At 55.2% G+C, this 115,343-nt stretch carries 101 protein-coding genes, 1 tRNA gene, 8 pseudogenes and 1 riboswitch (1 of these 111 only partly in view); of the genes and pseudogenes, 57 read left to right on the forward strand and 53 right to left on the reverse strand.

The window, feature by feature from the left end; all coding sequences use genetic code 11:
* The 9 genes and pseudogenes from fecI to SK50_RS23475 form a co-directional block, all read left to right on the forward strand.
* On the forward strand, positions 1-509 hold a 509-nt coding region (fecI, locus tag SK50_RS20895; RefSeq protein ID WP_075553110.1), incomplete at its 5' end, for an RNA polymerase sigma factor FecI.
* Positions 506-1,459: a ferric citrate uptake sigma factor regulator FecR gene (gene fecR / locus SK50_RS20900; RefSeq protein WP_004118237.1), complete on the forward strand. Its 954-nt coding sequence runs from the start codon at positions 506-508 to the stop codon at positions 1,457-1,459. The genes fecI and fecR, both read left to right, overlap by 4 nt.
* A gap of 86 nt (positions 1,460-1,545) precedes the next feature.
* Positions 1,546-3,870: a TonB-dependent Fe(3+) dicitrate receptor FecA gene (gene fecA, locus SK50_RS20905; protein WP_007898891.1), complete on the forward strand. Its 2,325-nt coding sequence runs from the start codon at positions 1,546-1,548 to the stop codon at positions 3,868-3,870.
* A 44-nt stretch (positions 3,871-3,914) separates the two neighbouring features.
* Entirely contained in the window at positions 3,915-4,817 is a 903-nt protein-coding gene (gene fecB, locus SK50_RS20910) for a Fe(3+) dicitrate ABC transporter substrate-binding protein FecB (RefSeq protein ID WP_007898890.1), read from the forward strand.
* Positions 4,814-5,812 (forward strand): iron-dicitrate ABC transporter permease FecC, encoded by a 999-nt coding sequence (fecC, locus tag SK50_RS20915; protein WP_004118243.1) that lies wholly within the window; start codon positions 4,814-4,816, stop codon positions 5,810-5,812. The genes fecB and fecC overlap by 4 nt, the downstream gene beginning before the upstream one ends.
* Positions 5,809-6,765, forward strand: a complete 957-nt coding sequence (gene fecD, locus SK50_RS20920; RefSeq protein WP_004118246.1) for a Fe(3+) dicitrate ABC transporter permease subunit FecD — start codon at positions 5,809-5,811, stop codon at positions 6,763-6,765. The genes fecC and fecD overlap by 4 nt, the downstream gene beginning before the upstream one ends.
* A complete protein-coding gene (gene fecE / locus SK50_RS20925; RefSeq protein ID WP_004152282.1) occupies positions 6,766-7,533 on the forward strand; it encodes a Fe(3+) dicitrate ABC transporter ATP-binding protein FecE in 768 nt (255 codons plus the stop codon).
* 53 nt (positions 7,534-7,586) lie between these two features.
* Entirely contained in the window at positions 7,587-7,925 is a 339-nt protein-coding gene (gene tnpB / locus SK50_RS20930) for an IS66 family insertion sequence element accessory protein TnpB (protein ID WP_028018554.1), read from the forward strand.
* 49 nt (positions 7,926-7,974) lie between these two features.
* Positions 7,975-8,233 (forward strand): annotated as a pseudogene (locus SK50_RS23475) (IS66 family transposase); the annotation flags it as partial.
* A gap of 22 nt (positions 8,234-8,255) precedes the next feature.
* Here SK50_RS23475 and SK50_RS23480 read toward each other — a convergent pair.
* The 4 genes from SK50_RS23480 to SK50_RS20950 form a co-directional block, all read right to left on the reverse strand.
* Positions 8,256-8,534: an EAL domain-containing protein gene (locus SK50_RS23480; protein WP_007898884.1), complete on the reverse strand. Its 279-nt coding sequence runs from the start codon at positions 8,532-8,534 to the stop codon at positions 8,256-8,258.
* 113 nt (positions 8,535-8,647) lie between these two features.
* Positions 8,648-9,073: a glutaredoxin-dependent arsenate reductase gene (arsC, locus tag SK50_RS20940; RefSeq protein WP_007898882.1), complete on the reverse strand. Its 426-nt coding sequence runs from the start codon at positions 9,071-9,073 to the stop codon at positions 8,648-8,650.
* A gap of 12 nt (positions 9,074-9,085) precedes the next feature.
* Positions 9,086-10,375 carry an arsenic transporter gene (locus SK50_RS20945; RefSeq protein ID WP_007898880.1) on the reverse strand — a complete coding sequence of 430 codons (1,290 nt, stop codon included), beginning with the start codon at positions 10,373-10,375 and terminating at the stop codon, positions 9,086-9,088.
* Positions 10,376-10,419: 44 nt separating this feature from the next.
* Complete coding sequence (locus tag SK50_RS20950; RefSeq protein WP_022649397.1) at positions 10,420-10,740, reverse strand: transcriptional regulator; 321 nt, start codon at positions 10,738-10,740, stop codon at positions 10,420-10,422.
* 85 nt (positions 10,741-10,825) lie between these two features.
* Here SK50_RS20950 and arsH point away from each other — a divergent pair, with 85 nt between their 5' ends.
* Positions 10,826-11,524 carry an arsenical resistance protein ArsH gene (gene arsH / locus SK50_RS20955; protein ID WP_007898876.1) on the forward strand — a complete coding sequence of 233 codons (699 nt, stop codon included), beginning with the start codon at positions 10,826-10,828 and terminating at the stop codon, positions 11,522-11,524.
* 128 nt (positions 11,525-11,652) lie between these two features.
* On the opposite strand, the gene SK50_RS20960 is transcribed toward arsH, so the two are convergent.
* The 3 genes from SK50_RS20960 to SK50_RS20970 form a co-directional block, all read right to left on the reverse strand.
* Entirely contained in the window at positions 11,653-11,958 is a 306-nt protein-coding gene (locus SK50_RS20960) for a PadR family transcriptional regulator (protein ID WP_004206574.1), read from the reverse strand.
* Positions 11,959-11,968: 10 nt separating this feature from the next.
* Complete coding sequence (gene chrA, locus SK50_RS20965; RefSeq protein WP_004206572.1) at positions 11,969-13,174, reverse strand: chromate efflux transporter; 1,206 nt, start codon at positions 13,172-13,174, stop codon at positions 11,969-11,971.
* 175 nt (positions 13,175-13,349) lie between these two features.
* Positions 13,350-13,928, reverse strand: a complete 579-nt coding sequence (locus SK50_RS20970) for a recombinase family protein (RefSeq protein WP_016151342.1) — start codon at positions 13,926-13,928, stop codon at positions 13,350-13,352.
* 158 nt (positions 13,929-14,086) lie between these two features.
* Here SK50_RS20970 and SK50_RS20975 point away from each other — a divergent pair.
* A pseudogene (locus SK50_RS20975) lies at positions 14,087-15,814 on the forward strand (Tn3 family transposase); the annotation flags it as partial.
* A 278-nt stretch (positions 15,815-16,092) separates the two neighbouring features.
* Here SK50_RS20975 and SK50_RS20980 read toward each other — a convergent pair.
* Both SK50_RS20980 and SK50_RS20985 read right to left on the reverse strand, forming a co-directional pair.
* The gene (locus SK50_RS20980; RefSeq protein WP_000427614.1) at positions 16,093-17,097 is read right to left on the reverse strand and encodes an IS110-like element IS5075 family transposase; all 1,005 of its coding nucleotides are present in this window, start codon (positions 17,095-17,097) and stop codon (positions 16,093-16,095) included.
* Between the two features lie 403 nt (positions 17,098-17,500).
* Positions 17,501-18,510, reverse strand: a pseudogene (locus tag SK50_RS20985) (zinc-binding alcohol dehydrogenase family protein).
* A gap of 352 nt (positions 18,511-18,862) precedes the next feature.
* On the opposite strand from SK50_RS20985, the gene lacI reads away from it, so the two are divergent.
* From lacI to SK50_RS21005, 4 genes and pseudogenes are all read left to right on the forward strand, one after another.
* Positions 18,863-19,945, forward strand: a complete 1,083-nt coding sequence (gene lacI / locus SK50_RS20990) for a DNA-binding transcriptional repressor LacI (protein WP_048229901.1) — start codon at positions 18,863-18,865, stop codon at positions 19,943-19,945.
* Between the two features lie 121 nt (positions 19,946-20,066).
* Entirely contained in the window at positions 20,067-23,141 is a 3,075-nt protein-coding gene (gene lacZ / locus SK50_RS20995) for a beta-galactosidase (protein ID WP_048229904.1), read from the forward strand.
* Positions 23,142-23,192: 51 nt separating this feature from the next.
* Entirely contained in the window at positions 23,193-24,446 is a 1,254-nt protein-coding gene (gene lacY, locus SK50_RS21000) for a lactose permease (RefSeq protein ID WP_003846917.1), read from the forward strand.
* Between the two features lie 65 nt (positions 24,447-24,511).
* Positions 24,512-24,652: pseudogene (locus SK50_RS21005) on the forward strand (maltose acetyltransferase domain-containing protein); the annotation flags it as partial.
* A 14-nt stretch (positions 24,653-24,666) separates the two neighbouring features.
* On the opposite strand, the pseudogene SK50_RS24295 reads toward SK50_RS21005, so the two are convergent.
* The 3 genes and pseudogenes from SK50_RS24295 to SK50_RS21015 all read right to left on the reverse strand — a co-directional run bounded on the left by SK50_RS24295 (position 24,667) and on the right by SK50_RS21015 (position 26,661).
* Positions 24,667-25,168 (reverse strand): annotated as a pseudogene (locus SK50_RS24295) (IS1 family transposase).
* The gene (locus tag SK50_RS24235) at positions 25,087-25,362 is read right to left on the reverse strand and encodes an IS1-like element transposase (protein WP_000179213.1); all 276 of its coding nucleotides are present in this window, start codon (positions 25,360-25,362) and stop codon (positions 25,087-25,089) included. The pseudogene SK50_RS24295 and the gene SK50_RS24235 overlap by 82 nt, the downstream one beginning before the upstream one ends.
* A 165-nt stretch (positions 25,363-25,527) precedes the next feature.
* The gene (locus tag SK50_RS21015) at positions 25,528-26,661 is read right to left on the reverse strand and encodes a glutathione-independent formaldehyde dehydrogenase (protein WP_017384068.1); all 1,134 of its coding nucleotides are present in this window, start codon (positions 26,659-26,661) and stop codon (positions 25,528-25,530) included.
* 431 nt (positions 26,662-27,092) lie between these two features.
* Here SK50_RS21015 and SK50_RS23505 point away from each other — a divergent pair, with 431 nt between their 5' ends.
* Positions 27,093-27,419: a four-helix bundle copper-binding protein gene (locus SK50_RS23505; protein WP_022649401.1), complete on the forward strand. Its 327-nt coding sequence runs from the start codon at positions 27,093-27,095 to the stop codon at positions 27,417-27,419.
* Positions 27,420-27,883: 464 nt separating this feature from the next.
* Positions 27,884-28,480: pseudogene (locus SK50_RS21020) on the forward strand (LysR substrate-binding domain-containing protein); the annotation flags it as partial.
* A gap of 41 nt (positions 28,481-28,521) precedes the next feature.
* Here the strand turns inward: SK50_RS21020 and SK50_RS21025 are convergent.
* The 6 genes from SK50_RS21025 to SK50_RS24300 all read right to left on the reverse strand — a co-directional run bounded on the left by SK50_RS21025 (position 28,522) and on the right by SK50_RS24300 (position 33,285).
* A complete protein-coding gene (locus SK50_RS21025) occupies positions 28,522-29,181 on the reverse strand; it encodes an SDR family oxidoreductase (RefSeq protein WP_007897903.1) in 660 nt (219 codons plus the stop codon).
* 294 nt (positions 29,182-29,475) lie between these two features.
* The gene (locus SK50_RS21030) at positions 29,476-30,312 is read right to left on the reverse strand and encodes a helix-turn-helix transcriptional regulator (protein ID WP_017384067.1); all 837 of its coding nucleotides are present in this window, start codon (positions 30,310-30,312) and stop codon (positions 29,476-29,478) included.
* A 75-nt stretch (positions 30,313-30,387) separates the two neighbouring features.
* Entirely contained in the window at positions 30,388-31,239 is an 852-nt protein-coding gene (locus tag SK50_RS21035) for a DMT family transporter (RefSeq protein WP_007897905.1), read from the reverse strand.
* A gap of 109 nt (positions 31,240-31,348) precedes the next feature.
* Positions 31,349-32,224 carry an MBL fold metallo-hydrolase gene (locus SK50_RS21040; protein WP_017384065.1) on the reverse strand — a complete coding sequence of 292 codons (876 nt, stop codon included), beginning with the start codon at positions 32,222-32,224 and terminating at the stop codon, positions 31,349-31,351.
* An 82-nt stretch (positions 32,225-32,306) separates the two neighbouring features.
* Positions 32,307-32,879 (reverse strand): LysR substrate-binding domain-containing protein, encoded by a 573-nt coding sequence (locus SK50_RS22895; RefSeq protein ID WP_255212330.1) that lies wholly within the window; start codon positions 32,877-32,879, stop codon positions 32,307-32,309.
* Positions 32,833-33,285: a LysR family transcriptional regulator gene (locus SK50_RS24300; RefSeq protein WP_071524141.1), complete on the reverse strand. Its 453-nt coding sequence runs from the start codon at positions 33,283-33,285 to the stop codon at positions 32,833-32,835. The genes SK50_RS22895 and SK50_RS24300 overlap by 47 nt, the downstream gene beginning before the upstream one ends.
* A 217-nt stretch (positions 33,286-33,502) precedes the next feature.
* Here SK50_RS24300 and SK50_RS21050 point away from each other — a divergent pair, with 217 nt between their 5' ends.
* Positions 33,503-34,627: an alkene reductase gene (locus SK50_RS21050; protein WP_017384063.1), complete on the forward strand. Its 1,125-nt coding sequence runs from the start codon at positions 33,503-33,505 to the stop codon at positions 34,625-34,627.
* A 95-nt stretch (positions 34,628-34,722) separates the two neighbouring features.
* Positions 34,723-35,031 (forward strand): ArsR/SmtB family transcription factor, encoded by a 309-nt coding sequence (locus tag SK50_RS21055; protein ID WP_032622084.1) that lies wholly within the window; start codon positions 34,723-34,725, stop codon positions 35,029-35,031.
* Positions 35,032-35,577: 546 nt separating this feature from the next.
* Here the strand turns inward: SK50_RS21055 and SK50_RS23745 are convergent.
* The 5 genes and pseudogenes from SK50_RS23745 to SK50_RS21085 all read right to left on the reverse strand — a co-directional run.
* Positions 35,578-36,266 (reverse strand): annotated as a pseudogene (locus SK50_RS23745) (IS3 family transposase); the annotation flags it as partial.
* A gap of 90 nt (positions 36,267-36,356) precedes the next feature.
* Complete coding sequence (locus tag SK50_RS21070; protein WP_017384060.1) at positions 36,357-36,785, reverse strand: hypothetical protein; 429 nt, start codon at positions 36,783-36,785, stop codon at positions 36,357-36,359.
* A gap of 3 nt (positions 36,786-36,788) precedes the next feature.
* Entirely contained in the window at positions 36,789-38,906 is a 2,118-nt protein-coding gene (locus SK50_RS21075) for a hypothetical protein (protein WP_017384059.1), read from the reverse strand.
* The gene (locus SK50_RS21080) at positions 38,894-40,660 is read right to left on the reverse strand and encodes a hypothetical protein (protein ID WP_007897920.1); all 1,767 of its coding nucleotides are present in this window, start codon (positions 40,658-40,660) and stop codon (positions 38,894-38,896) included. Before SK50_RS21080 ends, SK50_RS21075 begins: the two co-directional genes overlap by 13 nt.
* Entirely contained in the window at positions 40,647-41,894 is a 1,248-nt protein-coding gene (locus SK50_RS21085; RefSeq protein WP_007897923.1) for a tyrosine-type recombinase/integrase, read from the reverse strand. Before SK50_RS21085 ends, SK50_RS21080 begins: the two co-directional genes overlap by 14 nt.
* A gap of 589 nt (positions 41,895-42,483) precedes the next feature.
* On the opposite strand from SK50_RS21085, the gene SK50_RS21090 reads away from it, so the two are divergent.
* Positions 42,484-43,143, forward strand: coding sequence for a hypothetical protein (locus tag SK50_RS21090; RefSeq protein WP_223826471.1), 660 nt, complete (start codon positions 42,484-42,486; stop codon positions 43,141-43,143).
* A 135-nt stretch (positions 43,144-43,278) separates the two neighbouring features.
* Here SK50_RS21090 and SK50_RS21095 read toward each other — a convergent pair.
* From SK50_RS21095 to SK50_RS21115, 5 genes and pseudogenes are all read right to left on the reverse strand, one after another.
* A pseudogene (locus SK50_RS21095) lies at positions 43,279-44,454 on the reverse strand (YgiQ family radical SAM protein); the annotation flags it as partial.
* Positions 44,455-44,584: 130 nt separating this feature from the next.
* On the reverse strand, positions 44,585-45,997 hold the full coding sequence (ftsP, locus tag SK50_RS21100) for a cell division protein FtsP (RefSeq protein WP_017692665.1): 1,413 nt from the start codon (positions 45,995-45,997) through the stop codon (positions 44,585-44,587).
* Positions 45,998-46,058: 61 nt separating this feature from the next.
* Complete coding sequence (gene plsC, locus SK50_RS21105) at positions 46,059-46,796, reverse strand: 1-acylglycerol-3-phosphate O-acyltransferase (RefSeq protein ID WP_003862497.1); 738 nt, start codon at positions 46,794-46,796, stop codon at positions 46,059-46,061.
* Between the two features lie 163 nt (positions 46,797-46,959).
* Positions 46,960-49,218, reverse strand: a complete 2,259-nt coding sequence (gene parC, locus SK50_RS21110; RefSeq protein WP_015571873.1) for a DNA topoisomerase IV subunit A — start codon at positions 49,216-49,218, stop codon at positions 46,960-46,962.
* 118 nt (positions 49,219-49,336) lie between these two features.
* Complete coding sequence (locus tag SK50_RS21115; RefSeq protein ID WP_003862501.1) at positions 49,337-49,738, reverse strand: YgiW/YdeI family stress tolerance OB fold protein; 402 nt, start codon at positions 49,736-49,738, stop codon at positions 49,337-49,339.
* A 139-nt stretch (positions 49,739-49,877) separates the two neighbouring features.
* Here SK50_RS21115 and qseB point away from each other — a divergent pair, with 139 nt between their 5' ends.
* The 5 genes from qseB (at position 49,878) to lysM (ending at position 53,506) form a co-directional block, all read left to right on the forward strand.
* Positions 49,878-50,537 (forward strand): quorum sensing response regulator transcription factor QseB, encoded by a 660-nt coding sequence (gene qseB / locus SK50_RS21120; RefSeq protein ID WP_023295445.1) that lies wholly within the window; start codon positions 49,878-49,880, stop codon positions 50,535-50,537.
* Positions 50,534-51,883, forward strand: a complete 1,350-nt coding sequence (gene qseC / locus SK50_RS21125) for a quorum sensing histidine kinase QseC (protein ID WP_032655040.1) — start codon at positions 50,534-50,536, stop codon at positions 51,881-51,883. The genes qseB and qseC overlap by 4 nt, the downstream gene beginning before the upstream one ends.
* 104 nt (positions 51,884-51,987) lie before the next feature.
* Positions 51,988-52,569, forward strand: a complete 582-nt coding sequence (locus tag SK50_RS21130; protein ID WP_015571876.1) for an NAD(P)H-dependent oxidoreductase — start codon at positions 51,988-51,990, stop codon at positions 52,567-52,569.
* Between the two features lie 30 nt (positions 52,570-52,599).
* Entirely contained in the window at positions 52,600-52,914 is a 315-nt protein-coding gene (locus tag SK50_RS21135; RefSeq protein WP_003862506.1) for a putative quinol monooxygenase, read from the forward strand.
* A gap of 151 nt (positions 52,915-53,065) precedes the next feature.
* The gene (gene lysM, locus SK50_RS21140) at positions 53,066-53,506 is read left to right on the forward strand and encodes a peptidoglycan-binding protein LysM (protein WP_014885249.1); all 441 of its coding nucleotides are present in this window, start codon (positions 53,066-53,068) and stop codon (positions 53,504-53,506) included.
* Positions 53,507-53,538: 32 nt separating this feature from the next.
* Here lysM and SK50_RS21145 read toward each other — a convergent pair whose 3' ends face one another.
* The 3 genes from SK50_RS21145 to SK50_RS21155 are packed head-to-tail and all read right to left on the reverse strand — an operon-like array spanning position 53,539 to position 57,866.
* Complete coding sequence (locus SK50_RS21145) at positions 53,539-54,726, reverse strand: glycoside hydrolase family 88 protein (protein WP_032619014.1); 1,188 nt, start codon at positions 54,724-54,726, stop codon at positions 53,539-53,541.
* 28 nt (positions 54,727-54,754) lie between these two features.
* Positions 54,755-56,020: an oligosaccharide MFS transporter gene (locus tag SK50_RS21150; RefSeq protein ID WP_015571880.1), complete on the reverse strand. Its 1,266-nt coding sequence runs from the start codon at positions 56,018-56,020 to the stop codon at positions 54,755-54,757.
* A 31-nt stretch (positions 56,021-56,051) separates the two neighbouring features.
* Positions 56,052-57,866: a DUF2264 domain-containing protein gene (locus SK50_RS21155; RefSeq protein WP_048229905.1), complete on the reverse strand. Its 1,815-nt coding sequence runs from the start codon at positions 57,864-57,866 to the stop codon at positions 56,052-56,054.
* Positions 57,867-58,032: 166 nt separating this feature from the next.
* Here SK50_RS21155 and SK50_RS21160 point away from each other — a divergent pair, with 166 nt between their 5' ends.
* Positions 58,033-58,872, forward strand: coding sequence for an AraC family transcriptional regulator (locus SK50_RS21160; protein WP_023295450.1), 840 nt, complete (start codon positions 58,033-58,035; stop codon positions 58,870-58,872).
* A 41-nt stretch (positions 58,873-58,913) separates the two neighbouring features.
* On the opposite strand, the gene SK50_RS21165 is transcribed toward SK50_RS21160, so the two are convergent.
* The 5 genes from SK50_RS21165 to SK50_RS21185 are packed head-to-tail and all read right to left on the reverse strand — an operon-like array spanning position 58,914 to position 63,575.
* The gene (locus SK50_RS21165; RefSeq protein WP_015571883.1) at positions 58,914-59,789 is read right to left on the reverse strand and encodes a MurR/RpiR family transcriptional regulator; all 876 of its coding nucleotides are present in this window, start codon (positions 59,787-59,789) and stop codon (positions 58,914-58,916) included.
* Entirely contained in the window at positions 59,786-60,736 is a 951-nt protein-coding gene (locus SK50_RS21170) for an iron-siderophore ABC transporter substrate-binding protein (RefSeq protein WP_045344005.1), read from the reverse strand. Before SK50_RS21170 ends, SK50_RS21165 begins: the two co-directional genes overlap by 4 nt.
* 9 nt (positions 60,737-60,745) lie before the next feature.
* Positions 60,746-61,786 (reverse strand): FecCD family ABC transporter permease, encoded by a 1,041-nt coding sequence (locus tag SK50_RS21175; protein ID WP_017692658.1) that lies wholly within the window; start codon positions 61,784-61,786, stop codon positions 60,746-60,748.
* Complete coding sequence (locus tag SK50_RS21180) at positions 61,783-62,766, reverse strand: FecCD family ABC transporter permease (protein ID WP_045344006.1); 984 nt, start codon at positions 62,764-62,766, stop codon at positions 61,783-61,785. Before SK50_RS21180 ends, SK50_RS21175 begins: the two co-directional genes overlap by 4 nt.
* A complete protein-coding gene (locus SK50_RS21185) occupies positions 62,763-63,575 on the reverse strand; it encodes an ABC transporter ATP-binding protein (RefSeq protein ID WP_017384046.1) in 813 nt (270 codons plus the stop codon). The genes SK50_RS21180 and SK50_RS21185 overlap by 4 nt, the downstream gene beginning before the upstream one ends.
* A gap of 384 nt (positions 63,576-63,959) precedes the next feature.
* Here SK50_RS21185 and SK50_RS21190 point away from each other — a divergent pair, with 384 nt between their 5' ends.
* A complete protein-coding gene (locus tag SK50_RS21190) occupies positions 63,960-66,089 on the forward strand; it encodes a TonB-dependent siderophore receptor (protein ID WP_032672006.1) in 2,130 nt (709 codons plus the stop codon).
* Positions 66,090-66,174: 85 nt separating this feature from the next.
* Here the strand turns inward: SK50_RS21190 and parE are convergent, their stop codons facing one another.
* The 5 genes from parE to nudF are packed head-to-tail and all read right to left on the reverse strand — an operon-like array spanning position 66,175 to position 70,583.
* Positions 66,175-68,067 carry a DNA topoisomerase IV subunit B gene (gene parE, locus SK50_RS21195; RefSeq protein WP_017384044.1) on the reverse strand — a complete coding sequence of 631 codons (1,893 nt, stop codon included), beginning with the start codon at positions 68,065-68,067 and terminating at the stop codon, positions 66,175-66,177.
* Between the two features lie 28 nt (positions 68,068-68,095).
* Positions 68,096-68,677: an esterase YqiA gene (gene yqiA, locus SK50_RS21200; RefSeq protein ID WP_015571888.1), complete on the reverse strand. Its 582-nt coding sequence runs from the start codon at positions 68,675-68,677 to the stop codon at positions 68,096-68,098.
* Positions 68,677-69,504 carry a 3',5'-cyclic-AMP phosphodiesterase gene (gene cpdA / locus SK50_RS21205; RefSeq protein WP_017384043.1) on the reverse strand — a complete coding sequence of 276 codons (828 nt, stop codon included), beginning with the start codon at positions 69,502-69,504 and terminating at the stop codon, positions 68,677-68,679. The genes yqiA and cpdA overlap by 1 nt, the downstream gene beginning before the upstream one ends.
* Before the next feature lie 27 nt (positions 69,505-69,531).
* Positions 69,532-69,954 carry a DUF1249 family protein gene (locus SK50_RS21210; protein ID WP_003862516.1) on the reverse strand — a complete coding sequence of 141 codons (423 nt, stop codon included), beginning with the start codon at positions 69,952-69,954 and terminating at the stop codon, positions 69,532-69,534.
* Complete coding sequence (nudF, locus tag SK50_RS21215; protein ID WP_015571889.1) at positions 69,951-70,583, reverse strand: ADP-ribose diphosphatase; 633 nt, start codon at positions 70,581-70,583, stop codon at positions 69,951-69,953. The genes SK50_RS21210 and nudF overlap by 4 nt, the downstream gene beginning before the upstream one ends.
* 203 nt (positions 70,584-70,786) lie before the next feature.
* Between nudF and tolC the strand changes: the two genes are divergently transcribed.
* The 3 genes from tolC to SK50_RS21230 all read left to right on the forward strand — a co-directional run bounded on the left by tolC (position 70,787) and on the right by SK50_RS21230 (position 74,288).
* A complete protein-coding gene (gene tolC, locus SK50_RS21220) occupies positions 70,787-72,265 on the forward strand; it encodes an outer membrane channel protein TolC (RefSeq protein WP_017384041.1) in 1,479 nt (492 codons plus the stop codon).
* A 194-nt stretch (positions 72,266-72,459) separates the two neighbouring features.
* The gene (locus SK50_RS21225) at positions 72,460-73,125 is read left to right on the forward strand and encodes a DUF1190 family protein (protein WP_017384040.1); all 666 of its coding nucleotides are present in this window, start codon (positions 72,460-72,462) and stop codon (positions 73,123-73,125) included.
* Between the two features lie 2 nt (positions 73,126-73,127).
* On the forward strand, positions 73,128-74,288 hold the full coding sequence (locus tag SK50_RS21230; RefSeq protein WP_017384039.1) for a glutathionylspermidine synthase family protein: 1,161 nt from the start codon (positions 73,128-73,130) through the stop codon (positions 74,286-74,288).
* 82 nt (positions 74,289-74,370) lie between these two features.
* Here the strand turns inward: SK50_RS21230 and ygiD are convergent, their stop codons facing one another.
* Entirely contained in the window at positions 74,371-75,159 is a 789-nt protein-coding gene (gene ygiD, locus SK50_RS21235; protein WP_017692656.1) for a 4,5-DOPA-extradiol-dioxygenase, read from the reverse strand.
* A 130-nt stretch (positions 75,160-75,289) separates the two neighbouring features.
* On the opposite strand from ygiD, the gene zupT reads away from it, so the two are divergent.
* The 5 genes from zupT to SK50_RS21260 all read left to right on the forward strand — a co-directional run bounded on the left by zupT (position 75,290) and on the right by SK50_RS21260 (position 81,227).
* Positions 75,290-76,063: a zinc transporter ZupT gene (gene zupT, locus SK50_RS21240; protein WP_015571892.1), complete on the forward strand. Its 774-nt coding sequence runs from the start codon at positions 75,290-75,292 to the stop codon at positions 76,061-76,063.
* Between the two features lie 266 nt (positions 76,064-76,329).
* Positions 76,330-76,890, forward strand: a complete 561-nt coding sequence (locus tag SK50_RS21245; RefSeq protein WP_045344007.1) for a fimbrial protein — start codon at positions 76,330-76,332, stop codon at positions 76,888-76,890.
* Positions 76,891-76,966: 76 nt separating this feature from the next.
* The gene (locus SK50_RS21250) at positions 76,967-79,411 is read left to right on the forward strand and encodes a fimbria/pilus outer membrane usher protein (RefSeq protein ID WP_045344008.1); all 2,445 of its coding nucleotides are present in this window, start codon (positions 76,967-76,969) and stop codon (positions 79,409-79,411) included.
* Between the two features lie 9 nt (positions 79,412-79,420).
* Complete coding sequence (locus SK50_RS21255) at positions 79,421-80,182, forward strand: fimbrial biogenesis chaperone (RefSeq protein WP_048229908.1); 762 nt, start codon at positions 79,421-79,423, stop codon at positions 80,180-80,182.
* On the forward strand, positions 80,166-81,227 hold the full coding sequence (locus tag SK50_RS21260) for a fimbrial protein (protein WP_045338189.1): 1,062 nt from the start codon (positions 80,166-80,168) through the stop codon (positions 81,225-81,227). Before SK50_RS21255 ends, SK50_RS21260 begins: the two co-directional genes overlap by 17 nt.
* Before the next feature lie 44 nt (positions 81,228-81,271).
* Here SK50_RS21260 and ribB read toward each other — a convergent pair whose 3' ends face one another.
* Positions 81,272-81,925: a 3,4-dihydroxy-2-butanone-4-phosphate synthase gene (ribB, locus tag SK50_RS21265; protein ID WP_015571897.1), complete on the reverse strand. Its 654-nt coding sequence runs from the start codon at positions 81,923-81,925 to the stop codon at positions 81,272-81,274.
* A gap of 105 nt (positions 81,926-82,030) precedes the next feature.
* Positions 82,031-82,181, reverse strand: a riboswitch (FMN riboswitch).
* Between the two features lie 120 nt (positions 82,182-82,301).
* Between ribB and ubiK the strand changes: the two genes are divergently transcribed.
* A complete protein-coding gene (gene ubiK, locus SK50_RS21270) occupies positions 82,302-82,598 on the forward strand; it encodes a ubiquinone biosynthesis accessory factor UbiK (protein ID WP_000566823.1) in 297 nt (98 codons plus the stop codon).
* Between the two features lie 115 nt (positions 82,599-82,713).
* On the opposite strand, the gene hldE is transcribed toward ubiK, so the two are convergent.
* The 3 genes from hldE to SK50_RS21285 are packed head-to-tail and all read right to left on the reverse strand — an operon-like array spanning position 82,714 to position 88,363.
* Positions 82,714-84,144: a bifunctional D-glycero-beta-D-manno-heptose-7-phosphate kinase/D-glycero-beta-D-manno-heptose 1-phosphate adenylyltransferase HldE gene (hldE, locus tag SK50_RS21275; protein ID WP_048229910.1), complete on the reverse strand. Its 1,431-nt coding sequence runs from the start codon at positions 84,142-84,144 to the stop codon at positions 82,714-82,716.
* Positions 84,145-84,184: 40 nt separating this feature from the next.
* Entirely contained in the window at positions 84,185-87,040 is a 2,856-nt protein-coding gene (glnE, locus tag SK50_RS21280; protein ID WP_045344009.1) for a bifunctional [glutamate--ammonia ligase]-adenylyl-L-tyrosine phosphorylase/[glutamate--ammonia-ligase] adenylyltransferase, read from the reverse strand.
* Positions 87,041-87,061: 21 nt separating this feature from the next.
* Positions 87,062-88,363, reverse strand: a complete 1,302-nt coding sequence (locus tag SK50_RS21285) for a CYTH domain-containing protein (RefSeq protein ID WP_048229912.1) — start codon at positions 88,361-88,363, stop codon at positions 87,062-87,064.
* A gap of 237 nt (positions 88,364-88,600) precedes the next feature.
* On the opposite strand from SK50_RS21285, the gene SK50_RS21290 reads away from it, so the two are divergent.
* Positions 88,601-89,221, forward strand: coding sequence for a TIGR04211 family SH3 domain-containing protein (locus SK50_RS21290; RefSeq protein ID WP_001303390.1), 621 nt, complete (start codon positions 88,601-88,603; stop codon positions 89,219-89,221).
* Between the two features lie 60 nt (positions 89,222-89,281).
* Complete coding sequence (locus SK50_RS21295; protein WP_023304444.1) at positions 89,282-90,523, forward strand: multifunctional CCA addition/repair protein; 1,242 nt, start codon at positions 89,282-89,284, stop codon at positions 90,521-90,523.
* 13 nt (positions 90,524-90,536) lie between these two features.
* Here the strand turns inward: SK50_RS21295 and bacA are convergent, their stop codons facing one another.
* Together bacA and folB are read right to left on the reverse strand one after the other, a co-directional pair.
* Positions 90,537-91,358 carry an undecaprenyl-diphosphate phosphatase gene (bacA, locus tag SK50_RS21300; RefSeq protein WP_003862545.1) on the reverse strand — a complete coding sequence of 274 codons (822 nt, stop codon included), beginning with the start codon at positions 91,356-91,358 and terminating at the stop codon, positions 90,537-90,539.
* A gap of 106 nt (positions 91,359-91,464) precedes the next feature.
* Positions 91,465-91,833, reverse strand: a complete 369-nt coding sequence (gene folB / locus SK50_RS21305; protein WP_015571902.1) for a bifunctional dihydroneopterin aldolase/7,8-dihydroneopterin epimerase — start codon at positions 91,831-91,833, stop codon at positions 91,465-91,467.
* A 107-nt stretch (positions 91,834-91,940) separates the two neighbouring features.
* On the opposite strand from folB, the gene plsY reads away from it, so the two are divergent.
* The 10 genes from plsY (at position 91,941) to ureG (ending at position 99,756) form a co-directional block, all read left to right on the forward strand.
* Positions 91,941-92,555: a glycerol-3-phosphate 1-O-acyltransferase PlsY gene (plsY, locus tag SK50_RS21310; RefSeq protein ID WP_017384031.1), complete on the forward strand. Its 615-nt coding sequence runs from the start codon at positions 91,941-91,943 to the stop codon at positions 92,553-92,555.
* A 92-nt stretch (positions 92,556-92,647) separates the two neighbouring features.
* Positions 92,648-94,114 carry an MFS transporter gene (locus tag SK50_RS21315; protein ID WP_045344012.1) on the forward strand — a complete coding sequence of 489 codons (1,467 nt, stop codon included), beginning with the start codon at positions 92,648-92,650 and terminating at the stop codon, positions 94,112-94,114.
* A gap of 156 nt (positions 94,115-94,270) precedes the next feature.
* A complete protein-coding gene (locus SK50_RS21320; protein WP_045344013.1) occupies positions 94,271-95,098 on the forward strand; it encodes an urease accessory protein UreD in 828 nt (275 codons plus the stop codon).
* A 10-nt stretch (positions 95,099-95,108) separates the two neighbouring features.
* Complete coding sequence (locus SK50_RS21325; RefSeq protein ID WP_003862556.1) at positions 95,109-95,411, forward strand: urease subunit gamma; 303 nt, start codon at positions 95,109-95,111, stop codon at positions 95,409-95,411.
* A 10-nt stretch (positions 95,412-95,421) separates the two neighbouring features.
* Positions 95,422-95,736: an urease subunit beta gene (locus SK50_RS21330; RefSeq protein WP_045344014.1), complete on the forward strand. Its 315-nt coding sequence runs from the start codon at positions 95,422-95,424 to the stop codon at positions 95,734-95,736.
* Entirely contained in the window at positions 95,729-97,432 is a 1,704-nt protein-coding gene (gene ureC / locus SK50_RS21335) for an urease subunit alpha (RefSeq protein WP_045344015.1), read from the forward strand. The genes SK50_RS21330 and ureC overlap by 8 nt, the downstream gene beginning before the upstream one ends.
* Before the next feature lie 9 nt (positions 97,433-97,441).
* Positions 97,442-97,906, forward strand: a complete 465-nt coding sequence (ureE, locus tag SK50_RS21340) for an urease accessory protein UreE (RefSeq protein WP_045344016.1) — start codon at positions 97,442-97,444, stop codon at positions 97,904-97,906.
* Positions 97,907-97,915: 9 nt separating this feature from the next.
* The gene (locus SK50_RS21345) at positions 97,916-98,455 is read left to right on the forward strand and encodes a HupE/UreJ family protein (RefSeq protein ID WP_023295464.1); all 540 of its coding nucleotides are present in this window, start codon (positions 97,916-97,918) and stop codon (positions 98,453-98,455) included.
* Entirely contained in the window at positions 98,455-99,129 is a 675-nt protein-coding gene (locus SK50_RS21350) for an urease accessory protein UreF (RefSeq protein WP_045344017.1), read from the forward strand. The genes SK50_RS21345 and SK50_RS21350 overlap by 1 nt, the downstream gene beginning before the upstream one ends.
* A 9-nt stretch (positions 99,130-99,138) precedes the next feature.
* Entirely contained in the window at positions 99,139-99,756 is a 618-nt protein-coding gene (gene ureG / locus SK50_RS21355; protein WP_014071813.1) for an urease accessory protein UreG, read from the forward strand.
* A 72-nt stretch (positions 99,757-99,828) separates the two neighbouring features.
* On the opposite strand, the gene tsaD is transcribed toward ureG, so the two are convergent.
* Complete coding sequence (tsaD, locus tag SK50_RS21360) at positions 99,829-100,842, reverse strand: tRNA (adenosine(37)-N6)-threonylcarbamoyltransferase complex transferase subunit TsaD (RefSeq protein ID WP_015571911.1); 1,014 nt, start codon at positions 100,840-100,842, stop codon at positions 99,829-99,831.
* Between the two features lie 236 nt (positions 100,843-101,078).
* Between tsaD and rpsU the strand changes: the two genes are divergently transcribed.
* The 3 genes from rpsU to rpoD all read left to right on the forward strand — a co-directional run bounded on the left by rpsU (position 101,079) and on the right by rpoD (position 105,152).
* A complete protein-coding gene (rpsU, locus tag SK50_RS21365; RefSeq protein WP_001144069.1) occupies positions 101,079-101,294 on the forward strand; it encodes a 30S ribosomal protein S21 in 216 nt (71 codons plus the stop codon).
* 115 nt (positions 101,295-101,409) lie between these two features.
* The gene (gene dnaG / locus SK50_RS21370) at positions 101,410-103,155 is read left to right on the forward strand and encodes a DNA primase (RefSeq protein WP_003862574.1); all 1,746 of its coding nucleotides are present in this window, start codon (positions 101,410-101,412) and stop codon (positions 103,153-103,155) included.
* Between the two features lie 152 nt (positions 103,156-103,307).
* A complete protein-coding gene (gene rpoD / locus SK50_RS21375) occupies positions 103,308-105,152 on the forward strand; it encodes an RNA polymerase sigma factor RpoD (RefSeq protein WP_015571912.1) in 1,845 nt (614 codons plus the stop codon).
* Positions 105,153-105,254: 102 nt separating this feature from the next.
* Here rpoD and mug read toward each other — a convergent pair whose 3' ends face one another.
* Positions 105,255-105,761: a G/U mismatch-specific DNA glycosylase gene (mug, locus tag SK50_RS21380; RefSeq protein ID WP_017384024.1), complete on the reverse strand. Its 507-nt coding sequence runs from the start codon at positions 105,759-105,761 to the stop codon at positions 105,255-105,257.
* A gap of 124 nt (positions 105,762-105,885) precedes the next feature.
* Between mug and SK50_RS21385 the strand changes: the two genes are divergently transcribed.
* Both SK50_RS21385 and SK50_RS21390 read left to right on the forward strand, forming a co-directional pair.
* Positions 105,886-105,961: transfer RNA gene (locus SK50_RS21385), tRNA-Ile, on the forward strand.
* Between the two features lie 218 nt (positions 105,962-106,179).
* Positions 106,180-107,349 carry a coiled-coil domain-containing protein gene (locus SK50_RS21390; protein ID WP_045344020.1) on the forward strand — a complete coding sequence of 390 codons (1,170 nt, stop codon included), beginning with the start codon at positions 106,180-106,182 and terminating at the stop codon, positions 107,347-107,349.
* On the opposite strand, the gene SK50_RS21395 is transcribed toward SK50_RS21390, so the two are convergent.
* On the reverse strand, positions 107,350-108,114 hold the full coding sequence (locus SK50_RS21395) for a siderophore-interacting protein (RefSeq protein WP_015571916.1): 765 nt from the start codon (positions 108,112-108,114) through the stop codon (positions 107,350-107,352).
* Between the two features lie 145 nt (positions 108,115-108,259).
* On the opposite strand from SK50_RS21395, the gene SK50_RS21400 reads away from it, so the two are divergent.
* Positions 108,260-108,754 carry a PadR family transcriptional regulator gene (locus SK50_RS21400; protein ID WP_015571917.1) on the forward strand — a complete coding sequence of 165 codons (495 nt, stop codon included), beginning with the start codon at positions 108,260-108,262 and terminating at the stop codon, positions 108,752-108,754.
* Here SK50_RS21400 and SK50_RS21405 read toward each other — a convergent pair.
* On the reverse strand, positions 108,751-110,310 hold the full coding sequence (locus SK50_RS21405; RefSeq protein WP_045141804.1) for a methyl-accepting chemotaxis protein: 1,560 nt from the start codon (positions 110,308-110,310) through the stop codon (positions 108,751-108,753). The two genes, SK50_RS21400 and SK50_RS21405, sit on opposite strands and share 4 nt — an antisense overlap.
* Before the next feature lie 239 nt (positions 110,311-110,549).
* A complete protein-coding gene (locus SK50_RS21410) occupies positions 110,550-112,070 on the reverse strand; it encodes a methyl-accepting chemotaxis protein (protein ID WP_032669131.1) in 1,521 nt (506 codons plus the stop codon).
* Between the two features lie 422 nt (positions 112,071-112,492).
* Here SK50_RS21410 and ygjG point away from each other — a divergent pair, with 422 nt between their 5' ends.
* The 3 genes from ygjG to SK50_RS21425 all read left to right on the forward strand — a co-directional run.
* The gene (gene ygjG / locus SK50_RS21415; protein ID WP_048229914.1) at positions 112,493-113,872 is read left to right on the forward strand and encodes a putrescine aminotransferase; all 1,380 of its coding nucleotides are present in this window, start codon (positions 112,493-112,495) and stop codon (positions 113,870-113,872) included.
* A gap of 602 nt (positions 113,873-114,474) precedes the next feature.
* Positions 114,475-115,017 (forward strand): fimbrial protein BcfA, encoded by a 543-nt coding sequence (locus SK50_RS21420; RefSeq protein ID WP_017382405.1) that lies wholly within the window; start codon positions 114,475-114,477, stop codon positions 115,015-115,017.
* A 71-nt stretch (positions 115,018-115,088) separates the two neighbouring features.
* Positions 115,089-115,343, forward strand: the beginning of a protein-coding gene (locus SK50_RS21425; RefSeq protein WP_048229916.1) for a fimbrial protein. Its footprint extends 279 nt past the window's final position; the window shows 255 of its 534 coding nt (coding positions 1-255); it begins with the start codon at positions 115,089-115,091; its stop codon lies beyond the right edge, outside the window.

Genomic DNA, 115,343 nt, shown 5'->3' on the forward strand with positions numbered 1-115,343 from the left:
CCACTTCCACAGCTTCCTTAACGTTCGAGTCGCTTTATGGCACCCATCACGGCTGGTTGAAAAGTTGGCTGACGCGCAAACTCCAGTCTGCCTTTGATGCAGATGACATTGCCCAGGACACTTTTTTGCGGGTAATGAGCAGCGAAACGCTCTCGACGATCCGCGATCCTCGCTCTTTCCTGTGCACTATCGCCAAACGCGTGATGGTGGACCTGTTTCGCCGAAACGCGCTGGAAAAAGCGTATCTGGAGATGCTGGCGCTTATGCCGGAGGGGGTAGCGCCTTCACCTGAGGAACGCGAAAGCCAGCTCGAGACCCTACAACTCGTCGACAGCATGCTGGACGGGCTAAACGGAAAAACACGTGAAGCGTTTCTGCTTTCGCAACTGGATGGCCTGACATACAGCGAGATTGCGCACAAACTCGGTGTTTCCGTCAGCTCCGTGAAAAAATACGTGGCGAAAGCCGTCGAGCACTGCCTGCTGTTTCGTCTGGAGCATGGGTTATGAATCCTTCGTTAACCGATTCCCGCCGTCAGGCGCTGCGTTCAGCTTCCCACTGGTATGCCGTGCTAAGCGGCGAGCGCGTCAGCCCACAACAGGAAGCGCGCTGGCAACAGTGGTATGAACAGGATCAGGATAACCAGTGGGCCTGGCAGCAGGTTGAAAACCTGCGCAACCAGCTTGGCGGTGTGCCTGGCGACGTTGCCAGCCGGGCGCTGCACGATACCCGCCTCACCCGCCGTCACGTGATGAAAGGATTACTGCTGTTGCTCGGCGCTGGCGGAGGCTGGCAACTCTGGCAGTCGGAAACCGGCGAAGGTCTGCGGGCAGATTACCGCACCGCCAAAGGCGCAGTCAGCCGTCAGCAACTGGAAGATGGCTCCCTGCTCACGCTGAATACCCAAAGCGCGGCGGATGTGCGTTTTGATGCGCATCAGCGCACCGTCCGGCTCTGGTACGGTGAAATCGCCATTACTACCGCGAAAGATGCGCAGCAACGCCCCTTCCGCGTCCTGACCCGTCAGGGCCAACTCACCGCTTTAGGGACAGAATTTACCGTCCGCCAGCAGGATAATTTCACGCAGCTTGACGTGCAGCAGCACGCCGTGGAAGTGCTTCTCGCCAGTGCCCCCGCGCAAAAACGCATCGTGAACGCTGGTGAAAGCCTGCAGTTCAGCGCCTCTGAGTTTGGCGCAGTGAAACCGCTGGATGACGAGAGTACAAGCTGGACGAAGGGCATCCTGAGCTTCAGCGATAAACCGCTGGGTGAGGTGATAGCCACGCTAAGCCGTTACCGCAACGGCGTGCTGCGCTGCGATCCCGCCGTTGCCGGGCTGCGCCTGAGCGGGACGTTCCCGCTGAAAAATACCGATGCGATCCTGAACGTTATCGCTCAAACGCTTCCCGTTAAAATTCAGTCTATTACGCGGTACTGGATAAACATTTCACCGCTGTAAGAAAAATAATTCTCATTTCGATTGTCCTTTTTACCCTTCTCGTTCGACTCATAGCTGAACACAACAAAAATGATGATGGAGAAGGTATGACGCCGTTACGCGTTTTTCGTAAAACAACACCTTTGGTTAACGCCATTCGCCTGAGCCTGCTGCCGCTGGCCGGTCTCTCGTTTTCCGCTTTTGCTGCACAGGTTGATATCGCACCGGGATCGCTCGACAAAGCGCTCAATCAGTATGCCGCACACAGCGGAATTACCCTCTCGGTTGACGCCAGCCTGACGCGCGGCAAGCAGAGCAACGGCCTGCACGGAGATTACGACGTCGAGAGCGGCCTGCAACAACTGCTGGACGGCAGCGGACTGCAGGTAAAACCGCTGAGAAATAACAGCTGGACGCTGGAGACCGCGCCCGCGCCAAAAGAAGATGCCCTGACCGTGGTCGGCGACTGGCTGGGCGATGCGCGTGAAAACGACGTATTTGAACATGCTGGCGCGCGTGACGTGATCCGCCGTGAGGATTTCGCCAAAACCGGCGCAACCACCATGCGTGAGGTGCTTAACCGCATCCCTGGCGTCAGCGCGCCGGAAAACAACGGCACCGGCAGCCACGACCTGGCGATGAACTTTGGCATCCGGGGCCTGAACCCACGCCTCGCCAGCCGCTCGACCGTCCTGATGGACGGCATCCCCGTCCCCTTTGCCCCTTACGGTCAGCCGCAGCTTTCACTGGCTCCCGTTTCGCTCGGCAACATGGATGCCATTGACGTGGTGCGCGGTGGTGGTGCGGTGCGTTACGGACCGCAGAGCGTGGGCGGCGTGGTGAACTTTGTTACCCGCGCCATTCCGCAGGACTTTGGTATCGAGGCGGGGGTGGAAGGTCAGCTCAGCCCAACCTCTTCACAAAACAACCCGAAAGAGACGCACAACCTGATGGTGGGCGGCACAGCGGACAACGGTTTTGGCACCGCGCTGCTCTACTCCGGCACGCGCGGCAGTGACTGGCGCGAGCACAGCGCCACCCGCATCGACGACCTGATGCTGAAAAGCAAATATGCGCCGAATGAGGTGCACACCTTCAACAGCCTGCTGCAATATTACGATGGTGAAGCCGACATGCCCGGCGGCCTGTCCCGCGCGGATTACGACGCCGATCGCTGGCAATCCACCCGCCCGTATGACCGCTTCTGGGGCCGTCGCAAGCTGGCGAGCCTGGGCTACCAGTTCCAGCCGGACAGCCAGCATAAATTCAACATTCAGGGGTTCTACACCCAAACCCTGCGCAGCGGCTACCTGGAGCAAGGCAAACGCATCACCCTCTCGCCGCGTAACTACTGGGTGCGCGGTATTGAGCCACGCTACAGCCAGAGCTTTATGATCGGCCCTTCCGCGCACGAAGTGGGCGTGGGCTATCGCTATGTGAATGAATCAACGCATGAAATGCGTTACTACACCGCCACCAGCAGCGGGCAGTTGCCGTCCGGCTCAAGCCCTTACGACCGCGACACGCGTTCCGGCACCGAGGCGCACGCCTGGTATCTGGATGACAAAATCGACATCGGCAACTGGACCATCACGCCGGGTATGCGTTTCGAACATATCGAGTCATACCAGAACAACGCCATCAAAGGCACGCACGAAGAGGTGAGCTATAACGCACCGCTTCCGGCGTTGAACGTGCTCTATCACCTGACTGATAGCTGGAATCTTTATGCAAACACTGAAGGCTCGTTCGGCACCGTACAGTACAGCCAGATTGGCAAGGCTGTGCAAAGCGGCAATGTGGAACCGGAAAAAGCGCGAACCTGGGAACTCGGTACCCGCTACGATGACGGCGCGCTGACGGCGGAAATGGGGCTGTTCCTGATTAACTTTAACAATCAGTACGACTCCAACCAGACCAACGACACCGTCACTGCACGTGGCAAAACGCGCCATACCGGGCTGGAAACGCAGGCACGTTACGACCTGGGTACGCTAACGCCAACGCTTGATAACGTTTCCGTCTACGCCAGCTATGCGTATGTGAACGCGGAAATCCGCGAGAAAGGCGACACCTATGGCAATCAGGTGCCATTCTCCCCGAAACATAAAGGCACGCTGGGCGTGGACTACAAGCCGGGCAACTGGACGTTCAATCTGAACAGCGATTTCCAGTCCAGCCAGTTTGCGGATAACGCCAATACGGTGAAAGAGAGCGCCGACGGCAGTACCGGCCGCATTCCCGGCTTCATGCTCTGGGGCGCACGCGTGGCGTATGACTTTGGCCCGCAGATGGCAGATCTGAACCTGGCGTTCGGTGTGAAAAACATCTTCGACCAGGACTACTTCATCCGCTCTTATGACGACAACAACAAAGGCATCTACGCAGGCCAGCCGCGCACGCTGTATATGCAGGGGTCGTTGAAGTTCTGATGTGTTAACGCCCGGCTTGCCGGGCTTTTAGCTGGAATGTGACTATGTTGGCATTTATCCGTTTTCTTTTTGCAGGCCTGCTGCTGGTGATCGGCCACGCCTTTGCCGCCACGGTTCAGGACGAACACGGCACGTTTACACTCGATAAAACGCCACAACGGATTGTGGTGCTGGAACTCTCGTTCGCCGATGCGCTGGCCGCCGTGGACGTCAGCCCGATCGGTATTGCCGACGATAACGATGCAAAACGCATCCTGCCCGAAGTGCGTGCGCACCTGAAACCGTGGCAGTCCGTCGGAACGCGCGCGCAGCCGAGCCTGGAAGCCATTGCTGCCCTGAAACCAGACCTGATCATTGCCGACAGCAGTCGCCATGCGGGGATTTACACTGCCTTGCAGCAAATCGCGCCGGTACTGCTGCTTAAGTCCCGCAACGAAACCTACGCTGAAAATTTGCACTCAGCGGCTATCATCGGCGAAGTGGTAGGTAAAAAACGAGAGATGCAGGCGCGTCTGGAACAACATAAAGAGAAGATGGCGCAGTGGTCCAGCCAGCTTCCCACAGGGACACGCGTGGCCTTTGGCACATCACGCGAACAGCTATTCAACCTGCATACCCAGGAGACCTGGACCGGCAGCGTGCTGGCTTCTCTGGGGCTGAACGTTCCCGCTGCGATGGCGGGCGCGTCCATGCCGTCCATCGGCCTGGAGCAACTGCTGGCGGTCAATCCTGCCTGGCTGCTGGTTGCCCACTATCGCGAAGAGAGCATTGTTAAACGCTGGCAACAAGATCCGCTCTGGCAGATATTAACCGCCGCGCAGAAGCAGCAGGTTGCTTCAGTCGACAGTAACGCCTGGGCGCGGATGCGCGGTATTTTTGCCGCAGAGCGTATTGCCGCTGACACGGTAAAAATCTTCCACCATCAGCCGCTTACCGATGTGAAATGACCGCGCTAAAACACCCGGTGCTGCTGTGGGGGCTTCCCGTTGCAGTACTTATTATTATTTTCTGGCTGAGTCTGTTTTGCTACTCGGCCATTCCTGTTTCCGGAGCAGACGCAATCCGCGCCCTGCTGCCTGGACACACGCCAACGCTACCAGAAGCGCTGGTGCAAAACCTTCGTTTGCCGCGAAGCCTGGTCGCCGTTCTGATCGGCGCAAGCCTGGCGCTCGCGGGCACGCTGCTGCAAACCCTGACCCACAACCCAATGGCCTCTCCTTCACTGCTCGGCATTAACAGCGGCGCGGCGCTGGCTATGGCGCTTACCAGCGCGCTGAGTCCGACGCCGGTTGCAGGCTATTCCCTGTCGTTCATCGCGGCATGCGGGGGCGGCGTGAGCTGGCTGCTGGTCATGACCGCAGGAGGCGGGTTTCGTCATACCCAGGACAGAAACAAACTGATCCTCGCGGGTATCGCGCTGTCGGCCTTTTGTATGGCCCTGACCCGCATCACCCTGCTGCTGGCCGAAGATCATGCTTACGGCATCTTTTACTGGCTGGCAGGCGGAGTGTCCCACGCCCACTGGCAGGATGTCTGGCAGCTCTTGCCGGTGGTGGTCACTGCAGTCCCTGTCGTGTTGCTGCTGGCGAATCAACTGAACCTGCTCAACGTCAGCGACAGTACCGCCCATACGCTGGGAGTGAACCTGCCGAGACTACGTTTGATCATCAATATGTTAGTGCTGCTTCTGGTTGGCGCGTGCGTCAGTGTGGCAGGTCCGGTGGCGTTTATCGGCCTGCTGGTGCCACATCTGGCGCGCTTCTGGGCAGGCTTCGATCAGCGCAACGTACTGCCGGTGAGCATGCTGCTGGGGGCCACGCTGATGCTGATGGCAGATGTACTCGCACGCGCGCTGGCCTTCCCCGGCGATCTGCCCGCAGGCGCAGTGCTGGCGCTGATTGGCAGTCCTTGCTTTGTCTGGCTGGTGAGGAGGCGAGGATGAAAATTGCGCTGGTCATTTTCATCACCCTTGCCCTGGCAGGTTGTGCGCTGTTATCACTCCATATGGGGGTGATCCCCGTGCCGTGGCGCGCGCTGCTGACCGACTGGCAGGACGGACGCGAGCATTATTATGTATTGATGGAGTACCGACTGCCGCGCTTGCTGCTGGCACTGTTTGTCGGTGCAGCCCTCGCCGTGGCGGGCGTGCTGGTACAGGGGATTGTGCGTAACCCGCTAGCATCACCGGATATTCTCGGCATTAACCATGCCGCCAGCCTTGCCTCTGTGGGAGCACTGCTTCTTATGCCATCACTATCCGTGATGGTGCTGCCGCTGCTGGCCTTTGCGGGCGGTATGGCGGGGTTGATCTTGCTGAAGATGCTGGCAAAGACCCACCAGCCGATGAAGCTGGCGCTCACCGGCGTGGCGCTTTCCGCCTGCTGGGCGAGCCTGACGGATTACCTGATGCTCCTGCACCCGCAGGATGTAAACAGTGCCCTGCTGTGGCTGACGGGTAGCTTATGGGGGCGCGACTGGCACTTTGTGAAGATTGCCGTGCCGTTGCTCATTCTGTTTTTGCCGCTGAGCCTGCGCTTTTGTCGCGATCTCGACCTGCTGGCGCTGGGCGATGCACGAGCAGCCACGCTCGGCGTGTCGGTTCAGCGCACCCGGTTCCAGGGGCTGATGCTGGCTGTCGCGATGACAGCAACCGGCGTGGCCGTCTGTGGCCCGATAAGTTTTATTGGTCTCGTCGTGCCGCACATGGTGCGCAGGATCGCCGGCGGGCGTCACCGCTGGCTGATGCCCGTTTCGGCCCTGACGGGCGCGTTGTTGCTGGTCATTGCCGATCTGCTGGCACGAATCATTCATCCGCCGCTGGAGCTTCCGGCAGGCGTGCTGACCGCCATTATCGGCGCACCGTGGTTTGTCTGGCTGCTTGTGAGAATGCGATAAATGAGATTACGTACTGAAAATCTGACCGTCAGCTATGGCGCACAAACCGTGCTGGATGGACTTTCTCTCGCCCTGCCTGCCGGAAAAATCACGGCCCTGCTCGGCCCTAACGGTTGCGGGAAATCGACGCTGTTGAACTGTTTTTCTCGCCTGTTAACACCAGACTCTGGCGAGATATTGCTTGATGAAAAACCCATAGCCGGTTTTTCCGCCCGCCAGCTGGCTCGCCGCCTGGCTTTACTGCCGCAACACCATTTATCCCCCGAGGGGATCACTGTACGGGAACTGGTTTCCTACGGCCGCAGCCCGTGGCTGTCGTTGTGGGGGCGACTCTCCGCGGAAGACAACGAGCGGGTCAACGTGGCAATGAGTCAGACCCGGACGCGCAATCTGGCTGACCGCAGGTTAACCCAGCTTTCCGGCGGCCAGCGCCAGCGTGCGTTTCTGGCGATGGTGCTGGCACAGGATACGCCACTCATTCTTCTTGATGAGCCTACGACCTACCTCGATATCAATCATCAGGTTGAACTGATGCGCCTGATGGTTGAACTCAAAAGGCAGGGGAAAACCGTAGTGACGGTACTCCACGATCTGAATCAGGCCAGCCGCTATTGCGATCATCTGGTGGTACTGGCAAGCGGTCGCGTGATGGCGCAAGGTGCTCCGGAAGCAGTGATGAAACCAGAGCTTCTAAAGACGGTGTTCAGCGTAGAAGCGGAAATCCATCCCGAACCGGTATCTGGCAGACCCATGTGTGTGGTGAAGTAGTCTGGCGAAGTCATAAGGATCATCACAGGACAGATAAAGGAAGTGATAACCACCTGCCAACAGGCACCAAAATCTGGCTGGTTGCCGGTATCACCGACATGCGCAACGGCTTCAATGGTCTCGCCGCAAAGGTGCAGACGATGCTGAAAGATGACCCGATATCCGGCCATGTCTTCATCTTCCGGGGCCGCAGCGGCAGTAAGGTCAAACTGCTGTGGTCCACCGGCGACGGGCTGTGCCTGCTGACCAAACGGCTGGAACGCGGCCGCTTCGCCTGGCCCTCTGCCCGCGATGGCAAAGTGTTCCTGACCCCGGCGCAGCTGGCAATGCTTCTGGAAGGCATCGACTGGCGGCAGCCTAAAAGACTGCTTACGTCCCTGACCATGTTGTAGGCCTCTTTATCCTGGTTGTCGTTGAATAAGCCTGGTAAAATGCGGGCTTATGAACAACACCTCCCCCTGACGACATCCTTCTGCTGAAACAGCGCCTGTCCGAACAGGAAGCGCTGAACCGCGCCCTGCTGGAAAAGCAGGCCGACCGGGAGCGCGAAATAGACCATCTGCAGGCGCAGCTGGATAAGCTTCGCCGGATGAACTTCGGCAGTCGTTCTGAATAAATCTCCCGCCGCATCGCGCAGATAGAAGCCGACCTGAACCGGCTTCAGACAGAAAGCGATACGCTGACGGGTCGGGTTGCCGATACGGGCCGGGCCCCGTATCGTTTTAACCCTGAATATTCATCGCAGATATTGTTTCGGGTTTTCCGGTATACCAGCCCTGAACTAGGTAACCGGGGCCAAGAGAACGGACGAATTCAAACTGTCCTGGCGTTTCCACCCCTTCAAACACCAGTGGTTTGCCAGTACCACGTAACCCTTTCACCACAGAAACAAGTAGCGCTCGCTTCACCGGGTCATCAATATTGGCAATAAAAATACGGTCTATTTTTATCTCATCGAAATCCAGTACCGTCAGCCATTCAATATGGGGGCCGCTTGGCAAACGGAAAATATCCTACGTTAAGCCTGTTTCTTTAGCTGGCATTACAAAAAGCGAGCGTCTGCATGGTACAGACAGACACCCGAATACGATAAAAATGAGACGAAAAAAACAGGTTACTTAACCCGCTTCCCCGTTTCGTCAATGATCTTTTCGCCGTCCTCTTTGGTAAACGCTCCTTTCTGACCTTCAGGTAGAATATCCAGCACTATTTCTGAAGGGCGGCAAAGACGAGTGCCAAGCGGCGTAACGACTACCGGCCGATTAATCAGGATCGGATGTTGAAGCATAAAATCAATCAACTGCTCATCACTGAATTTCTCTTCATCAAGGCCCAGGTGTTCATAAGGCTCAACATTCTTACGCAGCAATGCACGCACCGTAATTCCCATATCTGAAATAAGTTTAATCAGCTCATCACGGGTCGGTGGCGTATCGAGATAATAAATAATGGTCGGTTCGTTACCGCTGTTACGGATCATCTCCAGCGTGTTGCGTGAAGTGCCGCAGGCCGGGTTGTGATAGATGGTAATGTTGCTCATATCTTTATCTCATTACAAAGTGATGGAAAGCCGCAACGCCAGCGCGGCCAGAGTGACAAACAGCACGGGCAGAGTCATGATAATGCCCGTGCGGAAGTAATAACCCCAGGTGATCGTTATATTTTTCTGGGCAAGCACATGCAGCCAAAGCAGGGTTGCCAGACTGCCAATCGGGGTGATTTTCGGGCCTAAATCGCAGCCAATCACGTTGGCATAAATCATTGCCTCTTTGACGACGCCAGTCGCCGTACTCCCGTCAATCGACAGCGCGCCAATCAGCACCGTCGGCATATTGTTCATCACCGACGACAGGAACGCGGTCAGGAAGCCGGTGCCGAACGTTGCTGCCCATAACCCCTTTTCTGCCAGCAGGTTCAGTACACCAGACAGATACTCCGTGAGCCCGGCATTGCGCAGGCCATAGACCACCAGGTACATGCCCAGCGAAAAAATCACGATCTGCCATGGCGCACTGCGCAGGACTTTCCCTGTGTTGATGCCATGACCTCTTTTCGCCACGATAAACAGTACTGCTGCGCCAGCAGCTGCTATCGCGCTGACAGGGATCCCCAGCGGCTCCAGAACGAAGAAACCGACAAGCAGCAATAACAGGACAATCCAGCCCGCCCTGAACGTTGCCGCATCCTTTATCACACTGGCAGGCGTCTTCAGCAGCGAAACGTCATACGTTGCCGGAATATCCCTGCGGAAGAAGAGATGCAGCATGATCAGCGTGGCCGCAATCGCTGCCGCATCCACGGGGATCATAACGGAGGCGTACTGCGTAAAGCCCAGATCGAAGAAGTCCGCCGAGACGATATTCACCAGGTTAGAAACAATGAGTGGCAGGCTGGCCGTATCTGCAATAAATCCTGCAGCCATGACAAAGGCCAGTGTCGTGCCCTGGCTGAACCCCAGTGCGAGCAGCATCGCAATCACAATCGGCGTCAGGATCAGCGCGGCGCCATCATTGGCGAACAAAGCAGCAACAGCGGCACCGAGCAAGACTATCCAGGTGAACAGCAGGCGGCCACGTCCGTTACCCCAGCGGGAGACGTGCAGTGCGGCCCATTCAAAGAAGCCGGACTCATCGAGCAGCAGGCTGATGATGATGACCGCAATAAATGCCGCTGTCGCGTTCCAGACGATATTCCAGACAACGGGAATATCAGAGATATGGATGACACCGGTTCCCAGCGCCAGCACAGCCCCGATACTCGCGCTCCAGCCAATACTCAGGCCTCTGGGTTGCCAGATCACCAGTACCAGCGTCAGTAAAAATATACTCCCTGCCAAAAGCATCTCAGACCCCATCATATATGATTTTGTAAATATGTTTTCCTGCCTCAGCAGGAGGTGCAGGCTGATTTGTCCAGCCATTCACGTACATCCTCGCGCAGACACTGCCAGGTCGTCGTGATTGTCTCTGCTGCCCACGCCGGAATATGGGGTGACAGACGATAGTGGATCCATTTGCCTTCCCGACGGTCAAGAACCAGATCAGCCTCGCGAAGGATAGCCATATGTCGCGAAATTTTGGGCTGCGATTCGCAGGTGGCAACGCAGATATCGCAGACGCACAATTCTCCGGACTCACGGAGAAGCATGACGATGGCTAGCCGTGTTTCATCCGACAGGATTTTGAAAAGCTGAACAGGTTGTAGCATTTTTCACTCCGTTCCCTTTAGAATACACATATGTTAGATCATATATATTAACTTTAAAATCACCTGTTCTCTCCGGAGGAGAAAAATGGAACAATTTCCAGCCCTGAATACTGACTGTTTTGATCAACATATTGCCGAACGTCTGCACCTGCAGGAGCCCCCACGGATTCTGATCCTGTATGGCTCATTAAGGGAGCGCTCCTACAGTCGCTTTGCCGCGGAGGAAGCAGGTCGCCTGCTGACGGCGATGGGCGCGGAGGTGAAATTCTTTAACCCCTCCGGTTTACCCCTGCCGGATGATGCCCCGGATACGCACCCTAAAGTCTCCGAGCTACGCGGGCTGGTCAGATGGTGTGACGGGATGGTGTGGAGCTCGCCGGAACGGCACGGGGCTATGAGCGCGGTGATGAAGGCGCAGATCGACTGGATACCGTTGAGTGAAGGCGCGGTTCGTCCTTCGCAGGGCAAGACACTTGCAGTGATGCAGGTTTGCGGCGGTTCGCAGTCCTTCAATGCCGTGAACCAGATGCGCATTCTGGGCCGCTGGATGCGGATGTTCACAATTCCCAACCAGTCCTCGGTGGCGAAAGCCTGGCAGGAATTTGATGAGAACGGAAGGATGAAGCCGTCCTCATGGTACGACCGTATCGTAGATGTCGCAGAGGAGTTGTTTAAAATTACGTTGCTGCTCAGGGGACAAACCAGCTACCTTGCAGATCGCTACAGCGAACGAAAAGAGAGTCATCAGGAACTTTCGTACCGCGTCAATCAGGAAAAAATATAACGCCTTCTGATCGTATAAATACACACCATGAGCGTTTTCACAAAGTCTCCTTCTGCCAGGCAGCGGATAATCTTACATGTGTCTGTCGTTTTCAGAAGACGGCAGACCGGACTAAAACCATAGGCATATCATTTGCCTTCAACAAGTTCACCGAACAGCTCTTTCACCCTGTTTCTGGCGTCCGTTAGCGCTATGTGCCCTTGTCCGGTGATTTCATATACTCGCCGACTTCGTCGACCGGCCTGAACATGTCGTGAGGTGAGATACCCCTTCTTTTCCATACCGTGCAGCATCGGATACAGGGTACCCGGGCTGAGTTGATAACCGTGGTGTCGCAATTCCTCAATGATGCCCAGACCAAAGACGGGTTCTTTGGCTGCATGATGCAGGATGTGCAAACGGATCATCCCGCCGTAAAGATCTTTGTCGGTCACGCCCGGAACCTCACAGTGCTAAACTCAACAACCAACCCGCAACACCGCAACTCACTACGACCAGCCACGGCGGCAGTTTCCAGAACATCAGAGCGACCAGTGCCACAAGGGCAAGGCCGAAATCTTGCGGAGCGAGAACTGCGCTCGTCCATACTGGTTGATAGAGAGCTGCCAGCAGAAGGCCAACTACGGCTGCATTAATACCCTGCAACGCTGCTTGTGTACGGATATTGCGGCGCAGACTTTCCCAGAACGGCAATGCTCCCACAATCAGAAGGAAGGACGGTGCGAAAATTGCCAGCAGACAAACCAGACCACCCAGCCAGCCAGAAGGCACCTGGTTCATCGAAGCCCCGAGAAAGGCTGCAAAAGTGAACAACGGTCCAGGAACGGCCTGGGCAGCGCCGTAGCCAGCCAGGAATGTATCAGTGCTGACCCAGCCAGAAGGAACGACTTCAGTCTGCAGTAATGGCAGCACGACATGCCCGCCACCAAAAACCAGTGATCCGGTCCGGTAGAAAGTTTCTACCATTAACAGCGTCGGATTTGGGAATATCGCCGTCAGCAATGGTAACCCTGTCAGTAGCACAAAGAACAGCGTGAGCCAGAACAATCCGACGCGACGCCGTATTGAAACGGGCAGCGGATCATGTACCGTCGTCTGCTGAGGTTTGAACAGTAACATGCCAGTGACAGCCGCAGTGACGATTACTCCCACCTGTCCCCAGGCCGATGGCACAAGAAGCACAAAGCAGGTTGCCACTGCCATGACAGTAATACGCGGTATATCCGGGCAAAGATTTCGGGCCATGCCCCATACAGCTTGCGCGACCACCGCAACGGCTACCACTTTCAGCCCATGCAATACACCAGAGGGCATCACATCCCCGTAACTGGTCATCCCCAGCGCAAACAGGATCAGTGCAACTGCTGACGGTAGCGTGAAGCCGGCCCATGCTGCCAGCGCCCCGGTATAACCGGCCCGGGACAGCCCGAGCGCTATACCAACCTGACTGCTTGCTGGTCCCGGAAGGAACTGGCACAGAGCGACCAAATCTGCATAGCTGCGCTCGGTCAACCACTGCCGTCGCGTCACAAACTCATCGCGGAAGTAACCCAGATGGGCAATTGGGCCGCCGAAGGATGTCAGGCCAAGTCGGAAGAAAATCAGAAAGACAGCCCAGGGGCTGTGATCATTCCTGGCAGTATCGTTCATGGTCAGATCCTGATTGCTGGTTTTAGTGGCTATTATAATCGAATTTCGTTATCGAAATTCGATTATAATAGCCACTGCTCCCTGTGGATAGAATGATGTTTCATGCTTTCCAGATGTTTACTTCAAGAACAGTTTCAACTGCCTGGCCAGTTATGGGCTTTATTCACATTCAGTATTATTGCTGTCCTGCTTTTACCCGGAGTATGGTTTGCCGGGTGGTATTAAATTCTCTGGCAACCGCACTGATACTGGCCCCGGAATTAAGGCGCTCTGACACTATTTTTTTTTGCTCCTCGCTCAAGATGGGCGGACGACCGAAGCGTTTCCCGGCTGATCTTGCCCGAGAAATCCCTGAATGTGTGCGTTCAATCAGCAGATCCCTCTCAAACTCAGCCACAGCTGAAATCACCTGCATAGTCATTTTTCCGGCCGGGCTGGTTAAATCCGCACCTCCGAGAGCGAGACAATGAACACGGATATCTAAAGTAGCCAGTTGTTCAACTGTTTTTCGGATATCCATCGCATTACGGCCGAGTCGGTCAAGTTTGGTGACAATCAATACGTCACCGCTTTCCATTCGATCAAGCAACCGGATGAACCCTGGTCTTTCGCTGGCAGCAACCGAACCACTTATATGTTCCTCAATCAGCCGCTGGGGTCTGATGGCAAAACCCGCCGCTTCAATTTCATGGCGCTGATTTTCTGTATTCTGTTCCAGAGTGGAGACCCGACAGTAGGCAAAAACTCGTGACATAGGAAACTTTCCGTACGCAAAGGGTGTCCGAATTATAACGTATGTACGAAACAAATTTCGCTGACTTTCGGACATATTGTTTGCGAGGCGTACGAAACCGACCGGTTTCGGTCAGTGCGAATGATAACTTTAATGAACTATGTGCAGGGGAAGCATTTATGCCACGGAGACAAATACTCAGTAGTGAAGAAAAAGAACGCTTGTTGATTGTGCCAGATGATGACGTATTTCTGACGCGCATGTGCTTTCTGAGTGAACATGACCTCGCGCTCATTAATTAACACCGCAGGCCAGCTAACCGTCTGGGCTTTGCAGTTTTACTCTGTTATTTGCGAGGACTAGGGTTTCCTCCCGACAAAAGTATTTCACCTCACGACTGTGTTGTCTTCAGGCTGGCGGCTCATTTGAAAGTCCAGTCTGATTTGTGGGCCGAGTATGCATCAAGAGAGGTCACCCGCTGGGAACATCTGGCTGAACTCTACCGCTACCTGGAATTATCCCCTTTTAACCGGGCGCTGCAAAAAACCTGTATTCGCCACCTTTATCCCCACGCCATGCGGACAGACAGAGGTTTTTTACTTGCGGAGGAAATGCTCTCCTGGCTCCACAATAATAAGGTTATTTTCCCCTCTGTTGAAGTGATCGAACGAACCCTGGCCGAAGCAACAACACTTGCCGACAGGGCGGTTTTTTCTGCGCTTACCGCGCAGCTTGAACCAGGGCATAAAGCGGCACTGGACCGTCTGTTGGTATCTGAGGGTGAGCAACCTTCACGGCTGGCCTGGCTGCTCCAGCCTCCGGGAAAAATTAATGGTAAAAATGTCCTGCAACATATCGACCGGTTAAATGCGATTGAGTCGCTGGCACTCCCTGACGGCATTGCACTTTCCGTTCACCAGAACCGACTCCTGAAACTCGCACGCGAAGGCAGGAAAATGAGTAGCCGGGATCTGGCAAGATTCACGGATGTTCGCCGTTATGCCTCGCTGGTTTGTATCATATCGGAGGCCAGATCCACCCTGACTGACGAAGTTATTGATCTGCACGAGCGTATTCTGAGTAGTCTGTTCAGCAGGGCAAAACGTACTCAGGCCGAGCGGCTCCAGCAAACGGGAAAGCTGATTCAGAGTAAACTGAAGCAATACGTTACCGTCGGACAGGCATTACTTAACGCCAGAGAGTCCGGGGAAGATCCCTGGGCCGCAATAGAAGACGTCCTTCCCTGGCAGGAATTCATCAACAGCGTGGAAGAGACGCGGTTCCTGTCACGTAAGGACAACTTCGACCCGTTGCATCTGATCACAGAAAAATACAGTACGTTGCGTAAATACGCCCCCCGGATGCTGTCCGTGTTGCAGTTCAGGGCTGCACCCGCCGCAATGCAGCTCAGTGACGCATTGGATACCGTCAGAGATATGTATAGAAAACAACTCCGAAAAGTACCGCCTTCCGCGCCAATCGGGTTCATCCCGGAAAGCTGGAGAAAGGTTGTGATCACCCCCACCGGCATTGACCGAAAATATTACGAATTTTGCGTGCTGAATGAACTGAAGGGAGCCTTACGTTCAGGTGACACCTGGGTAAAGGGGTCACGCCGCTACAGGAATTTCGATGATTATCTGATCCCGTCAGTCGATTTTGAAAAATCACTCCGGGATAACCAGTTACCCCTTGCTGTTCCGGCCGATTGCCATGAATACATCAAGAGCCGTTTGACGCTTCTTGCATCGCGTCTGGAAGAAGTTAACGCGATGGCGCTGGCCGGTGATTTACCCGATGTTGATATATCGGATAAAGGCGTGAAAATTACCCCGCTGGATAACAGTGTCCCTTCAGCAGCATCCCCTTTTGGCGATCTGGTTTATGGCATGCTCCCTCACCCTAAAAGGGGGCCGCTTGGAAAACGGAATCTATGGTCACTCCCGTTTTTGCAACACCGATTTTGACGACAAGTTGGCTTGCTTGAATCTATCCGGCGTCTGAATGGGATTTTATTCCCGCGCCTCGATGAGTTCCGCGCCTGATGAACCTCCAGAAAATATACGGCTTCAATGAGCCTTTCCGTTTTACAGGTTCCTCAACAGGCCGGTGGGCCGTTAGTATCATCAATATCAGTATTCGCAAAACCAGATGAATGATTGTTTAAACTGGTGTATTTCTGCCTTTATGCTTCGTAAGTTTGCTGTCGCGCCGTCAGTGCCCAGGCTATTCTGGCCAGCTTGTTTGCCAGAGCACAGGTGACGACAAAGTTGCTTTTCCGACACAACAACTCCCTGACCCAGTCGGCCAACTTGCCAGACTGGTGTTCCAGTTTTTGTATGAATACCCTGGCACACTGAACCAACAAAGTTCGGATCTTTTTGTTGCCCCGCTTGCTAATCCCTAACAATGTCGTCCGACCTCCCGTGCTGTACTGTCGGGGTACCAGCCCTGTTGCCGCCGCAAAGTCACGGCTGCTGGCGTACTGCTTCCCGTCGCCAATCTCAGTTGAAATAGTACTGGCAGTCAGCGTTCCAACGCAGGGAATACTCAGCAAGCGCTGTCCAACCTCATCTTCGTCCAACTTTCGTTTCAACTGAGATTCCAGATCTTTAATCTGCTCAACAAGATAGTGATAATGCTGTTGTAATTTCAGCAGTAACTGGCTGAGATAAAGAGGCAAACTACTGTCCTCAAGAAGGGTACTCAGTCGACTAATAACGGCAGCACCTCGCGGAACGCTGATACCAAATTCCAGCAGAAAAGCATGCATCTGATTAGTTGTTTTCACCTTATCCTGAACCAGGGATTCACGGACACGATGCAGAGCTCGCATTGCCTGCTGAGATTCGGTTCTGGGCTGCACGAAACGCATAGATGGACGTGATGCTGCTTCACAGATAGCTTCAGCATCAACGAAGTCATTTTTGTTGCTTTTAACGAATGGGCGGACAAATTGCGGTGATATCAGCTTTGGAAAATGCCCTAACTCTGCCAGCTTGCGTGCCATAAAGTGAGAACCGCCACAGGCTTCCATCGCGATGGTTGTTGCCGGGCATGTCGCCAGAAATTCGATTAGCTTTGGTCGGGTGAATTTTTTACGGTAAACGGCCTTCCCACGATGATCCTGACAATGAATATGGAAAGAGTTCTTACCCAGATCGATACCAATAAGCGCAATGTTTTCCATGATGGTTCTCCGAATGAAAGCCTGTCCTCAGCATAGTACTGGGAAGGAGGGAGTGACCATCTCATTAAATATCCTACGTTAAGCCTGTTTTTTGAGCTGGCATGGCGGGCAGCTATGAGCGAAGTATAGTCATTCGCCCTATCTCTTTTGTCGCACTTTCAACAAGGGGGTCGCTTGGAAAGCGGAACGAGGTCAGTCTCCGCCCGGACTGCTCAGCTCTTTAAACAGCAAAAGAGAGGCATCTTATGAGAAGGGATTGTTCAGTATGTCAGGGCAGACTGCTTTTTCATCCGCAGGTACTGAGGGTAAATGCTCAATTCCGGTACGATTCTTACTCTATAGCCAGACAGAATTCAGCATTGTGCTGAACCCGAATCTTTTTTTACTCTGACAGGCCTGTTCATCAGAACCCTGAAAAAACAATTTTCCCGTTCACATTTTTATTTTCCATGTCCTCATGAGCCCGGCGAAGTGCTTTAGCATTCAGCCTGCCATACTCTGCCAGCAACGGAGGTTTGAGCTTACCGGAATCCAGCATGCATGAGAGTTTGTTAAGAATATCATGCTGTTTAGACATGTCCGCAGTAGCATGCATGGGGCGGGTAAACATTGCCTCCCAGTGAACAGAAACGCTCTTAAATTTGATCAAACGCAGATCCAGTGGTTCAGGGTCGTCGATGAGTCCGATACGGCCTTGTGGGGCAATAATTTCGGCCATATTTTCCCAGGCAGATGGCGTGGTGTACGTTGAGAAAATCCGGGTAATGGGAGGGAGTCCAGCAAGGCTGGCAACCTGTGGCGCAAGCGCACATGAATGATCCAGGACATAATGCGCACCAAACCCGCGAACCGCTCTGACACTCTCCTGCCGGGAGGCAGTCCCGATGATGTTCACCCGACTCAGAGTGCGGGCAAGCTGTATAGCCATACAAGGGACTCCGCCCGCACCGCCAAGCATCAACAGGGTCTGATCAGCATCTCCGTTCACTGACAACTGCAGACGATCAAATAACATTTCCCAGGCTGTCAGACCGGTCAGAGGAACCGACGCTGCAGCTTCAAAACTTAGTGCTGCCGGCTTTATCCCCGTAATGCGTTCGTCAACCAGCTGAAACTCTGCGTTGGCTCCCTGGCGATCGAGCACACCGGCATAGAAAACGTGGTCACCTGGCCTGAACAGCGTCACCTCTGGTCCGGTTGCTTCAACAACACCGGAAGCGTCGTATCCCATAACTACCGGATTGCCTGCAGAGGGACTGATGTTTCGCCGGCTTTTCAGGTCCCGTGGGTTAACCGCGACCGCCCTGACTCTGATCAAAAGATCACGCCCCTTGGGCATGGATGGGTGGGGAAGCGACAAATCTTCAATAACGGATGTACTTTCCCGGGTTGCCAGAAACCAACGGCTTTCATTCTGTCTCCTTAAAAAGGTCAGTCACCAGATAAATAAATGTAAAAGTGTGCGGAACGCGATACCCGCCAGTGCCCCCGGCAGTGCAAATCGAAAAATACGCGGAAAGCGGGCGCTGGGTAATGCTGTCAACCTGTTGATGACTATTTTAATCTGTAGTCATTCAATCCTTGTAACATCAGGATGATCCTGGTGTCAGTGAAAATACGAAATCAACACGTTGGTATCATTACCCACCTGTGAACTGACGTCGGCATTTTGAATCTCACTTCGGCGTGCCCCCTCCGAATGGCGCAAAACATTTCGTGGTATGGCATGATAGCACCCGAAGAGAGTCAATTCAGGGTGGTAAATGTGAAACCAGTAACGCTATACGATGTCGCAGAGTATGCCGGTGTCTCTTATCAGACCGTTTCCCGCGTGGTGAACCAGGCCAGCCACGTCTCTGCGAAAACGCGGGAAAAGGTGGAAGCGGCGATGGCGCAGCTGAACTACATTCCCAACCGCGTGGCACAACAACTGGCGGGGAAACAGTCGTTGCTGATTGGCGTTGCTACCTCCAGTCTGGCCCTGCACGCGCCGTCGCAAATTGTCGCGGCGATTAAATCTCGCGCCGATCAACTGGGTGCCAGCGTGGTGGTGTCGATGGTAGAACGAAGCGGCGTCGAAGCCTGTAAAGCGGCGGTGCACAATCTTCTCGCGCAACGCGTCAGTGGGCTGATCATTAACTATCCGCTGGATGACCAGGATGCCATTGCTGTGGAAGCTGCCTGCGCTAATGTTCCGGCGTTATTTCTTGATGTCTCTGACCAGACTCCCATCAACAGTATTATTTTCTCCCATGAAGACGGTACGCGACTGGGCGTGGAGCATCTGGTCGCATTGGGTCACCAGCAAATCGCGCTGTTAGCGGGCCCATTAAGTTCTGTCTCGGCGCGTCTGCGTCTGGCGGGCTGGCATAAATATCTCACTCGCAATCAAATTCATCCGATAGCGGAACGGGAAGGCAACTGGAGTGCCATGTCCGGTTTTCAACAAACCATGCAAATGCTAAATGAGGGCATCGTTCCCACTGCGATGCTGGTTGCCAACGATCAGATGGCGCTGGGCGCAATGCGCGCCATTACCGAGTCCGGGTTGCGCGTTGGTGCGGATATCTCGGTAGTGGGATACGACGATACCGAAGACAGCTCGTGTTATATCCCGCCGTTAACCACCATCAAACAGGATTTTCGCCTGCTGGGGCAAACCAGCGTGGACCGCTTGCTGAAACTCTCTCAGGGCCAGGCGGTGAAGAGCAATCAGCTGTTGCCCGTCTCACTGGTGAAAAGAAAAACCACCCTGGCGCCCAATACGCAAACCACCTCTCCCCGCACGTTGGCAGATTCCTTAATGCAGCTGGCACGACAAGTTTCCCGACTTGAAAGCGGGCAGTGAGCGCAACGCAATTAATGTGAGTCAGCTCACTCATTAGGCACCCCAGGCTTTACACTCTATGTGTCCGGCTCGTATGTTATGCGAAAATGTGAGCGGATAACAATTCACGCAGGATACAACTATGACAATGATTACGGATTCACTGGCCGTCGTATTACAACGTCGTGACTGGGAAAACCCTGGCGTTACCCAACTTAATCGCCTTGCGGCACATCCCCCTTTCGCCAGCTGGCGTAATAGCGAAGAGGCTCGCACCGATCGCCCTTCCCAAGAGTCGCGCAGCCTGAATGGTGAATGGCGCTTTGCCTGGTTTCCGGCACCAGAAGCGGTACCAGAAAGCTGGCTGGAGCGCGATCTTCCTGACGCCGATACTGTCATCGTCCCCTCAAACTGGCAGATGCACGGTTACGATGCGCCTATCTACACCAACGTGACCTATCCCATTGCGGTCAATCCGCCGTATGTTCCCACGGAGAATCCGACGGGTTGTTACTCGCTCACATTTAATGTTGATGAAAGCTGGCTACAGGAAGGCCAGACGCGAATTATTTTTGATGGTGTTAACTCGGCGTTTCATTTGTGGTGCAACGGGCGCTGGGTCGGTTACGGACAGGACAGTCGTTTGCCGTCTGAATTTGACCTGAGCGCATTTTTACACGCCGGAGAAAACCGCCTCGCGGTGATGGTGCTGCGCTGGAGTGACGGCAGTTATCTGGAAGATCAGGATATGTGGCGGATGAGCGGCATTTTCCGTGACGTCTCGTTGCTGCATAAACCGAGCACGCAAATCAGCGATTTCCATGTAGCCACTCACTTTAATGATGATTTCAGCCGCGCTGTACTGGAGGCAGACGTTCAGATGTACGGCGAGCTGCGCGATGAGCTGCGGGTGACGGTTTCTTTGTGGCAGGGTGAAACGCAGGTCGCCAGCGGCACCGCGCCTTTCGGCGGTGAAATTATCGATGAGCGTGGTGGTTATGCCGATCACGTCACCCTACGTCTGAACGTCGAAAACCCGAAACTGTGGAGCGCCGAAATCCCGAATCTCTATCGTGCGGTGGTTGAACTGCACACCGCCGACGGCACGCTGATTGAAGCAGAAGCCTGCGATGTCGGTTTCCGCGAGGTGCGGATTGAAAATGGTCTGCTGCTGCTGAACGGCAAGCCGTTGCTGATTCGCGGCGTTAACCGTCACGAGCATCATCCTCTGCATGGTCAGGTCATGGATGAGCAGACGATGGTGCAGGATATCCTGCTGATGAAGCAGAACAACTTTAACGCCGTGCGCTGTTCGCATTATCCGAACCATCCGCTGTGGTACACGCTGTGCGACCACTACGGCCTGTATGTGGTGGATGAAGCCAACATTGAAACCCACGGCATGGTGCCAATGAATCGTCTGACCGATGATCCGCGCTGGCTACCCGCGATGAGCGAACGCGTAACGCGAATGGTGCAGCGCGATCGTAATCACCCGAGTGTGATCATCTGGTCGCTGGGGAATGAATCAGGCCACGGCGCTAATCACGACGCACTCTATCGCTGGATCAAATCTGTCGATCCTTCCCGCCCGGTACAGTATGAAGGCGGCGGAGCCGACACCTTCGCAACCGATATTATTTGCCCGATGTACGCGCGCGTGGATGAAGACCAGCCCTTCCCGGCTGTGCCGAAATGGTCCATCAAAAAATGGCTTTCGTTGCCTGGAGAGACGCGCCCGCTGATCCTTTGCGAATACGCCCACGCGATGGGTAACAGTCTTGGCGGCTTCGCTAAATACTGGCAGGCGTTTCGTCAGTACCCCCGTTTACAGGGCGGCTTCGTCTGGGACTGGGTGGATCAGTCGCTGATTAAATATGATGAAAATGGCAATCCGTGGTCGACTTACGGCGGTGATTTTGGCGATACGCCGAATGATCGCCAGTTCTGCATGAACGGTCTGGTCTTTGCAGACCGCACGCCGCATCCGGCGCTGACGGAAGCAAAACACCAGCAGCAGTTTTTCCAGTTCAGTTTATCCGGGCGAACCATCGAAGTGACCAGCGAATACCTGTTCCGTCATAGCGATAACGAGCTCCTGCACTGGATGGTGGCGCTGGATGGCAAGCCGCTGGCAAGCGGTGAAGTGCCTCTGGATGTCGCTCCACAAGGTAAACAGTTGATTGAACTGCCTGAACTACCGCAGCCGGAGAGCGCCGGACAACTCTGGCTAACGGTTCACGTAGTGCAACCGAACGCGACCACATGGTCAGCAGCCGGACACATCAGCGCCTGGCAGCAGTGGCGTCTGGCGGAAAACCTCAGCGTGACACTCCCCTCCGCGCCCCACGCCATCCCGCAACTGACCACCAGCGAAACGGATTTTTGCATCGAGCTGGATAATAAGCGTTGGCAATTTAACCGCCAGTCAGGCTTTCTTTCACAGATGTGGATTGGCGATAAAAAACAACTGCTGACGCCGCTGCGCGATCAGTTCACCCGCGCACCGCTGGATAACGACATTGGCGTAAGTGAAGCGACCCGCATTGACCCTAACGCCTGGGTCGAACGCTGGAAGGCGGCGGGCCATTACCAGGCCGAAGCAGCGTTGTTGCAGTGCACGGCAGATACGCTTGCCGACGCGGTGCTGATTACCACGGTCCACGCGTGGCAGCATCAGGGGAAAACCTTATTTATCAGCCGGAAAACCTACCGGATTGATGGAAGTGGTCAAATGGCGATTACCGTTGATGTTGAAGTGGCGAGCAATACGCCACATCCGGCGCGGATTGGCCTGACCTGCCAGCTGGCGCAGGTAGCAGAGCGGGTAAACTGGCTCGGATTAGGGCCGCAAGAAAACTATCCCGACCGCCTTACTGCGGCCTGTTTTGACCGCTGGGATCTGCCATTGTCAGACATGTATACCCCGTACGTCTTCCCGAGCGAAAACGGTCTGCGCTGCGGGACGCGCGAATTGAATTATGGCCCACACCAGTGGCGCGGCGACTTCCAGTTCAACATCAGCCGCTACAGTCAACAGCAACTGATGGAAACCAGCCATCGCCATCTGCTGCACGCGGAAGAAGGCACATGGCTGAATATCGACGGTTTCCATATGGGGATTGGTGGCGACGACTCCTGGAGCCCGTCAGTGTCGGCGGAATTCCACCTTAGCGCCGGTAGCTACCATTACCAGTTGCTCTGGTGTCAAAAATAATAATAACCGGGCAGGCCATGTCTGCCCGTATTTCGCGTAAGGAAATCCATTATGTACTATTTAAAAAACACAAACTTTTGGATGTTCGGTTTATTCTTTTTCTTTTACTTTTTTATCATGGGAGCCTACTTCCCGTTTTTCCCGATTTGGCTACATGACATCAACCATATCAGCAAAAGTGATACGGGTATTATTTTTGCCGCTATTTCTCTGTTCTCGCTATTATTCCAACCGCTGTTTGGTCTGCTTTCTGACAAACTCGGGCTGCGCAAATACCTGCTGTGGATTATTACCGGCATGTTAGTGATGTTTGCGCCGTTCTTTATTTTTATCTTCGGGCCACTGTTACAATACAACATTTTAGTAGGATCGATTGTTGGTGGTATTTATCTAGGCTTTTGTTTTAACGCCGGTGCGCCAGCAGTAGAGGCATTTATCGAGAAAGTCAGCCGTCGCAGTAATTTCGAATATGGTCGCGCGCGGATGTTTGGCTGTGTTGGCTGGGCGCTGTGTGCCTCGATTGTCGGCATCATGTTCACCATCAATAATCAGTTTGTTTTCTGGCTGGGTTCTGGCTGTGCATTCATCCTCGCCGTTTTACTCTTTTTCGCCAAAACGGATGCGCCCTCTTCTGCCACGGTTGCCAATGCGGTAGGTGCCAACCATTCGGCATTTAGCCTTAAGCTGGCGCTGGAACTGTTCAGACAGCCAAAACTGTGGTTTTTGTCACTGTATGTTATTGGCGTTTCCTGCACCTACGATGTTTTTGACCAACAGTTTGCTAATTTCTTTACTTCGTTCTTTGCTACCGGTGAACAGGGTACGCGGGTATTTGGCTACGTAACGACAATGGGCGAATTACTTAACGCCTCGATTATGTTTTTTGCGCCACTGATCATTAATCGCATCGGTGGGAAAAACGCCCTGCTGCTGGCTGGCACTATTATGTCAGTACGTATTATTGGCTCATCGTTCGCTACCTCAGCACTGGAAGTGGTTATTCTGAAAACGCTGCATATGTTTGAAGTACCGTTCCTGCTGGTGGGCTGCTTTAAATATATTACCAGCCAGTTTGAAGTGCGTTTTTCAGCGACGATTTATCTGGTCTGTTTCTGCTTCTTTAAGCAACTGGCGATGATTTTTATGTCTATTCTGGCGGGCAATATGTATGAAAGCATCGGTTTCCAGGGCGCTTACCTGGTGCTGGGTCTGGTGGCGCTGGGCTTCACCTTAATTTCCGTGTTCACGCTTAGCGGCCCCGGCCCACTTTCTCTGCTGCGTCGCCAGGTGAATGAAGTCGCTTAAGAAATTAATGTCGGATACGGCGCGAGCGCCTTATCCGACCAACTTATCAGGACGGAATGTTAAAAATGAACATGTCGATGACAGAAAAAATAAAAGCAGGCAAGCTATTTACCGATATGTGCGAAGGCTTACCTGAAAAAAGACTTCGTGGGAAAACATTAATGTATGAGTTCAATCACTCGCATCCATCAGAAGTTGAAAAAAGGGTAATGACTCCAACTTATTGATAGTGTTTTATGTTCAGATAATGCCCGATGACTTTGTCATGCAGCTCCACCGATTTTGTGAGCGACAGCGACTTCCGTCCCAGCCGTGCCAGGTGCTGCCTCAGATTCAGGTTATGCCGCTCAATTCGCTGCGTATATCGCTTGCTGATTACGTGCAGCTTTCCCTTCAGGCGGGATTCATACAGCGGCCAGCCATCCGTCATCCATATCACCACGTCAAAGGGTGACAGCAGGCTCATAAGACGCCCCAGCGTCGCCATAGTGCGTTCACCGAATACGTGCGCAAACCGTCTTCCGGAGCCTGTCATACGCGTAAAACAGCCAGCGCTGGCGCGATTTAGCCCCGACGTATCCCCACTGTTCGTCCATTTCCGCGCAGACGATGACGTCACTGCCCGGCTGTATGCGCGAGGTTACCGACTGCGGCCTGAGTTTTTTAAGTGACGTAAAATCGTGTTGAGGCCAACGCCCATAATGCGGGCGGTTGCCCGGCATCCAACGCCATTCATGGCCATATCAATGATTTTCTGGTGCGTACCGGGTTGAGAAGCGGTGTAAGTGAACTGCAGTTGCCATGTTTTACGGCAGTGAGAGCAGAGATAGCGCTGATGTCCGGCGGTGCTTTTGCCGTTACGCACCACCCCGTCAGTAGCTGAACAGGAGGGACAGCTGATAGAAACAGAAGCCACTGGAGCACCTCAAAAACACCATCATACACTAAATCAGTAAGTTGGCAGCATCACCTGGCAGCTGAAAGTATGAATAATAACGCCCTGACAGGATATTTTATTGCACCCTGTCAAAAGTCATACATTCTTTCCCGGTTTTTGCTTTCTCATACCGGATAACTCTATTTAAGGCTTAAGGATAACCTTCGTCCATCCTTCATCCCGCTCATCGAAGTGCTTATATCCGGCAGGAGCCTCTTCAAGCGAAAGACGATGAGAAATTATTTTGCCCGGACTGGCTTTATCGTGATGGATGAGGCGAGACAGCTGACGGTTATAGGCCTTAACGTTCGCCTGGCCGGTACGGATTGCCTGTCCTTTAAACCAGAAACTCCCAAAATCAAATGGCATCTTACCCTCTCTGGCAAGCTCCGATTCAGCCCCCGGATCCTGAGGAATAAAGACGCCAACCACACCAATTCCCCCGGTTGCTTTCGTCGACGCAACAAGACTGTTCATGGTGACAGAGTTATCTTCATGGCCATGTTTGTTACAGCACTGATAGCCAACACATTCGCAGCCACAATCCGTACCGCGTCCATCCGTCAGGTCGAGAATTTTTTGTACAGCTTCATCGCCAGTAGCATTGATGCCCGTCGCCCCCATTTTTTCAGCCAGAGCCAACCGGTCTGTGTGCGTATCAACCACAAACACCTGTGAAGCACCTTTAATGATCGCCGAATGAGCTGCCATCAAACCGACCGGCCCCGCGCCATAAATGGCCACGCTTTCACCAGGCTTCAATCCGGCAAGTTCTGTTGCATGCCAGCCGGTAGGAAAAATGTCAGAGAGCATCACATAATCATCTTCTTTTTCTGCCGCATCAGGGGGAAGAACAAGGCAGTTAAAGTCGGCAAATGGCACCCGAAGCAGTTCCGCCTGCCCCCCCTCCCAGGGACCCATTTCAGCAAAACCATAAGCTGCGCCTGCCGAACCCGGATTGGTAGTGAGACAAAAGCCGGTCAGACCTTTTTCACAGTTTTCGCAAAAACCACATCCCACGTTAAACGGCAGACAAACATAGTCGCCCACCTTAATACGTTCAACGCCTGAGCCAATTTCGACCACTTCACCCAGGTTTTCGTGACCCAGAATCCGTCCCTGTTCAAAGCTGGTCCGGCCCTCATACATGTGCAAGTCCGACCCACAAATGTTGGTGGTGGTGATGCGGACGAGTACATCCGTGGGGCGGACAATTTTCGCATCCGGTACGTCTTTTACTTTTACATCATAAGGACCGTTGTAAATTACTGCTTTCATGATCTTCTCCTTCTTGCGTGCGGAAAGGAAATGCTGCCCGGCGGATTGGGGTATCAATCGAGTTTAGCTGCCATAACAGATCTCGCGATCGGCGAAAGGACGATTAGGATGTTTCTTAACTAAGTGCATTGAAGTCTGTAAGACAGGTACTTACCGATGAAGGCTGCCTGGAAAACGTAAAAACATCACACGTTAATCCGGTTTTTTTAAGCAGGCAGGGGATTACGGACAGCTTTGAGCGAGAAGCGGATAAAGTAAATCTATCTCATTTCTGCATTGTGCCAGAAGTAGACATAGGTGAATTAGGTAACCCTAGAGATGCACTTTGAATCAATGATATGAAATGCTGAAAAGGTTATTAACTAATTCAAAATTTGAATAATCAGTTATCTCTTCCATGCTTAATACGTAACCTTAGCTAAGGAGAAATTATGTTAGACGAATACAAAAAATGCATCGAAGCCTGTTATCTATGTGCAACGGCATGTGATAACTGTGCGGCTTCGTGTCTCGACGAAGAGAATCTGGAGATGATGCGCGAGTGCATAAAACTGGATATGCAGTGTGCAAATATCTGCCGTCTTGCAGCTCAATTCATGACACTAAATAGCGGGTCTGCCCAGGATCTTTGCCGTCTTTGCGCTGATGTTTGTCAGAAGTGCGGTGACGAGTGTGGAAAGCATGAACATGACCATTGTCAGGATTGCTCAAGCGCTTGTCATCACTGCGCCGAACAATGCAGAAAGATGGCCGCCTGAGAAAAACTCAAATTACCAAACCCGCTTCGGCGGGGTTTTATATTCCCGGTAATAAGTCGTAGAAGGATGAGATAGATGAGTTTAAGAGTACGGGCGGGAAATAGATCTACTCGAAAGTACTAGCCTCAATGACAAATTCTGGCACAGATTATTTGATTGGCTCAATGTCCGTTTTCGCTGACAGCGGACTGCACCCCGCCGGGGTGACCGCTTCGTGCCAGAATTGGACGTTTCCAAAATCTGCATGCACTAATCGGTGGAGAGCAGATCTCACTGCATAGCCATGCAGACGCGCAGAAATCATCAGGGGCGTTTTTCAGGGGTTGGGGCAGGAAAGGTGCCGGAAACAGGCGGGAGGCCGCAGAAACGTGCTGAGGGCGCCTGCGGCGGCGCGCCCAAGGGTTGTTATGTTTAATATGGCAGAACTTTCCTGTCGCTATCATTTTGACGTCCGCTATTCGCTCATAGATATGCCTGTCGCGTTTGCGGCTTTACTTGTTATACCCAACCTGCCTGATTTTTATCGCCAGCATCCCGGAATTGAAATTATCCTGAGCAGCTCAGACCGCCGACGGAATATGCTGCATGATGGCCTGGACTGCATACTGAGGGTAGGGGAGCTGGACGATGGCGACTATATCGCAAAGAAGGTGGGAACCGTTAAAATGACGACCTGCGCCAGTCCTGCGTATCTTGATCAACACGGCACCCCGGAAACAATGGACGAGTTGCAGCAGCATCAGGCCGTCAACTGGATTAACAGCAGCAACAGACAAGTTATGCCCTGGACATTCGGGACGTCAGAGGGCTCCACCGAAATTGAACTTCCAGGCAGGCTTGTCGTGGATAACTCAGAAGCCTACATTGCAGCAGGCCTGGCGGGGCTGGGAATACTACAGGGCATGAATATTTTTTTGCAGCCTTATCTCGATCGCGGGCTGTTGGTAGAGGTTCTGCCAGATAATCCGTCCCCGAATCGCAAACTGTAACTTCTGTATCCGCACCGCCATCTCTCCCGAAAAGTACGGGCGTTTACCGACTGGCTGGAAAGTTTATTGTAAACGCCTGGGGGCCTGCAGCCTGCTGGTACGTGCGCTGCCTTTTATCGGCCCGCCAGCTTCTGTATGGCTTCACGGACAGGAGCATCGCCAGACGTCAGCTCAATGATGACGCGGCTGACGGCAGGTTGCTCAATGAGTTCAGCCAGCGTAGCCGCCACGTCATCACGGGGCACGTTACCATACGGGATGGCCAGGCCGGCACGTACATAACCCGTACCAGTCTTATCCTGCAGCGCGCCGGGGCGCAGGATCACCCAGTCAAGCTCGCTTTGTGCTAGTTCCACATCGGCCATTTTTTTAACACGCATATAATTTTCGAATGATTCAGAAGTGGTTTCTCCCCGTGCGGACTCCGGGAATGCAGAAACGAGCAGAAAGCGAGACACACCGGCACTGAGGGCGGCAGCTACCGACTTTTTCAGCCCTTCGCCGTCGACCGCATTGGTCATCTCCTGCCCCCCCTTACCGCCGGCACCGGCAGTAAACACCACTGTATCACTACCTGCAAAGTGCATCGCCAGCGCAGCTGCATCCAGCTCTGTCAGGCTCCCACTGACGGGCTCAGCACCCAGCTCGCCTAGCAATGCCTGCTGCTCTGGCTTACGGTAGAGGGCACGAACAGCATGCCCCCTTCCTGAAAGGATCCTGCACAGACGCTGGCCGATTTTGCCTGCACCACCGATAATGAAAACATGAACCACAGTTGTCTCCTTCTGGGGTTATGATGTGTCCGAAATTATAACCTGACATCAGGTCAGTTCCTTTGAGCCTGACCGATTGCACTGCATGCTGCTGCCAGCACCAGACAGCTGGTCAGATACTCAGTTGTTCTTATAGCTGAGAACAACAGCCGTACCGATTTAGCTCTCCCGTCACGATGAGAACTCCTGAACCGGTTACACGCAATGCCGGCCAATATCTTCCGTTATATTCGAAAGATCCACGCAAGTTACTGAAGTGCGAGGGACGCAATGTGTACCTTGAACGAACTGAAGTCAGCGGAACCCTGAAGGTTCGATTCCATAGCGTTCAGAAAACTGCCTGCTGAAGCTCGATACTGAATTGTAACCCACCCGCCCCGCGACCGTTTTTACCGGCAGCGTCGATGTCATCAGCAGGCGGAGAGCCTCCGCGATACGTGCATCGGCGATAACTGAGCGTAAGCTGGTTGACTCACTGGCCAGGTGGCGCCGAAGCGTGGGGCCACTGAGTCCCGTCAGATCTTCAATTTCAGCAGCACTCCAGGGATGAGCCGGTTTGTCCGCTACCATCTGACGGATTTTCATGGCCAGACTTGGCTGCCGGGCTCGCAGCAAAGCATGGTATCCCATGCCATAAAGCCAGAGCACCACTTCAACCATGGCGTGCAGGGAAAGCGGACGCTTCCCTTCCCGCATTGCGGCTGTCCAGCGGTTAAGGGGTGAAAGAAGAGCTGATACGGAAATGGCTGCGATGCTGCCGGTGTCCTGTGGTGGTGGTGCGGCAAGTAACAGCCTGGCTGCTTCAAGCTGTTCCTCCGCGAGCACCACGCTCAGGGCGACAAACTCACCACTTTGTTCTGAAGGGGCATATTCTATATCGATGCTACGGGCATTCGGGACGACCATAATCTCGCCCGGGATCACCCGGTGCCATTTCTCATTTTCACGATACCGGAATTCTCCTTCCAGCGGGAAGGAAAGGGTCGCACCTTCCACCTCGAACTTCTTTACCTGATGCGTCTGTTCTGCGCGAAGGCAATCGCAGGGAAGTGGAAAACGGGAGCGTGCCAGGGTAAGAAGCTCAGCGAGGAGATCATCAACGGGAGAATCGGAAAAGCTGACTGTTTGCATATTCATCCGGAATTTGACTTTGACCGCTATTATACGTCGCCATATACAAAAGCATACAGCGACGCGTGCGGTTGTCTATTCCCGGATGACAAAAATCAGGCCGATTATAGTTACTGCCATACCCACAAGCATAGGCAATGTAATGGCCTCTCCAAACAGCAACCACGCTTCAGCTGCCGTGAGAATGGGAACCAGGTAAAAGTAAGTAGCGACTTTGGTTGCTTCACCGCTTCGTATCATAAAAATCAGCAACATAATCGCCAGAACCGATACGCCAATAACCAGCCAGCCCAGACCCAGCGCAAATGATAAGCTCCACTGCGTCGGAGCAGATTCGAACATCAGGCTAATTGCACCCATCGATATTGTCAAAGTGACGTACTGTAAAAACGTGTTCGCAAAGATATGTCCATCTCCCTGAGCACGGCGCTGATAAAGCGCTCCGATCGTTACGCCAAATAACCCCAGCATGACCGACCCAAAAGCCACAGGATCCAGTGCAAAACTATGCTGCCCTGGCGATAGCACCAAGAAAACGCCCGCAAAGCCAATCGCAATACCCAGCCATTTCCGGGGATGCAGGGACTGACGGTGCATGAGTGAAACCAGTATTGCAGTCAGTACCGGCTGCAGGCCGGTGATGAGCGCCGCAATGCCTGACGGCATGCCACGATGGATGGCATAAAAGCATCCGCCCAGAAAGAAGCTCTGCAGGAAAAGTCCGACAATCAGGTTGCGAACCATTCCTCTGCCGGACGGAAAACGGGCCCTGAACCCCAGTGTAAGCAGCAGAAGGACCAGACAGGAAAATGCGCCACGCAGGAATAAAAGATGAAACGGCGCGCTGTACTGCACGGTAAATTTGGCTGCGACAAACCCTGACTCCAGAGGAATACAAAAAGCCAGGGCGCAAGAGTAATGAGCCATTTTTTTTGTGAGGCAGTGATATTCATAGTATTGCAGGTGGGTTCTTGTCGGGCGATATGAAAGGGGATCTCTTCCCGGTCACTATTGTGTGCACCGGGAAGGAAGGTGATCAGACTGCGGGTGACCACAGGTCGTAATTCAGTGCGAAGCTGTTACCTTCACGGATAACCTTACCGGTAGTAGGCAGGTTGAAGTGCATACCACTGACAGCCAGGTTATCGCTCGCTGCGCGGTCAAGCACTTTGCTACGGATGGCCGCCGCCGCCGCAGGATCGCTGTCGAACGCGATAGTAACGTCAGGCTGAGCAACCTGAATGTGTGGGAAGTGAACAATATCACCCCAGATGAGCAGCGACTCTTTTTCATCACCCAGCAGATAACCGGTATGTCCTGGCGTATGGCCGAACAGCGGTACAGTCTGAATACCTGGTAAAATCGCTTCCTCGCGGAATGGCACCAGTTTGTCGTCATAAGCGCTGAAGGCGTTCCTTGCTACTTCAAAGAACGGCTTGAATGCGTCAGGCGCGCCAGCGGAAATGGTTTCATCACGCCAGAAAGCGAGTTCTTTCTCATGCACAAACAACTGCTGAACATTGCGGAAAACGGGAGTCTGCAGGGGGCCTGCAAGCCCGCCGATATGGTCAGGATGCGCGTGAGTCAGGAGAAGGGTATCAATCTGAAGCGGGTCAATGCCTGCCGCGGCCAGGGCTACCTGAAGCCGACCGCCCCAGCCATTAATACCTCCGGCACCACTGTCAATCAGGATGGTTCGCTCAGGCGTCTGGATAACGTAGACGTTGATATTAATACGGGGTACTGCTGGCACACCGCGCTTCTGCAGTAAATCCTCGGCACGTGAGCCGTCAATACCAGACAGCAGCTCAAAAGATACGTCCAGATAGCCATCACTCAGCATGGTCACAGTCATGTCACCTACTTTTTTGCGATTGATAGCCGGGGCCTGCCAGTTCAGTTGTGAAGTCATATTGGTCTCCGTTACGATTAGAGGTCATCAGGTTTTACTTTAGCAATAGTAACGAAATTTCTGGTTCGAACTGCTCATCCTGCTACGTAAACCGCTCATTCTTAAAATCCGGAGCACAGCAGGTTATATTGCTTTTGCCTTTCTCATGTAAGGTGTCGGTATTATCTTTACCGGAGCCTGTAATGGACATTATTGGAATTATCATGTCGGCGGGAAAAGCCTCTGACCAGTCCTCAAGCACCCGACAATAGTGTCCCGCCTCAATCCCCGCCAGGGCAGAAGACTCCGGCAGGTAGGCCAGGCCGTAGCCATCTTTTACTGCATGAAGCATTGGATAAATGCTTGAAAAAGTAAGCTGCCCGTCCACTTTTTTCACAATATTCTCCCCCTGCCTGACAAATTCCCAGCCATACAGCGGGCCTGTGGGTGACAGACGTATATTGATGCAGTCATGTTTTTCCAGCTGAGAGGGATGTAGCGGCAGACCTCTTTCTGCAAGATAGGTGGACGATCCAATGACGACAAACCGTATGTCCGGTGCGATTCGGACGGCCACCATATCCTTTAATATGTCATCACCAATTCGGACTCCGGCATCAAAATTGCCCTCAACAATGTCGACAAAACCGTTCTGCTGCGACATTTCCACCTTGATATCCGAATATTTTTTTTAGTAACGGTGACAATCGTGGCCAGAGACATTCATGAATCATGTGATCTGATACCGTAAGTCTGACCAGCCCAGCCGGTGTATGGCGCAGTCTCTGAAGAGCTGTCACGCCCGCTTCAATGCGCGCAAGACCGGGTTCAAGCGTCAGTAATAATTGTTTACCGGCTTCGGTGACAGCCACCCGCCTGGTTGTACGCATAAGTAACGGCATGCCAACGCGCTCCTCGAGACGACGTATCGTGTGTGAAAGCGTGGATGCCGAAATCCCGAGGCGGACAGCAGCCCGTGAAAAACTGCACTCCTGTGCTACTGCCATGAATGCAACATAGTCATTAAAATCGTGACGCATACCGTTCCCGTTCAGGATCTCCGATAACATTATCAGAACCATTTAGGTTCATGATGCCGATTCTGTGAGCCATCAGGCAACCCCCCGTTCCGCTCATCCGATCATAATTTTTATAAATCTAGATATTGATAAATCTCAATATGTGGAATAAAGTGTCGTGGTTCTGCGGCTACATCGGCCGAACGACGACATGCCAGGTCGTAAATGCTGAGACATGGCGTTTCAGTGATATTGAAAATTCGCTATATCAGGATATGTAATGAAGACGAAAAACCTGTTCTCTCCCACCAGACTAGGTCCCTACACCCTGAAGAATCGTGTTGTACTTCCGCCTTTAACCCGCTCACGGAGCTCACAACCGGGTGATATTCCGAACGAACTGATGGCTGAATATTACGCACAGCGCAGCAGTGCCGGGTTTATGGTGACCGAAGGAACACAAATCGAACCTCGTGGGCAGGGTTATGCGTGGACCCCGGGGATCTACAGCTCACGGCAAGTGGAAGGCTGGAAGAAAGTGACGCGGGCAGTGCATGAAAAAGAAGGCATCATTTTTGCCCAGCTCTGGCATGTCGGAAGAGTATCCCATAACTCCCTGCAGCCAGGTAACGCCTCGCCTGTCGCTCCGTCGGCGATACCGGCAGGGGAAAACGTTAAGGTATTCATCGAAACCGGGCCGGGAGAGGGGGCGCTGGCTACCGCTTCCTGCCCCCGCGCACTGGAAAAAGAGGAAATTAGTGAGATTGTCAGGATGTACGCCGGGGCAGCTCAGAACGCCCTTGATGCCGGTTTTGACGGTGTGGAAATTCACTGTGCAAATGGATACCTGGTTAACCAGTTCATGTCATCCCATAGCAACAAAAGAGAGGATGAATATGGTGGCTCATTACATAACCGGCTGCGGTTTCTGCGCGAAGTGACGCAGGCTGTCGCTGATGTGGTCGGTAAAGACCGTGTGGGAGTCCGTTTTGCTCCGCTCTTTCAGACCACGGATGAAGTAAGGGTCTATCTTGGCCTGGTGGAAGATGATCCCCATGAAACCTATACCGAAGCCGTTAAAATTCTTGAAGAAATCGGAATAGCCTATATTTCTCTTGCTGAAGCCGACTGGGATGATGCTCCCGAATTGCCTGAAGCATTCAGAGCTGAAGTCCGTAAATTATTCAGCGGTGTAATTATGTATGCCGGGCGATATACGCAAGAAAAAGCCGAACGGATTATCGGTGCTGGCTGGGGAGACATTATCGGATTTGGCCGCCCGTTCATAGCTAATCCGGATTTACCGCAGCGCCTTTATCATGAATGGCCACTGAATCCGGTCGATCCAACAACCATGTATGGTGGAACGGCAAAAGGCTACACAGATTATCCCGCCTTTGGCTAACCATTCTTATGAGCATCAGCTTTTCAAAAGCTGATGCTTAACGTAGAGAAGTATCGTAACATTGCAATTCCTCAATGCGACAAGTGACAGAGTTTATGCCTGATATTGATTTGAATGACGTGATTAAGGCGCTGGGAAACCCTGTTAGAAGAAAAATTCTGTATATGCTCAAGGAACCGAAAATACACTTCCATCAGCCTTATGCTGATGCGGACGAGTTCGGTGTGTGTGTCAGTATCATTCAGGAAAAGGTCGGGCTCTCACAGTCTACCGTTTCTCTTTACCTCTCAGCTCTTCAACGGGCACAACTTGTTACTTCTCAGCGCATCGGTCCCTGGACGTACTACAAACGTGACAATGATAAAATAAGGGTTGTTCTTGAGTTGCTGAAAAATACAATCTGATACAGGACTGAGCACATTCAGTGTAACAGTACCGGGGGTTCGTACTTGCGATCCCGGCAGGCATTCCATGAAAGCGCACTAATTCCTCAATATCAGGCTGCAGACCGGTCATAAGAGGCTAATAGTTTTGCAAAATATCCACCAGTTTGGGTCAAATCACTCTGTCGGTTGGTGTGCATACTCGGTGAAAGGACCTGCAGATATTTAAGATGGCGGATAGCTTGTTACAGTGCCGCTGATGACATTCCGACCCTGTTGCCGTCCGGGTAAGATAATACCTCTGACAGCGGTCATAAAAGCCCAACATAATTGTCTTTCGAGCCATATATTAATCGCTCATCGCGCTCTCTTTTTCGAAGAGGTGTCACTTAATCATGATCGGTCAGTACAAAAAGACAGTGCTTTTCCAAATCCCGGACGGTTGTATGCGAAAACGGTGAAGCTCAACAAATGGTGTCATCGCTGTGCAATGCTCTGCGGGCTCATTGTTTCAGTTAACTGTTTGGTTACAGCTTCAATGAAGTATTTCAGTTAATTCACAGCGAGGGTTTGAGGAAACCACGCTGTGATTACCCAACGCTCATCCGGAGCATCCGGATTGAACTGTCGCTGGAGCTTGTTGGGCGACACGATACTGGCCTCGCCTTTACATGCCCTCGGGCTCCGGTATCCGACCTGAGCCTTTATCCCGACACGTTTCATCAGTCGCCAGACTCTGTTCACTCCGCACTGTTGCCCGCTGTCCCGCAGATCCAGATGGATTTTGCGATAACCATAGACGCATCCCGATTCCAGCCAGAACTGTTTAATCTGTCCTGTCAGTCTCAGGTCTGCCTGATGGCGTTGTGAATGCGGCTGCTGAAGCCAGGCGTAAAAACCACTGGGATGTTCATCCAGCACCCGACAGAGCAGGCGAACAGGCCAGCAACAGGTGTTGTCACGAATAAAGGCGTACCTCAGTCGGACAGCTTTGCGAAGTACGCCGCGGCTTTTTTTAATATGTCCCGTTCGTCGGTAACCCGCTTCAGCTCTTTCTGAAGACGGCGGATCTCGGCCTGAGCATCTGACTGTTCTTTATTAGTGGAAGAATCCGGACCGTAGTTCTTTATCCAGGCGTAAAGGCTGTGGGTGGTGATATCGAGACGCGTTGCAACGCTGGCAACAGAATAACCGCGATCAACAACCTGTTTGACTGCTTCAATTTTAAACTCTTCGGGATAACGCTTACCGCTCATGGGCACCTCTCTTTAAGCCATCTTAAATGACTCTGAGGTGTCTGTTAAACCCGTGGCGATTCACCTCGCGTCCTTCCGTTCAGTATAGCCTCAGTCCCTGACACCACCCGAGAACGGAATGACGTCCCCTTTCTCCCTCCCGGTGTTGCGTTCAAGCTCCCTGACATACTGCTGTAAAAGTATAAGGTTATGTAACAGCTCTACATTTTCAGCCATCATCTTTTTGATTTCTTCCCTCAGCTCATTTCTCTGACGGCGATACTTTTCTTTCAGCTTGATCTGCTGCTCAATGCCCTGCTCATCAACCGGCGCGGTGCCCTGGCACGTTTTTTTCAGACTGCGGATAGCCTCCCTGACCTGCCTGTACTCAGGACAGTTATAATTCAGGGTGCCGTTTGCCAGCCCCGCTCGTTTTTCCACAGCATACTGGCTGATACGCTCCCCTGATAACATCAGTTCCCTCAGGGCCTGCTCTGCTCTTGCCTGTGTTTTTTTAACCCCCGACTGTTCGTTCGTCATGCTCTATTCATCCTTTTCAAAAAAGCGGACAGCATCTGCATAAAAATCTCTCTCAAGCATCAGAAAATCCCTGTCAGCCTGAGGAGCATTATTTCGCACGGCAATCTCCAGAAGGTTGTCATAATGAGCCATCCTGCGTTTCCACACGGGAACAGAATCAGCTCCGGCCAGCATGTTCTCACATCCCGGATTGCAGGACGCTGACTGAACAACCGCCTTAAACTCGCAGTCATGGCCATTCATGCAATAAAAACCGTTTCCAAGAGATACCAGTTTTTGCCCGCCTCGTTTAGCCATGCTCATCGCTTTTTTCAGTGTAGGAAACGTCATCTGATGTAAGTGCCCACCTCTCTGGGACATCAGTAACTTCCCGCCTTCGCCATAAAGCAGGCCTTCATGCTGATAAGAAACAGCCCTGGAAGCTGAGAGTTCGGTATCAACCCTTTCAATCTCGGCAGCGAATGCCTGAGGGATCGCCCGGCTAAAATGCGAAGCGTTGAGTGCACCGGACATATACCACTCCGTCATGCCTCTGATTAAGTGCTTAAACTGCCGGATAAGATCATTAGTAGAAATCAGATCAAGACGCCTGAGGTGTACAGCAAGTGAACGGCGAAACTGATGGGTTCGCAATGGCCAGAAAGCCCCCTCCCGAATCTCCATCGCAACGCGTTCATCATCACGTATGTTTGGATTTAAAAGCCTGAACTCATCAATATGGTCACGTCGGATGAACAGATGGTGTCTTTTCACAAATTTCTTTGCCCACTCAGTCTGGCGCTGCGTCCCCATAAAAGAGAGTTTTTGCTCCGAGAACCACGACCTGATATTTAAAGACAATGGAACATTGTCCAGCGTCTTCCCGTCCAGGCCTGTCATGATTTGATTAATTCTGCGTAAATGCTGAAAAGGCTTTTCCACATAGCGACAAACAACCCAGTCTTCGTGACTTCCACCTTCCGGGGCGAACTTATGCAACACCGAACGAAGTCCCAGGATATCACCATCATAAATCAGTGAACCGTGCATCACGCCAAGCACTTCGCTGTGTCTCATCCCCGACATGGCCTGTATCACATTCATGACTTTTAACGTCAGCTCAAAATGCCAGGTGTTCAGCTTTATGTGATCAACGCCAATAAAATCAGATCTCCAGCGCTTATTTTTATGTACCGAGAACCAGCCCTGCATCCCGGGGCCAAGTGTCGCGAAAAGCGCCCGAATTTCCCCGGCAACAATATTGTAGTAATACGCGGCCCGGTAATCCGGTATGCTTTTTGCTGTCCCTCTTTTACGGGCTTCCAGCATCGACGTATAGTAAGGCGAATCATAAAAACCGTTTATGATAGCGCACAGCCGGGAAAACCCGTCAAAATCGAAATCACTGATTTCAGCATCCAGTTCAGTAATCAGCCCTTCCCAGACAGACATCATAAGACTGAAAGGCATACAATATGTCTGGTTTGAATCATCCACACTGTTGTAACTGTCGAAGCTAATATCAGGAAAGTAACCGTATTTTCGAAGACGGGTATGACCTGTCAGCGAGATATCCGCCAGGTCCATAAAGTAATTACGTAATGTTCTTTCAGAACGCTTCCTGCCGTGCTCATCCTCCTCCTTCATCTTTACAATGAAAGCATTCCGGACAAGCGGAAAACGAAGCTGAAACAGACTGCGATACCCCATAGACTCAATAATACGGGCTCCCGCCACAATGTTTGCACATTTCCGGATCAGTGACTGCGTCTTCGCGGTCCTGCCGACAATCCAGAGCAGGCTGGCTGAGATGATTTTGGCTTCAAGACGCAGTTCAGGATCCCGTATGCCTGAAAAATTAACGGTTCTTAACGTTTCACCAATATGGGTTCTGACATAGCGATTGGTCCAGACATCATCCCTGAAATAAATATTCAGCGTCTCCTCATTGATAAAACGCATATCATGTTCATCTGAGCTGGCGATAACCAGGCAGTTATTCAGACGTTCAAAGCTTTTGTTTTCTAGTGCCTCACAGATGATATCCTCAGTCGGAAACTCATCCCCTGAACGAAGCGGCGTTCCGGCAGGAAACTCCGCCATTCGACTACGGCTTACCTCTTTTTTCTTCAAATCTGCCATACCGGAGCCACACCTTCTCGCTGAAGTTTAACGCGCGCTTTTTTCAGGGTCGCCTCATCTACCAGCCCAAGCCGTAAATCAATCTTCAGGAGTAACGTTTCATAACGCTCCACAGCATTGACCGAACCGATGTACAACGGTTTTCCATACTCGATAGCATGCCTGAATGACAGCAGGAGCCATACAGACTCCAGCGTTTCCACAACGCAACTTTTTGAACATTCGACACAATGAGAAAAATCCGCACAAGCCTTTGGTGTCCGGCCAAATCGTTTTTGCTTTTTTATAAAGCGCAATTCAATATCTGTAGGCGGCTCCTGCGATCGACATCCCAGGCCATTCAATAAAAGATCCACACCCTCATCGCTTCCACGCAGATCGATCCCCAGCTCATCAGCAACTTTTACCCGCTCGGATAACGCACGTGTCGCAATCCCCTGATTCATAAGCGTATCAAGTGCAGCACTGAAGTTTTCCTTCGCCCCCTGTGGGTTACCTGCAGCATAATTCCGCCTGTAAGTGCCCCAGTTATGCTGTGCTTTTTCCGCCGTAATCAGACCATTCTTTAATGTTCTGTCCGTATACTGCTCAGACGTTTTGCGCAAGCCAGAAACGGTAATTGATGGAAGCGAGGGATTAAGCTGCCGCATCGTGGCCCACGCCCCCTCAGAGTTAGAAAATTTAGTCAGATGACTGGGATTAAGAGAATAAAGCTTACGGAATTTCACCTGCGGCTCACTCAGAAACAGCGCCTGTACCGGAGGGAAGTTATCTGCGGAAACCAGATAGTTAACGATGTCGTCCCTGAGCCTGATAAAAGACAGAAACCAGTAATAGCCCGCACGTTTGGTCACATACTCCGATTTACCTATCGTCAGACGTATATACTTATTCGCTCTCCCCTTATAAACATAATCAGTGCTGATACCCTTTTCATCCAGATGTATATCATCCCGCGTCAGACCCAGAACCTGAGAGGTGTTTCCCCATGTGTGGTAACAGAACAGAAAAAAAGAAGTAAGAAAGTAATTTTCCAGAACGTCCCTGATGATGATCTCTGCCCTGCTGACCCCGTTCTCTCCCGGATACCGGAAATACGCTTCATAAACAGGTGCCAGCAAAGACGGTGAGAAATGCCGCACCCCTTTTTCCGATTTAGCGATATGCTCCCGGATACATCCCGCAAGGAACTCATTCATGGATGACAACTGCCTCAGGATCTCGGAAAGTTCATTCCTGGTATAGCTATCCCTTCCCTGCTGCTGATACGTTCCTTTCGGTAAGAATTCATATTCATACCGCCTCTGAATCTGCCCGCCCGTAAGCAAAAACCGGTTGACCACGGACAAGTAGTGTCTTGCCATCCTGACTGAAATTTTTCGCCGACGAATATCGTTCATGAGATGTTTAATATACATTTCAACGCCTTCAGCCGTGCCATAGTCATACTGATTGACTGACTGCCATATAAAAAACATATTGAGATAACGGAAAATGGTTAACCTTCCGGCGGGACGGTAAGACAGAAGAAATCGTTTCAGAGAGGCAATAAAATCGCGTTTTTCAGGGCGGGCAAGATGCGAATGTTCACTAAACCATCCGGGGAGCAACACATAATCTGAAAAATGAGCCTGAAGATAAACGTCAAGTAAATAATATCGGTTCAGATCCCGCTGAGTGATGTGTCCGCTGACCGTCTCCCATGACAGCACATTTTCGGCCATCCACGTTATCTGCGTTTCACTCCGGCTCATATATGGCTCCATCGCGACCTGCAGCACCGTCAATCAATGCGTCCATGACCCCGGCGACTGCATCAGAAATCTGGTTTTGCTGAAGAAAGACGATGTATTTCATCGTCGTATTTTCGCTTTTATGGCCCATCCAGTATTTTACTGTACCCAGCGCATTTGCGGCCTGATCGGGATAGCAACTCAGTGCCGAGCGTAAAAAATGGGTCGCAAACGTTGCCCGCAAATCATGGGGTTTATGTCTGAACACATTTCCCGGAGCAGACCGGGCCAGGCGATGGCGAAAACTGTACCAGCGGGAGTAAAAGGCTTTTTCAGACATCCGTTTCCCGTTTGCCATTAAAAATAAAGGCTCGTGCCGCCCTTCCCCACCCTGTCGTGCACGCCATTTTTGGATCTTCTTTTCATACTCCTCATCCGCCAGATAATCCAGAACCTGCTCGTACAATCGTCTGGTGATGAAGAGTTCTCGCGTCATCCCAAACTTCGTATGAACTCCGCATCTCGGACCAATATGAAGCCCCCTGATGGTCAACTCAGATACAGGGACACTGGCAAGGTACTCTTCAGTAAAGAGTGACGACGGCAGGGTCAGCATTTCATCCAGCCGTAGCCCACAATTTTTCATCAGCACAATCATTAAACTGAACAACCCGGACTCAGATTTCAGTGCCTCATCCAGGATATGAACCTCTGCATCATTCAGTGGGTTGATTGTCCTTTTTGTTGTGCTGGTTATCCTGATGGCAAGATCCGAACTTATCACCTTGCGTCGCCCGTCAACGACTTTTTCGACCAACGTAAAAAATGAGCTGGCAGCCAGCTCACCACACTTGCCCAGAAATACGTAAAACCGTCGGATAACGCTGATGTACACCGCCGCGGTGGATGAGGCGATGCGCCCCTGCCTTACGGCCCCCAGAAGATACTCCCTGAAGCCATATGTAGGGCTTTGGTATTTCAACGTTCCCGGGGTGAAAGGGTCAAGTCCGTTATCCTCCAGCCACCTTATCCAGCGTAAAAATGCCCGGGCTAAAGGCTTTAAATCCCTGGCCTGCAGGATAGCTTTATCCATAAGATAAAAGTGTACATATCGGCTCAGTTTTCGATTCTGGATGCCGCTAATATAAGGTATTTCAGCATACAGAAATCCGGGTTCAAATTTCAGTTTCGGCTCTGTTGCATCCAGTTTGCTGACACGCCCATAACGCGCATGAATGTTAGTGATTATCCTCACAGTCTGTCGCCCTGAAACGCCACCTCATGCCTACACTATAAATCCGGAAGAAGAAAAAACAAACAACCAGGTTGCCGGGAGTGAATATGCAAATCAGGAGGAAAGTAAAAGATGTAACGACACCATCACGATGCAATACATTGACCTCAACACGTTACCCGGACCATACGTGATAAACATCACAAATCCTTTGAGTGAAGAACTTAAGATGTGATTTTCATTTCCCGGCACAAACCGTGCCCTTAAAAAACAGGCAACGGATACATCTTAATGCCAGAAGTAAACCTTAATTGATTGAATACAGCCTGAGTCCATTGCAAAAATAACACACAGGGTAAATTCGCATATACAGAACCCAACGAAAAGCAAAAGAAACCTGTAACACATTTCGTTTACCTGTCACTTTCAATTGTAAAAGCCAGCAGAAAAAGCGCATATAACTATATTTATCCCTGCGGGGACTTTTGTTTGTGCTATATATTTTTTACAGAGAACCGCAACGCGTCCAAACACAAGAATATATTTACCTCTGGAAAATGGTCTGACTCCCTTTCACGTGGTTGTAGTGACCTGTTCTGTGATTCATGTAATGTCTTTTCTGGATGAGGAAAATATGTCATCACTGATATTTTATACAGACGAAGCACAAGCACTGATTGTAACAGATACCCTTGCCGTCACCGATAATGGGGAGCCGTTATCTTTTGTTTCCAAAGCAGGTTACATCCCCCAGCTAAGAACCATCATAGCAGGAACGGGGGCAGGTGGATTTTCTAACACCTGGTTGCTTGAAGCATCAACCAGAATGGTCGTATCAGGTATACAAAATCTCAATTATCATACATCGGCCTGTCTAAGGAGGCTGTGGAAACAATACAAGCATGACCATGCAATTCCCTCTTCTTCAACGGTGACAACCAGTGTTTATCAGTTCGCAATTTGCGAGGAAACAGGAAATATCGTTTCGTTCGCCTATCGCTCAGTCCATGATTTCGAATCAGAGCAATTACAATACGGAACAGGAGTAAAACCTGAGTGCCAAATCTTGGATGGGGATTTGTTGCAGACAATTCCTGTAATGATGAATGAACAAAGGGCTATACAGGCGACATACCCACACCCGGAACGGATCCATATTGGCGGTGAGATGATTGCGCATTATCTGACATCATCTATGTATCAATGCTTTAAGATTGGGGAATTTGAGGATTTCAGAACTCAGGGAGAGTATATATTGAGCAGGATTTAGGCAAAACGCGGTTCAGATAAAGTGCTTTTAACAGGCTTGCTGAACATTAAAAGGATATCTCTCAATTACGATGAATAGCTTGAATTCTAAAAATAGAAAAGTAGAGTTTAACTCTAAATACATAAAAACAAGAGTAAATGAGCACCCGCCGAAGCAGCCGCGCATGATGTTGATTGAGAAACGGATCATCTCGTACGCCGGAATACGGCTGTTGCCATATGACGGATGCGGCACACGCTTGTACGGCAGAGCAAAGACGCTGTCCATCTCTTCGGTAGAGAGCGGGATCGCCGGTGGGTTAACCCAGATATAGCGCTCGCCGTGCTTTTGCATCAGCGCTCGCGCGCAGCCGGGGTTGGTTTCATGGTGTAAGATGCGCGATGCGTGGGCGTAGAGTACTTTATCGCTTTTTACTTTTTCGTAAGACGGCAGCAGCACATAGGTTTTTTCCCACGGCTTCGGACGCGGCGGCTGCACCACCACGGCCTTTGCTTCCGCTTTCTTCGGCTCAACCGGTTTGTTATCCGCGCACGGCAGATCGTCACCGTAGGGATGCGGGATAGGGTCGATTTTGCCCGGCATATCGATAATGCGGGAATCCACCCCGCTCCAGCCCGGCAGCGCCTCTTTCACCATGATCGCGGTGTTGCGCACGTCGCGGATCTCGCTGACCGGTTCACCCTGCGCCAGGCGATGCGCCACCTCCACCAGCGGACGCTCGCCGTTGCCGAAGATCAGCATGTCGGCTTTCGAATCCACCAGCACCGAACGGCGCACGGTATCAGACCAGTAGTCGTAGTGTGCGGTGCGGCGCAGGCTCGCCTCGATGCCGCCCAGGATCACCGGCACGTCTTTCCATGCTTCTTTGCATCGCTGGGTGTAGACGAGGGTCGCGCGATCGGGACGTTTACCCGCCACGTTGTCAGCCGTGTAAGCGTCGTCATGGCGCAGCTTACGGTCGGCGGTATAGCGGTTGATCATCGAGTCCATGTTGCCCGCGGTCACGCCGAAGAACAGGTTAGGCTTGCCCAGACGCATAAAGTCGTCTTTGCTGTTCCAGTCAGGCTGGGAGATGATCCCCACGCGGAAGCCCTGGGCTTCAAGCATACGGCCACAGATCGCCATGCCAAAGCTCGGGTGATCGACATACGCATCGCCCGTCACCAGAATGATATCGCAGCTGTCCCAGCCCAGTTGATCCATCTCTTCCCGGGACATCGGCAGGAACGGCGCCGGTCCAAAGCAGGCTGCCCAGTACTGGGGCCAGGAGAAGAGGTCGCGATCCGGCTGGATCAGGGAAATAGCGCTCATAATGCTTCCGAAGAAAAAATAGACAAAAGGAGCGGGATTATACGCTGGTTTACCGGGGGAAATGAAGGGGTATTGTGCGGGCTGTTGCCCTCACCCCAACCCTCTCCCACAGGGAGAGGGAGAAAGCGTTTTATGGTGCCGGATTCACCAGCATCTGCCCTACCGATCCCCTGTCCATCATCTCCAGCGTCTGGCTGTGGAACAGGAACGGGAAGTGCGGCCAGGAAGGCTGGCCGTAGTAGACGAGCAGTTCGACCTGGCCATCCACCCAGACGGTATCTTTCCAGCCCCTGTCTTCCGGGAACGGCATCGCCCCGTTGACGTTGCGGATCAGGAATGACACCCCTTCAATATGGAACGACTGCGGCATCTCCGAGCGGACGGTCCAGCGCTCCCATGTTCCCTGTTGGGCGGTGATATCAATGCGGTTTACGTCCCACAGCGAACCGTTGATGCCCGGATCGTCGCCAAGGCTGATATCGCGACTGCGTACTGCCGGGCCGGTCACAATCTCCTGCGGCAGCAGGCGCATCGGCAGGCTGTCGGTCACCAGCGGCAACAGGCCGGTCGGGCGCAGCGTCAGCACCAGCGTGGAGACCAGAACGCTCGACGGTTCAAAGAAGCCACGAATACGGTCAACAATGCTTGCCGCTTCGCCGCAGGTCACGGACACTTCATCCCCGTTGGTCATATCCACGAGGATCTCACGACGTTCGCCCGGCGCCAGCGCCAGCTGTTTTACCGACACCGGCGCAGGTAATAACCCCTGATCGCCTGAAATCACGTGCAGCGCGCGGCCGTCGCTCATCTGCAACTGGTAGCGGCGCGAGTTAGAGGCATTCAGCAGACGCAGGCGCACCCAGCCACGAGACACTTCGACATACGGGCTTTGCGCGCCGTTAACCAGCAGCGTATCGCCCACAAAACCACCGCTGCCCGGCTCGCTGTACTCCGGCGTGCCGAAGTTATCCAGCCGCTTGTCCTGAATAATGATCGGGAAATCATCAACGCCGTAGTGATTCGGGATCGGCAGCGTTTTGCTGACCTCATCTTCAATCAGCCACATTCCGGCCAGGCCGTTGTAGACCTGCTGGGCGGTGCGGTTCGGGGTGTTGGCGTGATACCACAATGTCGCCGCGCTCTGACGAATCGGGAGGACGGGCGCCCAGTCGGCATTCGGCGACATCATGCGTGCCGCGCCGCCAATCAGCGGCCCCGGCACCTGCAAACCACTGACGGTCATCGCGACATTTTCCGTCGTACGGTTACTGTAGATGAGCTTAACGTCATCGCCATTCCACACGCGAATGGTCGGCCCGAGGTAGCGTCCGTTAATGCCCCATACCTGCGCGCGCGTTCCCTGGGTAAAGGACCAGTGGCTACGCTGAAGCGTGAGGAATAGCGGCTGCCCGCGACGGGATTCAATCAACGGCGGAATAGGCAGCGGCTGTTGCTGCCCGGCGGCGCTGGCTGTCCGCGGCATCGCACCCGCACAAAGGGCGATACCCGAAGCCTGAATAAACTGACGCCGACTGAGTGACATATAAGCTCCATCTGAAACGACTAACAACGCGGGAATTCGTTTTCCCTTACACGACACCGGGTCAAATCTTACCGGCGGCTTCTCGCTCTGCAACTTCTTTATCGAGCTGCGCAATATGCTGAGCCATCAGCTCGCGGCAGTGCGTGGCCAGCTCGCGCACCTGGTCTTTACCGTATTTTGAGGTATCTACCGGCGGCAGCATTTCGACAATGACCAGTCCGTTATTCAGACGGTTAAGATTAATCTTATTCGATGTATTGGAAACACACACGGGAATAATTGGAACGCCTGCCGCAATTGCAGCATGAAACGCGCCGGTCTTAAACGGCAGCAGGCCGCGACCACGGCTGCGCGTCCCTTCCGGGAACATCCAGATGGAAATCCGGCGCTTTTTAAACTGATCCACCACTTCCGCAATGGTGCCATGCGCTTTGGCGCGGTTGTTACGGTCAATCAGTAAGTTACCGGTGAGCCAGTACAGCTGACCGAAAAACGGGATCCACAGCAGGCTTTTTTTACCCACGGTTACGGTCGGCGGAAGAACAATATTTGAGGCCGTCACCATATCGTAGTTGTTCTGATGGTTAGCGATATAGATGGCGTTACCGAAATTCTCCGCCCCTTCAGGCAGACGCTTTTCAACCTTCAGGCCAAACAGCGGCGCAAGACGACCAAACATGTGGCCAAACGTCGCGACATGCTTTGGGTTACGCGGGCTGAACAGGCAATAAATCGATCCGAAAATACAGACCAGAATGCAATAAATAACGGTAAGAATGAGACGAACAATGTATAGCATAGCGACCTCTGAAGCCCTGACAGCTGACAATTATACTTCACCTGTGGCCAGGTAAGGACTTTATTACGAGCGCGTATTGTTAATCGCAACGCACGAATTAACAACGTTTTTACGGGAAATTTTATGGTAATTCCCCCTCCGGAAAGAGGGGGGATGAAACAGGTTACTCTTCGCTGTCGTCCGCTTTGCTGCGCGCCGGCGAGTCGATCTCCACGCGGTCGATTCGCTGGAGGCCGCGCATCAGTGAGCCGCGACGTCCACGCTCACCCACCACCTTCTGCAACTCTTCCGGACGCAGTTTGATTTTACGCTTGCCGACATGAATGGTCAGCGTGCTCTGCGGCGGCAGCAGGAAGAGATGAGCGAGGCCATCGACGCCTTTTGCCGCTTCCGCTGACGGGATACTGATGATCTTGTTGCCCTTCCCTTTCGACAGCTCCGGCAGATCGCTGACCGGGAACATCAGCATGCGTCCGGCAGCGGTGATCGCCAGCAGCATGTCGCTTTCGTTCTCGATGATCAGCGGCGGCATGACGTGTGCGTTATCCGGCAGGCTAATCAGCGCCTTACCAGCACGGTTACGCGACACCAGATCGTTGAAGGTACAGATAAAGCCGTAGCCCGCATCAGACGCCATCAGCAGTTTTTGATCGTCGGCCTCCATCAGCATATGGTCCACCGTGGCGCCCGGCGGCAGCGTCAGCTTGCCGGTTAGCGGTTCGCCCTGGCCGCGCGCAGACGGCAGCGTGATCGGGTCGATGGCGTAGCTGCGGCCCGTGGAGTCGATGAACGCCACCGGCTGGTTACTCTTGCCCTTCACCGCCGCCTTGAAGCTGTCACCGGATTTGTAGCTCAGACCCGGCGCGTCGATATCGTGGCCTTTGGCGCTACGTACCCAGCCGCTCTGGGAAAGCACGATGGTCACCGGCTCGGAAGGCAGCATGTCGTGCTCGTTCATCGCCTTCGCCTCTTCGCGCTCGTGCAGCGGAGAACGACGGTCGTCGCCAAAGGCGTCGGCATCGGCCTGCAACTCTTTCTTCAGCAGGGTGTTCATCTTGCGCTCGGATGCCAGAATCGCCTGAAGCTGATCGCGCTCTTTTTCCAGCTCGTTCTGCTCGCCGCGGATCTTCATCTCTTCCAGTCTGGCGAGATGGCGCAATTTCAGTTCGAGGATCGCTTCGGCCTGGGTTTCGCTGATGCCAAAGCGCGACATCAGGGCAGGCTTGGGTTCGTCCTCGGTACGAATGATCTCGATCACTTCGTCAATGTTGAGGAACGCCACCAGCAAACCTTCGAGGATATGCAGGCGCTTAAGCACTTTCTCCAGACGATGGTTCAGACGACGGCGCACCGTATCGCGGCGGAAGGCCAGCCATTCGGTGAGGATCTCCAGCAGGTTTTTCACCGCCGGACGACCGTCCAGACCAATCATGTTCAGGTTGATGCGGTAGCTTTTTTCCAGATCGGTAGTGGCGAACAGGTGGTTCATCACCTGCTCCATGTCCACGCGGTTAGAGCGCGGCACGATCACCAGACGGGTCGGGTTTTCGTGGTCCGATTCGTCGCGCAGGTCGTCCACCATCGGCAGCTTTTTATTGCGCATCTGGGAGGCGATCTGCTCCAGCACCTTCGCACCGGACACCTGGTGCGGCAGCGCGGTGATCACCACGGCCCCGTCTTCTTTGGTCCACACCGCGCGCATGCGTACGGAGCCGCGGCCGTTCTGGTAGATTTTGCGGATTTCCGCACGCGAGGTGATGATCTCGGCTTCGGTCGGGTAGTCCGGCCCCTGCACGATATCCAGCAGATCGTCCAGAGAGGTTTTCGGCTGCTCAATCAGGGTGATGGCGGCTTTTGCCACTTCACGCAGGTTGTGCGGCGGAATGTCCGTCGCCATGCCCACGGCGATACCGGTCGTGCCGTTCAGCAGGATGTTCGGCAGACGCGCAGGCAGCATCTTCGGCTCCTGCATCGTACCGTCGAAGTTTGGCACCCAGTCGACCGTCCCCTGCCCCAGCTCGCCCAACAGCACTTCGGCATATTTAGACAGGCGGGATTCGGTATAACGCATTGCCGCGAAGGATTTCGGATCGTCCGGCGCCCCCCAGTTCCCCTGGCCATCCACCAGCGGATAGCGATAAGAGAACGGCTGGGCCATCAGCACCATCGCTTCATAGCAGGCGCTGTCGCCGTGCGGATGGTATTTACCCAGCACGTCGCCGACGGTACGGGCGGATTTCTTAAACTTGGCGGTAGCATTCAGTCCCAGTTCGGACATCGCATAGACGATGCGGCGCTGAACGGGCTTCAGGCCATCCCCGATAAACGGCAACGCCCTGTCCATGATGACGTACATGGAGTAGTTCAGGTAGGCGTTTTCCGTGAATTCATGTAGCGCGAGGCGCTCTGCCATATCGCTCATTACGTGTGATTCCTCAACTCAGAAACCGATGGGTTTCAGGCAATATTGCCGCAGATACTACCTCATCTGGCGAGTTGAGTCACAAAGAAAAAGGGCCGCATAAGCGGCCCTTTCCGGGTTATTTGTTCAGCTTGATAACCTGCTTCACGTCGATTTCAAACTCATTCCAGTCTTTATCGATTTTACCCTGGAGTTCGACTTTATCCTGGGGCGTCACCGTCACGCCGTTCCAGCGCTTGTGGTCGATCTCCACCACCACCGTGCCGCTCTCATCGCGGAAGGTGTAACGGTCATCGGACAGGCGCTCGGTAATGTTCCCGCGCAGCTTCACCCAGGCATCGTCCTTCAGGTCTTTCACTTTAGCCGCGGTGGTGAGGTTGGCGTTGTTATCGACAAAGCCACCCTGCTGGGTTTGCGTCTGGTTCTGTGTCGCAGATGGGCCAGAGAAGCCACCCTGTGCAGCAAAGACAGGGGCCGTGGTCATCATCATGATGGCAGCAATTGCAGCGAATTTTTTCATCTTTATCTCTCCCTTTAATGTCGTTTCACAATCCATTAAACAGGGTAAACCTTAACAACTTCTTAAGGGGAAAATTTATTTATTTTTACTGTACAGCAGGCGCTTGCAGAAGGTTTACTGACGGCATCAAGGAGGAAATATGCGCATTTTACTGGTAGAAGACGACAAGCTCATCGGCGACGGCATCAAAGCGGGCTTAAGCAAAATGGGCTTTAACGTGGACTGGTTTACCGACGGTAAAACCGGGCAGGCGGCCCTGTACACCGCGCCGTATGATGCCGTGGTGCTGGACCTGACGCTGCCAGAAATCGACGGGCTTGAGATCCTGCGCGCCTGGCGCGAAAGCGGTAAGAGCGAACCGGTGCTGATCCTGACCGCGCGGGATGCGCTGAATCAGCGCGTCGAAGGGTTACGCCTGGGGGCGGATGATTACCTGTGTAAGCCGTTCGCGCTGATTGAAGTGGCGGCCCGCCTTGAAGCGCTGGTGCGCCGCAGTCACGGGCAGGCGCGCAGCGAGCTGCGTCACGGCAAGGTCACGCTCGATCCGGCAAGCCTTGTCGCCACGCTGGAGGGCGAAACGCTGGTGCTCAAACCCAAAGAGTTCGCCCTGCTGGAGCTGCTGATGCGCAACGCGGGCCGCGTGCTGCCGCGCAAGACCATCGAGGAGAAACTCTACAACTGGGATGATGACGTCTCCAGCAACGCCGTCGAAGTCCACGTTCATCATTTACGCCGCAAGCTCGGCAGCGAATTTATCCGCACCGTGCACGGCATCGGTTATACCCTGGGTGACGCATGAAACTGACCCTACGCCTGAGCCTGAAGCTGCGCCTGACGCTCCTCTTTTTGTTGCTGTCCCTGGCGGCCTGGTTTGCCGCAAGCGTGGTGGCCTGGCACCAGACGACCGACAAGCTCGATAAGCTGTTCGATACCCAGCAGATGCTGTTTGCCAAACGGCTGCTGACGATGGACGTGGACGAACTCCGCGCCCCGGAACGCATGCGCGAGGTACCGAAAAAAGCCAAACACGGCCATCTGGACGACGATGCGCTGGCCTTCGCAATCTTCACCGCCGACGGCAGCATGGTGCTTAACGACGGCGAAAACGGGCGCGACATACCTTACCTCTACCGCCGGGACGGGTTTGATGACGGTCGCTTGCAGGATGACAACGACGAATGGCGTTTCCTGTGGCTGACTTCTCCGGACGGGAAATACCGCGTGGTGGTTGGCCAGGAGTGGGAGTACCGACAGGATATGGCGCTGGACGTGGTCAGCTCGCAGCTGACGCCGTGGCTGGTGGCGCTGCCCGTAATGCTACTGTTGCTGATTGTTCTGCTGAGCCGGGAACTGAAACCGCTGAAAAAACTGGCGCAGACCCTGCGCTCGCGCTCGCCGGATGCGACCGATACGCTGCCCACCCACGGCGTGCCGACGGAGGTTCGCCCGCTGCTTGATGCGCTTAACCATCTTTTCGCCCGTACGCAGGAGATGATGGCCCGCGAGCGCCGCTTCACCTCGGATGCCGCCCATGAGTTGCGCAGCCCGCTGGCCGCGCTGAAGGTGCAAACCGACGTGGCGCAGCTTTCCCTTGACGATCCCGGGGCGCAGTCTAAAGCGCTGGGGCAGCTGCATGCGGGCATCGACCGCGCCTCCCGGCTGGTGGACCAGCTTCTCACCCTGTCGCGCCTGGATTCACTGGATAATCTTGATGACGTCGAACCCGTGATGATGGCCGATTTGCTGCAATCCGCGGTGCTGGATATCTGGCATCCGGCGCAGCAGGCGGGCATTGATATTCGGCTCAACGTCAACGCGCCCGAGGTGATGCGTCACGGACAGCCGCTACTGCTGAGCCTTCTGGCGCGTAACCTGCTGGACAACGCCGTTCGTTACAGCCCGCGCGGCAGCGTGGTGGACGTGACGCTGCATACCCAAAGCTTTACCGTGCGCGACAACGGCCCGGGCATTTCTTCCGATGCGCTGGCGCGTCTCGGCGAGCGCTTTTATCGTCCACCGGGCCAGGACGCCACCGGCAGCGGTCTGGGGTTGTCTATCGTCAAGCGTATCGCGACGTTACATGGGATGAGCGTCTCGCTGGGCAATGCGCCGGAAGGGGGCTTTGAGGTGACCGTCAGCTGGTAGCCATTATTGCGCTGAGCGCAAAAGACTTTGCACATTTTGCTTATTTTTCCGCTCCGTCCTCGCGCGTAGAATACCCGGCATACTCTCAGCATCGAGGACAAATAATGAGCAATATTCTGATTATCAACGGCGCGAAAGAATTTGCGCACTCTAAAGGCCAGCTCAATGACACCCTGACCGAGGTCGCGGATGGTTTCCTGCGCGACGCCGGACATGATGTTAAGGTCGTGCGCGCGGACAGCGATTACGACGTGAAGGCCGAAGTGCAGAACTTCCTGTGGGCCGACGTGGTTATCTGGCAGATGCCGGGCTGGTGGATGGGCGCACCGTGGACCGTGAAAAAATACATGGACGATGTGTTTACCGAAGGTCACGGTTCGCTGTATGCCAGCGACGGTCGCACCCGCTCAGACGCGTCTAAAAAATACGGTTCCGGCGGCCTGATTCAGGGCAAGAAATACATGCTCTCCCTGACCTGGAATGCCCCGCTAGAAGCGTTCACTGAGCAAGATCAGTTCTTCGAAGGCGTGGGCGTAGACGGCGCGTATCTGCCGTTCCACAAGGCGAATCAGTTCCTGGGTATGGAGCCGCTGCCGACCTTTATCGTCAACGACGTGATTAAAATGCCGGACGTCCCGCGCTATATCGCAGAATATCGCAAGCATCTCGCGGAAATTTTTGCTTAACTGGTAGCCTGGAATTAGAAGGAGTTAATTATGCTTACCGTTATTGCTGAAATCCGTACGCGTCCTGGCCAACATCACCGCCAGGCGGTACTGGATGAGTTCGCGAAGATCATCCCGACCGTACTGAAAGAAGAAGGCTGCCACGGCTACGCGCCGATGGTGGACGCCGCCACCAGCGCAAGCTTTCAGGCGACCGCGCCAGACTCAATCATCATGGTTGAGCAGTGGGAAACCGTCGCGCACCTTGAAGCGCATTTGCAGACCGCGCATATGAAAGCGTGGAGCGACGCGGTGAAAGGGGACGTTCTGGAAACCCACATCCGTATTCTGGAGCAAGGGGTTTAAGTTCCGTGAAATTTGCCGGGTGGCACTGCGTTTACCCGGCCTTCAACTTCCCTCCCAGGCCCGGTAAGCGTTAACGCCGCCGGGCTTTTTTCATCACCTTAACATTCAACTGCTATGCTTATTCTGACTTCATGTTTAACAGGAGGATGGAATGGGACTTTTTAACTTCGTAAAAGAAGCAGGCGAAAAGCTGTGGGATAACCTGACCGATCATAAAGGTCAGGGCGACAAAATCACCGAGCACCTCAAGAAACTCAACATTCCCGGTTCCGATAAGGTTCAGGTTAACGTCACTGACGGCAAGGCCAGCGTGACGGGCGACGGGCTGACGCAGGAGCAGAAAGAAAAAATCCAGGTCGCCGTCGGCAACATCGCGGGCGTCAGCGAAGTGGAGAACAATATCACCGCGACAGATGCCAAAGATGAAGCCACCTACTATACGGTGAAATCCGGCGATACCCTGAGCGCAATCTCTAAAACCGTGTACGGCGATGCCAACCAGTACAATAAGATTTTTGAGGCTAACCGTCCAATGCTCTCCAGCCCGGATAAGATCTATCCCGGTCAGACGCTGCGTATTCCGAAAGCGTGATCGATAAGTCGGGGGTTACCCCCCGACTGTTTTTACCAGTACAGTTTCCAGCTCTGCGTAAAACGCACCAGTGCCTCAACGTAGAAGTAATCGCCCCAGCTCGCGCACTCATCCACGCCTTTATTGCTCGCCAGGTGATACACCGAGTGCTTAAGCAGCCCGTTGCCCTTCTCTTCTTTGCCCATCAGATAGTGCTTTGTCAGCGAGGACATAATCCCTTTCGCCCATTCGAGGTAACGTTCGCGATCCGGATCTGTGACCGGCAGATGTTTCACCAGCTCCAGCAGTCCACACACCGCAATTGCCGCCGAGGAAGAGTCACGCAGTGCGTCGGTGCCCACCAGCGCCAGATCCCAGTGGCAGACGTAGTCTTCCGGCAGGCGATTGAGGAAGTAGTTCGCCAGCCGTTTTGACAGGGCGATCATCGTTTCGTCGCCGGTATAGATATAGCTCAGCAGGAAACCGTAGATCCCCCACGCCTGCCCGCGCGACCAGCAGGAGTCGTCGGCGTAGCCCTGCTGGGTGTTGCCGTAGCGCGGTGCGCCGGTTGCCACATCCATATAGTAGGTGTGGAAGGTTGAGGCATCGTCACGAATGAGGTACTTCGCGGCCTGCATGACGTGCGCTTTTGCGGCGTCGGCAAAGCGCGGATCGCCCGTCTGCTCCGTTGCCCAGTAGAGCAGCGGCAGGTTCATGTTGCAGTCGATGATCATCCGCCCGGCCTGCTCCGGATCGGAGAGATCGCCCCACGCCTGGATGATTTTCGCCTTCTCGTGGAAGCGTTCCAGCAGGGCTTCCGCCGCCAGTAGCGAGAAGCCGCGCGCCTCGCGGTTTCCGGTCAGCCGCCACGCGGCTACGCAGGAGAGCGTGTAGAGGAAGCCTAAATCGTGGGTGTTGGTGTCGTTGCGCCCGGCGATGCGCAGGCCAAACGAGCGCACGTGTTTTTCCGCCATCGCGCGGAATTTTTCCTCGCCGCTCATCTCCCATGCCAGCCACAGCTGCCCGGTCCAGAAGCTGGTGGTCCACTCCACGTTGTCAGTCAGCGGATAAAAACCGTTCTGGCAGGTTTCCGCCGGGAATTTGTCGCCGAACTCCGTTAAATGACGGCTAATCAGGTCAAGAACGTGGCTGCGCGCCGAATTCAGTTCATCGCTGAATGCGCGGGAGTCAACGGGCGCAGCGATAACAGGCAGACGTTCTTTTTTGATACGACTTAACATATTTCGGTTCCTTCTTTGACGGCGTAATTTATCGTGTTGACGTTTCTGCTACGTTCAGCGCACGAGCCCCGCGCCATTTGCTCTGACAGGCGGATAACGTAAAAGCAGAAATAAGGGTAAAGGTCAGCGCCGTTGCGCCCATGATGATATAGGTGTGCTCAAAGCCAATACGGTCATACATATAGCCGGCAGGGGAAGAGACCACCACGTTGCCAACGTAGAGCATCGCCTGATAGCCGAGTAAATACATGGTGGCATTGACGCGCTTGTCGAAATGCTCGGCGATATATTTAAATACCGACACCAGCAGGAGACAAATTTCCAGACCGTACAGCGGCTTAAGTACTGAAATTAACAGGTGTGAATCACACATGCCGGAAATAATCAGACGCGCCCCAACCACCAGCCCGACAATTAACAGCCCGCGTTTGGCGCCAATAAAGTTCACAAACAGCGGGACCACCATATACATGACAAATTCCATGCCCGACTGTACGGTCCCGAGATAGCCGAATACGGCGTTGCCCTCATGAATATCATCGAAGAAGGTGACGAAATAGCGCGAGAATTGCTGCTCGGCGATAAACATCATCCATGCCACGCCCGCCACGTACAGGCAGAAGGCCCAGAATTTGCGGTTACGCAGCAGGGCGTAAACGTCGGACGGGGCAATTTTCTCTTTCGTCAGCACCTCGCCTGCGTGAGCGGAGTTAGTGTTCACTTTCAGGCTCAGCAGGACAATCAGCATCACCACCGACGCCACGCTGCCGAGAATAAAGTTATACGCCGGTGAGAGGTTGAACAGCAGGCCGGAGAAAGATGACGCCACCGCCCAGCCGAGCGATCCCCACATACGGATCTGCCCGAACTCCATGCCATTCAAACGGCTAAAGCGGTCGGAATAGGATTCACACGCCGCCACGCCCGCGTACCAGGCAAAGCTTAAATAGAGCGCGCCGATAATAATCCCCAGCAGGGTATTAGACATTAACAGCGGCTGGTAAACATAAATAAAGAATGGCGCCATCAGGGCCGACATGATCACCACAAAATAGAGCAGATATTTGCTCATGCCGATCTTATCGAGAATATAGCCGTAGATCGGCTTGAGAATAACGGAGAATATCCCGTTCACCGCAAAGACGGTTCCAATCACCGATCCGCTCAGGTTGGCTTTCTGACCGAGCCAGATCGCCAGCAGACCAATACTGGCAGACCAGGTAAAGAAATAGAGAAAGATAAAGCTGCTGATTTTGTAATATTCAGTTCTGTTGGTTGTCGATGTGCTTTTCATATCATCCTCGCCGGGGTGTAGGGCCAGATTTTTATAATGTGAACGACAGCTTACGTTCGCTTCCGGGTTCGCTAATCACGACCTGGTTATGGGTTATATTCAGCTGCGGCGTCGCCGCAGCGGGCTGTTTTCCGCCAGCCAGAACGGCGCAACAGAGCCAGCTTTCCCCTTGCGGGAGGTCAGCTTTTAACAGCGGAATGGAGGCACACTCCGCAAACATAATGCTGCTGTTCGGCGGCGTGACGATGCTGTCTGGCTGGCGATGAATGATCGGCGAAAGATCGACAATGACGCTGCTGCCGTTTTCAGCCAACAGATAACAACCGCGTTCGCGCACCTGGTGGGCGGTTTTCATCACCGCAAAGCCGCCCTCGACGGTTTGCAGAGTGCGCGCGCTGTTGATACGGTGCAGGCGCAGGTGCCACTCCCCGAACGGGATCTGCCAGGTCGCAATCTGCACGTCGCGCCACGGCGACCAGCGCGAGAAAATGTAATTTTCATCCACCCGAACCTCTTCGCACTCGCGACGTCCGCGGAAATAGTCATCTCCGTCCGCCAGCAGCAGCATGGAATCGCAGGCGGCATGCTTCAGGCCAAAACGCCCGCGCTCAAGGGTGAATCCGAAGCGGCTGGAGTAGGCAAATTTGGTGTATTTCGCTTCGGTGTTGACGTAGTTGTTCAGCTCCAGCTGACCGGCGGTGAGCATGACGACGTGCTGCGAATCTTTCGAATGCATCAGGATCTGCTGCGCATGCGGAATCACATGTTTTTCAGCAAGCGCGGGCAGCGGTTGTTCTTCCGCCTGCCAGAACGGGTATGCTTCCGGCAGCGCCAGGATCAGATAGGTTTTCAGCGCCCAGTACGGTGAACCGGGGGAGTTGTAATCCTCGCACATCGCCAGGTTCGGATACGCAAACCCCAGGGTAAGAATACCGTCGCGATCGACAATCGACTGCTGCTGCCACCAGCGCAGATGCCGCAGCACAATGCCCTTCACGATGCCCGGGGTGAAGACGTCCAGTTGAGAAAAGGCCACCGCGCTCCAGAAGGCAACCATGGCAAAGCGGTAGGTCAGGCTGCGGCCAAACGGCACCGAGGCGCCATCGGCGGCGGACCAGTAGATAAAGTCTTCCGCGAACAGACGCGAGCGCTCGCGCAGCACCTTCGCCCTCGCCTCGTCGTCACTCAGGGTGGCGTAAATCAGGCCGTAGAAATGGAAAGCCATGGAGATGTAGTAATCTTTCGGGCGGCCGGGACCGTCGGAATACCAGCCGTCGCCGAGGTAGTAGGCGTCCATCAGCGCAAAGCGGTGGTCAATGGCGGCCCGATCGTACGGCAGGCCGGCGCGCTTAAAGCCGAGCTGGACCATAATGGCAAAATAGTTCCAGTTGCTGTCCGGCATCTGCGCGTCGGTGATTTGGTTGAGCCACGCGTGCAGGTTCATCACCTCGCGCCCGGTAAAGTGCGCGGTGAGTTTATCCCCCAGCAGAGCGAGCCCCAGACCGTAGGCCGCCATCTCCACCAGACGCTGATCGTACGGGCCGGTTTCACCCCAGTAGCCGCTGCTTTGCGGGTCGGTACCAAGCTTAATGGCAGTAAGGTACTTCTCGCTGAACGGCGTACTTTCGCCAGATGCCATCAGCGGAAACAGCCCCCACAGCGCGCGAGAAAGTCCCTCCATCTGCGCAATATCCGCTGTGTAATGGGCGCAGGTGTCGCCCAGCGGGAATCGTGAACGGTTCGCCGGAAATTGCGTGTCCAGCGCCTGTAAAAGTGCATTCAACGACGCCACTACCTCCTGGCGTGAAGACAACGGATTTGATTTTTCTTTGTTTGCCGCCCACATCGGTTCGCCCTCGTAATCAACTGCGGCAAAGCATAGTGAATCCGCAAGGGGCAGAAATGTTAGCCATGTCACAGGCATGAACGATGAATAAACCTCCAGTTGAGAAAATTTAAAAAGGTGGTTTATAAAGACGATCAGACGGGAAAAAGTTGAGTTTTATTGCACTATGCGCGACACGCCGACATCCGACCTTCTGGAACTGATCGCCCTGAATGATACCGTGGCCTCGTTCAGCCGCCTGTTTGCCAATACGGTGCGCTACCATCACTGGCATCAGTGTCTGGAGATCCTCTATGTGGAAGAGGGCTTTGGCGTGGCGATTGTCGATAATCGTCACTACACCATGCGCCCCGGACGACTGTTTTTCTTCCCGCCTTTTACGCTGCACAAGGTCATGGTGGACGAACAGGCGGAGGCAATTTACCGCCGCACCATTATTCATCTCGACCAGCACGCGGTGCTGAAGATCCTGCGGGATTTTCCCCAGACCCGGCAGCGCCTGGAGCGGCTGTCACGCCGTGGCGGCGAAGCGTGGGTCGCCGATTTAGCCCACTGTCACCACCATATCGACCATCTGTTTAGCTGCTATAAACCGCCGATGAACGGCGAGAGCATCGCCAGCCTGCTGATCGGCCTGTTCGCGATGCTCCCCGACGATCGCGACGGTGAGCCGGGCAACAGCCAGGGGATCGCCAGCCAGGTAATGTTCTGGCTCGACGAGCATTATCAGGAGAAATTTCGTCTGGATGCGCTGGCCGAAGAGCTGGGTAAATCACGCAGTTATGTATCGCGAAGATTCCATGCGGAAACGGGCGAAAAAATTCACGACTACCTGAACACGCTAAGGTTGCGTAAGGCGTGCGAGTGTTTACTCCACACGGACTCGAGCGTGCGTGACATTGCCGCACAGGCGGGATTTTCCGACGTGACGTGGTTTATCAGCGCATTTAAAAAGGGGATTGGCGAGACGCCGTTGCAGTACAGGAAGAACCATCGTGCGGTTTGACGCCCTCACCCCAGCCCTCTCCCACGGGGAGAGGGGGAAGATCAACCGCTCTTTTTCCCCGGCTTTAATCCGCGGTGTAACTCGTTGATGCGCTTCATCGACTTGATGGTGCGCTGCGGCTCGGTGGAGGCGACGGACAGAATAATCATCTCCAGGCACAACAGCACCGTGCCGTGCAGCGGGATTTTGCCCTTCTCGCCGCCGCGCGGGACGTGGATCACTACGCTTGCCTCTTTGCTAAAGCGCGAGTCCGTGGCGTTGGTCAGCAAAATGGTGGGAATACCCAGGCGCTTCGCTTCGCGCAGCGTGGTCTGCCCCTCCCGGTGCGCGGATTTTTGCGCCATCATTACCAGCACGTCACCGCGCTGTAGGGCAATCAGCTGTTCGGCGAGGCCAATACCGGTGCGGTTGAGCGGGATCGCAGGCAGGCCTATACGGCTAAACAGTCGCGAGGTGTACTCAGCCAGAATGCCGGATGCGCCAATGCCAAAAATAGCGACCTGTCTCGCCTGCGCCAGCAGCGACACGGCCTGCGCCATCGCGTAGCGGTTGCCCGGTTCGGACAACACCGCGCAGGTGTGCTGATGGCCTTCCAGCACAAAATCGATGCTCGCGTCGACGTCGCTGGTAAGCGTGTTTACCGTGGTGGACATCTTCTCGCTGGAGGTGACCACCGGGCCAAACCACTGCTCCAGGGTCTGCTTGAGATCCCGCAGCCCGCCAAACCCAAGCGCCTGAATGGCACGCACCACGGTGGCGTCCGAGGTGTGTAGCACAGCGGCAATCTCCATTGCCGTCTGCTCCATAACCGCTTCACGATTTTCATTGATATAGCTCGCCACCTGCAGCAGACGCGGCGTCAGCTGGTGCGCCCGCGAGCGGAGGCGGTCGCCGTAGACATCAATTTTTCGGATCATTGTGCGGCCTCCGGCAGCGGACGGCCCGCTATCTGCGACTGCACCTGCGCGGCCATCAGCCCCAGCGAGGCAAATGAATTTGAGATCGCTTCCTCGCGGGAGATGAGCACGTAATGCCCGGTTCGGCAGGCGTTGAGAAACTGACACCAGCCCGGCATCACCGCATCCATCGCCGCCAGCTCGTCCTGCGGTTTTCCGCCGGTGTCCCCGCGCCAGGTGGCAAAGACAAAATCAGCATCCAGCTCCGGCAGGCGCTCGGCGCTGACGTCGATGCGCCCGCCCTCCGGGATGCTCTCAATCAGCGGCGGGAACCTAAACCCTGCGTCGCGCAGCACGCGCCCAAGCGAGTGATAGCTGTGCATGGCGTTGATTTTGCCCTGATTGGCCTGAATCACCGAGACGGTCAGTTTGCTCGTATCGATGGTCGCCTTTAGCGCCTCGATCTGCTCCTGATAGCGACGCTCCAGAATCTTCAGCCGCGCCTCTGTCCCGGTAAGCTGCGCCAGCTTGCGGTAGATCTCCGGCGCACCGCCGTCGAGGTGATCGATACTCACCGTCGGGGCAATTTTTTCCAGCTGTTCGACCGGCGTGTTGCGGGTCGGCTCGGTGATGATAAGATCCGGCTTCGCCGCGGCGATGGCTTCAATATCGATATCCGTGGTGCCGATGAATGTGATGTCGGAATTATCAAAATCGATGCCCGTCAGCATACCGCTGGAACGCAGAAAATGGCTGCCGTCCGGTCGGGTGCGGCCATGGCTGGCAACCGGCGGTACGCCAAGCTCGATCAGCGGAATGGTGATATCCAGGTCGTGCAGGGACACAATCCGCTTCGGGTTAACCGGCACCACCACGTTGCGGTTCAGGTCGTCAGTAAACGTCTGCGTTGGCTCTGCGGCTCCTACAGCAAAACCCACCAGCACCAGCATTGCAAAAAATACGCGCATTTTTATCCCCTAAAATCGATCCCGACGCTGCCAGAGCAGCAGCAGGAAAAACGGTCCGCCAATCAGTGAAATGACAATTCCCGCCGGCAGCTGCAACGGGAGAAATGCCAGCCGCCCGACGTTATCCGCCAGCAGCACCAGCAGCGCGCCCAGTACGGCACTTCCCGTCAGCAGTGCCGTTTGCCCTCCGCGCAGCAGCAGGCGCGCCATGTGCGGGGCAATCAGCCCGACAAAGCCGATACTCCCCACGCAGGAGACGCAGGCCGCGGTGAGCACCACGGGGGCAAACACGCGCAGCAGAGCGAGGCGTGAAGTCCGCACGCCCAGCCCCGTCGCAGTGTGGTTGCCGAGCAAGGCTACGTCTGCGGCGCGTGCGGTAAAGAGCAGCAGCGCAAACGCTGGCACTGTCCAGGCAGCAGCGATGCTGACCAGCGTCCAGCTTGCCGCATGCAGGCTCCCCGCCAGCCACAGCATCGCCGTCTGGACGTCGCGCACGTCGGCGGTCGTCATAAAGACCCCCATCGCGGCGGCAAACGCCCATGACACGCCGATGCCAATCAGGATGAATCGCGGGCGCGAGATATCACGCGCCAGCGCCACTACCAGCAGCGCGGTCAGCAGCCCACCGGCCATGCCGATAAGTGGACGCCAGTACGGCCCCAATCCCGGAAACTGAAAAATCAGCAGCAGCACCGCCGCGCTACAGCCCTCTTTCACGCCGATAAGACCGGGGTCAGCAAGGCCGTTGCGGGTAATGGACTGCATGGCCGCCCCCGCCATGCCGAGCATCGCGCCGCACAGCACCGCCATCAGCAGGCGCGGCAGGCGGATATCCATCACAATGTAATGCGCATCCGCCGTCAGACGTTCAGGATAAAACAGCGCACGTCCGATGGCGGAAGCAGGAATGGGCAGCGAACCGTGCGTCAGGCCAAAACTTAGCAGCAGGAGAGCGGCAAGCGATAATACGGCCAGATACAGCAGCGCCCTCGGGCGAACCAGCGCCGAGAAGGAGAAAAATCGTACTGCCCTCAATCCAGCCCGGTTCATTTGAACATCCTTGACGCCATAAGGATAAAGACCGGCGCGCCGACCAGTGCAGTCATCACGCCGGTTGCCAGCTCATACGGCGTTAACAGCGTACGGGCGGCGATATCCGCCATCAGCAGAACCAGCGCCCCGCAGAGGGCTGAAAGCGGCACCATCACGCGCAGGTCCACCGATACCAGACGGCGAATCAGCTGCGGCACCACGAGTCCGATAAACCCGATCGGTCCGGCAACTGAAACCGCCGCGCCGCACAGCAGGGCGATGGCCAGCAGCGCGAGCAGGCGCGTTTTCAGCAGCGACACGCCAAGCCCCTGCGCCATTCTCTCGCCCAGCGCCAGCATGTTCAGCGACGGCGACAGCCAGAGCGCCAGCGCAAAACCCACGGCAGCGGCCCCCGCGGCGCTAGCGATCGTCTCGCCGATGACTCCCGCCACATCCCCCGCAAGCCAGGTCCGCACGGCCAGCAGCGTCTGTTCATCCAGAATCAACACCGTGGCGGTTATCGATGAGGCAAATGCCGACATTGCCACGCCGCACAGCGTGACCTTCATCGGCGTGAGACCGGTACGCCCGGATGAGGAGAACGTTAGCACCAGCAAAAAGAGCGCGGCGGCGCCAGCTGCGGCTATCAGAGGGCGGCCAAACGGCAGCGACAGCCCGAGGGCACTCGTCAGCACCACCGCCAGCGCCGCCCCTGCATTCAGCCCCAGGATATGCGGCTCGCCGAGCGGGTTGCGGATCACTGATTGCAGCAGCACGCCCGCGACGCCGAGCGCCGCGCCCGCCACCAGGGCGGCGCACAGCCGCATCAAGCGCAGCCTGACGATCACGCTATGCTCAAAATTGCGCGGGTCGAAGTGGAAAAATGCGTCTACTACCGTCCGGGGGGCGATAACGCGCGCCCCGATGCTCAGGTGCGCAATCGCGCCTGCCAGAAGCAGCAGCGTAAAGAGAATAAAGGCCACAGATGTGCGCATCATGGTTTGTCGTCAGCCTGACGGAACGGCATAAAGAACGGCTTGCCGGTCAGCGGGTTAACCGACATATGCACGTCGACGTCAAACACCGCTTTGATCAGCTCCGGCGTGCAGGCGTCGCCCTCATGCAGTACCCCCTCAACCTTTCCCTGACGTAAAAAGACCAGCGAATCACCGTAATTCACGGCGAAGTTGAGATCGTGCAGAACCACCACCACGGTGCGCCCGTGCCGGCGCGTCAGCGTGTGCAGCAGTTCGAGGATCTCCACCTGGTAGCGAAGATCGAGGTACGTCGTGGGTTCATCCAGCAGGATATAGGGCGTTTGCTGCGCCAGCACCATAGCGATCCAGCAGCGCTGGCGCTGGCCGCCGGACAGGCTTTCAACCAGATGATGGGCAAACTCTGCCGTTCCGGTCAGGCGTAACGCCTCTTCCACGGCCCGCTCGTCTTCCTCGCTCCACTGGCGCATCACGTTCTGCCAGGGGAAACGTCCGCGCGAGACCAGCTCAAATACGGTTAACCCTTCTGGAAGCAGCGGAGACTGCGGCAGGATCCCGAGCTGGCGGGCGACCGCTTTGGTTGGTTGCGAGTGGATGGCTTTGCCGTCCAGCACCGCGCTGCCGCCGAGCGGCTGAAGCAGCCGTGCGAGGGTACTTAACAGCGTCGATTTTCCGCAGCCGTTTGCGCCCACCAGAACAGTCATTTTCTGCTGGGGGATCGCAAGGGAGATATCATCAACGATGATTTTTTTCTGGTAACCCGCGGAGAGGTTCTCAAGAACCAGTCCCGGCTTTTTGATGTAGTGAGCCACGTGAACGCCAACGTAAGAAAAAAAACCAACAAATAAAAATAAAACTCATTCTCTTTTGTGAGTTTGCCGCCGCTCCATGTAGTAGTCAAGCGAAGATACACCCTGTAAACCCCAGGGATAATTGAGCATCAACACACAAACTAAAATTCATTTTTATTAATTATTCTCAATATCTTAAACCAGAAAATGATGCGTATTAGTCAGAGAGAAACCTCTGTAGCGAAATTTTTATTTATTTCATTTACTACTACATGCCCTCATGCTTGAATGATTCTCAATTACAAGTCCGATGCCATAGAGGCTAACGGACAGACCGTAAGGGCAATGACTCACACATTCTTCCGCGAGCATTTCATCGCAGGATATTTTGGGAAAACAGATGTAATGGCTAAGTTCACACCTTCATTCGCCGGGGTAAAAGGGCGCGCGCTCTTTTCACTCCTGTTCATGGCGCCTCTGGTGCACGCAGCAGCAAAAGACAGTGAGACGCTTACCGTCACTGCCGATCCTTACGCTTCCACCGACGCCACCAGCGGCTATCAGCCCCTGAACACCTCCACCGCCACGCTGACCAACATGCCGATGCTGGACATCCCGCAGGTGGTCAATACCGTCAGCGATAAAGTGCTGGAAGACCAAAACGCGACCACGCTAGACGAGGCGCTGTATAACGTCAGCAACGTGGTGCAGACCAACACCCTGGGCGGCACGCAGGATGCCTTCGTGCGCCGTGGCTTCGGCGCAAACCGCGATGGCTCGATCATGACCAACGGCCTGCGCACCGTGCTGCCGCGCAGCTTCAATGCCGCAACCGAGCGCGTGGAGGTGCTAAAAGGCCCGGCCTCGACCCTTTACGGTATTCTCGACCCCGGCGGCCTGATTAACGTGGTGACCAAACGCCCGGAGAAAACCTTCGGCGGCTCGATTTCTGCCACATCAACCAGCTTTGGCGGCGGTAGCGGACAGTTTGACGTCACCGGTCCAATTGAAGGTACGCGTCTGGCCTATCGCCTGACGGGGGAGTATCAGGACGAGGATTACTGGCGTAATTTCGGCACCGAACGCAGCACCTTTATCGCCCCGTCTTTGACCTGGTTCGGCGATGATGCCACCGTGACCGTGCTCTATTCGCATCGCGACTATAAAACGCCGTTCGATCGCGGAACGATCTTCGATCTCAACACCAAAAAGGCCGTCGACGTCGATCGCAAAACCCGCTTTGATGAGCCATTTAACGTGACCGACGGTCAGTCCGACCTCGCTCAGCTTAACGCGGAGTATCGGCTCAACAGCCAGTGGACCGCGAAGTTCGACTACAGCTACAGCCAGGATAAGTACAGCGATAACCAGGCTCGCGTGATGGCCTACGATTCAAAAACCGGCAACCTGACCCGCCGCGTGGATGCGACCCAGGGTTCGACCCAGCGTATGCACACAACGCGGGCAGATTTGCAGGGGAACGTGGACATCGCGGGCTTTTACAATGAGATACTGACCGGCGTGTCGTATGAAAATTACGATCTGCTGCGCACGGACATGATCCGTTGTAAGAACGTTAAGGATTTCAATATTTACAACCCGAGCTACGGCAGCCTCGGCAAGTGCACCACCGTCTCGGCAGCCGACAGCGATCAAACCATCAAGCAGGAGAGCTACTCCGCCTACGCGCAGGACGCGCTGTACCTGACCGATAAATGGATCGCCGTTGCCGGACTGCGCTACCAGTATTACACCCAGTACGCGGGCAAAGGCCGTCCGTTTAACGTCAACACCGACAGCCGCGACGACCAGTGGACGCCGAAGCTGGGCCTGGTATACAAGCTCACGCCGGCAGTCTCCCTGTTTGCCAACTATTCCCAGACGTTTATGCCGCAGTCGTCCATTGCGAGCTACATCGGCGACCTGCCGCCGGAAACGTCGAACGCGTATGAAATAGGCGCTAAATTCGACCTGTTCGACGGCATTACCGCCAACATCGCGCTGTTTGATATCCACAAGCGCAACGTGCTGTACACCGAGAGCGTCGGTGATGAAACCGTCGCCAAAACCGCGGGCCGCGTGCGCTCGCAGGGTGTCGAAGTGGATCTCGCCGGATCGCTGACCGAGAACACCAACATTATCGCCAGCTACGGCTATACCGATGCGAAGGTGCTGGAAGACCCGGACTACGCGGGCAAACCGCTGCCGAACGTACCGCGCCATACCGGCTCCCTGTTCCTGACGTACGATATTCACAATGCGTTTGCCGGGAATACGCTGACAATTGGCGGCGGCGGGCACGGCGTAAGCCGCCGCTCAGCGACTAACGGTGCGGATTATTATCTGCCGGGCTATTTCGTGGCGGATGCATTTGCGGCGTACAAAATGAAGCTGCAATATCCGGTGACGCTACAGGTGAACGTGAAGAATCTGTTCGATAAGACCTACTACACGTCGTCGATTGCGACCAACAACCTGGGCAACCAGATTGGCGACCCGCGTGAAGTGCAGTTTACGGTGAAGATGGAGTTTTGACGTAAAAAAGCCCGGTGGCGCTAACGCTTACCGGGCCTACGATCCTAACCCCCTCCCTGTGGGAGAGGGTTAGGGTGAGGGGACATCAGGCCTCAATATCCGCCATATCGCCTTTCTCCTGGAGCCAGTTACGTCGGTCTTCAGAACGTTTCTTGGCCAGCAGCATATCCATCACGGCGTTGGTTTGCTGTTCGTCTTCATCGCTGATGGTCAGCTGCACCAGACGGCGGGTGTTCGGATCCAGGGTGGTTTCACGCAGCTGCATCGGGTTCATCTCGCCCAGCCCTTTAAAGCGCTGAACGTTCGGTTTGCCCTTCTTGCGTTTGAGCTGCTCCAGCACGCCCGCTTTCTCTTCTTCCGTCAGCGCATAGTAGACTTCTTTGCCAAGGTCGATACGGTACAGCGGCGGCAGCGCCACGTGGACGTGACCGTTTTTCACCAGCGTGCGGAAGTGCTTCACGAACAGCGCACAGAGCAGCGTGGCGATGTGCAGACCATCGGAGTCCGCATCCGCGAGGATACAGATCTTGCCGTAGCGCAGCTGGCTCAGATCGTCGCTGTCCGGATCGATGCCGATCGCCACGGAGATGTCGTGTACTTCCTGCGAGGCCAGCACTTCATCAGACGAGACCTCCCAGGTGTTGAGGATCTTACCCTTGAGCGGCATGATCGCCTGATATTCACGATCGCGCGCCTGCTTGGCCGATCCGCCTGCCGAGTCCCCTTCCACCAGGAACAGCTCGGTGCGGTTGAGATCCTGGGCGGTACAGTCCGCCAGCTTGCCCGGCAGCGCGGGGCCGCTGGTCAGCTTTTTACGCACCACTTTCTTCGCCGCGCGCAGGCGACGCTGGGCGCTGGAGATGGCCATTTCAGCCAGCATTTCTGCGGCCTGAACGTTCTGGTTCAGCCACAGGGTAAACGCATCTTTCACCACGCCGGAGACGAACGCCGCACACTGGCGTGACGACAGGCGCTCTTTAGTCTGTCCGGCAAACTGCGGATCCTGCATCTTCACGGAGAGCACGTAGGCGCAGCGGTCCCAGATATCTTCTGCGGAAAGCTTCACGCCGCGCGGCAGAATGTTGCGGTATTCGCAGAACTCGCGCATCGCATCCAGCAGCCCCTGACGCAGGCCGTTGACGTGCGTCCCGCCGAGCAGCGTTGGGATCAGGTTGACGTAGCTTTCCGTCAGCAGCTCACCGCCTTCCGGCAGCCACAGCAGCGCCCAGTCCACCGCTTCGGTGTCACCTTCGAAATTCCCGACGAACGGTTTTTCCGGCAGGGTCGGCAGGCCGTTAACCGCTTCGCACAGGTAGTCGTTCAGACCCTTTTCGTAGCGCCAGCTCTGTTCGGTGTTGTTTACGTGATCTTTAAAGGTGATTTCCACGCCCGGGCACAGCACCGCTTTGGCTTTCAGCAGGTGCGTCAGGCGAGAAACGGAAAAGCGTGGGCTGTCGAAGAAGCTTTCGTCAGGCCAGAAATGGACGCTGGTGCCGGTGTTGCGTTTACCGCACGTCCCGACGACCTGCAAATCCTGCACTTTTTCGCCGTTTTCAAACGCGATGTTATACACCTGGCCATCGCGACGAACGTTCACTTCCACGCGCTTTGACAGGGCGTTAACCACGGAGATCCCCACGCCGTGCAAGCCGCCGGAGAACTGGTAGTTTTTGTTGGAGAACTTACCGCCCGCGTGCAGACGACAGAGGATCAGCTCAACGGCTGGAACACCCTCTTCCGGGTGGATATCTACCGGCATGCCGCGGCCGTCGTCGATAACTTCCAGCGACTGATCGGCGTGCAGGATAACGTCCACGCGTCTGGCATGGCCTGCCAGCGCTTCGTCCACACTGTTATCAATTACTTCCTGGCCCAGGTGGTTTGGGCGCGTCGTATCGGTGTACATCCCCGGGCGGCGGCGAACCGGCTCAAGCCCGGTGAGTACCTCAATGGCATCAGCGTTATAGGTTTGCGTCATGATTTAAGCTAGCAATTCGCATTGATTGTCAGTGGCTGTGCAGTCCAAGAAAATCGACAATCTGGGTGAAATGATCTTCAAAGCCCGTGAAAGCATGGTTACCGCCCTCTTCTACAGTCTGGCGGCAGGATGCGTAATACGCCACTGCCTGGCGGTAATCCAGCACTTCATCTCCCGTCTGTTGCAGCAGCCAGATAAGATCGGGCGCTTCAAGCGGGTCGACCTGCATAACTTTGAGATCGTAAATATGGCGTGACTCTAGCACATATTGTTGGCCGGTGTAGGGGTTCTCGTTTTCGCCAAGAAAGTCCCTTAACAGCTCAAATGGCCGGACCGCCGGGTTGACGACGACAGCGGGTAACATAAAGCACTGCGACAGCCAGGTGGCGTAGTAGCCGCCGAGCGACGACCCGACAACGCCAAACGATTCGCCGCCGTGTTCAAGCACGATCGATTCCAGCATCTCTGCCGCATCCGCCGGATAAGGGGGCAACTGCGGAATAATCATCTCCACGTGGGGATGATTCGCGCTCAGCCACTGGCGAAGCTGCGTCGCTTTCGCCGATCGTGGTGAGCTGTTAAACCCATGCAGATAGAGAAGCGTCGACATCAATAGCCTTCCGAAGCGGTATCCGGGCGGAATTGAGCCCCGGTCAGACGGCAAACTTCGGTGGTCAGCGAGCCATCGGCATGCAGCTCCAGCCAGCGCCAGCCCGGTGCGATGGTATCCAGCGTAAAGTTGGCGCAGTGCGGCTTAAACTGCACGCAGGTAGAGGGCGTCGCGAGCAGGCGGCGACCATTCCAGTCGAGATCCTGTTCCTGGTGAATGTGCCCGCACAGCAAATTTTTCACGCGCGGAAATTTCGCCAGTACGCCGTCCAGCGCCGCAGAGTTGCGTAAGCTGTGCTGATCGAGCCAGCTACAGCCCGCCGGCAGCGGGTGATGATGCAGCAACAGCAGCGTATTGCGATTCGGTTCGGCGGCCAGTTTTGTCTCCAGCCAGTCAAGCTGATAGTCGCTCAACTCACCGTGGGGAACGCCAAACACCTGACTGTCGAGGAGCAGAATTTGCCACTGGTCCCCCGCAAAGACACATTTTGCCGGTGAAATCCCCGCATCCTGAAGCGAACTGTACATAGCGGGTTGAAAATCGTGATTGCCCGGTAGCCAGACGCAAGGCACGCTAAAGCTCGCAATCCCTTCAGCAAAATGCTGATAGGCTGCGGAGGATTGATCCTGCGCCAGATCGCCCGTCGCGACGATCAGATCGCATGGCCGCTTTTCAGCATGGATCGCGTCAAGAACCGCCTGATAACTCTCCCAGGTGTTCACGCCCAGAAGCGTCTCATGCTTTTCGGCAAAAAGGTGGGTGTCGGTGATTTGTAATATCCTGACTGGCGCCCCACCAGCAACAGTCAGGTTCAACAGGCTTTCCAAATGGTGTCCTTAGGTAGGTTTATGACGCTAACAAACCGGAATCGCCATTGCTCCATGTGCTAAACAATATCTTAGCCAGTCGGCTAAAAACTGGTTAATTTGATGCTTTTCGTCGCGTTGATGCAACTTTTTATTCGGGTAATCATACCGCGCTTTAAAGCGAAAGATCTGCTGGCTTGAACACACTTCAGCGACCATCGCGTCATGATAAAGACGTACCGTCATCGACGGCAGGCTCCAGTAGCTGATGCTCGGCGCCGTTTGCTCAATCTCCACCAGCGTAGTGTAGCGCGTTGATTCTGTTATCGTTAACCGATACTGCGCGTTGCTCACCTGATAGCTCACCGTTTCGCCGGGCGCGTCGTTTCGCGGCAGCAGGCGGCGCAGCTGGGCGAAATTGGTTTCGCACAGGCGCATCATTTCTGGGAAGTCAGGTGTATAACGCTTCATTTTTTCCACTCGTGTCGTAATGTCTGATAATGCAGCTGTAGCCATTGCAGAGCGATGACAGACGCTGCGTTGTCGATTTTCCCCTCTTCTACCCACTGGTAAGCCTGCTCCCGACTCACCACATGAACCCGAATATCTTCGTTTTCATCTGCCAGACCGTGGATCCCTTCCGCTGTCCTGGCGTCCACTTCGCCCACCATAATAGATGAACGTTCCGTTGTCCCACCCGGGCTTGCCAGGTAGCTCAACACCGGCTTCGTCCGGCCAACCACCAGGCCCGCCTCTTCCAGCGCCTCGCGGCGAGCGACGTCTTCGACCGACTCACCTTCTTCGATCATCCCGGCCACCATCTCCAGCAACCACGGCGTTTCGCTGGTATCATAAGCCGCAATACGCACCTGCTCGACCAGCACAACTTCATCACGCACTGGGTCATAGGGTAGCAACACAGCCGCATGCCCGCGCTCAAAAATTTCGCGTTTGATTTCACCGCTCATCTCACCGTTAAACAGACGATGCCTGAAACGGTAAAGTTCCATTGAAAAAAAACCGCTATAAAGCGTTTCTCGTGCAATAATTTCTACATCGTTTTTGGCGAAGGTGACAGGCACGTTTTCTGGTTTTTGCATCGGTCGAGTCCTGGTAGCAATGGTGATGAAATTGTGAATTTCAAGGCTGTTTGGCTGCCGTTTGTATGGCTATATGGTAGATTGGAGCAAATTACCGCCAGATGGCACGTTACGCCAACCTTTTGGTGTGGATGATTCTGTTAGAATCGGCAATTATTTTTAATTAGATCAGCGCTAATACTGCTTCACAACAAGGAATGCAAATGAAGAAATTGCTCCCCATCCTTATCGGCCTGAGCCTGACGGGCTTCAGTGCAATGAGCCAGGCAGAAAACCTGTTACAGGTCTACCAGCAGGCACGTCTGGGCAACCCTGATTTACGTAAATCAGCGGCCGATCGTGATGCTGCGTTTGAAAAGATTAACGAAGCACGTAGTCCACTGCTGCCGCAGTTAGGCTTAGGTGCAGATTATACCTACACTAACGGTTTTCGCGATAACAATGGCATCGATTCGAATGCCACCAGCGCCTCTTTACAGCTTACACAAACCCTGTTCGACATGTCCAAATGGCGGGAACTGAGCTTGCAGGAAAAGAGCGCCGGCATTCAGGATGTCACCTATCAGACCGATCAGCAGACGCTGATCCTGAATACCGCGACCGCCTATTTCCAGGTTCTGAGCGCGATTGACGCCCTCTCCTACACCGAAGCGCAGAAACAGGCGGTTTACCGTCAGTTAGATCAAACCACCCAGCGTTTTAACGTGGGCCTGGTCGCCATTACTGACGTGCAGAACGCCCGTTCACAGTACGATACCGTACTGGCTAACGAAGTGACCGCACGTAACAACCTCGACAACGCCCTGGAAGCACTGCGTCAGGTCACCGGTAACTACTATCCTGAGCTGGCCTCTCTGAACGTGGACAGTTTCAAAACGGACAAACCGCAGGCGGTTAACGCCCTGCTGAAAGAAGCGGAAAACCGCAACCTGACCTTGTTGCAGGCACGCCTGAGCCAGGATCTGGCGCGCGAACAGATCCGTCTTGCACAGGATGGTCACCTGCCAACTCTGAGCCTGAGCGCCTCTACCGGCGTATCGGACACCAGCTACAGCGGGTCTAAAACGACCTCTCAGGCCTATGACGACAGCAACGTTGGCCAGAACAAAGTGGGTCTGAGCTTCTCTCTGCCGCTGTACCAGGGCGGGATGGTTAACTCTCAGGTTAAACAGGCGCAGTACAACTTTGTGGGTGCCAGCGAGCAGCTGGAAAGCGCACACCGCAACGTGGTGCAGACCGTGCGTTCTTCCTACAACAACGTAAATGCCTCTATCAGCAGCATCAACGCCTATAAACAGGCCGTCGTCTCTGCCCAGAGCTCACTGGATGCGAACGAAGCGGGTTACTCCGTAGGTACGCGTACCATCGTGGACGTGTTAGACGCAACGACCACGCTGTATAACGCGAAACAGCAGCTCTCCAGCGCACGTTATCAGTATCTGATTAACCAGCTGAACATAAAGCAGGCGCTGGGTACGCTGAACGAGCAGGATCTGCAAATGCTGAACAGCACGCTGGGCAAACCGGTCCCTACGTCGCCTGACAGCGTCGCGCCGGAAAATCCACAGCAGGATGCCGCCGTTGATAATTTCACCCCTAACAGCAGCGCCCCGCTTGCGCAGCCAGCGGCAGCGCGTAGCACCGCACCTGCCAGCAGCGGTACGAATCCGTTCCGTCATTAAGCCTTGCCCGATGGCGCTGAGCTTATCGGGCCTACTTAATCGTAGGCCGGGTAAGCACAGCGCCACCCGGCGCAAAATCACACCTGAACGTAAGCCAACGTAAAGATCCCCCGCATTTCGCTCCTCTTCGCTTCATTTTCAACCACTCATCCTCTATCCTGAGCGTTATTACCACTGGGTCCTGGAAGACAAATATGAAACGGACAAAAACGATGAATCACGCGTCGTTCCGCAAAAGCTGGAACGCACGCCACCTGACACCTGTCGCGCTGGCGGTCACCGCCGTCTTTATGCTGGCAGGCTGTGAGCAAAACGACGAAACGGTTTCGCTGTATCAAAACGCCGACGACTGCGCGAGCGCAACCGGTAAAGCCGCTGAGTGTACGACGGCCTATAACAACGCCCTCAAAGAAGCGGAACGTACCGCGCCGAAATATGCCTCTCGCGAAGACTGTGTAGCCGAATTCGGTGAAGGCCAGTGCCAGCAGGCACCTGCTCAGGCGGGTATGGCACCGGAAAACCAGGCGCAGGCACAGTCCGGCGGCAGCTTCTGGATGCCGCTGATGGCGGGTTATATGATGGGCCGTTTGATGAGCGGCGGTGCGGGCTACCAGCAGCAGCCGCTGTTTAGCTCCAAAAACCCGAACAGCCCGGCCTACGGTAAATACACCGATGCCACCGGCAAGGGTTACGGTGCTGCAACGCCAGGCCGTACGATGACCGTACCGAAAACCGCAATGGCGCCGAAACCAGCCACCACCAGCACCATTACCCGTGGCGGCTTTGGTGAGTCTGTTGCCAAACAAACCACCATGCAGCGTAGTGCGACCGGCTCCTCAACTCGCTCAATGGGCGGCTGATCATGGAACGAGTCAGTATTGTTGAGCGCCCGGACTGGCGCGAAAAAGCCACCGAATACGGTTTCAACTTTCACACCATGTACGGCGAGCCGTACTGGTGTGAAGATGCTTACTATAAGCTCACGCTCGCTCAGGTCGAAAAGCTTGAAGAGGTAACCGCAGAGCTGCACCAGATGTGCCTGAAGGTAGTAGAAAAAGTCATCGACAGCGATGAGCTGATGACCAAATTCCGCATTCCGAAGCACACCTGGAGTTTTGTTCGTCAGTCCTGGAAAACGAACCAGCCTTCGCTCTACTCTCGCCTCGATCTGGCATGGGATGGCGTGGGTGAACCGAAGCTTTTAGAAAACAACGCGGATACGCCAACCTCCCTGTACGAAGCCGCGTTCTTCCAGTGGATCTGGCTGGAAGATCAGGCGAATGCCGGAAACTTGCCCGAAGGCAGCGACCAGTTCAACAGCCTTCAGGAAAAGCTGATTGAGCGTTTCGTCGAACTGCGTGAACAGCACGGTTTCAACCTGTTGCACCTCGCCTGCTGCCGCGATACCGAAGAAGATCGCGGTACGGTTCAGTATTTGCAGGACTGCGCAGCCGAAGCGGAAGTGGCGACGGAATTCCTCTATATCGAAGATATCGGTTTAGGTGAAAAAGGTCAGTTTACGGACATGCAGGATCAGGTCATCAGCAACCTGTTCAAGCTCTATCCGTGGGAATACATGCTGCGGGAAATGTTCTCTACCAAACTGGAAGACGCCGGCGTGCGCTGGCTGGAACCGGCCTGGAAGAGCATTATCTCCAATAAAGCCCTGCTGCCGATGCTGTGGGAGATGTTCCCGAATCACCCGAACCTGCTGCCTGCTTACTTTGCTGAAGATGATTTCCCACCGATGGAGAAATACGTCGTTAAGCCAATCTTCTCCCGTGAAGGGGCAAACGTCTCGATTATCGAAAACGGTAAAACGCTGGAAGCGGTTGAAGGGCCGTACGGTGAAGAAGGGATGATCGTCCAGGCGTTTTATCAACTGCCGAAGTTTGGCGACAGCTATACGTTGATCGGCAGCTGGCTTATTAACGATCAGCCTGCCGGGATTGGCATTCGCGAAGATCGCGCGCTGATTACGCAGGATCTGTCGCGTTTCTACCCGCATATTTTCGTCGAGTAAGACTTGCCCGGTGGCGCTACGCTTACCGGGCCTACGCTCAATATGTAGGTCGGGTAAGGCGAAGCCGCCACCCGACATGTTTTTACCCCACCTGCACCGACAGCATACTCAAGCTCCCCATCTCAATACCGTCGACCGGGATTGTAATAACCTCCTGACCATCCCACGCGCCTAATACATACAGCAATGGCAAGAAGTGTTCCGGCGTCGGGTTAGAGAGCGAACCGCCGTCGTGATCCAGATAGTTCACCAAAGGGTGTCGTTCGGCCGGCCCTTGCCAGGTCAGGTTGTCTTTTACATAGTCATTAAAGGCTGTTGCCCAGGGGTACGGCGTATTTTCACCGTGCCAGCGTACCGTACGCAGATTGTGTACCACGTTGCCACTGGCAATCAGCATGATGCCCTCATCACGAAGCGAAGCCAGCTTACGCCCCATCTCCATGTGCCAGGCAGCCGGTTTGGTGCTGTCGATACTCAGTTGCACCATCGGGATATCGGCATCCGGATACATTTTGATCAACACCCCCCATGAGCCGTGGTCAAAGCCCCAGGCTTCTTTGTCCAGCGCAACCGGAACAGGGGCGAGCAGATCAACCAGCCGCTGCGCCAGCTCGGGGGAGCCCGGAGCAGGATAATGCGTGTCATACAGCGCCTGCGGAAAGCCGCCAAAATCATGAATCGTTTTTGGCGCTTCCATGGCCGTCACACCGGTACCCCGGGTAAACCAGTGCGCAGAGACCACCACAATTGCCTTCGGACGCGGTAACGTCTCACCCAGCTGACGCCAGGCACGGGTATAGACGTTATCTTCCAGGACGTTCATTGGGCTGCCATGGCCTAAAAACAGTGCTGGCATACGAGAAGAAGACATGGTGATATCCTTAGAGGAGGTGTCAATGTGATGGGCCTACATTACGCGCATTCAGGTGAAGATGAACGCAGATAACCGTGAAGATCATCATCAGGAAATTTGAATGTCAGATATAGCTTAAGGAGAATGCATGTCAGTACCGTTGATTTTGACCTTACTCGCGGGCGCCGCAACCTTTATCGGTGCGTTCCTCGGGGTACTCGGGCAAAAACCCTCTAATCGCCTTCTGGCCTTCTCGCTGGGTTTCGCCGCCGGGATCATGCTGCTTATCTCGCTGATGGAGATGCTGCCCGCCGCGCTTCACACCGAAGGTATGTCGCCTGTTCTGGGCTATGGCATGTTTATCATTGGACTGCTGGGTTATTTTGCGCTCGACCGTATTCTTCCTCACGCGCACCCGCAGGATTTAATGCAAAAAAGCGTTACCCCCATCCCGGGCAATATCAAACGCACGGCCATTCTGCTGACGCTGGGTATCAGCCTGCATAACTTTCCGGAAGGTATCGCCACCTATGTCACGGCCAGCAGCAACCTGGAAATGGGTTTTGGTGTGGCGCTGGCCGTGGCTTTGCACAATATTCCTGAAGGACTTGCCGTTGCCGGGCCCGTTTATGCCGCCACGGGTTCAAAACGTACGGCGGTCTTTTGGGCGGGTATCTCCGGGATGGCTGAAATTCTCGGCGGCGTGCTGGCGTGGCTGATCCTCGGTAGTCTCGTCTCCCCGATTGTGATGGCTGCAATTATGGCTGCCGTGGCCGGGATTATGGTCGCGCTCTCTGTCGATGAGCTGATGCCGCTGGCGAAAGAGATCGATCCCAACAATAACCCCAGCTACGGCGTACTGTGTGGAATGTCAGTGATGGGGATGAGTCTGGTACTGCTGCAAACGGCCGGTATTGGCTAAGAATTTATGCCTCCGTTTTATACGGAGGCTATATATTATTCAAAAAAACAATCCTATATATTTCACCTATAATAACCTGAAAAATATAGACCTGTTAAAATCCCGAAAAACCACGCCTCTTAAGATAGCCTGCAAATATTAATTAAAACCATCTAAAAATATATTTAAGTCATGTTAATCGCGTCTCCCCACCCCAATTCGTATACTTCGCGAGTATTCTGAAATTAATATTCACATTATGAATCACTCTGAAAAAGGATATTTTCATGTATATGGGTAAAAAACTACTGTTAGCGACGGCTATGGCAGTCATTGTATCGGGTGCTGCTTTTGCAGATGATCAAGGCTCAGGAAAAATCAAATTCAAAGGTATTGTTATTGACGCACCGTGCAGTATCGCACCAGACAGCGTTGATAAAGAAGTCGATCTGGGTGAAGTGACCACGGCTGTTATCAACGCCAACAAAAAATCTACCCCGGTTCCGGTCGATATCAATCTGGAAAACTGCCAGCTTGACGATCCGGCAGACGAGACCGACACGCCAATTACCAAAGTGGATGTGACCTTTACCAGCGCAGCGACAGACGCGGCGGATACCAGCCTGATGAGCAACACCTATGCAAGCGGTGCGCAGAACGTGGGGGTGCGTCTGCTGGATAACGCGGAGTCTGCTATCACACTGGGAGAAGCCAACGAGGTTGAGTTGCTGGCGGGTTCAACCACCCAGACGCTGCATTTCAAAGCGGTTATGGAAGTCCCTACAGGTAAAACTGCGACGGCAGGCCAGGTTGAAGCCACGGCTAACTACCTCCTGATGTACAAATAATTCTGTTACGTCACGGCACCAGCCGACTGGTAATTCATGCCGGTCGGCACTCTCTATTTACTCGAGTAACAGGATGATGACATACAAATTACAATGGATAATCATCATTGCGTCCCTGTTAATGACGAAAGTTGCCTCTGCCACCGAGTTTAATATAAACGCCATCGATAAAGATCAGCGCGGCAGCGTCGATTTATCACTGTTTAAAGATCAAATATCGGTTACGCCGGGAAGCTATTTCGTTACGGTTGCCGTCAATGATATTCCGCTGGCAAATGGCTGGCAGCTTCGCTGGCGAGAAATAAATAATGCCGTTCAGGTCTGTATTCCCCCCGAGCTGGTCGATACCTTTGCGTTGCAGGATGACGTTCGCCACGCTTTGCCTGAGAAAGAGGGATGCGTTGATTTCTCCGCCAGACCCGACATCCGATTTACTTTTGAGCAAGGCAGCCAGACCCTGAAAGTGACCATCCCCCAGGCGTGGCTGCAATACCGTGCGGTTGACTGGATGCCGCCATCCACCTGGGACATCGGCGTGCCGGGCGTACTGCTGGATTACAATCTTTTTGCCAGCCATTATCAGCCCAATAGCGGCGGCAACAATGACAACGCCAATACCTATGGCACCGCCGGTGCAAACATGGGCGCGTGGCGGCTACGCAGCGATTACCAGTACACGCAAAGCCATACTGACGCAGGCTCGGAGCATAATGGACGTTTTTCACGCGTGTATATGTTCCGCCCTCTGCCCTCGATCGGTGCGAAACTGACGCTGGGTGAAACGGATTTCCAGTCCGCAATTTTTGACGCCTTTACCTACACCGGCGCATCGCTAATCAGCGATGAACGTATGCTGCCATGGTCGCTGCGCGGCTATGCCCCGCAGATTACCGGGATAGCGCAAACCAACGCCACGGTAACCGTAAGCCTTGCCGATCGCGTGATTTACCAGAGTAAAGTGCCGCCAGGTCCTTTTGTTATTCAGGATCTTAACCAGTCGGTTCAGGGCACGCTGGACGTCAAAGTCACGGAAGAGGATGGACGCGTCAGCACCTTTCAGGTCTCGGCCGAATCCGTACCATTTTTAACGCGCAAGGGTCAGGTGCGCTACAAGCTCGCGGCGGGTAAAGCGCGCCAGGGCGCCTCCCATGACGTTGAAGATAACGCCTTCATGAGCGGCGAATTTTCCTGGGGCATGCTGTCGCACACCTCCCTGTATGGCGGTACGCTGGCCGATGGCGACCGCTATCGTTCCCTCGCTGCCGGGATCGGCCAGAATATGGCCTGGCTGGGGGCGCTCTCTTTTGACGTCACGCAGGCCACCAGCCAGCTGCCACACCAGCGCAGCCAGACGGGTTACAGCTATCGCATTAACTACAGCAAGCGTTTCGATACCACCGGCAGTCAGCTTACGCTCGCCAGCTACCGCTACTCAGATCCACAGTTTTTGAGCTACGCCCGCTACCTTGATTATGACGACGGTGACCGCCAGTCGGAAAAACAAACCCTGAGCGTGACGGCAAGCCAGTACATTTCGGCGTTATCCCTGAACCTGTACGTCAATATGCTGCGTCAGACATGGTGGAATGATTCACCCTCCACGACCGGCAGTATCACGGCGGGCTACAACTTTGATATGGGCCGCTGGAAGAACCTTGGCGTAACCCTGTCCTGGAGTAAAACGCATTACGATGAGAAAGACGAAAGTGACGATACTCAGTTCTATCTCTCGCTCAGCGTACCGCTCGATCCCGATCATCGCCTTAACTATGACCTGCGTAACCGCGATACGCTGAGCCATAACGTGTCGTGGTATGACACGTCGGATCGCAATAACACCTGGGGCGTTTCCGCGGGCGCGGAGAGCGGGAAGCCAGACTCCGGCGCGCAGGTCAGCGGGAATTATCAGCATTATTCTGCGTACGGCGATCTCAATCTCTCCGGCAGTTATAAAGCTGACGAATATAACTCCCTCAGCGCAAGCTGGAGCGGTTCCTTCACCTCAACAGCGAAAGGCGCCGCGCTGCACCGGCGCAGCTACGGTAATGAACCCCGCGTAATGGTCAGCACCGACGGGGTAGGCAATATCCCGCTGAATATGTCGCGAGATGAAACCAACCGTTTTGGCATCGGCGTTTTACCGTCATTTTCCAGCTATTCCCCCTCCAGCGTGCAGGTCAATATGAACAACCTTCCGGATGGCGTGGACGTGGACAGCCGCGTCGTGACCTCAACCTGGACTGAGGGGGCCATTGGTTTTCGTCAGATTGCCACGCGTGCAGGTCAGGACGTGGCAGGCGTTCTGCGGATGTCATCAGGAACGCCACCGCTCGGGGCGATTGTTCGCCTGGAAGAAAGCGATTTGCAGGTTGGGATGGTGGCCGATGAAGGCCACGTCTGGCTGGGCGCCGTTGAGCCAGAACAGCAGTTTCGCGTGACATGGGGCGACAACCAACAGTGTCGCTTCTCGTTACCTTCTCACTTAGAAAACAGTATGCAGTTGATACTGCCGTGTCAGTAAGAAATCATCATGAAATTAACGCCGATTAAAAGCCTGTGCCTGATGCTAATCAGCACAGCATTTACCACCCATGCGGCCATTAACCTGGACCGCACGCGCATTGTTTTTCCAGAAAGCGACAAGGCCAGCAGCCTGAAAGTGGACAACCAGAGCAAGGCGCTGCCTTATCTGGCGCTCTCCTGGATTGAAGATGAAAAGGGGCAAAAAGAAGATACGCACTTTATGGCGCTTCCCCCCATTCAACGTATCGAAGCGGGCGCCTCGTCGCAGGTAAGAATTGTTAAACAAGCCGCCACCCGCCAGCTGCCAAAAGACAGGGAATCGCTGTTTTATTTCAACCTGCGTGAAGTACCGCCAAAAAGCATCAGCGCCAGCGAGGAGCGCAGCGTGATGCAGGTTGCCATGCAGAGCCGAATCAAGCTGTTCTGGCGTCCGGAAGCGATTAGCAAAAAATCCGGCGAACTGGCTGAAATGCGCATGGAAATTACCGCCAGCGCGAAAGGACTCACGGTCCACAACCCTACGCCGTACTACATCACGCTTGCGTGGCTGAGCAAAAATGCCAAAACCATGCTGCCGGGTTTTGACAGTCTGATGATTGCGCCTTTCGCCACGGCAACCGCCTCTACCGGCGATTACCACGGTAGTTATTACAGCATCGGCTATATCGACGATTACGGCGCCCTAAAAAAAGTCGACGTGCAGTGCACCGGAACGGCGCAATGTAAACTTACCGAACGGAAAATCGATAAACATGCGAAAGCTCGCTAGTTTGCTGGTTACCCTGCTGCTTTCAGCGCTGCCTTTGAAAGACGCGCTGGCGCTTAACTGCTATCTGGGTGGATCTGGCGGCCCCGTCGAGGAGACAAAAACGATCACCCCTTTTGCCATACCCAGCAACGCACAGGTTGGCCAAAAAATATGGGAGTCTGATGACATTAAAATTCCGGTGACCTGTGACAACAACGTCACGAGCAATTTTGAGCCGGAAGATGTCTTTGCATGGGTGAACCCTTATCCTGCCGCAACCGATCCCTATTATGAACTGGGCGTCACCTATGAAGGCATAGATTACGATGCCACGGGCCAGCCCAACGGCGTGGATACCCGCCAGTGTCTGGACAACGATAACATCACCATTTACACCGCGGATCAAATCCGCCAGATGGGTTGGGAGAATCGCATCTGCTCCGGCAATCCGGATGATATCCATATTTCACGCACGTTCGTCGCCCGATTACGACTTTTCGTGAGAATTAAGACTATGCCGCCACATGGTTATGTCAGTTCGCTCAGCGATTACATCGTTGTGCAGTTTGACGGTAAGGGTGGCGTGAATCAGATGGCCGACGCGAAGAACCTCAAGTATCACATCAACGGACTGCAAAACATTACGGTGCTTGATTGCGGAGCGACGTTTAGCATTTTCCCTGAAAATCAGGAGATCGACTTCGGCGCCTTCAGCGCGCGCGACATTGTGAATCAGCAGACGCGTATGCGCACGTTTTCAATACGAACCACCAAAGTGCAGGATGCCCAATGCTCGGACGGATTTAAGATGGACTCGTCGTTTTACACAACCGAAACGCTTAGCGCAGACGACACCGCGGTACTGATAGGGAATGGGTTAAAGCTGCGTATTCTTAACGGAACGGAGCCTTACACCTTCAACCAGTACAAGGAGTACGCCGATTTTACGGGCGATACGATGAATGTTGAGCAAAACTACACGGCTGAACTTTCACGGGAAGAAGGGAAAGCGATTCAGTCCGGGCCGTTTGAAACCGTGGTACTGTTCAAAATTAACTACCACTAGAAACAAAAAAGCCGGGTTTCCCCGGCTTTTTCACATCAGCATGTTTAGCTGGCTTTGCGCTCGTGCGCCCGGCGGTACTCAACCAGATCTTCAATCGTCACCACTGGCATATTGTGCAGTCGCGCAAAGGTGATGCACTCCGGCGCGCGCGCCATGGTGCCATCATCGTTGGTCAGTTCGCACAGCACGCCTGCGGGTTTGAAGCCAGCCAGCGTCACCAGATCGATGGTCGCTTCGGTATGACCACCACGGGTCAGCACGCCGCCCGGCTGCGCGCGCAGCGGGAAGACGTGACCAGGGCGGTGCAGATCGGATGGTTTCGCACCATCAGCAATCGCTGCACGCACGGTAGTCAGGCGGTCAGCCGCCGACACACCGGTGGTTACGCCATGCGCTGCTTCAATGGTCACGGTGAAGCCGGTACCAAAGGCGCTGGTGTTGTTTTCAACCATCATCGGCAGATCAAGCTGCTTGCGACGGTCTTCGGTGATGCACAGGCATACGATGCCGCTACCGTGACGGATGGTCAGCGCCATCTGCTCAACGGTCATGTTCTCGGCGGCAAAAATCATGTCGCCTTCGTTTTCACGGTTTTCATCGTCAAGCACCATCACACCGCGGCCTTCGCGCAGTGCATCCAGTGCATGCTCAACACGTTGAGTTGAAGTGCCAAAAGAGGAAAGTAGCGTCTGATTCATGGTAAAAAAACCTCATTAACTTTATGGTTACCAGAATCAGGGCAGTCTTAGGAGCGCCGTACTAGCGGCAAAAAAATAACGTGAGCGGGCCATGCCCGACTGGATCGTTACTCTCTCCCATCCGGACTCTAACCGTCGGCCCCGGAATTACACCGGATCTGCTGACCTTTGAGAATTCACCCAAAGCGCTCGCGGGCTTTCAGCGTTAAGCTGATTTACCGCCGGTGGGGAATTTCGCCCCGCCCTGAGAATAAGCGAGATAACTATAACGCTATTGATTACCCTGGGCAATGCATAAGCTTCAAACAATTTTGTTTAACCCACGGCATGACGCGCTACAATAGGCACTAACACCTTTTCATCAAGGGAAACGACAATGATTGACCCAAAGAAAATTGAGCAGATCGCGCGTCAGGTTCATGAGTCCATGCCGAAAGGTATTCGTGAGTTTGGTGATGACGTTGAGAAGAAAATCCGCCAGACGTTGCAGGCACAGTTGGTTCGCCTTGATTTAGTCAGCCGCGAAGAGTTTGATGTGCAGACTCAGGTGCTGCTGCGCACCCGCGAGAAACTGGCGCTGCTGGAACAGCGTCTGAGCGAGCTGGAGAGCCGCAATGCGCCGGAAGAAGTGAAGCCAGCGCCAGCTATTCCACCGGTGGATGACCAGGCATAAGTGCGGCCTGCTGTGCCCGGTGGCGGCTACGCCTTACCGGGCCTGGATGAACGCGTAGGTCGGGTAAGGCGCAGCCGCCATCCGACATAAAAAAACGGGCCTGTTGGCCCGTTTTTTACTGACTGTCTTTCTGGATCTTCTTAATGATGTTGGTGGTTGAACACCCGTCCTCAAAGTTGAGCACCATCACTTCACCACCATTTGCCCAGACCTCTTCGCTACCTGCGATTTGCTCTGGTTTGTAATCACCGCCCTTCACCAGCAGGTCAGGCAGGATCCCGGCAATCAGGCGCTGCGGGGTGTCTTCTTCAAATGAGACCACCCAGTCCACCGCTTCCAGCGCGCCGAGCACTATCATGCGCTGCTCCAGCGGGTTCACCGGACGCGTTTCACCCTTCAGACGTTTGGTTGAAGCATCGCTGTTGACCGCCACAATCAGGCGATCGCCCAGCTTACGCGCATTCGCCAGATACGAGACATGACCCGCATGCAGGATGTCGAACACGCCGTTGGTCATCACCACTTTTTCACCGCATTTGCGCGCGGCAGCAACGGCCACTTTCAGCTCGTCTTCGGTCATGACGCCAAAGCCGGTATCCGCACGCCCACGCACCGCGTTTTCCAGCTCGATTGGCGAAACGGTGGAGGTCCCGAGTTTACCAACGACCACGCCCGCCGCGGCGTTCGCGAAGTAGCATGCTTCTTCCAGGGAGTTACCCGCCGCCAGCGTCGCCGCCAGCACGCCAATCACCGTATCACCGGCACCGGTCACGTCGTACACTTCCTGCGCCTGGGTTGGCATATGCAGCGGCGCCTTGCCCGGTTGCAGCAGCGTCATGCCCTGCTCGGAACGGGTCACCAGCAGCGCAGACAGCTCGAAATCAGCGATGATTTTCATGCCGCGCTCAACCAGCTCTTCTTCAGTTTTGCACTTGCCCGCCACCGCTTCGAATTCAGAGAGGTTTGGCGTCAGCAGGGTTGCGCCGCGATAGCGCTCAAAATCGGTCCCTTTCGGATCGATCAGCACCGGTACGCTGGCTTTACGCGCCAGCTGGATCATGGTCTGCACGCTCGCCAGCGCGCCTTTGGCATAATCAGACAGCACCAGCGCGCCGATATTGCCCAGCGCCTGGCTAATACGCTCGTGCAGAGGCTCAGGATCAACGCCTTCGAATCCTTCTTCGAAATCGAGGCGGATCAGCTGCTGGTTACGCGACAGCACGCGCAGCTTGGTGATGGTTGGGTGTGTCGGAACAGAAACGAAGTCGCACTTCACGTTCACGTCCGCCAGCGACTGACTCAGGGCACGCGCCGCATCGTCAATGCCGGTCAGGCCCACCAGACGCGAATGCGCGCCCAGCGAGGCTATGTTCATCGCCACGTTTGCCGCGCCGCCTGGACGCTCTTCAATGGTGTCGACCTTAACTACCGGCACCGGCGCTTCCGGAGAGATACGGCTGGTCGGCCCATACCAGTAGCGATCCAGCATCACATCACCGACAACCATAACTCCAGCACGTTCAAACTCTGGCAGTGTTACTTTCATTCCTGACTCCAGAAAGATTCACAATTTGCGCGCGATAATATCACACTTGTTTTGTTACGCACGGTTCCACCAGCCACTTCTGCCAGCTTGTGGTCACCTGCGCGCGTTCATCGGTGAAACACTCCAGCACCACATGGCCCGGCTGTTCCTGTAAGGCCAGATGGTGCAACTCATCACGCAGCGTGGTGTAGGCGCGGGTTAATGCCTGCGCCTCCTGCTCATCCATAATGTCGTTCTGTGCCAGCAGTTCGAGTATGCGCACGTTATCCGACCAGCGGGTCAGCTTCGGCTTATCGTGCGCGTGCAGTAGCACCAGGTACTGAGTGATAAACTCGATATCGGTAATGCCGCCTTCATCGGCTTTAATATCAAAGCGATCGCGATGTTTGTTGCCAAGGTGCGCGCGCATCTTCTCCCGCATTTCCCGCACTTCGGTTTGCAGCGTACTGCCCTCGCGCGGGGTCGTCATGACCGCCTTGCGGATCGCATCGAACTGCGTTTTGAGCTGCGGATCGCCGTATACCACGCGGGCGCGCACCAGCGCCTGATGCTCCCACGTCCAGGCTTCGTTCTTCTGATAGTCGGCGAAAGCCTCCGTCGAGGTGACCAGCATGCCTGCCGCGCCGGACGGGCGCAGACGCGCATCCACTTCATACAGAATGCCGGATGAGGTGCGGGTGCTGAACAGGTGCATAATGCGCTGGGCCAGACGCAGGTAGAACTGCCGCCCGTCAATCTCACGTTCGCCGTCGGTCATGACGTCTGCCGGACAGTCGTGGAGGAAAATCAGATCCAGATCGGAGCTGTAGCCCAGCTCCCAGCCGCCCAGCTTGCCGTAACCCACCACCGCAAAACCGCGGCCTTCGCGCTCTGCAAGGTGTTTCGGCTGCCCGTAGCGGGCCACCATCTGCACCCACGCCTGATGGACAACCGCGTCGATGATCGCTTCCGCCAGCCACGTTAAGTGATCGCTCACTTTCATTACCGGCAGGGTGCCGGCGATATCTGCCGCCGCCACGCGCAGCATCTGCGCCTGCTTAAACTGACGCAGCGCCTCAAGCTGTTGCTCTTCGTCCTCTTCCGGTACGCGCAGCAGATACTGACGCAGCTCGTCGCGGTAGGCGTCCGTCGCCGTCGGCTGATACAGCGTATTCGGGTCGAGCAGTTCGTCCAGCAGCAGCGGATAACGCGCCAGCTTGTTCGCCACCATCGGCGAGGCGGCGCAGAGAGAAATCAGGTGCTTCAGCGCGCCGGGAAACTCGCTTAACAGTTCAAGGTAAGTGGTACGCGTGACGATCCCGCTCAGCAGCGGCATCATGCGCGACAGCGGCACCGGCGCATCCTCGCGGGAGCAGACATCGCTCAGCAGATGCGGCATCAGATGATCCAGCACCTGACGACCGCGTGGGCCAATGGCGCGTTTGTTCAGTTCGAAGCGGAAATCGGCAATCAGCGCCACCACGCGATGGCGGGCATCGTCGCTTAAGTGCGCCAGCACCGGCGTGGTGTCATCTTCCTGGAGCGCGTCCTGCCACAGCTCGCGCCAGTGCTCGGAGAGCGCATCGTCCTGCGACTCACTTTCGTCGTCGCCGATCAGATCGTTAAAGATGCGGCGCACGCCCGCCATATGCGCTTCCAGCCGTTGCGTCAGCGCCGCCCAGTCATCCACCCGCATCCCCCAGGCCAGACGCGCCCGGTTCAGCTCGTCGCCCGGTAACGTCTGGGTCTGTTCGTCGTTGATACTTTGCAGCAAATTTTCCAGACGACGCAGGAAGAGATAAGAGTCACGCAGCGTTTGCGCATCGCCTTCCGGCAGCAGATGCAGCTGTTCGATAGCGCTCAGGGTCGGCAGCAGCGAGCGGGATTGCAGAGAAGGTTCACGCCCGCCGCGTATTAGCTGGAAGACCTGGACGATAAATTCGATCTCACGAATACCGCCCGCGCCGAGCTTGATGTTGTCTTTCAGGCCACGGCGACGCACCTCGCGGGCAATCATCCCTTTCATATTTCGCAGGGACTGGATCACGCTGAAGTCGATGTAGCGGCGGAACACGAACGGGCGCAGCATGGCGCGCAGCTCGTTGGCCCAGGCATCGTCGCTGTCGCCCATGATCCGCGCTTTGACCATCGCGTAACGCTCCCAGTCGCGACCCTGCTCCTGGTAATAATCTTCCAGCGCGGCAAAGCTCAGCACCAGCGGACCGCTGTCGCCAAACGGGCGCAGGCGCATGTCCACGCGGTAGACAAAACCATCCTGCGTGGGCTGATCCAGCGCCTTAATCAGCCGCTGCCCCAGGCGCGTAAAGAACTGGGCGTTGTCCAGCTCGCGACGACCGCCGCGCGTGGAGCCGTTCTCCGGCCAGGCAAAAATCAGATCGATGTCTGAGGAGAAATTAAGCTCGCAGCCGCCCAGCTTGCCCATCCCCAGAATCAACAGCGGTTGCGGAACCCCGTTTTCGCTGCACGGCGTGCCCCACTCTTTACAGCAGGCGGCGTAGAGCCAGTCCCGCGCGGCGACAATCAGCGTCTGCGCCAGCTCGCTCAACTGCTGCAAGGTGCTCTCTTCGCTCACCAGCTCCAGCGCCTGCGCCCAGGCAATGCGTACCATCACCCGGCGGCGGAACTGACGCAGTACGCGCATCAGCGTGGCTTCATCTGCCACCTCTGCCAGCGCGGTTTGCAGCCAGCCAGCATAATGCCGCCACTCGTCAGCCTGCGGCGGCGCGCTTTCCAGCTCTGCCAGCCAGTCCGGGTTGGCGCTGACGCTCTCCTGCACAAAATCACTGAACGTGAGCACGCTTTTCGCCTGCTCGCTTAACGATGACGCGGGTAACGACTCAGGCAGGCGTTCGCAAACGGTCTGCCAGTGCTGCTGTAACTGCGAAGAAAGCGGCATATCAGGGGTTCCTTGCCAGAATTAACGTTTTCCGCTGTGCAGCCAGTACGGATCCTGCGAAATGGCCTCGTTGCGGAAATGCTCGATTTCGATCTGCTGACGGGTCTCGATGGCATGCTTCAGCCCCTGCCAGTTCTCCAGCCAGGCCTGCGCCTTCACGCCCTCATACGCACCTGACAGCAGCAACATGCTGTCGATGTTACGCGCCAGGCGGGGAAGCTGATCGCCATACTGGTCGCCCAGCGGATGCGCAAAGGTGGTTCTCAGCTCGGCCGCGTGACGGGAGAGGTGGATATCCGCAAAACGTTTGAAGTTTTCCGCGATTTTGGTCTGCCCTTTCGCATCGAGGAACGTGCGCCAGCCGCGCGTCACCAGAAACTCGGTCAGCGCCAGTTTCGCGCCGGCGTTTTGCGGGCTGTAGATCGCCGTTTGTGCCGACACGTCGGAAAGCATCAGCGTTTCGGTTTGAGTGAGCAAATCACGTAAGTGAGTGCTGGCTTTACGCGGTACAATGCCGCCAAAGAGCGTCAGGGTATGACGCACCAGCCCCATAGCGGCCAGCACCTGTTTTTTGGCATTTTTCACGTTACGCGCCCACAGCTCCTCGTGGTACTGCCACTGAGAGAGCGCCAGCTCCAGCGCCGCTTCCATGCCCTGCTCAACGGAGGCTTTCGGCACAACGCGCAGAATCGGGGTTTCTCGCAGCACGCGCGGCGCATTCCCGGCGGCCAGGTGATAGCCGCGTGCCGCTTTACTCAGGCTGCCCTGACGCAGGCCAGGCTGGTTCACCAGCTTGTGCGCCAGCTTCAGCACATCACTCGCCTCGCCTTCCAGCAGTTCGAGTTCCAATTCGCAGATCGGCTCCTGCTCTTCACCCGCCTTAATTTCACCCCGATCAAACGCGATCTCAATGCGGCTCTTGCCTTCCGACACCAGCCATTTTTCGCGCCAGAAATCGGTGCTGAACAGCGGTTGCGCCTCTGCCGACAGCGTTGCGGGCAGCGTCCCTTCCGGCCACACTTCCGCCGGAAAACGATCCAGCTCAAGTTCTGGCTTACTGATGTCGATATTGTATTCCGGACGCTGGTGCAAACCGCCCACCACGCGACCGGCGATTTTCATCGTCATCTCGTAGCGCCCGTTCGCACCCCGGATGCGCAGGCCCATATCGCGGTTGCGCAGCCAGTTGTCCGGCGTTTCGTAATAGATGTTGAGCAGCTGTACGGGTTCATGGTGCTCGCCGGACAGCGTATTCAGATGCTGGCGGAGCGCGTCAGCGCTGTCTTTTTCGACGATAAACTTTAATTCGATCTCTTGTGCCATAGCCTTGTACTTTTGCGTGCGTCACAGACGCGTCGATGAAGGCGAACTTCCTCGCCATTTGTTTGTCAGTACATAGTATTTTGCGCCAAATTGCCACGCAATGAGCAATTTGACGGGCGTAAAAGTTTAAAGCGGTGGAAATCATGACACAGATGATTCCGATTGATGATGAATCCTTTGCGTAGCGACACTGATACCACTACTATCGTTCCACTTTTTATGAAAATAACGACTGATATGCTTAAATTACGCCTGATTGGACTTACTTTACTCGCTTTTAGCGCCGCAACCGCGGTCCACGCTGAAGAGAAACGTTACGTTTCTGATGAACTGAATACCTGGGTACGCAGCGGCCCAGGAGACAATTATCGCCTCGTGGGTACGGTAAATGCCGGCGAGGAAGTGACTCTGCTGCAAACCAATGCAGACACCAATTACGGTCAGGTTCGTGACAGCTCTGGCCGCACCTCATGGATCCCGCTGAAAGAGCTGAGCACGGTGCCGAGCCTGCGCACCCGCGTGCCGGATCTGGAAAATCAGGTGAAAACCCTGACCGATAAGCTGAACAACATTGACGGCACCTGGAACCAGCGCACCGCAGAGATGCAGCAGAAAGTGGCGCAAAGCGACAGTGTGATCGCCGGTCTGAAAGATGAAAATCAGAAGCTGAAAAATGAGCTCATCGTCGCGCAGAAGAAAGTGAACGCCGCGAATCTACAGCTGGATGACAAACAACGCACCATCATCATGCAGTGGTTTATGTATGGCGGCGGGGTGCTGGGCGTCGGTCTGGTGCTGGGTCTGGTGCTTCCTCACCTTATCCCAAGCCGTAAACGTAAAGACCGCTGGATGAACTAACTCGTCTTCTCTGCCACACTTACGTATCATCTTGCGAAAAGAGAAAACGGGAGTGTTGGCGTGAAGAGTTATCTGGTCGGTGGTGCGGTACGTGATGCGTTATTAGGTCTGCCGGTCAAAGATAAAGACTGGGTCGTGGTCGGTGCCACGCCCGAAGCGATGATTGACGCGGGCTACCAGCAGGTAGGCCGCGATTTTCCTGTGTTCCTCCATCCGAAAAGCCGGGAAGAGTACGCCCTGGCGCGTACCGAACGGAAATCCGGTTCCGGTTATACCGGCTTCACCTGCTATGCCGCGCCGGATGTGACGCTGGAGCAGGACTTACTGCGCCGCGATCTCACCATTAACGCCCTGGCGCAGGACGAAAACGGCCATATTATCGACGTCTACGGCGGCCAGAACGATCTGCGCGACCGTCTTTTACGCCATATCTCCCCCGCCTTTTCTGAAGATCCGTTACGCGTACTGCGCGTGGCGCGTTTTGCCGCCCGTTATGCCCATCTCAGCTTCCGCATCGCCGACGAGACGATGGCGCTGATGACGGCCATGACCGACGCGGGCGAGCTGGAACACCTGACGCCAGAACGCGTCTGGAAAGAGACCGAAAACGCCCTGACTACCCGCAATCCACAGGTCTTTTTCCAGGTTCTGCGCGACTGCGGGGCGCTGAAAGTGCTGTTCCCGGAAATAGACGCGCTGTTTGGCGTGCCCGCCCCGGCGAAATGGCACCCGGAAATTGATACCGGCATTCACACCCTGATGACGCTGAGCATGGCCGCCATGCTCAGCCCGGAGGTGGACGTGCGCTTTTCTACCCTCTGCCATGACCTCGGCAAAGGGTTAACGCCAAAGGAGTTGTGGCCACGCCACCACGGGCACGGTCCGGCTGGCGTGAAGCTGGTTGAAGGGCTTTGCCAGCGCCTGCGCGTGCCGAATGACATTCGCGATCTGGCAAAACTGGTGGCCGAGTTTCACGACCTGATCCACACCTTCCCGATCCTGAAACCCGCCACCATCGTCAGGCTGTTTGATAACATCGACGCCTGGCGCAAACCGCAGCGCGTGGAGCAAATTGCGCTGACCAGCGAAGCCGACGTGCGCGGCCGCACCGGGTTTGAAGCGTCCGATTATCCGCAGGGTCGTTTGCTGCGTGAGGCGTGGGACGTGGCGAAAGCGGTGCCAACAAAAGAGGTGGTGGAGGCAGGGTTTAAAGGCCCGGCGATCCGCGAAGAGCTGACGAAGCGGCGGATTGATGCAGTTGCAGCGTGGAAGGAAAAACGTTGCCCTCAGCCGAAAGACTGAGGGCGGTCGGTCATCAGAAGAAGACCACGTACACGGCAGCCGCGACGATAAAGCGGTAGATCGCGAACGGAATAAACGAAATACGCTTAATCAGTTGCAGGAAGGTTTTGATGGCGATCAACGCCACAATAAAGGCGGTGATAAAGCCCACGGCGAACATCGGAATGTCGCCCACGGTCAGGAAGCCGATGCTTTTGTAGAGATCCAGCGCGGTGGCGCCCATCATCATCGGCACCGCCAGCAGGAACGAGAACTCAGACGCCGCGTAACGGCTCACGCCCATCAGCATCCCGCCGGAAATGGTTGCCCCTGAACGGGAGAAGCCCGGCCACAGCGCCAGACACTGGAAGCAGCCAATCATAAACGCCTGGCGATACGTCATATCGTCCAGACCTTCCGCACGCGGGGTTTTAGGCTTCAGCACTTCGGCGGCAATCAGCAGGAAGCCGCCGACAACCAGCGCGTACATCACGTTAATCGGGTTGAAGAGCGATTTAATGGTGTCGTGGAACACCAGCCCCAGCACCACCGCCGGGATCATCCCGAGCAGAATATGAATCAGCGTCAGGCGCCCTTTGCCCTCTCCTTCACGCTGCGGCAAACGCCCGAAGTGGATACCGATCAGACCAAACAGACGTCGCCAGAACATCACGACCACCGCCAGGATAGAGCCCAGCTGAATAACCACCTCAAACGTCTTTGCGGTATCGCCTTCAAAGCCCAGGAGATGGCCAACGATAATCATATGGCCCGTACTGGACACCGGCAAAAACTCCGTCAATCCTTCGACCACACCCAGTATTGCCGCCACCAGCAGCGAGTGCATATCGCTCATCTATAAACCCCTAAAAAGATATAAAAAAACGGTGTCCCACGCGGACAACCGTGAAAGATACAGCTTTAAGACCGATATAACCTAAAATGGTTTAGCTATTATGACGTTAAATCTTTCCTTTCAGATTTGTGCCACGCTCGATAATCACGCCCACATTGGCGGCGCGCGCCACCGCTCCCGGCTTGCTTAGCTTAATGCGCACCCATGGGGAGTTAAATTTGCTCAGCAGCAGGTCTGCTACCTCTTCCGCCACGCGTTCTACCAGCGCAAAACGTTGCCCTTCAACATGGGCGATGACCGTTTCACTGATGTCGGCGTAGCTCAGACAGTCATTCACATCATCGCTTTTTGCTGACTTGCGGTTGTCCCAGCCCATTTCGATATCGAACACCAGTTTCTGCTCGATGGTCTGTTCCCAGTCGTAAACACCAATTGTGGTGATTACCGAAAGTTGCTCTATAAATACAATATCCATCACGACCTGCCTGCTTTTTGGCTAAACCGGATACCACTTCCGGCGAATTATGCGTATTATCCACAGATGCTGAGAATACAGATACATTTTCAAAACGGAACAGCGTTATGAGTGCAATCGCGCCTGGAATGATTATCCTCGCCTACCTTTGCGGCTCAATCTCCAGCGCCATTCTGGTCTGCCGCATCGCCGGGTTGCCTGACCCGCGTGAAAGTGGTTCCGGGAATCCGGGGGCGACCAATGTACTACGAATTGGCGGCAAGGGAGCAGCCGTAGCGGTTTTGATTTTTGATGTTCTGAAAGGAATGCTTCCCGTCTGGGGCGCGTATGCGCTCGGCGTCACACCCTTCTGGCTGGGGCTGATTGCCATCGCCGCCTGCGTCGGCCACATCTGGCCCGTTTTCTTTGGTTTTAAAGGCGGTAAAGGCGTTGCCACCGCGTTTGGCGCGATTGCGCCGATCGGCTGGGATCTCACCGGCGTGATGGCGGGCACCTGGCTGCTGACCATCCTGCTGAGCGGTTATTCGTCGCTGGGCGCCATCGTCAGCGCACTGATCGCCCCGTTTTATGTCTGGTGGTTTAAACCGCAGTTTACCTTCCCGGTGTCGATGCTCTCGTGTCTGATCCTGTTGCGCCACCACGACAACATTCAGCGCCTGTGGCGGCGTAAGGAAACGAAGATCTGGACGAAGCTCAGGCGTAAAAAGAAAGACGCTCAGTAAACCGTTCGTTATGCCTTATAACCAAATGTGATTTTTGTCACCTTCTGCCTGTGGTAACTGTTAGAGACACAACACAACCACACAAAAAGAAAATGGCAGAAATCACAGATTCAACTCCCCTTCCAACGGAAGGAAATACCCCGGATGGCGACATCAAGTGGGTACGTAGCGCATCGGACGTTTCACGTCTCGTTAATGACGGCTCTCAGGGCCGGGCCAATGCCCGCATCGTGGTCGGTATCGCGCTCGGGGGAATTTTCCTCGATGCCTACGATCTCGGCGCGCTGGCATTCGGCATCAAAGACATCACCCGCGAATTTAACCTGACGCCCGCCGGTACCGGCATGGTGGCCTCGGCGATTACCTTTGGCGCGATTGTCGGGGCGCTGCTCGGCGGCTATCTTACGGATAAAATCGGGCGCTACCGCGTCTTTATGGCCGACATGGTGTTCTTTGTCGTTGCCGCTATCGCCTGTGCGCTGGCCCCGAACGAATATGTGCTTGCGGGCGCGCGCTTTGTGATGGGTCTTGGCGTTGGGATCGACCTTCCCGTCGCGATGGCGTTTCTCAGCGAGTTCGCCAGGCTGAAAGGCCCGGGGAATAAAGCCTCCAGCGTCGCAATGTGGTGCCCCACCTGGTACGCGGCCATCAGCATCTCTTATCTTCTGGTGCTCTTCTTTTACGCCGTGCTGCCGGAAAGCCACAGCGACTGGCTCTGGCGTCTGATCCTTGGCTTTGGCGCGGTGCCCGCGCTGGTGATTATCGCCATCCGCAGCCGCTATATGAGCGAATCCCCGGTCTGGGCGGCGAATCAGGGCAATCTGAAGGAGGCGGCGTCCATCCTGCGGCAGTCTTACAATATTAATGCCCACGTACCGCAGGATGCGCTCGACCAGCCCGCGCCTGTCGTGAACAAGGCAAAATGGTCGAACTACCTGAACCTGTTCCGCGGTATCTATCTGCGGCGTACCACGCTCGCCACGCTGCTGTCAGTGGTCTCCTCGTTCGCCTATAACGCCGTAGCCTTTGGCCTGCCGGTGATCATCTCCAGCTTCTTTGTGCAGTCGATGCTGACCACCATTCTGATCTCGCTGGCGCTTAACCTGCTGTTCGCCTTTGTCGGCGGGCTGCTGGCGGTGCGCTATGTTCCGCGCTTCGGCGCATGGCGGATGTCTCTGGCGGGTTATGCGTGCCAGCTTGCGGCACTGCTCGGCCTGGCGTTGATTGGCCGGCCTGACGGGGCCACGGAAGGCGTGTTCGCCGTAGCGATGCTGGCGCTGTTCCTGTTTGGTCAGGGTTTTGGTCCAGGTGCGCATACCATGACGTTTGCCTCCCTGAGCTACCCGACCTCGCTGCGCGGCGTGGGTGTGGGGCTTAACCAGACGCTGATGCGCAGCAGTTCAACGCTGTCACTGTTTCTGTTCCCGCTGCTGGTCGCCTCGCTGGATACCGCCGTGTTCTGGGTGATTGCGCTGGCGCCGTTTATCGGTCTGGCGTCGCTGCTGGCGATCCGCTGGGAGCCGTCGGGGTATGATGTGGATGCAGAGGATTATCGCTAGCCTTTCTTGCCGGGTGGCGCTGCGCTTACCCGGCCTGCATTACTGAAACCGGCTCACATGAGCCGGTTTTTTTATCCATAAGCGACTCATATGACAGCCTTCATTTCCGCCAGGGCATACTGAAACGTACCCCGATAGTGTGGAAATGGAAGCACCATGTTAGCAACTCAGGTCACTGATAATTCATACAAAGGCTGGCAGGCCTCGCTTGCCCTCCAGTTTTGTCATACCCCTGAGAAAACCCTCCTCCATTCCGCGCGTCACAGCGGGCCGCTCACCGTTCAGCGTCCGTTTTATCCCGAAGGGGAAACCTGCCACCTTTACCTGCTGCACCCGCCAGGCGGAATTGTGGGCGGAGATACGCTGGATATTTCCGTGCGGCTCGACGCCAAAAGCCATGCCCTCATCACCATGCCCGGCGCCAGTAAGTTCTATCGCAGCAGCGGCCCGCTGGCCTGCCTCAGTCAGCATTTTTACCTCGACGAAGAGGCCACGCTGGAGTGGTTGCCGCAGGACACCATTATTTTCCCCGGCGCTAACGCCGCGCTGCGTTCCGTCTTTCACCTGCACGCCACCAGCACGCTGCTGGCGTGGGAGCTGTACTGTCTGGGCCGTCCGGTGATAAACGAAACCTTCAGCCACGGCACGCTGGAGAACCGCCTTGAGGTGTGGGTGGATGGCGAGCCGCGTCTGATTGAGCGACTGCATCTTAGCGGTGGCGATCTGACGCCCGTTGCGAACCATCCGTGGGTCGGCACGCTGCTGTTCTATCCGGCCCGGGAAGCACATCTCGATGCGGTGCGTGCGCTTCTCGCCCCGCTGGATACTTTTGCGGGCGCCACGCTCACCGACGATCTGCTGTCGGTGCGTTTTCTCTCCCACGACAATCTGATTTGTCAGCGGGCGATGCGCGATATCTGGCAGTCGCTTCGCCCGCTTTTAACTTCCAAAACCGCCTGTTCGCCGCGCATCTGGCAAACATAAGAGAAACGCTATGGAACTGACTCCCAGAGAAAAAGACAAGCTATTGCTGTTCACCGCCGCGCTGGTTGCCGAACGCCGCCTCGCGCGCGGGGTAAAGCTCAACTACCCGGAATCGGTCGCGCTGATCAGCGCCTTTATTATGGAAGGCGCGCGCGATGGCGAAACCGTCGCCTCGCTGATGGAAGCCGGCCGCCACGTCCTGACGCGCGATCAGGTGATGGAAGGCGTGCCGGAGATGATCCCGGATATCCAGGTGGAAGCCACCTTTCCGGACGGATCCAAGCTCGTCACCGTCCACAACCCGATCGTGTAAGGAGCGCGTGATGATCCCAGGTGAATACCGGATCCAGCCCGGCAACATTGCTCTCAACGTCGGGCGCGAAACCCGAAGTGTGATAGTGGAAAACCACGGCGACAGGCCGATCCAGGTGGGATCGCACTACCACTTTTACGAGGTCAACCCGGCGCTGAAGTTCGATCGCGAGGCCACCCGAGGTTACCGGCTGAACATCCCTGCCGGCACTGCCGTGCGCTTCGAGCCCGGCCAGAAGCGGAAAGTGACGCTGGTGCAGGTGACGGGCGCACAGCGCATTTTCGGTTTTCGCGGCGAGGTCATGGGCGAGGTGAAACATGGCTGAGATTTCACGCCGGGCGTATGCCGATATGTTCGGCCCCACTACCGGGGATAAAGTGCGGCTGGCCGACAGCGAGCTGTGGATCGAAGTGGAAGAGGATCTCACGATCTACGGCGAAGAGGTTAAATTCGGCGGCGGAAAAGTGATCCGCGACGGCATGGGTCAGGGGCAGATGACCGCCGACGACTGCGTGGATCTGGTGCTCACCAACGCGCTGATCGTCGATCACTGGGGGATCGTGAAAGCGGATATCGGCGTAAAAGATGGGCGGATCTTCGCCGTCGGCAAAGCCGGAAACCCGGACATCCAGCCCGGCGTGACGATCCCGATTGGCGCGGCAACGGAAGTGATCGCCGCCGAAGGGAAGATCGTCACCGCAGGCGGGATCGACACCCACATCCACTGGATCTGTCCGCAGCAGGCGGAAGAGGCGCTGGTGTCTGGCGTCACCACCATGATCGGCGGCGGCACCGGGCCTGCGGCAGGCACAAACGCCACCACCTGCACGCCGGGGCCGTGGTATATCGCCCGCATGTTGCAGGCAGCCGATACGCTACCGGTGAATATTGGCCTGCTGGGTAAAGGGAACGGCTCCAACCCGGACGCGCTGCGCGAGCAGATCGCGGCAGGTGCCATCGGGCTTAAGATCCACGAAGACTGGGGCGCGACGCCTGCGGCCATCAACTGTTCGCTGGAGGTCGCTGAAGAGATGGATATTCAGGTGGCGCTGCACAGCGACACGCTGAACGAGTCCGGTTTTGTCGAAGACACGCTGGCCGCCATCGCCGGGCGCACCATCCACACCTTCCACACCGAAGGGGCGGGCGGCGGCCATGCGCCGGATATCATCACCGCCTGCGCGCACCCGAATATTCTGCCCTCCTCCACCAACCCGACGCTGCCCTACACGGTCAACACCATCGACGAGCACCTGGACATGCTGATGGTTTGCCATCACCTCGACCCGGATATCGCCGAGGACGTGGCGTTTGCCGAATCCCGCATTCGCCGGGAGACCATCGCCGCCGAAGACGTGCTGCACGATATCGGCGCGTTCTCGCTCACCTCGTCAGATTCACAGGCAATGGGCCGCGTGGGGGAAGTGATTATCCGCACCTGGCAGGTGGCGCACCGCATGAAGGTGCAGCGCGGCGCACTGCCGGAAGAGACCGGCGATAACGATAACTTCCGCGTTAAGCGCTATGTCGCCAAATACACCATCAACCCGGCGCTGACCCACGGCATCGCCCATGAGGTCGGTTCTATTGAGGCGGGCAAGCTGGCGGATCTGGTGGTCTGGTCCCCCGCCTTCTTTGGCGTCAAACCCGCCACCATCGTCAAAGGCGGGATGATCGCCTGCGCGCCGATGGGCGACATCAACGCCTCGATCCCCACGCCGCAGCCGGTACATTACCGCCCGATGTTTGGTGCCCTTGGTGCCGCACGCCACGCCACGCGGCTGACGTTTGTCTCTCAGGCTGCTGATGCCAGCGGCATTCCGCAACGGCTCGGACTGCAAAGCGCCACCGCGGTGGTGAGAGGCTGCCGGTCGGTGAAAAAGGCCGACATGATCCACAACGATTTACAGCCGAATATCACCGTTGACGCGCAAACCTATGAGGTACGCGTCGACGGCGAATTGATCACCAGCGAACCGGCAGAGGTTTTGCCGATGGCGCAACGCTATTTTCTGTTTTGAGGAGTCATGATGATCTATTTAACCCAACGCCTGGACCATGCGCATCCGATTACCGCCAGCGTCACGCTACCGATTGATGTGCGGGTAAAAAGCCGCGCCCGCGTGGCGCTGAACGACGGCCGCGAAGCCGGGCTAATGCTGCCGCGCGGCCTGCTGCTGCGCGGGGGCGACCTGCTGACTACCGACGATGGCAGCGAGGTGATCGAAGTGATCGCCGCCCCGGAGTCGGTTTCCGTGGTGCGCTGCGCCGACCCGTTCCTGCTCGCCCGCGCCTGTTATCACATGGGCAATCGTCACGTACCGCTGCAAATAATGCCTGGCGAACTGCGCTACCACCACGACCACGTCCTCGACGATATGCTGCGTCAGTTCGGGCTGGAGGTGACCTTCGCCAGCCTGCCATTTGAACCGGAAGCGGGCGCTTACACCAGCGATGCCCACAGCCATAGCCACTCTCACGCTCATTCACATTAAGGACTCATCATGCGCAAGTACTTACCGCTGTTACTGCTGGCTTTTTCCGTTCCGGCGCTTGCCCATCCCGGCCACGGGACCGACAGCTTCCAGGCAGGATTTCTCCATCCGCTGACCGGGCTGGATCACCTGCTGATGCTGACGGGGGCTGGCGTGCTCTCCGCCCTGAGCGGCCGCAAGCTGCTGCTGCCGTTAGCGACGCTCGGCATGATGCTTGCTGGCGCCGTTGCGGGCAGCCTGCTCGGCGGCTTTAGCGGCATGGAGATGCTGATTATCGCCTCGCTGGCGCTCTGCGGCGTGATGATGTTTAAGACCGAAAATCGCCTGCTGCTGGCGGTACCAGCCCTGGCGATGTTCCACGGCTGGGCGCACGGCGTGGAGATGTCCGGCCACAGCTTCTGGCTCTTCACCAGCGGGTTTATGTTAGCCAGCGCCACGGTGCTGTGTGCCAGCTTCGCGGCAGGGCTGCTGCTGCGCCGTCACGACGGCCTGCGTAAAACCTTCGGTGGCGGGCTGATCGTCTCCGCCCTGCTGGCGCTGATGAGCTGATGGAGCACGCCCGCCAGCGGCTGCGCCTGATGCAGCTCTCCAGCAGTAGCCTGCCGGTCGGATCGTTTACCTGGTCGCAGGGGCTGGAGTGGGCCGTTGAGGCCGGGTGGGTCACGGACGCTGAGGCTTTCAGGCGCTGGCAGATCCAGCAGATGGAGCAGAGCTTTTTCTGCGTCGACCTGCCGCTGTTTATCCGCCTGTATTGTGCCTGCGAGAAGCAGGACGTCGCGGCAGTAAAACGCTGGACGGCATACCTGCTCGCCTGCCGGGAAACGCGCGAGCTGCGCGATGAAGAACGCAACCGTGGGGCAGCCTTTACGCGGCTGATTAAGAGCTGGGAACCTGACTGCCCGGTAGAATGGCTACCGCTGTTTATACAAAGCCAGCTCGGCGGCATGGCGTGGCTCGGCGTGCGCTGGGGCATTAGCGCGCGCGAGCTGGCGCTGAGCCTCGGCTACAGCTGGATTGAGAGCGCGGTGATGGCGGGCGTCAAGCTGGTGCCGTTTGGGCAGCAGGCAGCACAACAGCTGATTATCGACCTGAGCGACCATTTTGCCGCCGGGTTTGAACAGGCATTTTTACGTGGCGACGACGCGTTGGGGGCCGCTACGCCGCTGTCCGCCATCGCCTCCGCGCGCCATGAAACCCAATATTCACGACTATTCCGTTCCTGAGGAGTCAACATGGCTGATTACAAACATCCCCTGCGCGTGGGCGTGGGCGGCCCGGTAGGGTCGGGCAAAACCGCCCTGCTGGAAGCGCTCTGCAAGGCGATGCGCGACACCTATCACCTGGCGGTGGTGACCAACGATATCTACACCAAAGAGGATCAGCGCATCCTGACCGAGGCGGGTGCGCTGGAGCCAGAGCGCATCGTGGGCGTGGAAACGGGCGGCTGCCCGCATACCGCCATCCGCGAAGATGCCTCAATGAACCTGGCGGCGGTGGAAGCGTTGAGCGAGAAGTTCGGCAATCTGGATCTGATCTTCGTGGAAAGCGGCGGGGATAACCTGAGCGCGACCTTCAGCCCGGAGCTGGCGGACCTCACCATCTACGTCATCGACGTGGCCGAAGGGGAAAAAATCCCGCGCAAGGGCGGGCCGGGGATCACCAAATCCGATTTTCTGGTGATCAACAAAACCGACCTTGCGCCGTACGTCGGTGCGTCGCTGGAGGTAATGGAACGCGACACTAATCGCATGCGCGGCGAGCGTCCGTGGACGTTTACCAACCTGAAAGCGGGTGACGGTTTAGCGACGATTATTGCGTTTCTGGAAGAGAAAGGAATGTTGCGGGTGTAGGGTGGTTTATTGCACGTTAGCACACGTGGATCTTGTAGGCCCGGTAAGCGCAGCGCCACCGGGCAAAGAAACTCACGCCTCAGGCAGTTCCGCCAGCGGCCAGCGCGGACGCACAGACACGCTCAGGTCAGCCGTTGCGCCGGCGTTCAGACGCACCATCCCGGCGTAGGCGATCATCGCCCCGTTATCGGTACAGAACTCCGGACGCGCATAGAACACTTCCCCGCGACGCTTTTGCATCATCTCAGCAAGCTTCGCGCGCAGCGTGCGGTTAGCGCTGACGCCACCGGCCATCACCAGGCGCTTAAAGCCGGTCTGATCCAGCGCGCGCTTGCACTTGATCATCAGCGTATCCACCACCGCGTCTTCGAACGCACGGGCGATATCGGCACGGGTCTGCTCACTGTCGTCATTATTGCGGATAGTATTGGCCGCGAAAGTTTTCAGGCCAGAGAAGCTGAAATCCAGCCCCGGACGGTCGGTCATCGGCCGCGGGAAGACAAAGCGCCCTTCCGTTCCCTGCGACGCCATTTTCGACAGCATCGGGCCACCCGGGTAATCCAGCCCCAGCAGCTTGGCGGTTTTATCGAAGGCTTCACCGGCAGCATCGTCGATCGACTCGCCCAGCAGCGCGTACTTGCCAATGCCCGTTACGCTAATCAGCTGGGTATGCCCACCGGAAACCAGCAGCGCCACAAACGGGAACTCTGGCGGATTGTCTTCCAGCATCGGCGCCAGAAGGTGCCCTTCCATATGGTGAACCGGAATGGCCGGAACATCCCACGCGAAGGCCAGCGAACGCCCTACCGTTGCGCCGACCAGCAGCGCGCCGACCAGGCCCGGCCCTGCGGTATAGGCCACGGCATCAATATCTTTTGCACTCAACCCGGCCTCTTTAAGCGCCGCCTGAATCAGGGGAACCGTTTTACGCACGTGGTCACGAGAGGCCAGTTCAGGCACGACGCCGCCGTAGTCAGCGTGCAATTTCACCTGACTATACAGCTGGTTGGCCAGAAGCCCTTTTTCGTCGTCGTAAATCGCGATGCCGGTTTCATCGCAGGATGTTTCAATACCCAGTACACGCATGACTTGTTTTACCTCTTTTCAATACCGCGCAGTGTAGAGCCTGGGCGGATTGTTGTAAAACTTTGTTCGCCCCAGGAAGAAGCCTCGTGTATACTCCTCACCCTTATTAAAGTCCCTTTCAAAATCGCATCGGTGCTTTACAAAGCAGCAGCATTTGCAGTAAAATTCCGCACCATTTTGAAATAAGCTGGCGTTGATGCCAGCGGCAAACCGAATTTATTAAAGGTGAGAGTTACATGCCGGTAATTAAAGTACGTGAAAACGAGCCGTTCGACGTAGCACTGCGTCGCTTCAAACGTTCATGCGAGAAAGCAGGTGTTCTGGCTGAAGTTCGTCGTCGTGAGTTTTATGAAAAACCAACGACCGAACGTAAGCGCGCTAAAGCTTCCGCTGTGAAACGTCACGCGAAGAAACTGGCTCGCGAAAACGCACGCCGTACTCGTCTGTACTAATCTGTTGAGGGCCACAGCCCTCAATTGACAGACAGAGTTGTAGTCGTAAGGCCGTGCTTCCGGAAGGAATGCGCGGCTTGTTTTCGTTTATAAGTCGCTTAAATTTTTGGGGCATATGGCCGGAAGAATCCCACGCGTTTTCATCAATGACCTGCTTGCCAGAACCGACATCGTCGATCTCATCGACGCGCGGGTGAAGCTAAAAAAGCAGGGCAAGAACTACCATGCGTGCTGTCCGTTCCATAACGAAAAAACCCCCTCTTTCACCGTAAACGGTGAAAAACAGTTCTACCATTGCTTCGGCTGTGGCGCACACGGTAATGCCGTCGATTTTTTGATGAACTACGACAAGCTCGAGTTCGTTGAAACCGTCGAAGAGCTGGCGGCGATGCATAACCTTGAAGTGCCGTATGAAGCAGGCAGTGGGCCAAGTCAGATCGAGCGCCATCAGCGGCAAACGCTGTACCAACTGATGGATGGCCTGAATTCGTTTTACCAACAGTCTCTTAAGCACTCTGCGGCTGAGCCTGCGCGTCAGTATCTGAACAAGCGCGGACTGAGTGACGATGTGATTGCGCGTTTCGCTATTGGTTACGCCCCGCCCGGCTGGGACAACGTGTTAAAGCGTTTTGGCGGCAATAGCGAAGATCGTAAATCCCTCATCGACGCAGGCATGCTGGTCACCAACGACCAGGGACGAAGCTACGACCGCTTCCGTGAACGGGTGATGTTCCCGATCCGCGACAAGCGTGGCCGGGTGATAGGTTTTGGTGGTCGCGTGCTGGGTGATGCCCTGCCGAAATACCTTAACTCCCCGGAAACCGATATTTTCCATAAGGGCCGCCAGCTTTACGGTCTTTATGAGGCACAGCAGGATAATGCGGAACCTCCGCGTCTTCTGGTCGTCGAAGGCTATATGGATGTTGTTGCGCTGGCGCAGTACGACATTAACTATGCCGTTGCGTCGCTGGGAACATCCACCACGGCGGACCATATCCAGCTGCTGTTCCGCGTCACCAACAACGTGATTTGCTGTTACGACGGTGACCGCGCAGGACGCGACGCCGCCTGGCGAGCGCTGGAAACCGCGTTGCCGTATATGACCGACGGGCGTCAGCTACGCTTTATGTTCCTGCCCGACGGTGAAGACCCGGATACGCTGGTGCGTAAAGAGGGCAAAGCGGCGTTTGAAGCGCGGATGGAGCAGGCTCAGCCGCTCTCCACGTTTCTGTTTAACAGCCTGATGCCGCAGGTTGATTTGAGTACCCCTGACGGGCGCGCGCAGCTCAGCACGCTGGCGCTGCCGTTAATCAGCCAGGTGCCCGGCGAAACGCTGCGCATCTATCTGCGTCAGGAGTTAGGCAACAAGCTCGGCATTCTGGATGACAGCCAGCTTGAACGTTTAATGCCGAAACAGGCTGAAAACGGCACGGTACGCCCCGCGCCTCAGCTAAAACGCACAACCATGCGTATACTGATAGGGTTGCTGGTGCAAAACCCCGAACTTGCTCCGCAAGTGCCGTCGCTGGCGGGTTTGAACCACGAAAAATTGCCCGGGCTTGGCTTATTTTCAGAATTGGTTAACACTTGTTTGTCTCAGCCAGGTCTGACCACCGGACAACTTTTAGAGCATTATCGCGGCACAAAAGAGGCCGCTACCCTTGAAAAACTGTCGATGTGGGACGATATAGCAGATAAGGATATCGCAGAAAAAACGTTCACCGACTCGCTCAACCATATGTTTGATTCGATGCTTGAGTTGCGCCAGGAAGAGTTGATAGCTCGCGAGCGCACCCATGGCCTGAGCAGCGAAGAACGCCGGGAGCTCTGGATGATTAACCAGGAACTGGCGAAGAAATAAAAAATTTAACGGCTTAAGTGCCGAATATCGATCGGGAAGCCCCCGGCAGCCGCACTGAGAGGCAGCGGCAAAAATATAAGTACGCCCTCGCTTTAAAGGTTGGCAGCCCATCGCCGACACCAATCAAACGAATTAAGTGTGGATACCGTCTTATGGAGCAAAACCCGCAGTCACAGCTGAAACTTCTTGTCCAACGCGGTAAGGAGCAAGGCTATCTGACCTATGCCGAGGTCAATGACCATCTGCCGGAAGATATCGTCGATTCAGATCAGATCGAAGATATCATCCAAATGATCAATGACATGGGCATTCAGGTGATGGAAGAAGCACCGGATGCCGATGATCTGTTGCTGGCTGAAACCTCCAACAACACTGACGAAGATGCGGAAGAAGCTGCTGCACAGGTCCTGTCCAGCGTGGAATCTGAAATCGGGCGTACCACTGACCCGGTCCGCATGTACATGCGCGAAATGGGTACCGTTGAACTGTTGACCCGCGAAGGCGAAATTGACATCGCAAAACGCATCGAAGACGGGATCAACCAGGTTCAGTGCTCTGTTGCCGAATACCCGGAAGCGATTACCTATCTGCTGGAGCAGTACGATCGCGTTGAAGCGGAAGAAGCGCGTCTGTCCGATCTGATCACTGGCTTTGTCGACCCGAACGCTGAAGAAGATATGGCGCCAACCGCCACTCACGTCGGTTCTGAGCTGTCTCAGGAAGAGATGGATGACGACGAAGACGAAGATGAAGAAGAAGAGGACGACAGCAGCGACGATGACAACAGCATCGACCCTGAACTGGCGCGTGAGAAGTTTGCCGAGCTGCGTACCCAGTACGAAGTGACGCGTGACACCATCAAAGCGAAAGGCCGCAGCCATGCCGCCGCTCAGGAAGAGATCCTGAAGCTGTCTGAAGTGTTCAAACAGTTCCGCCTGGTGCCAAAACAGTTCGACTACCTGGTGAACAGCATGCGCGTGATGATGGATCGCGTACGTACCCAGGAACGTATCATCATGAAGCTGTGCGTTGAACAGTGCAAAATGCCGAAGAAGAACTTCATTACCCTCTTCACCGGCAATGAAACCAGCGAAACCTGGTTCAACGCCGCTATCGCGATGAACAAGCCGTGGTCTGAAAAGCTGCACGACGTGAAAGAAGACGTACAGCGCGGCCTGCAAAAACTGCATCAGATTGAAGAAGAGACCGGCCTGACCATCGAGCAGGTGAAAGACATCAACCGTCGTATGTCCATCGGTGAAGCGAAAGCCCGCCGTGCGAAGAAAGAGATGGTTGAAGCGAACTTACGTCTGGTTATCTCTATCGCCAAGAAATACACCAACCGTGGCCTGCAATTCCTGGATCTGATTCAGGAAGGCAACATCGGTCTGATGAAAGCGGTAGATAAGTTTGAATACCGTCGTGGTTACAAGTTCTCCACCTATGCTACCTGGTGGATCCGTCAGGCGATCACCCGCTCTATCGCAGACCAGGCGCGCACCATCCGTATTCCGGTGCATATGATTGAGACCATCAACAAACTCAACCGTATCTCTCGCCAGATGTTGCAGGAGATGGGCCGCGAGCCGACGCCGGAAGAGCTGGCTGAACGCATGCTGATGCCGGAAGACAAGATCCGTAAAGTGCTGAAAATCGCTAAAGAGCCAATCTCCATGGAAACGCCAATCGGTGATGATGAAGATTCGCATCTGGGTGATTTCATCGAGGATACCACCCTCGAGCTGCCGCTGGACTCTGCCACCACCGAGAGCCTGCGTGCCGCTACGCACGACGTGCTGGCTGGCCTGACCGCCCGTGAAGCCAAAGTGCTGCGTATGCGTTTCGGTATCGACATGAACACCGACCACACGCTGGAAGAAGTGGGTAAACAGTTTGACGTTACCCGCGAACGTATCCGTCAGATCGAAGCGAAGGCGCTGCGTAAGCTGCGCCATCCGAGCCGCTCTGAAGTGCTGCGTAGCTTCCTGGACGATTAATCGGTCCTGAAATGAAAAAGCTCCCAATCGGGAGCTTTTTTTTTGTTTATTCCCTCTCCCTGTGGGAGAGGGTCAGGATGAGGGCATCAAGCCGCAGAGGAGCTAAAGCCCCCTCACCACCAGCGCCTCATCCAGTTCCCGATACGCCTCCACCAGCTTGTCCAGCGTCGCCCTGTTCAGCCCGCTCGGGTTTGGCAGCACCCACACCTGCGTTACGCCAATGGTAATGTTCTGCTTACCCCAGCTGGCGCCGCGCTGGCTGAACGCCTGCTCGTAGGCCTGCTTGCCGAGGATCGCCAGCGCCGCGGGCTGATAGTCTTCAATTTTCGCGATCAGCTCACGCCCGCCAGCGCGCAGCTCATGCAGATTCACTTCGCTTGCCTGTACCGTGGGTCGCTCGACCAGCATGGTGATGCCACAGCGCGTATCCAGCAGCTGCTGCTCTTCTTCCGGCTTAAGCTGTTTGTCGGTAAAACCGGCCTGGTGGATCACCTTCCAGAAGCGATTTCCCGGATGAGCAAAGTGAAAACCGGTGTGCGCCGATGACTTACCCGGATTGATACCGCAGAACACCACCCGCAGGCCAGGGGCCAGAATATCGTTGATCATCTCTACTCCTGTCTATGCATCTTAAGGTAAGTATAAAGGATTGATTATGCGTTGTTTATAAAAACAGCAGGCAGGTGTGAATGGCTGGATTGCTGAGGGGAGTTACTTTATAATTCACCGCCACGGCCCCTTAGCTCAGTGGTTAGAGCAGGCGACTCATAATCGCTTGGTCGCTGGTTCAAGTCCAGCAGGGGCCACCAAATTTTAGCTTTAGAATCATTCAGTTAAGCCACTCGATTGAGTGGCTTTTTTGTAAGTAATCCACCACACGTAGCCCGGCCTGTCGCTTCCCCTCACAAACCCTAAAAACTAAAGAAATCCCCCATCGCGCCGATCATCATCCGTGTGTATTATTTCCTGTAGCTTTTACAACAACTAACCTTAACTCAAATACTTAAGCGCCAGAGCGAAAGGCATCATGAGCACACCGATCAAACGGCTAGAAATCATTAAAAATGCCATTGAGCTGGAAGATGACGACATCATCCGGAGCCAGCTGAAACGTCTCAAAGAGGAAGCCTTTGACGATGATCTCCTGTCCATCGTCGCGGCGCTTGAGCAGAAAAACTACACCGCAGCCCTTCGCGCTATCACCGCCTGGCTGCAAAGCCAGCGCGCCGTTACCCCGTGGCGTGACCCACAGCTGGCGGCCAGCAAGCTGGAGCTGAAAGCCCTGGAAGAGCGTCTGCGCGATCTGATTGATCGCCGTAACGCCCGGGTACAGCAGCTAGATGAGTTCAACGATCTCTATTTCTCCCGCCTCGGGCCGTTGATGCAGCAGATCCTCGCCCTGCGTAAAACGCTGGCGGAGCTTAACCTGCGTCGTCAGCAGGCGGAGACGCGTCGTCGGGAAGAGGATTACCGCCGCTGCCAGGACTATATGGCGCAGGCCGTAGAGGTTCTGACAACGCTCACCCGGCGCTGGCGAGATCTGCCTGCGGATTCCGTTCAGGCGGCAGAGGCGCGCAAACATCTTCAGCAGCAAAGCAATCTGATTGCCAACCTGCTGGCCGAAGCAATGGAGCTGGAGACCGGTTTAACGCGTGAAGAAGAGCCGGCACGTCAGGCGCGCGATGAGGCCAACGAAGAGTACAAGAAGTATCGCGAACAGCATCATGATGCCGAAGTTCGCCTGCGTAAAGGCAAGGATCTCTCAGAAGAGGATCGGAACGAGCTGAAGCGGCTCTGGCGTCAGGCGAGCAAGCTATGCCACCCGGATCTGGTTGCCGATGATTTAAAAGAGGAAGCCAACAGGATGATGGTGCAACTCAACCAGGCCAAACAGCGCGGCGACGTGAAGGCCATTCGCTCGCTGGTCGTCCGTCTGCAACAAGGATTCGAACCGATGATGGCAAGCGACAGACTGAACGACCTGGAACGTATTCGTAAAAAGATGGCGCAGGTGCGTGAGCAAATCGACACCCTGGTGAACGAGCTGGCAGAGCTGGAGAAGGAAGAGTCCTGGCTGCTCGTCTCGTCGCTCAGCAATATGGAAGCCTACTTTGCCCAGCAGGAGAAAGCGCTGAAAGAGGTATGCGCCTCGCTCGAACATCAGGTGAGCGAAGCGCAGCTGGATCCCGCTGCCTGATTATTTGGCGTGCCAGTACGCGCTGGCACGCACCAGCTGCGGGTCAATTGCGTCGTTTTCAAACTGACGGCTCAGGCGTTTCACCACCTTCCCCTCCCCGGTCAGCCAGATAAAGTAATCCTCTTCCGGCACGGCCAGCGCGGCAAGATGGTCGGCCACCGCCTGCTCGTTGTGGCCGATAACCCAGGTGATGTTGAACCCGCTCAGGTGCGCCAGATAGTCCTCATACGCCGCATCGCCCACGGTGACAATGGCGTGGATCGCCGGGCGAACAGGCAGTTTTGCGATGCCTTCTAAACGGCGGCGCAGCGCGGGCATCCCCGACTCGTCGCACACGTACAGCTGCCAGGCGTAATCTTCCGGCACCACCAGCGAACCGCGCGGCCCGCCGATGGTCAGCTTGTCGCCCACCTTAGCCTCTACCGCCCAGTTGCTGGCAATGCCGCCATCATGAACGAAGAAATCGAGCGCCAGCTCATGTTTTTCGTCATCGTACAGCGGGGTATAGTCACGTGCCTGCGGACGCGCGCCGTCGCCCCAGTCGATGCCTTCATCGGTCACCACAGGCGGCACGAAAGTGGTGCCCGGTGCCGGGAAAAAGACTTTGGTATGGTCGTCAAAGCCGCGAGAGCTAAAGCCCTCCAGCGCCTCGCCGCCTAGCACAATGCGCTGAAATCCTGCGCTGACTCGCTCAGTGCGCAGCACGTTCAGCTCACGAAAACGCAGGTCATTGCGGACACGTTGAGGGTAACGGGTAGATGCCATGTTGATGCCCTTCTCAGGTGAATACGATATATCGGAATGAATTCTTAATGATAATGATTGCTATTAACTAAGAAATCAAGATTTTTTAGATTGCATCTGAATATATCTTAGATATAGTTTAGATATATCAAATTGAGGGAAAAACATGCGACACGAACACGACGGCGGCGGACGCCGGCCACGATTTTTTGGTCATGGCGATTTGCGGCTGGTGATCCTGGATATCCTGACCCGCAACGCGAGCCATGGTTACGAACTGATCAAAGAGATCGAAAACCTGACGCAGGGACATTACACGCCAAGCCCTGGCGTGATCTATCCGACGCTGGATTACTTGCAGGATCAGGCGCTTATCACCATTACCGAAGAAGAGAACGGCCGTAAGCGGATTGCGATTAACGCCGCCGGAGAACAGTGGCTGGATGACAACCGGGAACAGCTGGAGCAGATCCAGACGCGTATCAAGGCGCGCTCCGTCGGTTTCCAGCTGCGCAAAAACCCGCAGATGAAGCGGGCGCTGGATAACTTCAAAGCGGTACTGGATCTGAAGGTTAATCAGGGAGAGCTCAGCGACGCGCAGTTGAAACAGATTATCGGCGTGATTGACCGCGCGGCGCTGGAGATCTCCCAGCTGGATTAAGCCAGCACGCCGTCGCTCACGCGGAACACGCGGACCAGCTCTTTCAGGTGCATGGCCTGTTCGTTAAGGGATGCCGCCGCCGCAACGGACTCCTCCACCAGCGCGGAGTTCTGCTGGGTGGTGGCGTCTATCAGGCCAATCGCGCTGTTGATCTGCGAGATGCCTTCCGTCTGTTCGTGGCTGGCCTGGCGAATCTCACGCAGGATTACGTCCATCTCCTCTACGTTGCCGACCATGCCGTTGATAAGCCCGCTGGCCTTCTCCACAAGGTTCATGCCGTCCTGCGTCTGGCTTGTGGAGCTTTCAATCAGCTGGCGGATCTCACTCGCAGATGTTGCACTTTTCTGCGCGAGCTGGCGTACCTCGCCCGCCACCACCGCAAAGCCACGACCATGCTCACCCGCGCGCGCCGCTTCGACCGCCGCATTCAGCGCCAGAATATTAGTCTGGAAGGCAATGGCGTCGATCAGGTCGATAATGTCGGACATCCTGTTCGATGTTTCGTTAATCAGGCGCATCTTGCTGGTGACCTGCTTCATCATCTCGCCGTTGTTTTTGACCACGGCAGCCGCATCGGCAGACAGGTTCGTCGCTTCTCCGGTGTGGGACGCGGTGTTCTTCACCGTAGCGGTGATCTGCTCCATCGAGGCGGCCGTTTGTTCAACGGAACTGGCCTGCTCCTCCGTGCGGGCAGCCAGATCCTGGTTGCCCGCGACAATTTGCGCGGCGGCGCTGGAGATGTTTTCCGATCCGGTTTGCACCTGCTGCACAATCTCCAGCAGGCGCGTTTTCATCTCCATCAGTGCGGTGAGTAGCAGTCCGGTTTCATCTTTACCGTGCGAGGTAATGCTGCCGGTGAGATCGCCATCGGCAATGGCCTCCGCAAAATTCACCGCGTCGTTCAGCGGTCGGGTAATGGATCGCACAATGAACCAGCCAGTCAGGCTGGCTGCCGCGACGCTGAAAAGCGTAATCAGGACCAGCAGGAGACGATTGGTGCGGAAATCGCCTTCCACCTGCTCGCCCGCACTCTGCATTTCATGGTCCTGGATCGCAATCAGCGCCTGCACTTTCGCTTTGTAGGACTGTTGCAGATTCAGGGTGTTGGTCATCATTTCGTTTATCGCGCCCGCACGGTCGTTATTCTGCACGGCCTGCAAAATGCGGTAGCGCGAGTCAAGATATTGCTGGCGTACGCCGTGGATATCGGCCAGCACCTGTTGGGATTTTTTATCCTTGAGAGCGTTGTCCAGCTCGCTCAGGATTGCGGAGATGTGCTCGCTGATCGCCTTCAGACGCTGCTCTGATTGCGCCGTGTACGTTCCCTGTTCGTCCAGCAGCATGAGCTGCTGCGTGCTTATAAATTCCTGGAAGTTGTCGATTAACTGGTTCGCTTTTACCGTCGTTGGATAGTCGCTGGTAAGGATGGTTTGCATTCCATTGTTTGCCCGATTCAGGCTCATCAGAGACAAGCTTGCGCTGACGACCATCAGGACAATAAATAATCCAAACGCCAGAAATAATTTCGTGCCGATCTTTACGTCATGTATGAACATATTTACCCCATCGATGTGATTATTTCTCAGACGATCGCTGTTATCGACAGAAAACACGCTAACTTTATGACTTTGATCGTTTTTTTATTTTTCACTCTCAATGAATCTGGATCATAACAATTAAAAACCGGGCGCTTTTTTTAGTTACTTAATATTTCATTAACAACATAACTTATTCTGAAAAACAAAAAAGCCGTTTATCCCGGAGGAATAAACGGCTTTATCGAAGCATACATTTCTTAATGCAGCACGGTAACCGCATCTTCAAGGCGTCCGGCCCGGTGCTTAACCATCGCGGAAATCTGCGCGCTCTCTTCGACCAGGTCAGCATTTTTCTGCGTAATGCTGTCCAGCTCTGCCACGGCACGGGTCAGCTCTGTCAGGCCTGTCGCCTGCTCTGAGGTGGCGTGACTGATCTGCGCGATGAGCTGCGTGACGTTTTTCACCTGCTCGACAATATCATCCATGGTACGTCCCGCGGCGTGGACCTGCTCGGCGCCCGACTGCACTTTGCTGGCGCTGGCGTCGATCAGCTTGCGAATATCGTTAGCCGCGTTCGCGCTGCGGCTGGCAAGATGACGCACTTCGCCCGCCACCACCGCAAAACCTTTCCCCTGCTCGCCCGCGCGTGCCGCCTCAACCGCGGCGTTCAGCGCCAGAATATTGGTCTGGAAGGCGATGTCATTGATAAGCGAGGTAATAGAGCCAATGCGCTGGGTACTGTCGGCAATGTCATCCATGGTTTTCACCACGGTCTGCATCACGGTGCCCCCCTGCGTGGCCGCGCTGCTGGCGGCCATCGATAGCTTGTCGACTTCGGCTGCGGTCTCAGAGTTACTCTGCACCGACGCCGCCATCTGGTTCATTGTTGCCACGGTCTGCTGCACGTTAGCCACGGTCTGGCGCGTGCGGTCGTTGAGATCTTCATTGCCCTGCGCCAGCCTGTCGCTGCCGTCGCGCACGCTCACCACCTGGCTGGAGACGTCGTTGATCAGCCAGCGGCACATCAGCCCCAGCTGTCCGACGGCCCGCAGCGTTAGCCCCAGTTCATCGCTGCGGTTAAGATGCTGCACGCTGTTACGCTCTCCGGTAGCGACCCTGAGCGCCTGCCGTGCGACGTTTTCCACCGGGCGGACAATCTGTTGCTCAAACACCAGGGTGCCAAGCAGCATCACCACGGCTGCCGCCACCAACGAAGCCCAGCCCGCGGCACTGGCAACCAGCGTTGCGGCCATCACCGCGAAAAGTACCGCCATTACGCTACGCACGCGCCAGCGCAGCGGCATCGCCGGTAATTTGCCGAGCCAGCCTTTGCGCACCACCAGCCCTTTATGAATGCGTTTTTTGCAGCGTCCTTCGTTGAGCGCCTTATAAAGCGGCTCCACCGCGGCGACCTCGTCCTCGGTGGCGCGGGTACGAATGGACATATAGCCCGTCATCTGGCCGTTACGCACCATTGGTACCGCATTGGCGCGTACCCAATAGTGATCGCCATTTTTACGTCGGTTTTTGACAATCCCGCTCCAGGGTTCGCCCTTTTGCAGCGTGTACCACATGTCGGCAAAAGCCGCTTTCGGCATATCCGGATGACGCACAATGTTGTGCGGTTGCCCGAGCAGCTCCTGGAGCGTAAAGCCGCTCACTTGCACAAAGGTGTCGTTAGTGTGGGTCATGTAGCTGTGGAGGTCGGTGGTCGACATAAGCGTGGTGTCATCGTCCAGCGGATATTCATTCTGGGTGACATAGTCAGGAGAGGACATAGTGAGCATCCCTTGCAGGTTATTTGAATGTTAATTTTGTGGCTTATGTTTTTTCGGCGATAAAAAATTTATCTTTAGTTGTTAAATATGATTGAGATCGCAAATCTCGGTTAAACCGCACTTTACGTACGTTTTTCTAATTAATTGATTTAAAATACTTTCGGCATGAAACTACCTACAAAGCATGATACCCCGGTGCACACTTAAGGCGCATTCCCTGCCCTGGAGCAGTGCAATTGACGACACCCCATCCCCGGCTCGTTATCCCTTATCCCGTGCGGCGCGCGATGGCATGATTAAATATTGTGCAACTTTGATTTCACCTGGCGTTTATCCCGATTTTTGTTAAGGCATCTGAGGTGGCGTAATCCCTGCAATACTTAACTCAGTATCATGTGATACGCGATCCCCGGGAGCATATTTTGAACAGGTTACCTTCCAGCGCCTCGGCTCTTGCCTGTACCGCGCACGCACTGAATCTCATTGAGAAGCGAACGCTTGATCATGAGGAGATGAAACAACTTAACCTTGAGGTCATTGATTACTTTAAGGAGCATGTGAATCCAGGTTTTCTGGAGTATCGCAAATCTGTTACCGCCGGCGGGGATTACGGAGCCGTAGAGTGGCAAGCGGGCAGTCTGAATACGCTTGTCGACACCCAGGGACAGGAGTTTATCGATTGCCTGGGTGGTTTTGGTATTTTCAACGTGGGGCACCGTAATCCAGTTGTGGTTTCCGCCGTACAGAATCAACTTGCGAAACAACCTCTCCATAGCCAGGAACTGCTCGATCCGCTTCGCGCCATGCTCGCGAAAACGCTGGCAGCCTTAACGCCCGGTAAGCTGAAATACAGCTTCTTCAGCAACAGCGGCACCGAATCGGTCGAAGCGGCGATTAAACTCGCCAAAGCGTACCAGTCGCCGCGCGGGAAATTTACCTTTATCGCCACCAGCGGCGCGTTCCACGGGAAATCCCTGGGCGCTCTGTCGGCGACCGCTAAATCTACCTTCCGCAAGCCGTTTATGCCGCTGCTGCCGGGCTTCCGCCACGTGCCGTTTGGCGACATCAACGCCATGCGCATCGTGCTGAGTGAATGCCGTAAAACCGGCGACGACGTGGCGGCGGTGATCCTGGAGCCGATTCAGGGTGAAGGCGGCGTGATCCTCCCGCCGCAGGGCTATCTGCCCGCCGTGCGTCAGCTGTGCGATGAGTTTGGCGCGCTGCTGATCTTCGACGAAGTGCAGACCGGGATGGGGCGCACCGGCAAGATGTTCGCCTGCGAGCACGAGAACGTTCAGCCGGACATTCTGTGCCTGGCGAAAGCGCTCGGTGGCGGCGTGATGCCGATTGGCGCAACGGTCGCCACTGAGGAGGTCTTCTCGGTGCTGTTCGATAACCCGTTCTTACATACCACCACCTTTGGCGGTAACCCGCTGGCCTGTGCGGCGGCGCTGGCCACCATCAACGTGCTGCTGGAGCAAAACCTGCCCGCGCAAGCGGAGCAGAAAGGCGACATGCTGCTGGACGGCTTCCGTCAGTTGGGCCGGGAATATCCGGATCTGGTACAGGATGCGCGCGGGAAAGGGATGCTGATGGCGATTGAGTTCGTTGATAACGAAACCGGTTATAGCTTCGCAAGCGAGATGTTCCGCCAGCGGGTACTGGTGGCGGGAACGCTTAACAACTCGAAAACCATCCGCATTGAGCCACCGTTGACGCTTACCATTGAGCAGTGTGAGCAAGTGCTGAAGGCGGCGCGTAAAGCGCTGGCGGCATTACGTATTGCCGTAACATCCGCCTGAGCATTTATTTTTCCTGCCCTTTTAGCAGTATCAGGGCGATATGCAAAGAAATCCCTGGGATACGCCAGGGATTTCTTTATGCAGTCAGACTGAGGAATAATGTGCATAAGTGCAAACACGGTTCATCATATAAATTTAAAATATTTCTTTATGTAATATCAGATTGTAAAAGCAGCCGGATAATAACACCACCGCATTCCCAACGCATGTCCGAATAATGACCGTCGTAACGTCTTGCATTATTAACAAAACCACGATGACATTCATCGCAGACATTAATAAAACCGATCAGCGAATAGAAATGCGGTTCTGACGGCGTGCAATATCATTCAAACAAATAAATTATGAGTTAATTTTATATTTAGTAAAACTAATAAAACATCAACCCATTATCACATTGATATAATATTATTTAATCCGTAGAATCCCCTCATTCATCAGCGCAGTGGCGGATGATATAAAACCAGTAACAACGCCCTGGGTAAAAATAATATATTAATCTAAAAACATATCCTATACCACTGCCTCGAAAAAAGATTCACATGACATTGTGAATATATTATTTCAATTGACAGCATGATGTTTATCTAAAAAGGATTTGTATGAAAAAGCAAGTTATAGCAATGGCTGTTGCCGGCGCGCTGGCTGGTGGCATGGCAATTAATGCGCAGGCCGATACCGTTACCGTTTCCGGCGGGACCGTCAACTTTGTCGGCCAGGTGGTAAACGCCGCCTGTTCCGTCGCGGCTGACTCCGTAGACCAGACCGTTACCCTGAGCCAGGTGCGTACCGTCAAGCTGACAACGGTCGGCATGCAGGCCAACCAGAAAGAAGATTTTAAAATCGTTCTGGAAGATTGCGACGCCACCGTTAGCCAGAATGCCGCCGTGATCTTTAACGGCCAGCAGGACCCTGCTGTAGAAGGCAGCCTGGCGAACACCGCTGGCGCAGGCTCGGCCAAAAACGTTGCGCTGCAACTGTTCGGGCCGGACGGCCAGGCGCTGAACATTGGCGATACCTCCTCCAACGTTAAGCTGATCAACGGCGAAAACATCATCCCGCTGAGCGTGGATTACGTGGCCACAGGCGCGGCCGAGCCGGGCAACGTCTCCTCCGTCGCAACGTTCCAGATGGTTTATTCCTGATTCGTTAGCCGATCTCGCTTCTTCGCCTGCGGGCGGAGAAGCGTTGTCCGGCAAGCGTTAGAGAGTTCGCAATGCAGCAATCCATAAATCGGGCGCTGCTGATAGCCGGCACTGCGCTTTTTGCCGTATTGCCAGCCGCGGCAAAGGACGATGGAAGCGTGACCCTTCAGGGTCAGGTCGTCAATGCGGCCTGTTCCGTCAGCATGGATTCCCAGGATCAAATCGTGCATATGGGACAGGTACGCAATAGCCAGTTCATCGCCGCCGGTGACTGGGCCAAACCGGTACCCTTCTTCATCACGCTGGAAGCATGCGACACCAGCGTA

The sequence above is a fragment of the Enterobacter sp. BWH64 genome (assembly GCF_001037645.1).
Lineage (GTDB): Bacteria > Pseudomonadota > Gammaproteobacteria > Enterobacterales > Enterobacteriaceae > Enterobacter > Enterobacter hormaechei_C.

Coding starts and splice junctions, on each gene's coding strand:
- fecR (WP_004118237.1), top strand. CDS start 506: ATGAATCCTTCGTTAACCGATTCCCGCCGTCAGGCGCTGCGTTCAGCT.
- fecA (WP_007898891.1), top strand. CDS start 1,546: ATGACGCCGTTACGCGTTTTTCGTAAAACAACACCTTTGGTTAACGCC.
- fecB (WP_007898890.1), top strand. CDS start 3,915: ATGTTGGCATTTATCCGTTTTCTTTTTGCAGGCCTGCTGCTGGTGATC.
- fecC (WP_004118243.1), top strand. CDS start 4,814: ATGACCGCGCTAAAACACCCGGTGCTGCTGTGGGGGCTTCCCGTTGCA.
- fecD (WP_004118246.1), top strand. CDS start 5,809: ATGAAAATTGCGCTGGTCATTTTCATCACCCTTGCCCTGGCAGGTTGT.
- fecE (WP_004152282.1), top strand. CDS start 6,766: ATGAGATTACGTACTGAAAATCTGACCGTCAGCTATGGCGCACAAACC.
- arsC (WP_007898882.1), bottom strand. CDS start 9,073: ATGAGCAACATTACCATCTATCACAACCCGGCCTGCGGCACTTCACGC.
- SK50_RS20945 (WP_007898880.1), bottom strand. CDS start 10,375: ATGCTTTTGGCAGGGAGTATATTTTTACTGACGCTGGTACTGGTGATC.
- SK50_RS20950 (WP_022649397.1), bottom strand. CDS start 10,740: ATGCTACAACCTGTTCAGCTTTTCAAAATCCTGTCGGATGAAACACGG.
- arsH (WP_007898876.1), top strand. CDS start 10,826: ATGGAACAATTTCCAGCCCTGAATACTGACTGTTTTGATCAACATATT.
- chrA (WP_004206572.1), bottom strand. CDS start 13,174: ATGAACGATACTGCCAGGAATGATCACAGCCCCTGGGCTGTCTTTCTG.
- SK50_RS20970 (WP_016151342.1), bottom strand. CDS start 13,928: ATGTCACGAGTTTTTGCCTACTGTCGGGTCTCCACTCTGGAACAGAAT.
- SK50_RS20980 (WP_000427614.1), bottom strand. CDS start 17,097: ATGGAAAACATTGCGCTTATTGGTATCGATCTGGGTAAGAACTCTTTC.
- lacZ (WP_048229904.1), top strand. CDS start 20,067: ATGACAATGATTACGGATTCACTGGCCGTCGTATTACAACGTCGTGAC.
- lacY (WP_003846917.1), top strand. CDS start 23,193: ATGTACTATTTAAAAAACACAAACTTTTGGATGTTCGGTTTATTCTTT.
- SK50_RS21015 (WP_017384068.1), bottom strand. CDS start 26,661: ATGAAAGCAGTAATTTACAACGGTCCTTATGATGTAAAAGTAAAAGAC.
- SK50_RS23505 (WP_022649401.1), top strand. CDS start 27,093: ATGTTAGACGAATACAAAAAATGCATCGAAGCCTGTTATCTATGTGCA.
- SK50_RS21030 (WP_017384067.1), bottom strand. CDS start 30,312: ATGCAAACAGTCAGCTTTTCCGATTCTCCCGTTGATGATCTCCTCGCT.
- SK50_RS21035 (WP_007897905.1), bottom strand. CDS start 31,239: ATGGCTCATTACTCTTGCGCCCTGGCTTTTTGTATTCCTCTGGAGTCA.
- SK50_RS21040 (WP_017384065.1), bottom strand. CDS start 32,224: ATGACTTCACAACTGAACTGGCAGGCCCCGGCTATCAATCGCAAAAAA.
- SK50_RS24300 (WP_071524141.1), bottom strand. CDS start 33,285: ATGGTTCTGATAATGTTATCGGAGATCCTGAACGGGAACGGTATGCGT.
- SK50_RS21050 (WP_017384063.1), top strand. CDS start 33,503: ATGAAGACGAAAAACCTGTTCTCTCCCACCAGACTAGGTCCCTACACC.
- SK50_RS21055 (WP_032622084.1), top strand. CDS start 34,723: ATGCCTGATATTGATTTGAATGACGTGATTAAGGCGCTGGGAAACCCT.
- SK50_RS21070 (WP_017384060.1), bottom strand. CDS start 36,785: ATGACGAACGAACAGTCGGGGGTTAAAAAAACACAGGCAAGAGCAGAG.
- SK50_RS21075 (WP_017384059.1), bottom strand. CDS start 38,906: ATGGCAGATTTGAAGAAAAAAGAGGTAAGCCGTAGTCGAATGGCGGAG.
- SK50_RS21080 (WP_007897920.1), bottom strand. CDS start 40,660: ATGAGCCGGAGTGAAACGCAGATAACGTGGATGGCCGAAAATGTGCTG.
- SK50_RS21090 (WP_223826471.1), top strand. CDS start 42,484: ATGTCTTTTCTGGATGAGGAAAATATGTCATCACTGATATTTTATACA.
- ftsP (WP_017692665.1), bottom strand. CDS start 45,997: ATGTCACTCAGTCGGCGTCAGTTTATTCAGGCTTCGGGTATCGCCCTT.
- plsC (WP_003862497.1), bottom strand. CDS start 46,796: ATGCTATACATTGTTCGTCTCATTCTTACCGTTATTTATTGCATTCTG.
- parC (WP_015571873.1), bottom strand. CDS start 49,218: ATGAGCGATATGGCAGAGCGCCTCGCGCTACATGAATTCACGGAAAAC.
- SK50_RS21115 (WP_003862501.1), bottom strand. CDS start 49,738: ATGAAAAAATTCGCTGCAATTGCTGCCATCATGATGATGACCACGGCC.
- qseB (WP_023295445.1), top strand. CDS start 49,878: ATGCGCATTTTACTGGTAGAAGACGACAAGCTCATCGGCGACGGCATC.
- qseC (WP_032655040.1), top strand. CDS start 50,534: ATGAAACTGACCCTACGCCTGAGCCTGAAGCTGCGCCTGACGCTCCTC.
- SK50_RS21130 (WP_015571876.1), top strand. CDS start 51,988: ATGAGCAATATTCTGATTATCAACGGCGCGAAAGAATTTGCGCACTCT.
- SK50_RS21135 (WP_003862506.1), top strand. CDS start 52,600: ATGCTTACCGTTATTGCTGAAATCCGTACGCGTCCTGGCCAACATCAC.
- lysM (WP_014885249.1), top strand. CDS start 53,066: ATGGGACTTTTTAACTTCGTAAAAGAAGCAGGCGAAAAGCTGTGGGAT.
- SK50_RS21145 (WP_032619014.1), bottom strand. CDS start 54,726: ATGTTAAGTCGTATCAAAAAAGAACGTCTGCCTGTTATCGCTGCGCCC.
- SK50_RS21150 (WP_015571880.1), bottom strand. CDS start 56,020: ATGAAAAGCACATCGACAACCAACAGAACTGAATATTACAAAATCAGC.
- SK50_RS21155 (WP_048229905.1), bottom strand. CDS start 57,866: ATGTGGGCGGCAAACAAAGAAAAATCAAATCCGTTGTCTTCACGCCAG.
- SK50_RS21160 (WP_023295450.1), top strand. CDS start 58,033: ATGCGCGACACGCCGACATCCGACCTTCTGGAACTGATCGCCCTGAAT.
- SK50_RS21165 (WP_015571883.1), bottom strand. CDS start 59,789: ATGATCCGAAAAATTGATGTCTACGGCGACCGCCTCCGCTCGCGGGCG.
- SK50_RS21170 (WP_045344005.1), bottom strand. CDS start 60,736: ATGCGCGTATTTTTTGCAATGCTGGTGCTGGTGGGTTTTGCTGTAGGA.
- SK50_RS21175 (WP_017692658.1), bottom strand. CDS start 61,786: ATGAACCGGGCTGGATTGAGGGCAGTACGATTTTTCTCCTTCTCGGCG.
- SK50_RS21180 (WP_045344006.1), bottom strand. CDS start 62,766: ATGATGCGCACATCTGTGGCCTTTATTCTCTTTACGCTGCTGCTTCTG.
- SK50_RS21190 (WP_032672006.1), top strand. CDS start 63,960: ATGGCTAAGTTCACACCTTCATTCGCCGGGGTAAAAGGGCGCGCGCTC.
- parE (WP_017384044.1), bottom strand. CDS start 68,067: ATGACGCAAACCTATAACGCTGATGCCATTGAGGTACTCACCGGGCTT.
- yqiA (WP_015571888.1), bottom strand. CDS start 68,677: ATGTCGACGCTTCTCTATCTGCATGGGTTTAACAGCTCACCACGATCG.
- SK50_RS21210 (WP_003862516.1), bottom strand. CDS start 69,954: ATGAAGCGTTATACACCTGACTTCCCAGAAATGATGCGCCTGTGCGAA.
- nudF (WP_015571889.1), bottom strand. CDS start 70,583: ATGCAAAAACCAGAAAACGTGCCTGTCACCTTCGCCAAAAACGATGTA.
- tolC (WP_017384041.1), top strand. CDS start 70,787: ATGAAGAAATTGCTCCCCATCCTTATCGGCCTGAGCCTGACGGGCTTC.
- SK50_RS21225 (WP_017384040.1), top strand. CDS start 72,460: ATGAAACGGACAAAAACGATGAATCACGCGTCGTTCCGCAAAAGCTGG.
- SK50_RS21230 (WP_017384039.1), top strand. CDS start 73,128: ATGGAACGAGTCAGTATTGTTGAGCGCCCGGACTGGCGCGAAAAAGCC.
- ygiD (WP_017692656.1), bottom strand. CDS start 75,159: ATGTCTTCTTCTCGTATGCCAGCACTGTTTTTAGGCCATGGCAGCCCA.
- zupT (WP_015571892.1), top strand. CDS start 75,290: ATGTCAGTACCGTTGATTTTGACCTTACTCGCGGGCGCCGCAACCTTT.
- SK50_RS21245 (WP_045344007.1), top strand. CDS start 76,330: ATGTATATGGGTAAAAAACTACTGTTAGCGACGGCTATGGCAGTCATT.
- SK50_RS21250 (WP_045344008.1), top strand. CDS start 76,967: ATGACATACAAATTACAATGGATAATCATCATTGCGTCCCTGTTAATG.
- SK50_RS21255 (WP_048229908.1), top strand. CDS start 79,421: ATGAAATTAACGCCGATTAAAAGCCTGTGCCTGATGCTAATCAGCACA.
- SK50_RS21260 (WP_045338189.1), top strand. CDS start 80,166: ATGCGAAAGCTCGCTAGTTTGCTGGTTACCCTGCTGCTTTCAGCGCTG.
- ribB (WP_015571897.1), bottom strand. CDS start 81,925: ATGAATCAGACGCTACTTTCCTCTTTTGGCACTTCAACTCAACGTGTT.
- ubiK (WP_000566823.1), top strand. CDS start 82,302: ATGATTGACCCAAAGAAAATTGAGCAGATCGCGCGTCAGGTTCATGAG.
- hldE (WP_048229910.1), bottom strand. CDS start 84,144: ATGAAAGTAACACTGCCAGAGTTTGAACGTGCTGGAGTTATGGTTGTC.
- glnE (WP_045344009.1), bottom strand. CDS start 87,040: ATGCCGCTTTCTTCGCAGTTACAGCAGCACTGGCAGACCGTTTGCGAA.
- SK50_RS21285 (WP_048229912.1), bottom strand. CDS start 88,363: ATGGCACAAGAGATCGAATTAAAGTTTATCGTCGAAAAAGACAGCGCT.
- SK50_RS21290 (WP_001303390.1), top strand. CDS start 88,601: ATGCTTAAATTACGCCTGATTGGACTTACTTTACTCGCTTTTAGCGCC.
- bacA (WP_003862545.1), bottom strand. CDS start 91,358: ATGAGCGATATGCACTCGCTGCTGGTGGCGGCAATACTGGGTGTGGTC.
- folB (WP_015571902.1), bottom strand. CDS start 91,833: ATGGATATTGTATTTATAGAGCAACTTTCGGTAATCACCACAATTGGT.
- plsY (WP_017384031.1), top strand. CDS start 91,941: ATGAGTGCAATCGCGCCTGGAATGATTATCCTCGCCTACCTTTGCGGC.
- SK50_RS21315 (WP_045344012.1), top strand. CDS start 92,648: ATGGCAGAAATCACAGATTCAACTCCCCTTCCAACGGAAGGAAATACC.
- SK50_RS21320 (WP_045344013.1), top strand. CDS start 94,271: ATGTTAGCAACTCAGGTCACTGATAATTCATACAAAGGCTGGCAGGCC.
- SK50_RS21325 (WP_003862556.1), top strand. CDS start 95,109: ATGGAACTGACTCCCAGAGAAAAAGACAAGCTATTGCTGTTCACCGCC.
- SK50_RS21330 (WP_045344014.1), top strand. CDS start 95,422: ATGATCCCAGGTGAATACCGGATCCAGCCCGGCAACATTGCTCTCAAC.
- ureC (WP_045344015.1), top strand. CDS start 95,729: ATGGCTGAGATTTCACGCCGGGCGTATGCCGATATGTTCGGCCCCACT.
- ureE (WP_045344016.1), top strand. CDS start 97,442: ATGATCTATTTAACCCAACGCCTGGACCATGCGCATCCGATTACCGCC.
- SK50_RS21345 (WP_023295464.1), top strand. CDS start 97,916: ATGCGCAAGTACTTACCGCTGTTACTGCTGGCTTTTTCCGTTCCGGCG.
- SK50_RS21350 (WP_045344017.1), top strand. CDS start 98,455: ATGGAGCACGCCCGCCAGCGGCTGCGCCTGATGCAGCTCTCCAGCAGT.
- ureG (WP_014071813.1), top strand. CDS start 99,139: ATGGCTGATTACAAACATCCCCTGCGCGTGGGCGTGGGCGGCCCGGTA.
- tsaD (WP_015571911.1), bottom strand. CDS start 100,842: ATGCGTGTACTGGGTATTGAAACATCCTGCGATGAAACCGGCATCGCG.
- rpsU (WP_001144069.1), top strand. CDS start 101,079: ATGCCGGTAATTAAAGTACGTGAAAACGAGCCGTTCGACGTAGCACTG.
- dnaG (WP_003862574.1), top strand. CDS start 101,410: ATGGCCGGAAGAATCCCACGCGTTTTCATCAATGACCTGCTTGCCAGA.
- rpoD (WP_015571912.1), top strand. CDS start 103,308: ATGGAGCAAAACCCGCAGTCACAGCTGAAACTTCTTGTCCAACGCGGT.
- mug (WP_017384024.1), bottom strand. CDS start 105,761: ATGATCAACGATATTCTGGCCCCTGGCCTGCGGGTGGTGTTCTGCGGT.
- SK50_RS21390 (WP_045344020.1), top strand. CDS start 106,180: ATGAGCACACCGATCAAACGGCTAGAAATCATTAAAAATGCCATTGAG.
- SK50_RS21395 (WP_015571916.1), bottom strand. CDS start 108,114: ATGGCATCTACCCGTTACCCTCAACGTGTCCGCAATGACCTGCGTTTT.
- SK50_RS21400 (WP_015571917.1), top strand. CDS start 108,260: ATGCGACACGAACACGACGGCGGCGGACGCCGGCCACGATTTTTTGGT.
- SK50_RS21405 (WP_045141804.1), bottom strand. CDS start 110,310: ATGTTCATACATGACGTAAAGATCGGCACGAAATTATTTCTGGCGTTT.
- SK50_RS21410 (WP_032669131.1), bottom strand. CDS start 112,070: ATGTCCTCTCCTGACTATGTCACCCAGAATGAATATCCGCTGGACGAT.
- SK50_RS21420 (WP_017382405.1), top strand. CDS start 114,475: ATGAAAAAGCAAGTTATAGCAATGGCTGTTGCCGGCGCGCTGGCTGGT.